A 112,051-nucleotide genomic window follows, 5' to 3' on the forward strand; every position below is an offset into this window, starting at 1 on the left:
AGGGGCTGCGGGTCGCGTTGCGTGAGCGGGGGCTCGAGCCCGTGGAGTCGGCGGACGACGATCCGGCGGCGGTCGTGCAGGGGTACGGCGGGCCCGAACTGCCGTGGGGCCGCTTCGCGGAGGCGTGCTACGCCATCGCGCGCGGGGTGCCCTGGTTCGCGTCCAACACCGACCTGACGATTCCCAGCGCCCGCGGGATCGCGCCCGGAAACGGCGCGGCGGTGCAGGTCGTCCGGATCGCGACGGGTGCCGAGCCGCAGGTGGCCGGCAAGCCGCTGCCTCCGATGCACCGGGAGACGGTCCTGCGGACCGGGGCCGAGCGGCCGCTGGTGGTGGGGGACCGCCTGGACACGGACATCGAGGGCGCGTTCAACGGAGGCGTGGACTCGCTGCTGGTGCTGACCGGTGTGACCGACGGACCTCAGCTGCTCGCCGCGCCGCCGCAGCACCGGCCGACCTATGTCGACGCCGATCTGCGCGGCATGCTCACCGGTCAGCCGGAGATCACGGCGGAGAGTGACGGGTTCCGGTGCGGTGGCTGGAGGGCGAAGGCCGGCGCCGAGAGACTTGAACTCGACGGTGACGGTGAGGCGTTGGACGGCCTGCGGGCGCTGTGTGCGGCGGCCTGGGCGTCGGCCGGGCAGGGAGTGTGCGAGCTGGACGGGGGGAAGGCGCTGGCGCGGCTGGGGTTGTGAGCGCTCGCGGTCACTCACCGGCAGGGGATCCGCGTTCGGCGACGGAGCGGAATCGTGGCCGAATAGGAGGGTAGGCTAACCTAACTGCGTGTTGGTAGACAGTCCTCCCGAACAGCGCGCGGAGACCGCCCCCGCGCCCCCGAACCGCCGGGCGATACGTGCCTTCGGTCTGCTTGTCTCCGTGGCGATCCTGTTGCTCGTCGCGCTGGCGAGCATCGCGATCGGTGCGAAAGAGCTCTCCGTGGACCAGGTGTGGCACGGATTGTTCGAGGACTCGGGGACGTACGGCGATGTCGTCGTCGCGGAACGGCTGTCGCGGACCGTGCTGGGACTGCTCGCCGGTGCCGCGCTGGGCCTGGCGGGCGCGGTGCTCCAGGCGCTCACCCGTAATCCGCTGGCCGACCCGGGGCTGCTCGGAATCAACGCGGGCGCCTCGGCCGCGGTCGTCACCGCCATCACCTACTTCGGCGTCACCAGCCTGACCGGCTATGTGTGGTTCGCGTTCTTCGGCGCGGCCGCGGTCGGGGCGCTGGTCTGGTTCCTCGGCGGCAGCCGGGGTGCGACGCCGGTGCGGCTCGCACTCGCCGGCACCGCGATCAGCGCCGCGCTCTACGGCTATCTCCAGGCCGTGATGATCATGGACGAGGCCGCGCTGGGCAAGATGCGCTTCTGGACGGTCGGTTCACTGAGTTCGGCGACGAACGACATCATCCTGAGGGTGCTGCCCTTCCTCGGCGTCGGCATGCTGCTCGCTTTCGCGCTCGCCCGGCCGCTCAACGCCATGGCCATGGGCGACGACACCGCCAAGTCCCTGGGCGCCAACCTCAACCGCACCCGGGCGCTGTCCATGCTCGCCGCCACCGTCCTGTGCGGAGCCGCGACCGCCGCCTGCGGGCCGATCGTCTTCGTCGGGCTGATGGTGCCGCATGTCGTACGGTCCTTCACCGGTCCCGATCTGCGCTGGATCCTGCCGTACGCGGCCGTCCTGTCGCCGGTGCTGCTGCTGGGCGCCGATGTGATCGGCAGGATCGTGGCCCGGCCCGCGGAGCTGCAGGTCGGCATCGTGACCGCGATCCTCGGCGGGCCGGTCTTCATCTTTCTGGTACGACGGCGGAGGACGGCCCAGCTGTGAAGACGACCGTAAAGCCGACTGTGAAGACGACCAACCGTGCCATCAGGACGCCCGGCGGACTCTCCGTCCGGCTGGACGTCCGTGCCTTCACCGTCGTAGCTCTGCTGCTGCTCGCCGCACTCGCCGCGAGCGTCCTACTGATCGGCACTGGCGACTTCCCCATCTCGGTCGGCGATGTGCTCAAGACGCTGGTGGGCAACGGCGATGCGGGGCAGGAGTTCATCGTCAACGATCTGCGGCTGCCGCGGGTGCTGGTCGGGCTCCTGGTGGGTGGCTCGCTGGGGCTGGGCGGTGCGCTGTTCCAGGCCATCTCCCGCAATCCGCTGGGCAGTCCGGACATCCTCGGCCTCGGGCAGGGTGCGACGGCCGGTGCGCTGGTCGTGATCGTGCTGATGTCGGGAAGCGCGGCCCAGGTCACCCTCGGGGCGCTGGTGGGCGGTCTGGTGACCGGTATGGCCATCTATCTGCTCGCCTGGAAGCGGGGTGTGCACGGGTACCGACTGGTGCTGGTCGGTATCGGTGTGTCCGCGATCGTGACGGCGGTCAACGGCTATCTGCTCACCAAGGCCGACCTGGTCGACGCGGCCCGTGCGGTCGTCTGGATGACCGGGTCCCTCAACGGCCGTGACTGGGAACAGGTCTGGCCGCTGCTCTGGCTGTGCGCCGTGCTCGTACCGCTGGTTCTCGCCAATGCGCGCGCCCTGCGGATGATGGAGATGGGCGACGACGTGTCGAACGCCCTCGGGGTGCGGGTCGAGCGCGTCCGGATGCTCCTGATGGTGGCCGCCGTACTGCTCACCGCGGCCGCGACCGCCGCCGCCGGGCCCGTCAGCTTCGTCGCGCTCACCGCCCCCCAGCTCGCCCGGCGCCTGACCCGCTCACCAGGGCCGAACCTGCTGCCGTCCCTGTGCATGGGCGGCGCGCTCCTGGTCATCGCCGACTGGGCCTCACAGCGGGCGTTCGGCGCCGACCAGCTGCCCGTGGGCGTGGTCACCGGAGTGGTCGGCGGCGTCTATCTGCTGTGGCTGCTGGTCACCGAGCGCAAGGCGGGACGGATATGAGGGCCGCGAGGAGAACGGCGGACACGAGCGCCGCGAAGACGACACGTGGCACCGCGCACGAGACCACCAAGAGGAGCACCGTGAACCGCCTGTCCGCCGAGGACGTCACCCTCGCCTACGACCAGCGCGTCATCGCTGAGCAGCTGTCGGTGGAGATACCCGACAACTCCTTCACGGTGATCGTCGGCCCGAACGCGTGCGGCAAGTCCACGCTGCTGCGGGCGCTGTCGCGGATGCTGAAGCCCAGCCGGGGCCGGGTGCTGCTCGACGGCTCGGTCATCCAGTCGATGCCCGCGAAGAAGGTCGCGCGGACGCTGGGCCTGCTGCCGCAGTCGTCGATCTCGCCCGACGGGATCACGGTCGCCGACCTGGTGGGCCGCGGCCGGTACCCGCACCAGGGGATCCTGCGCCAGTGGTCGACCGAGGACGAGCGGGTCGTACAGGAGTCGATGCGGCAGACCGGGGTCGCCGAGCTGGCCGATCGCTATGTCGACGAATTGTCCGGCGGCCAGCGGCAGCGCGTGTGGATCGCGATGGCGCTGGCGCAGCAGACGCCGTTGCTGCTGCTGGACGAGCCGACGACGTATCTCGACATCCAGCACCAGATCGACGTGCTCGATCTCTGTGCGGAGCTGCATGAGGAGCAGGGGCGCACGCTCGTCGCCGTGCTCCACGACCTCAACCATGCCGCCCGGTACGCCACCCACCTCATCGCCCTGAAGGAAGGGGCGATCATCGCCGAGGGCGCGCCCAACGACATCGTCACCGCCGACCTGGTCGAGGAGGTCTTCGGCCTGCGCTGCCAGGTCATCGACGACCCGGAGACGGGGACGCCGCTGGTGGTGCCGGCCGCGCGGAAGGCGCGCACCGGCGACACGAAGGTCGCCGCTACAAAAGCTTCCTGAGGACGAGCAGGTCGCGCAGGCTCGCGTGCAGCTTCACCCGGCCCGAGCCCCAGGCCTTCGCGAAGTTCAGCTCGCCGTCGACCAGTGCCACCAGGTCGTCGCCGGCCAGGCTGAATCTGACCTGGGCCTTCTCCCGGGGCGGGCCCTCGAACGTCTCTTCGACATCGATCCGGCCGCCCGTCATGCGTCCCGCGAACGTGACGTCCAGGTCGGTGATGTGGCAGCTCACCGAGCGTTCCAGGGCGGCGGCCGTGCGGGCGTCCCCCTCGGCGGCCTGCATGTTGTCCGAGAGCTTTTCGAGTGCGGCGCGGCACTCCTCGATCGTGGCCATCGAGATCGACGGTACCCCAGCGGTTCGGGGTAGCGTCTGGGCATGAGCGACTCACTGCCGGGGACCGAGGTCCCGGAGGAGGAGACGGCGGCGGTCGAGCCCGAGTACGACCCCGCCGCCCCCGCCCCGCTGAACGTCCCGCGCACCTCCACCGGCAACGCCGACGTCGACGCCCAGCTGGACCGGCTCGGCGACGCCGACCACCTCGCCACGGACGGACACATGGAGGTGTACGAGGATGTACACAGAGGGCTGCGTGACGCGCTCACCGCGCTCGACGCCCGCCCGGGGCCTCCAGGGCCGCCGGCGTCGTACGGACAACGGACATAGGAGCTGAACCGAACGTGGCAGGAGTCGCACGCCGCCGTCTCGACGCGGAGCTGGTCCGCCGGAAGCTCGCGCGCTCGCGTGAGCATGCCAGCCAGCTGATCGCCGCAGGGCGCGTGAGTGTCGGCAAGACCGTCGCGACCAAGCCGGCCACGCAGGTGGAGACCGCGGCGGCGATCGTGGTCCAGACGGACGCCGGCGACCCGGAGTACGTGTCGCGGGGCGGCCACAAGCTCGCGGGTGCGCTGAGTGTCTTCATGGAGCAGGGGCTCGTCGTCGAGGGGCGTCGGGCGCTCGACGCCGGCGCGTCCACGGGTGGTTTCACGGACGTTCTGTTGCGGACCGGAGCCGCGCACGTCGTCGCCGTGGACGTCGGATACGGGCAACTCGCGTGGACTCTGCAGAGCGATGAACGCGTCACCGTCAAGGACCGTACGAACGTACGCGAGTTGACGCTTGAGGCGATCGATGGGGAGCCCGTGGATCTTGTCGTGGGGGATCTGTCCTTCATCCCGCTCGGGCTGGTGCTGCCCGCCCTGGTGCGGTGCGTGCGGCCGGACGCCGATCTGGTGATGATGGTCAAGCCGCAGTTCGAGGTGGGGAAGGAGCGGCTGGGGAGCGGGGGTGTGGTGCGCAGTCCGGAGCTGAGGGCCGAGGCCGTACGGGGTGTCGCCCGGCGGGCCTGGGATCTTGGGCTGGGCGTGCAAGGCGTCACCGCCAGTCCGCTGCCCGGGCCCTCCGGGAATGTCGAGTACTTTCTGTGGCTGCGGGCCGGAGCAGCCGAACTGGACCCGGCCGACGTTGACCGTGCAGTGGCGGAGGGGCCGCGTTGACACAGAACCGAGCTCGTACTGTTTTTCTGCTCGCCCACACCGGCCGGCCTGCGGCGATCCGCAGCGCCGAGCTCGTGGTCAAGGGGTTGCTGCGGGAGGGTATCGGAGTGCGCGTCCTCGAGTACGAGGCGCGTGACCTGCCCTTGCCCGAAGAGGTGGAGCTGGTCAAGGAGGCGACACCGCAGTGCCTCGACGGGTGTGAGCTGCTGATCGTGCTGGGCGGCGACGGGACGTTGCTGCGCGGCGCCGAGTTCGCGCGGGCGTCCGGGGTGCCGATGCTCGGCGTCAATCTGGGGCGGGTCGGGTTCCTCGCCGAGGCCGAGCGGGACGATCTCGACAAGGTTGTCGACCGGGTGGTGACGAAGGCGTACGAGGTCGAGGAGCGGATGACCGTCGATGTCGTCGTGCACAGCAACGGGGACATCGTGCATACGGACTGGGCGCTGAACGAGGCGGCGGTGCAGAAGGCTGGCGCCGAGAAGCTGCTTGAGGTCGTGCTGGAGATCGATGGGCGGCCGGTTACCGGGTTCGGGTGTGACGGGATTGTCTTGTCGACGCCGACCGGGTCTACCGCGTATGCGTTTTCTGCGGGTGGGCCTGTGGTGTGGCCTGAGGTGGAGGCGCTGTTGATGGTGCCGATCAGTGCGCATGCGTTGTTTGCGAAGCCGCTTGTGACGTCGCCGGATTCTGTGTTGGCGGTGGAGGTTCTGCCTCATATTCCGCCGGGGGTTTTGTGGTGTGACGGGCGGCGGACTGTGGAGTTGCCTGCGGGGGCTCGGGTTGAGGTGCGGCGGGGGGCTGTGCCGGTGCGGTTGGCTCGGTTGCATCATGCGTCGTTCACGGATCGGCTGGTGGCCAAATTTGCGTTGCCGGTTTCTGGATGGCGAGGGGCGCCGCATTAGCCGGTTGTGGGGGGTGGTTTCGGTGCGTCGGGGGCTGCCGGTTTGTTGTGGCTTGTCGCGCAGTTCCCCGCGCCCCTATAGGTCGGTCCACTCCCGTGGGTGACAGGGTGCCTCGCACTCTTGCTGCTCTACCTCGTAAGGTCGTGTCCGTGTTGGAGGAGATGCGGATACGGTCGCTCGGAGTCATCGACGATGCGGTCGTCGAGTTGTCGCCGGGGTTCACCGCTGTCACCGGGGAGACCGGTGCCGGTAAGACCATGGTCGTCACCAGCCTCGGGCTGCTGCTCGGGGGGCGGGCCGATCCGGCGCTCGTGCGGATCGGGTCCGAGAAGGCGGTCGTGGAGGGGCGGATCGGCGTGCCCGAGGGTGCCTCCGCCGCGGTACGGGCCGAGGAGGCCGGGGCGGAGCTCGATGACGGGGCGCTGTTGATCAGCCGTACCGTTTCCGCCGAAGGGCGGTCGCGGGCGCATCTCGGTGGGCGGAGTGTGCCGGTCGGGGTGCTGGCGGAGCTGGCCGATGAGCTGGTGGCCGTACATGGGCAGACCGATCAGCAGGGGCTGCTGAAGCTGTCCCGGCAGCGGCAGGCGCTCGACCGCTATGCGGGGGAGGCCGTCGCGGGGCCGCTCGCCAAGTACGGGGAGGCGTATCGGCGGCTGCGGGCCGTCTCCGTCGAGCTCGACGAGATCACCACGCGCGCGCGTGAGCGGGCTCAGGAAGCCGACATGCTGCGGTACGGGCTCGAGGAGATCGCGGGCGTCGATCCGCGTGCCGGTGAGGACGTCGAACTGGCCGAGGAGGCCGAGCGGCTGGGGCACGCGGAGGCGCTGGCGTCCGCCGCGACGGTCGGGCATGCCGCCCTCGCCGGGAATCCGGAGGATCCGGAGGGGGTCGACGCGACGACGCTCGTCGCGGGGGCGCAGCGGGCGTTGGACGCGGTGCGGTCGCACGATCCGGCGCTGGCCGCGCTGGCGGACCGGATCGGGGAGATCGGGATTCTGCTGGGGGACGTGGCCGGGGAGCTGGCGGGGTACGCCGACGATCTCGATGCCGATCCCTTGCGGCTGGCGGCCGTGGAGGAGCGGCGGGCCGCTCTCAGTGCCCTGACCCGGAAGTACGGCGAGGATGTCGCGTCCGTGCTCGCCTGGGCCGAGCAGGGCGCCGCGCGGCTCACCGAGCTGGACGGCGACGACGAGCGGCTCGACGAGCTGACCGCCGAGCGGGATGCGCTGCGGGTCGAACTGGGCGGGCTGGCACAGGCGTTGACGGATGCGCGGGCGGAGGCCGCCGAGCGGTTCGCCGCCGCGGTGACCGCTGAGCTGGCCTCGCTGGCCATGCCGCACGCGCGCGTGTCGTTCGACATCCGGCAGACCGAGGACCCCGAGGGCGTCGAGGTCGGCGGGCGTACGGTCGCGTACGGGCCGTCGGGTGCCGACGAGGTCGAGCTGCTGCTCGCCCCGCATCCCGGGGCGCCGCCCCGGCCCATCGCCAAGGGGGCGTCCGGTGGTGAGCTGTCGCGCGTGATGCTGGCCGTGGAGGTCGTGTTCGCCGGGACCGATCCGGTGCCGACGTATCTCTTCGACGAGGTCGACGCGGGTGTCGGTGGCAAGGCGGCCGTGGAGATCGGGCGGCGGCTGGCTCGGCTCGCCAAGACCGCGCAGGTCGTCGTCGTGACGCATCTGCCGCAGGTCGCCGCGTTCGCCGATCGGCAGCTGCTCGTCGAGAAGACCGACGACGGGTCCGTCACCCGGTCCGGGGTGAAGGTCCTCGAAGGGGAGGAGCGCATCCGGGAGTTGTCCCGGATGCTCGCCGGCCAGGAGGACTCGGAGACGGCCCGGGCCCATGCGGAGGAGCTGCTGGCGACGGCTCGGGCGGACATGTAGCGCCGGCCGCTTAGGGTGTACGGATGATCATCACCCGACTCGGTCTGTCCGCGCTTCTCACTCGTGCCACCACCGCCGTCCTCCGCGCCAAGGCCCCGGGTGAGCGTTGGCGCCGCACGAACTACGCCGGGCGGACCGTCGAGTTGTACGCCGGTCCGGCGGCGGCCGTGGCGGTCACGCTCGGCACCGCATACGTCCGTCCCGCCGCCGCGCTCGCTGTGGCCGCCGCGGGGGCGTGCGGGGCGTACGACGATGTCGCCGGGGACCACCGGCGGGGTTTTTGCGCGCATTTGTCGGCGCTTCGGCAGGGTGAAGTCACCAGCGGCGCAGTGAAGTTGTTCGGGATCGGGGCCGCCGGTCTGGTCGCGGGGGCGCTGCTCAAGGAGAAGCCGGTCGACAAGGTGCTCGCGGGAGTCGTGATCGCCGGGGCCGCGCACTTCGTCAATCTCGTGGATGTACGCCCCGGGAGGGCCGCGGCGGCGGTTCTGCTCCTCGGGGCGCCGGGGTTGTTGCGCGAGGGAGCGGGCGTGGCCGCCGTCGCCATGGGAGCCGCTGGTGCCGTGCTGCCCGACGATGTGGGTGAGCGGGCGATGCTCGGCGACACGGGAGCGCATGCGCTGGGCGCGGCTCTTGGTGCCGCCGTCGTCGTGAGCAATGGCCGGGCGGGGCTGGTGGCGCATGCCGCCGCCGTCGTGGCCGCGGCGGTGTACGGAGACCGGGTCAGCGAAGCGGCTCGCTCACTCGTGTGAGTGACCGTGGGGCCGTGGTGTGCGGTCGTGTCACCTCGGGGTTCACGGAACGCCCGTGCGGCCTGGCATCCTTGGTGTTGTACGTCGTACGCGTAGGGATCCACGCGGTACACCCCCGCCGCTCGATCCTTCTGTACGTTTCTTCGTGACCGCCCGACGCCGAACCAGGAGCCCCCGGCCACGTGAGCCCCGTGAGCAGCCACTCAGCGACCGGCCAGTCGCCGCTGCGTACCGTGCAGGTGCTCGGCGGAGGCAACGCCGGCAGCAGCGCACATGTGCGTTCGCTGGCTTCGGGGCTCGTCGCTCGGGGCGTGCGGGTGACTGTGTGCGCCCCCGTGGAGGCCGACCGCGCCTATGACTTCACCGGCGCCGGAGCCGAGCACGTGCATGTGCCGCGCAGCAGCGATCCGACCTCCGTGGCCGCGCTGCGGGCGGTGTGCGCGGACGCCGACCTGGTGCACGCGCACGGGCTGCACGCCTCCTTCCGCGCCGCGCTCGCGCTCAGCGGGCGGCGCACTCCGCTCGTCGTGACGTGGCACAACCGTGGGCATGCCGAAGGGGCCCGCGCCCATCTGCTGAGGGTGCTGGAGCGACGGGTCGTGAAGGCGGCGTCGGTGGTGCTCGGGGCGTCCTCGGATCTGGTGGAGCTGGCCCGCCGCGCCGGTGCGCGTGACGCCAGGCTCGCCGCCGTCGCCCTGCCCGGGCCGCGCACGCCGGTCGAGCAGGACGATCCCGACCGGCTGCGCCCCAAGGTGCGGGCCGAACTCGGCGCGACCGGGCGCCCGTTGCTGATGGCCGTCGGCTCCCTCGACCGGCACCGGGGCTACGAAACACTGCTGGACGCCACGCGCGCGTGGCGCCGCCTCGACCCCGTGCCGCTCGTCGTGATCGCCGGGGAAGGCCCGCTGCGGGCCGACCTCCAGCGGCGGATCGAGGACGAGGGACTGCCGGTCCGGCTCCTCGGGCTCCGCGACGACGTCGGTGAACTGCTCGCCGCCGCCGACCTCGCCCTGCTGCCCAGCCGTTGGGAATCGCGCTCCGTGCTCGCGCAGGAAGCCCTCCACGCGCGCGTGCCGCTCGTCGCCACAGCCGTCGGCGGCAACCCCGAACTCGTCGGCGACGCCGCCGAACTCGTGCCGTACGGCGACGCGGAAGCACTCGCCGACGCCGTCGTACGCCTCCTCGCGGACCCCGAACGCCGGGAGCTGCTGAAGGAGAAGGGCGCGCAGCAGGCCGTCAGTTGGCCCACGGAGGACGAGACGGTCGCCCAAGTCCTCAGCGTCTACGACGAGTTGACGCAGCCCAGGCCCATGATCTAGGGCACGTGCCGGCGGGCGCGCAGCGCCAGGCTCAACGCCAGTACCGTCTGCGGGTCGTCGAGGTCCGTGCCGAGCAACTCGCCGATGCGGGCGAGGCGGTTGTAGAGGGTCTGCCGGTTCAGATGCAGCTCGCGGGCCGTCTCGGCCTTGCGGCCCGCGTGGGCCAAGTACGTCTGCAGGGTGGGCAGCAGCGGGGGCTTGGACTTGCTGTCGTGGTCGCGGACCGGGCCGATCGCGCGGTCCACGAAGGCAGCCAGGTCCGGGTGGCCGCGCAGCCGCCACAGCAGCAGGTCGATGTCGAGGCGGCGGGCGTCGTACCAGGGGCGGTCCGTCAGGCCCTGCGCCGCCGTCGCCGTCTCGGCCGCGTGTCTGAGCCCCGCCGACGCCGCCGCCCAGCCGCCGGCCACCCCGACCACCACGACAGGCGGTTGCGCGCCCGGCCGTCGCATCCCGGCCCGCTCCACACCCGCCCGCAGCGCCGCCGCGACCCGGTCCGCGACGGGTGCCCGCTCCGATTCGGAACGCAGCCCGAGCAGCACCAGGACACGGCCCTCCACCGGTCGTACGCCCAACAGGACGGGCACGCCCACCGACGCCAGCTCCTCCGAGACCGCACGCGCCAGCACCGCCCAGCCACCGCCGGGCGAGAGCGCGTCGCCCAGCCGCATGACCACGGGCATCAGCGGACTGTCACCCGGCTTGAAGCCCAGCACGCGCGCCTGCGCGGGCGCGTCCTGAGCCGTGATACGGCCTTCCGCGAGGTCGGTGAGGAAGTCGCCCCGGCCCCGCGCCGCCAGCTCCTCCTCCTGGCGGGCCTGCATCAGCACCACGGCCAGGATGCTCGCGGCCCGCTCGGCGGCGATGCGGTGCACCGGCGCCAGCGGGGCCCGCACCGGCAGCAGGGCGAGACGGGCGCGCACCGACCCCGCTCCCGGGCCGCCGCCCGGCACGTCCACGAGCACCGACCCGGCCGGCGGCGGGGCGTCCTTGTGCTGGCCGCGCAGCCCCTCCCACACCTGGAGCGGATCCGCGCCCTTGGGCCCGGCACCGGCGGCGTACAGCAGCTGCCCGTCCGTCGTCTCCAGGAAGACCGGGTTGCCGCAGAAGTCGGCCAGGATCCCGAGCACCTGCGGCACCCCGCCACCGCCCAACAGGGCCTCCGTGCACCGCCGGTGCACCTCTTCGGCCCGCTGCAGCAGCGCGTAGTGGCCGTTGACGATCTCGGTGTGGATCTCCTCGGTGACCGTCACGAAGGGCACCTCGCGGTGCAGCTGGACCAGGGGGAGCCCGGCGGTCCGGGCCGTCTCGACGAGGGCGGCGGGCAGGCGGGTGAAGCGCGGGCCCAGCTCCACCACCAGGGCCGCGATCCCGCGCTCGGCCAGTGTGCGGACGAACGCGCGCTGGTCGGCCGGACGGGTGCCGAGCGCGTATCCCGTCGTCAGGAGCAGTTCGCCGCCCTTGAGCAGCGAGGCGATGTTCGGGACCTCGCCCGCGTGGACCCAGCGCACCGTCCGCTGCAGCCGGTCGGCGCCCGCGAGCACTTCGGGCAGTCCGCTGCGCAGCCCGGGCAGCTCCAGCGCCCGCTGAACGGTGATCCCGGCGCCCTGGCTCTCGAAACGGCTGTCCGTGCGGCTGTCCATGCTGCGGACGGTACCTGCGGGGGCGATCCCGCGACATCTCCGAGACGATCTTCGTGCGGTTGCGAGGACCGCGGCGGGGTATGCGCGCCGCCATGGACTTCAGCGTGGTCGCGGTTGCGCGAGAGGACGACAGTGCCGTCGAGGAGCCGCTCAGGGTCGCCGTGGTCGCCGACCGGCTCGGGTACCGCGAGGTGTGGGCCGGTGAGGGGCCGACGTGGGACGCGTTCGTGCTCGCAACGGCGATCGGGCGGGCCACCGAGCGGGTCGCGCTGACCGCCGGGCCCGTGGCGGTGTCCGTGCGCGACCCGTTCACCATCGCCCGGGGCGCCGCCTCCTGCGCCGCCGTCACCGGCCGGCCGGTCGGGGTGGCGCTGGGCACGTCCAGCAAGCGGGTCGTCGAGGGCGTGCACGGGCGCCCGCGGGTGCGGGCCGCCGCCGTACTCGAGGAGAGCGCGGCCGCCGTACGAGAGCTGCTGCACGGCGCGTACGGTGAGCCGGTCGTGCCCGGCAGCGCTTTCCGGCGGCGGCAGCAGCCGCCCGGCGGACCGCTCACCGTCGCCGCGTTCGGCGACCGCGCGACCGCCACGGCCGCCGCGCACGCCGACCGCATGCTGCTCGACATCGTCTCCCCGGAGCAGGTCCGCACCCTGCGCGCCCGGATGACCGACGCCGCGCAGCGCGCGGGCCGTACCTCGCCACCGACCCTGGCCGCCTGGCTGCCGGCCGCCGTCGATCCGGACCCCGACTCCCTCGCGCAGATCCTGCGGAGCATCGCCGGCTATCTGACCGTGCCGGGCTACAGCGACATGTTCGAGGCGGCCGGTTTCGGGGAGGCCGTCGAACTGGCCCGTACCGGTGCCGATCCCGGCACACTGGTGCGGGCGCTGCCCGCTCAGGCTGCGGGCATGGTCGGCCTGGTGGGTGACATCGACGCCGTACGCGCGCGTGCCGAGGAGTACGCCGAGGCCGGCCTCGACGAGATCGCCCTCGTCCCGGCGACGGCGGGCGACCCGGGCGGGGAACGCACGCTGACGGCCCTCAAGCAGGCCTGATGTTGTGGTTGAAGCGGAAGACGTTGTCCGGGTCGTACTGCCGCTTCAGAGCCTCGAGCCGCCGATGGTTCTCGACGCCCAGACCCGCGATCACCCGCTCCGGGCCCTCGTCGCCGATGAAGTTCAGATAGACCGCGCCGGTACTCCACGGCTCGGCGTCGGCGCGGACGTCGCGGACCCACTGGATGCACCGCTCGTCGTCCGCCGGGTCCTGCCACATGCCGTACGGGTGCACCGCCCACGGCGCGTCACGGTAGGGCACCGGATAGTCGTGCGGGCCGGCGGCGATCGCACCGCCCTGGGGGAGCAGCGCGTACTGGGTGCCGGTCGGTACGGGCAGGCCCTGGGCGCCCGTGCAGAAGACGGCCACGTAGTTGTCCGGTGCGCCGGTCAGATACTCCGCCGACCAGTAGTGCCGCATGCCGGGCGGATCGTCGATCATGCACTGCACGTCGGCATACGGCATCGCGCCGACGATCTCCGCCTCGTGCTGCAACGCCAGCAGGGGATCGGCGTACTTGCGCATGTCCTGCTCCTCACCGGCGTACGTCAGCAGCACACCGCACACCAACTCGCCGACCAGGGACGGCGGTACGAAGTCCTCGGGCGGGCCGGTGAAGTACAGGGCCCCGCCGCTCAGCTCGTCCGGGCCGGACTCGATCACGTCGCGGAAGGTGCGGACGGCCGCGGGCGCGAACTCCGGCTCGTACAGCAGCATCGCGATGGCGAACTCGGGCAGTTCGTGCAGTTTCAGGGTGAGCGCGGTGGCGATGCCGAAGTTGCCGCCACCGCCGTGCAGCCCCCAGAACAGCTCCGGGTTCTCGTCCGCGTTCGCGTGCACCCGGTTGCCGTCGGCGGTGACCAGCTCCACGCCGAGCAGATTGTCGACGGCGAGCCCGCAGCAGCGGTCCAGCCAGCCGGTGCCGCCGCCGAGGACGAAGCCGCCCACGCCGGTCGTCGAAGCCCGGCCACCCGTGGTCGCCAGGCCGTGCGGCTGGGTCGCCCGGTCCACATGGCTCCAGGTGGCCCCGCCCTCGACCCGTACCGCCTCGGCTCCCGGATGGACGGTCACGTCGTGCATCCGGCGCAGGTCGACCACCAGACCGCCGTCGTTGACCGCCATCCCCGCCACGCTGTGCCCACCGCCGCGCACGGCGATGGCGAGGTCCAGCTCCCGGCCGAACCGCACGGCCCGGACGACGTCGTCGACGTTCGCGCACTGCGCGATCACCGCGGGCCGCCGGTCGATCATGGCGTTGAAGACGGCGCGCGCCTCGTCGTAACCGGGATCCCCGGGAGCGAACACCTCACCGGCGAGATCCTCACGCAGCGCGGCGAGGGCCGCGCCCGCCTTCGAGAGGGAAGCCATGGCTGCCCCCTTCCATGCCGGGGCAATCGCTTGCTCCCAGCCTAGGCGCTCCGCTGGAAGTGCCGCGATTGGAAGTGCCGCGATGTGCCGTCGGTTCGCTGCGGCGCCATCGTGGCTGGTCGCGCAGTTCCCCGCGCCCCTTCGGGGCGCTGCCGAACCGCAGTGGACTTTGCCTGACGCCAGTCCTGTTCAGCCGCCGTACGCCCCGGACGCCGTCAGGCGCAGTGCCGTGTCGATGAGGGGCACGTGGCTGAAGGCCTGCGGGAAGTTGCCGACCTGGCGTTGCAGGCGCGGGTCCCACTCCTCGGCCAGCAGACCGAGGTCGTTGCGCAGGGACAGCAGCTTCTCGAAGAGCTTGCGGGCCTCGTCGACGCGGCCGATCATCGCCAGGTCGTCGGCCATCCAGAACGAGCAGGCGAGGAAGGCGCCCTCGTCGCCGGGGAGGCCGTCGACGCCCTCGTCCTCGCCCTGCGTCGGGTAGCGCAGGATGAAGCCGTCCTCGGTGGACAGCTCGCGCTGGATCGCCTCGATGGTGCCGATGACCCGCTTGTCGTCCGGCGGCAGGAAGCCCATCTGCGGGATCAGCAGCAGCGAGGCGTCCAGCTCCTTCGAGCCGTACGACTGTGTGAAGGTGTTGCGCTCCTTGTCGTAACCCTTCTCACATACATCCCGGTGGATGTCGTCGCGCAGCTCGCGCCAGCGGTCCAGCGGGCCGTCCGCGTCACCGGACTCGATCAGCTTGATCGTGCGGTCGACCGCGACCCACGCCATGACCTTGGAGTGCACGAAGTGGCGGCGCGGGCCGCGCACCTCCCAGATGCCCTCGTCCGGCTCGTCCCAGTGCCGTTCCAGATAGCGGATCAGCTTGAGCTGGAGCAGCGAGGCGTAGTCGTTGCGGGCCAGGCCCGTCATGTGCGCGAGGTGCAGGGCCTCGGTGACCTCGCCGTACACATCCAGCTGGAGCTGGTGCGCGGCGCCGTTGCCGACCCGGACCGGGGCGGAGTTCTCGTAGCCGGGCAGCCAGTCCAGCTCGGCCTCGCCCAGCTCGCGCTCGCCCGCGATGCCGTACATGATCTGCAGGTTCTCGGGATCGCCGGCGACCGCGCGGAGCAGCCACTCGCGCCAGGCACGGGCTTCGTCGCGGTAGCCGGTGCGCAGCAGCGAGGAGAGCGTGATCGCCGCGTCGCGGAGCCAGGTGTAGCGGTAGTCCCAGTTGCGGACGCCGCCGATCTCCTCCGGCAGGGAGGTGGTGGGGGCGGCGACGATGCCGCCGGTCGGGCCGTACGTCAGCGCCTTGAGCGTGATCAGCGAGCGGATCACCGCCTCACGGTAGGGGCCGTGGTACGTGCAGTGCTCCACCCAGTCGCGCCAGAAGTCCTCGGTCGCCTCCAGCGACTGCTCCGGCTCCGGCAGCGGCGGCGGCTGCTTGTGCGAGGGCTCCCAGGAGATGGTGAACGCGATCCGGTCGCCCGGTCCGACGGTGAAGTCCGAGTAAGTCGTCAGCGACTTGCCGTAGGTCTCGGCGGATGTGTCGAACCACACGGAGTCGGGGCCCGCGACGGCCACCGTGCGGCCCTCGTGCCGGTGCACCCACGGGACGATCCGGCCGTAGGAGAACCGCATCCTCAGCGCCGAGCGCATCGGGACGCGGCCCGAGACGCCCTCCACGATCCGGATGAGCTGCGGGGCGCCGTCACGCGGGGGCATGAAGTCGATGACCCGGACCGTGCCGCGCGGGGTGTCCCACTCGGACTCCAGGATCAGCGAGTCCCCGCGGTAGGTGCGCCTGGCCGCGACGGGCGGCGCGGCGTCGGCCGCGTGCGCGGGGCCGAGCCGCCAGAAGCCGTGTTCCTCGGTGCCCATCAGACCGGCGAAGATGGCGTGCGAGTCGAAGCGGGGCAGGCACAGCCAGTCCACCGTGCCGTCCCGGCAGACCAGGGCAGCGGTCTGCATGTCTCCGATGAGTGCGTAGTCTTCGATGCGCCCGGCCACGTGCAACTCCAGTCGAACGGCCACGTCACCCCACAAGGGGGCTGTCGCTAGTGCGGTCAAGGGGTCTTTGTCATACGTCGTTGAGCGATGAAGCAAATCAGTCGCTCATGCCATGAGGCAAAACAACAGTCGTTGCTCAACGAACTGACGAGCTCTCGTTGTTCCGGTGGGTACGGGCTGGGGTGGTGCCGTTTTGCCGGCCGGGCTCGGCAGCGAGTGTCCGAGCAGGATACGACGCACGTAGATGATCTGCGTGCCGCTCCGGGCAACGCGGGTGCGCCGAACGGGTGAGCAACGGGTGAGGGAGAAGTGAGCGGTACGTGTCCGTGCCGACCTGTGTGCGGAGAGTGGCCGGAAGCCATCGCCCCCTGGCGCTGATACCCTGGTAGCCCGTGGACCGGTGGGAGAAAAACCCCGGAACGCCACCCAGACCGCGACCACGGGAGCCCCCTCTTGGCCATGCCGCCCGCTGTTTTTCGAAGTAACACAGCCACGACGACCAAGCACATCTTCGTCACCGGGGGTGTCGCCTCCTCTCTCGGCAAGGGCCTGACGGCCTCCAGCCTCGGCATGCTGCTCAAGGCCAGGGGCCTGCGCGTCGTGATGCAGAAGCTCGACCCGTATCTGAACGTCGACCCGGGCACGATGAACCCGTTCCAGCACGGTGAGGTGTTCGTCACCAACGACGGCGCCGAGACGGACCTGGACATCGGACATTACGAGCGCTTCCTCGACCGTGACTTGGACGGCTCCGCCAATGTCACTACAGGGCAGGTCTACTCGACGGTGATCGCCAAGGAGCGGCGCGGTGAGTACCTGGGCGACACCGTGCAGGTCATCCCGCACATCACCAACGAGATCAAGCACCGTATCCGCCGTATGGCCACCGACGAGGTCGACGTCGTGATCACCGAGGTCGGCGGCACCGTCGGCGACATCGAGTCGCTGCCGTTCCTGGAGACGGTTCGCCAGGTCCGGCACGAGGTCGGCCGTGACAACGTCTTCGTCGTCCATATCTCGCTCCTGCCCTACATCGGCCCCTCGGGAGAGCTGAAGACGAAGCCGACCCAGCACTCGGTTGCGGCGCTCAGGAACATCGGTATCCAGCCGGACGCGATCGTGCTGCGCAGCGACCGTGAGGTGCCGGGCGCGATCAAGCGCAAGATCTCGCTGATGTGCGACGTCGACGAGTCGGCCGTGGTCGCCTGCCCCGACGCCAAGTCCATCTACGACATCCCCAAGACCGTGCACGGCGAGGGCCTGGACGCCTATGTCGTCCGCAAGCTGGACCTGCCCTTCCGTGATGTGGACTGGACGACCTGGGACGACCTGCTCGACCGCGTCCACAACCCCGACCACGAGATCACCCTCGCCCTGGTCGGCAAGTACATCGACCTGCCTGACGCCTATCTCTCGGTCACCGAGGCGCTGCGCGCGGGCGGCTTCGCCAACAAGGCCCGCGTGAAGATCAAGTGGGTCACCTCGGACGACTGCAAGACCCCGGCCGGCGCCAAGGCGCAGCTCGCCGACGTCGACGGCATCTGCATCCCGGGCGGATTCGGCGACCGCGGTGTGCTCGGCAAGGTCGGCGCGATCAAGTACGCCCGCGAGCACAAGATCCCGCTGCTCGGACTCTGCCTGGGTCTGCAGTGCATCGTGATCGAGGCCGCGCGCCACCTGCTCGACATCTCGGACGCCAACTCCACCGAGTTCGACTCCGCCACCGGCCACCCGGTCATCTCCACCATGGCCGAGCAGCTCGACATCGTCGCGGGCGAGGGCGACATGGGCGGCACGATGCGGCTGGGCATGTACCCGGCCAAGCTCGCCGAGGGCTCCCTCGTGCGTGAGGTGTACGACGGCAAGGAGTACGTCGAGGAGCGGCACCGTCACCGGTACGAGGTGAACAACGCCTACCGCGCGGAGCTGGAGAAGAAGGCCGGCATCGTCTTCTCGGGCACCTCGCCGGACGGCAAGCTCGTCGAGTACGTCGAGTATCCGCGTGACGTCCACCCCTATCTGGTCGCGACCCAGGCGCACCCCGAGCTGCGCTCGCGTCCGACGCGTCCGCATCCGCTGTTCGCCGGGCTGGTGAAGGCCTCGGTCGAGCGCCAGCGTGCTGAGGGCGCGCGGAAGAATTCCAAGTAACACACCAGTTGTACGGTTGCCGGGGCGCGTACCTTCAAGGTCGCGCCCCGGTTTTTTTCTTGGCACACCGGAAAGGACACGGCATGACCATCAAGGACACTCCCGAGGAGTGGGAGATCCGGGCGACGGAGACCCCCTTCGTGGGCAACAAGACCTCCGTCCGCACCGACGAGGTGGTCATGCCCGACGGCTCGGTCGTCCGCCGTGACTACCAGGTCCACCCCGGCTCCGTGGCCGTCCTCGCCCTCGACGACGACGGCCGTGTCCTGCTCATCAAGCAGTACCGCCACCCCGTACGGCAGAAGCTGTGGGAGATCCCGGCCGGCCTGCTCGACGTCCCCGGCGAGAACCCGCTGCACGCCGCCCAGCGCGAGCTGTACGAGGAGGCGCACGTCAAGGCCGAGGACTGGCGGGTGCTGACCGACGTCTACACCACCCCCGGCGGCTGCGACGAGGCCGTACGGATCTTCCTTGCCCGCGATCTGTCCGAGGCCGAGGGGGAGCGCTTCGAGGTCGAGCACGAGGAGACCGAGCTGGAGTACGCGCGCGTGCCCGTCGACGAGCTCGTCCGGGGCGTGCTCGCGGGCGAGCTGCACAACAACTGCCTGGTCGTGGGCGTCCTTTCCCTGGTCGCCGCCCAGCAGGGTGACGGACTCGACGCACTGCGCCCCGCGGACGCGTCCTGGCCCGCGCGTCCCTTCGAGGCCTGAACACGGTTGGCCCACACCCGGTGTGACCATCGGCTGATCCGATCGGGCGACGTATCCGCCGCGCTCGTCACGGAACGTTGCAGAGCGTGAACTAGGCTCTGAAAATGCCCGAGCCGGAGTCCCGGCGGGTCGGCACGTGTGGTGGGACGGGAGTGTGGCCCGTGACGGATCAGGCGGTGGACACCGGTGGCGTGCGGCTGTCCGCACACACTGCTGCGGAGTCTCGATTCCTGGGTCGCACACGGGAGTTGAAGGAGCTGCGCGCCGACATCGAGCGCGCGGGACTCGACACCCTCTCCGGCCGCAAGGCCCCCCGCGCGCGCGTGCTGCTCATCGCGGGCAGGCCCGGCTCGGGACGTACCGCACTCGCCGAGGAACTGGTCCGGCAGGTAGCGGACGGTTACCGGGACGGAGTGCTGCGGGCCCGCCTGAGCGAGCCCGACGGGAGTCCCGTCCCCGTCGAGCGCACCGCCCGCGAACTGCTCACCGCCCTGGAACTGCCCACCCCGCCCGGCGCCCGTGACGACGACCTGACCGAGGTGCTGCGCACTGCCCTCGCCGACCGGCGTGTCCTGCTCCTGCTCGACGACGCCGCCACCGCGGAACAGGTCGACGCGCTGCTGCCGGACACCGCGGAATGCCTGGTCGTCGCCGTGTCCGGCGGCCCGCTGACCGGGATCGCGGACGTCCGACCGTGCACCCTGGGCGGCCTCGACACCAAGTCGGCCGTGGAACTGCTGTCCCGGCACACCGGCTCGGTCCGCATCACCGTCGACCCGCGGGCCGCCGAGGGACTCGTCGAGGAGTGCCAGGCCCAGCCCGCCGCGCTCATGCTGGCCGGCGGCTGGCTCGCCGCCCGCCCGAAGGCGGCCGTCGCCGACTTCGCCAAGCAACTGCATGCGGAGGGTGACGACGGCACGCCGCTCAGCCGGGTCTTCCGGCTCGCCTACGCGTCCCTGCCGAGCACCGCCGCCCGGATACTGCGTCTGCTCTCCCTCGCGCCAGCGGGCCTGGTCGACCCGCACACCGCCTCCGCGCTCGCCGGCTGCTCGGTGGACGGCGCTCACACCGCCCTGGACGAGTTGGTCTCCCTCGGCCTGCTGCGGAGTGTGCCCGCGCCGCTGCCGCAGTACCAGGTCCCCGGCTGTCTGCACCCCCTGCTCAAGGCGCTGACCGAGACCCAGGACCGTCCCGCCGAGCTCCAGCTCGCGCGCGCCCGCATGCTGGAGCGGACCGTACGGCTGCTGCAGTCGTGCCGGGCGATCACCGAGACCGACAGCCCGCTCGCCCGGGAGAAGCTAGTCGGCATGCCGCGCTCCCTGCGCTTCCCCAGCCCGCGCGCGGCGGCCGACTGGCTGGCCGTCCGCAGGCCCGCCCTGCTCGCGTCGGCGCGGCTCGCGGTCGCCGACGGGGAGCTGGACACGCTGGCGCGGCGCCTGATGGCCCAGCTGGTGCGGGCGATGGCGGCGCATTTCGGCACCCGGGCCGCCGCATCCGACCTGTACGACATCCACCGGCTGGTCCTCGACGTCGCCGAGCGCCGCGAGCTGCCCCGCGAGAAGGCCGCCGCGCTGCTGAACCTCGGTGATCTGGACGCACAGACCGGCCGTACCGCCGAGGCGCTGGTCCGCTATCGCGCGGCTCTGGACGCCGGACGCGAAGCGAACGATCCGTATGCGACCGGGCGCGCGATGGAATCCGTAGGCGGCGCGCACCAGGAGCTGGGGGACTACGACCGGGCCGCCGACTGGTTCGGCCGGGCCCTCGCCGAGCGGCTGGCGCGCGACGAGCGCGAGGAAGTCGCCCGGCTGTACGGCCGTATCGCCGCGGCCCACACCTATGCGGGCCGCTATGGCGAGGCGCTGCGGTGCTGGCGTGCCGCGGTCGCCGGGTACCGCAAGAGCGGCGATGTGGCCGCCCAGGCACGGGCGTTGAGCGAGCTGGCGCGGGTCCAGGAGTACGCGGGACGGCCCGAGGAGTCGCTGCGCACCTGTCACGAGGCGATCGAGTGGGCGCGCCGCGCCGAGGACGTGCGGCTGCAGGCAGCGCTGCAGCTCAGGCTCGCCGACACGCTGGACCGGCTGGGCGACCCCACGGCCGCCCGACTGCATCGCGGGGCGGCCGAGCGCATGCTGGGTGAGGAGCTCCCGGAGAGTGATCCAGAGCCGGAACAAGGTCCTAACACCTACGAAATCCGCAGTACATCCGACGAAGATTGAAGTAATGAAAGGCTAGACAGCGGGAACGCCTTCATTAGACTGGCTCTGCCGCGCCTTCTCCTGCGGTGTCTCCTGGTGTGCCCACGCACGTCCGGGTAAGTCTTGTAATGCACCCTCTGAGCCAAGGACCGTGATCGACGTGAAGGTCGGCATCCCCCGCGAGGTCAAGAACAACGAGTTCCGGGTGGCCATCACCCCCGCCGGCGTGCACGAGCTGGTGCGCCACGGCCACCAGGTCGTCATCGAGCACGACGCCGGTGTCGGCTCCTCGATCCCGGACACCGAGTACGTGGCCGCCGGCGCTCAGATCCTGGACACCGCCGACGAGGTGTGGGCCACCGCCGACCTGTTGCTGAAGGTCAAGGAGCCCATCGCCGAGGAGTACCACCGCCTCCGCAAGGACCAGACGCTCTTCACCTACCTGCACCTGGCCGCGTCCAAGGAGTGCACCGACGCGCTGCTGGAGTCCGGCACGACCGCGATCGCCTACGAGACCGTCGAGCTGCCCACCCGTGCCCTTCCGCTGCTCGCCCCCATGTCCGAGGTCGCGGGCCGGCTCGCCCCGCAGGTCGGCGCCTACCACCTGATGCGCGCCAACGGCGGCCGCGGTGTGCTGCCCGGCGGTGTCCCCGGCGTGCTGGCCGGCCGGGCCGTGGTCATCGGCGGCGGCGTCTCCGGCTGGAACGCCGCGCAGATCGCCATCGGCATGGGCTTCCACGTGACCCTGCTCGACAAGGACATCAACAAGCTCAAGGAAGCCGACAAGGTCTTCGGTACGAAGATCCAGACGGTCGTCTCCAACGCCTTCGAACTCGAGAAGGCGTGCCTCGAGGCCGACCTCGTCATCGGTGCCGTGCTCATCCCGGGCGCCAAGGCGCCGAAGCTCGTCACCAACGAGCTCGTTTCGCGGATGAAGCCGGGAAGTGTCCTTGTCGATATCGCGATCGATCAGGGCGGCTGCTTCGAGGACTCGCGTCCCACCACCCACGCCGAGCCGACCTTCCCGGTCCACGGCTCGGTCTTCTACTGCGTCGCCAACATGCCCGGCGCGGTGCCCAACACCTCCACCTACGCGCTCACCAACGCGACGCTGCCGTACATCGTCGAGCTTGCCGATCGAGGCTGGGTCGAGGCGCTGCGCCGTGACCCCGCGCTCGCCAAGGGCCTCAACACCCATGACGGCAAAGTGGTTTACCGCGAGGTCGCAGAGGCGCACGGGGTGGAGCACGTGGAGCTGGAGTCACTGCTCGGCTGAGCCGCGCCGGACCGGCCCGTGCGGCTAAGTCACCTTTTCGTAAAGGCGATACGTCAACACAGGTCGTCAACGCCGCACACCCGGCCGGACCTTGCCCGACAAGGTCCGGCCGGGTGTGTGTATGGTCACTTTGCGGCTCTCGGTCAACTCGCCTCGAACGTAACCCTTGAACCGATTCGTACACCGGTGAAACCTGCCGTGCGACGGCCGTACGCCCTTGACAGAGGGATGTTTCATTGCCGACACATCCTGCCGGGTCCGGCGGATTGTGTTGCTGCGGACGCCCGACACGCCATAGAGTCGCCAACCGTCGGCATGGTGCCACGCTGACCTGTCTAGAAGTTTCCTGGTCACCAAGGAGGTAAGACGACTTGTGAATGAGTCGACATTTTCTCCCGGGGGTGGTCAACCAGGAATGCCTGCACGGGCCGAGCGCCCCGCGGGGTTCGAGGCTGTCGGCTCCGTAGCGGTGCGCACCTTCGCAGCCCAACAGAGTCACCTGAAGTCAGGTGTGACTCAGCCAGCACACCAGAGCATGGATGGCCATCACGTGAACGCCATGGCCGGCGACGGAAGTGGCGCGCCCCACAACCACTTCGCCGACTACGACGAACTGCCCGACGGGCACTTCTACGATCCCGACGCGGAGTACGAGCCCGACCCCGAGTACGCGGCCACGCTCGCGCCCGACGCTGCCCGCCAGCGCCGTGAGCGCATCGGCCCGACCGGACGGCCGCTGCCGTACTTCCCGATCCCGGGTCCGCTGACCGACCACGGTCCCGCGAAGATCATCGCGATGTGCAACCAGAAGGGCGGCGTCGGCAAGACGACGTCGACCATCAACCTGGGTGCCGCGCTCGCGGAGTACGGACGCCGAGTCCTGCTCGTGGACTTCGACCCGCAGGGCGCGCTGTCGGTCGGTCTCGGCGTCAATCCGATGGAGCTCGACCTCACCGTCTACAACCTGCTCATGGAGCGGGGCATGGCGGCCGACGAGGTGCTCCTGAAGACCGCGGTCCCCAACATGGACCTGCTCCCGAGCAACATCGACCTGTCGGCCGCCGAGGTACAGCTGGTGTCCGAGGTCGCGCGCGAGTCCACGCTGCAGCGGGCGCTCAAGCCGCTGATGGCCGACTACGACTACATCGTGATCGACTGTCAGCCCTCGCTCGGCCTGCTCACCGTGAACGCCCTGACGGCGGCTCACAAGGTGATCGTGCCGCTCGAGTGCGAGTTCTTCGCCCTGCGTGGCGTGGCGCTGCTGACGGAGACGATCGAGAAGGTCCAGGAGCGGCTCAACCCGGAGCTGGAGCTCGACGGGATCCTCGCCACGATGTACGACTCGCGCACCGTGCACAGCCGTGAGGTGCTCGCGCGTGTCGTCGAGGCGTTCGACGATCACGTCTACCACACGGTCATCGGCCGCACGGTCCGCTTCCCGGAGACCACGGTCGCCGGTGAGCCGATCACCACGTACGCATCCAACTCCGTCGGTGCCGCCGCCTATCGCCAGCTCGCCAGGGAGGTGCTCGCCCGGTGTCACGCCGAGTGAGTCTGCCGGGGGCCGACGAACTGTTCCGTACGACAGGGGGGATGGCGCTTCAGTCGTCCTCCCCCCGGCGCCAGGCCAATGGCGAGGCCCGGGTGCCGGCTCCGGCGGGGGACAGCGACGCCGCCGCAGAGGACGCGCCGCCGTCGGTGCCCGCGCAGGGCGGTGACGGAGACGGGGCCGAGCATGCCGCGGCCGACGCGGAGTCGGTCGACGCCGGCGAGTCCCGTATCCGGGCCGCCGCCGCGGAGCGCTCCGCGCGTCGTCAGGGGGCGCAGGAAGGTTCTGCCGGTGGTCCGGCGGCCGCATCCGCTCAGCCCCGCAAGCGCGGGGGCCGGGCCGCCGCGCGCCGGCCCAGCGGGCGGGAGCGGCACGACGAGAAGATCACCGTGTATGTGTCCGCCGAGGAACTCATGGACCTGGAGCACGCACGGCTGGTGCTCCGCGGTGAGCACGGTCTCGCGGTCGACCGCGGGCGCATCGTGCGCGAGGCGGTGGCCGTGGTGCTGGCCGACCTGGAGTCCCGTGGGGACGCGAGCATCCTCGTACGCCGGCTCCGTGGGCGGTAGCGGTAGCCTGCGGGGGCTATGACCTCGAACGACCTTCCCGCCCCCGCGTCCGGCTCCGCCGGGCGTCGGCGTGCGCTTGGGCGGGGACCGGGCGGTCCGCGGGTCGAGCCGGTTTCCGAGGCGGAGCCGGTCGGCGGGGAGCCGGAACCTGAGGCTCCTGAGGTTGTTGTCCCGGAGCCGGAACCTGTGGTTCCCGAGGTCGTCGAGTCGGTCCCGCAGGACGGTGGTGAGTCCGACGGTGTCTTCAAGGTTCGGCTGTCCAACTTCGAGGGGCCCTTCGACCTGCTCCTCCAGCTGATCTCGAAGCACAAGCTCGACGTCACCGAAGTGGCCCTGTCCAAGGTCACCGACGAGTTCATGGTGCACATCAGGGCGATGGGCCCGGACTGGGACCTCGACCAGACGACCGAGTTCCTGGTCGTCGCGGCCACGCTGCTCGATCTGAAGGCGGCGCGTCTGCTGCCGTCGGCGGAGGTCGAGGACGAGGCCGACCTCGCGCTTCTCGAGGCGCGTGACCTGCTCTTCGCTCGGCTGCTGCAGTACCGCGCGTACAAACAGATCGCCGACATCTTCAGCCGCCGGCTGGACGAAGAGGCGCGCCGCTATCCCCGTACGGTCGGACTGGAGCCCCACCACGCCGAGCTGCTGCCCGAGGTCGTCATCAGCATCGGGGCGGAAGGGTTCGCCAAGCTCGCCATCAAGGCGATGCAGCCGAAGCCCAAGCCGCAGGTGTACGTCGACCACATCCACGCACCGCTGGTCAGCGTGCAGGAGCAGGCCGGGATCGTGGTCGCGCGCCTGAAGGAACTCGGTGAGGCCAGCTTCCGCTCGCTGATCGAGGACACCGAGGACACGCTGACGGTCGTAGCCCGCTTCCTGGCGCTGCTGGAGCTGTACCGGGAGAAGGCCGTGGCGCTGGAGCAGGAGACCGCCCTCGGGGAGCTGATGGTGCGCTGGACCGGTGGGGAGGGCGACGCGGAGCCGATGGTGACCGACGAGTTCGACCGGCCGCCCGAGCCGCCCAAGGACGAGGAGAAGAAGGCGTGAGCGAGGAGACCACCGAGTTGCCGGCCGGGCTGCGTGCCGTCGCCGATCTGGAGCTGAAGCCCGCCCTGGAGGCCGTCCTCATGGTCGTCGACGAACCCGCGACCGTGGAGCACCTCGCGAAGATACTGGAGCGGCCCAAGCGGCAGATCACCAAGGCGCTGCGGGAGCTGGCCGACGACTACACCGTGCAGGGGCGCGGCTTCGAGCTGCGGCTCGTCGCGGGCGGCTGGCGTTTCTACACCCGCCCCGAGTTCGCTCCCGCCGTGGAGCGGCTCGCCCTGGAGGGCCAGACGGCCCGGCTCACGCAGGCGGCGCTGGAGACGCTCGCGGTCGTCGCGTACCGGCAGCCGGTCAGCCGCAGCCGGGTCTCGGCGGTGCGCGGAGTGAACTGTGACGGGGTCATGCGGACCCTCCTCCAACGGGGTCTCGTCCAGGAGGCGGGCACGGAACCCGAAACAGGTGCGATCCTGTACACGACGACGAACTACTTTCTGGAGCGGATGGGCCTACGCGGTCTGGACGAGCTCCCGGAGCTCGCGCCCTTCCTCCCTGAGGCGGAGGCGATCGAGGCCGAGACCCAGGAAGGGGTGCCGTCGTTCGACCCGGACGCACCCGATGCGCCCGGTGCAGACGACGCAGACGACTAGACGGAACTTTGATGCGAAGCAGCGGCAGCGGCAAGAGTGGCGGGACCGGCGGGCGGGGTAACAACCGCGGTGCCGGCAACAACAGGGACCAGAAGCAGGGGCAGGGCCAGGGTCAGGGCCGTCCCAGCAAGCCCCGCCCCGAGGAGCGCCGTTACGACGTGGGCCCCGGCGGGAGCCATGAGGGCCCGAAGTCCGGGCGCGGCAGCTCCGCGCGCGGGGGCGCCAAGGGCGGACCCAAGCAGGGCCAGGGCTCCGGGCGGGGGCGCTGGGCTCCGGCCACGTCCCGTGAGTACGACGCGCGGGCCGAGGAGCGCAACCGCGAGCGGTACGCGGGCAAGAAGGACGTCAAGCCGCCCAAGACCTTCCCGGGCGCCGAGCAGGAGGGCGAGCGGCTGCAGAAGATCCTCGCGCGCGCGGGCTACGGCTCCCGGCGTGCCTGCGAGGAGCTCATCGAGCAGGCGCGGGTCGAGGTCAACGGCGAGATCGTCCTGGAGCAGGGCAAGCGGGTCGACCCGGAGAAGGACGAGGTCAAGGTCGACGGGCTGACCGTCGCCACGCAGTCGTACCAGTTCTTCTCGCTGAACAAGCCCGCCGGTGTCGTCTCGACGATGGAGGACAACGAGGGGCGTCAGTGCCTCGGTGACTACGTGACGAACCGCGAGACGCGGCTCTTCCACGTCGGACGGCTCGACACCGAGACCGAGGGCGTCATCCTGCTCACCAACCACGGCGAGCTGGCGCACCGGCTGACCCACCCCAAGTACGGCGTGAAGAAGGTCTACCTCGCGCACATCGTCGGCCCGATCCCGCGTGACCTGGGCAAGCAGCTCAAGGACGGCATCCAGCTGGAGGACGGCTACGCGCGCGCGGACCACTTCCGGGTCGTCCAGCAGACCGGCAAGAACTACCTCGTGGAGGTCACTCTCCACGAGGGGCGCAAGCACATCGTGCGCCGCATGCTCGCGGAGGCCGGCTTCCCGGTCGACAAGCTGGTGCGCGTGGCCTTCGGCCCGATCACCCTGGGCGACCAGAAGTCGGGCTGGCTGCGACGGCTGTCGAACACCGAGGTCGGGATGCTGATGAACGAAGTCGATCTCTAGAAGTCGATCTCTAGAAGCGGCACGTGACGGCCGGTCCCGGATTTTCTTCCGGGCCGGCCGATTCGTTTTGGCGCTCCCCGCGGTCTGTACCGGTGACGGAGGGAGCGGTATGGCTGCGACGACGACGGACCGCGTGGTGCAGGAGACGTGTCTGACGGCGCTGGAGAGCCGTACGCGCCGTCCGCTGCCCCGCGGGCTCGGGGCGCCATCAGAGGCGCCTGAGGAGCCGCTGAGGGCGCCTGTGACGGACGTTCCGGGGCTGCAGTCGCTGCCGGATGCGCTCATCGACCCCGCGACCGTCGTCGCCGCGCGCGGCACTCTGCGGCTCGCGCTCGTCGACCTCGTCGTGGAGCCGGAGGGCGTGGCCGACCGGGAGGTGCTCGACCGGTACGTGGCCGCCTTCGAGAACGCCGACATGGAGGCGCTGGCCGACGGCGTCCACCGGGCGCACTCCCTGCAGGTGCTCACGGTGTCGGACGGCGCGGTCGCGCGGATGACCGTCTTCATCGATCCGGAACTCCGCGAACTCTTCGGCCGCTTCGGGTTGCCTGAGGTGATCTCATGAACTCCGGTGAGCTGTTGGAGCGTTCGCTCGCCTACGCGCTGGGGTGCGTGGCCGGGGTGGAGCGGGCGGCGCTGGGGCGTCGGACGCCGTGTGGGGAGTGGGACCTGGAGGGTCTGCTCGGGCATCTCGGTGACTCGCTGGACGCGCTGCACGAGGGGCTGACCGGCGGGCGGATAGCGCTGGTGCCCACGCGTCCCGGAGCCGACCCGGCGTGCGGTGTCCGCACGCGCGCGTGCGCGGTGCTCGGCGCCTGGGCGGCGTCCGGTCCCGGCGACCCGGTCCTGGTCGGCGAACGGCCGCTGGACGTGCGGGTGATGGCGGCCGTGGGTGCCGTCGAGATCGCCGTGCACGGCTGGGACGTGGCCCAGGCCTGCGGGCGGCCACGGCACATTCCGGGCCTGCTCGCGCTCGATCTGCTGCCCGTCGCCCGGCATGTCGTGGCGGACGAGGACCGGGGAGTGCGGTTCGCCGCGCAGCTCGCCGTGCCCATGTCCGCGCGGCCGGAAGCACGGCTGCTGGCGTTCCTCGGGCGCCGCGATTCCTTTGGGGGGTGAGCCCGGTCCGACGTACGGCGGCCGCGGCGTTCGCGCCGTCGCGCGGGGCCAGTTGAGGGGGTTGTGCGGTCCCGTCGCCCCCTTTATAGTCGTGGTGACTATTAGTTGCGCTGACCATAAAGGGGGCGAGCGGACGTGACCGTGCCGACCGGCTACGACAAGTACGCGCACGAACCCTTCGCCGTCACCGTCGACCTCGCCGTCCTGACCCTGCGCGCGGGCGCACTGCATGTGCTGCTCGTCGAGCGCGGGCAGGAGCCGTACGCCGGACAGTGGGCGCTGCCCGGCGGCTTCGTACAGCCCGACGAGTCGGCGGAGACGGCGGCCCGGCGTGAACTCGCCGAGGAGACCGGTCTGGTGGACGTCTCCGGGCTGCATCTGGAGCAGCTGCGGACCTACAGCGAGCCCGACCGCGATCCCCGGATGCGGGTCGTCTCCGTGGCGTTCGCGGCGCTGCTGCCGAACGCACCGGAGGCGCATGCGGGCAGCGACGCGGCGCAGGCGCGCTGGGTGGAATGCGACAGGGCACAGCCCCTCGCCTTCGATCACGACCGCATCCTGGCCGACGCACAGGACCGCGTCGGCGCCAAGCTCGAGTACACCTGCCTCGCCACCGCCTTCTGCCCGCCCGAGTTCACCCTCGGCGAGCTGCGGCAGGTCTACGAGGCCGTGTGGGGCACCGCGCTGGACCGGCCCAACTTCCGGCGCAAGGTGCTCGCCACGCCGGGCTTCGTCGAACCCGTCCCCGGCGCCGCCCGCTTGACCGGTGGCCGCGGCAAACCGGCCGCGCTGTACCGCGCGGGCACCGCCACCGCCCTGCATCCGCCCCTCCTCCGACCGTCCCGGGAAGGACGCCCCGTATGACCGCCACCACCGTCGCCAAGCGCGCCGCCACCGGAGCCCTCACCGGACTCGCCCTCGGTGACGCGCTCGGCTTTCCCACCGAGTTCGACGACGTGCCGTCGATCCTCGCCAAGTTCGGCCCCTGGCGGGAGATGGGGCTGCCGAAGCCCGCGATCGTCACGGACGACACGCAGATGACGCTGGCGTTGGGGAAGGGGTTGCGGACGGCGATGGACCGGGGAGTGCTGGAGCCGTCGGCGATGGCCGAGTCGGTGCGGCAGGAGTTCATCGCCTGGAACCGCTCCCCGGAGAACAACCGGGCGCCCGGCAACACCTGCATCCGGGCGTGTGTCCTGCTGGAGGGCGACCGCCCTTGGCAGCAGGCCAGCCAGATCGACTCCAAGGGCTGCGGCGCCAACATGCGCGTGGCGCCCCTCGGTCTCATCGTCGGCCTCAGCGACGAACAGCGCGCGGGCGCCGCCCAGTTGCAGTCCGCACTCACCCACGGCCACCCGACGGCGCTGGCCGCGTCCGACCTCACCGCGCACGCCGTACGACTGCTGGCGCAGGGCGCCGAGCCGACCGGACTGGTCGGGCTGCTGCGCTCGTACGCCTTGGAGCACCGCTCCACGTACCACCACCGCTGGCTCGGCGACCTGTGGACGCGCGGCCAGGACCCGACGGCCGAGCAGTTCATCGGGCGCGGCTGGGACGAGTGCCTGGCGATGCTCGACCGCCTCCAGGACGCCGTACGGACCGTGTCGCCCGAGACCGACCCGTGCCTGGCCACCGGTGCGGGCTGGATCGCCGAAGAAGCCCTGGCGACTGGGCTGTTGTGCTTCCTGCTCTTCGTCGACGAACCCCTGACCGCCCTGCGCCGCGCCGCCTGTTCCTCCGGCGACTCGGACTCCATCGCCTGCCTCGCGGGCGCGTTCGCCGGGGCATACCTCGGCGCCGACGCATGGCCCACGGAATGGGCCGACCGCATCGAGTACCGAGGCGACCTGCTGACCCTCGGGGCCCTCTGGGACGCTTGACCCATGATCGACGCCCTGGACATCGACCTGACACCCGTGGTGGCCGAACAGCCCGACCCGCTGCTGTTCGCCACCGTCTCCGGCGCGCACCTGTACGGCTTCCCGTCCCGCGACTCGGACGTGGACCTACGGGGCGTGCACCTGCTCCCGGCCGCCGATCTGGTCGGACTGCGGGAGCGCTGAAGCAGCTCCTCTCGCCGCTCGTCGTGCACACCACCGACGCCCACCGCGAACTCGCCTCCCTCGCCCCCGGCGTCCTCACCAGCCACCACGCCCACCACTACCGGGCCCGCCGCGGAGCGGCTGATGTCAACGTGCGGTGACGCAGTGGCGGCTGTTCGAGAAGACCGGCGAACTCAAGCCGCTGCTCTACACGTTCCGTGTGCTGCTCACCGGCATCCAGCTGATGCGCAGCGGCGAGGTGCAGGCTCATCTGCCCACGCTCCTCGGGGAGATCGCCGAGGCACCGGCCTACGTGCCGGAGCTGATCACGGCGAAGGCGGAACAGGAGCACGGGGTGGCCGATGCCGCCCTGCACGCGCGCGTGCAGGGCGACATCGAGCGGCTGCATGGTGTGCTGGACGAGGCGCAGGCAGGGTCAGTCCTGCCCGATGCTCCGGCCGTGTACGACGCCCTGCACGAGCTCGTCGTACGGATCCGGCTGGAGGGCTGACGTACGGCGGACGCGGATGAGGAAGTCCTCGACGCGCCGGCGGTCCGGTTCGGCGGGCAGTGGGCTGTGCCGGTACGCCTCGTCCGTCTCGGTCGCCAGGCGGGTCATCCAGGACTCGACCTCGGGCCAGGGGACCTCACCGCGTTTCACCGCCAGCAGTGGTTCGCGGCCGTCGCCGACGTCGATCGTGAGCTCGCCCGTGCGCAGCAGGTCGCGGACGCTCATCAGCAGGCGCAGCAGATGCATGGCGTGCTTCCAGCGCGGGGCGCCGTGATTGCGGACGTCGGCTTCGAGCTTGTGGCGCTGGCCCAGGGCGTACCGGGCGAAGGTCTCGTGGGCCTGGCGGGAGAGGAACGCGCCGCGCAGGGCGATCAGCTCGCGGCCCGTGTCGTCGGCGTACTCCACGAGCGGGGAGTGCAGGCACTCCAGGACGTTCGGATTGGCGCGCAGGGCCAGCTCGCAGAAGCGCTCCAGCTCCCAGCTGAACTGCTCCTCGGCCGGCCCGTCCACATGCGTCGGCGGCTTCTCGAAGCGCCAGAACAGGGCAGTGGGGGCCACGAACACGCCACGGCGGTCGGTGTCGCTGCCGTCCGTGGCCAGGCCGAAGGCGCGCGAACCCATCACGCAGGAGTAGATCGTGTGGTCGCGCACCAGGGCCTCGGGCTGCATGCCCGGCAGCGTACGCGGCGGTTCACGCCAGGCGGATCGAATTTCCGTCCACGGTGAGCTGCTTCTCGGGCAGCGCCTTCGTCGCCGGGGGATTCTGCACCGAGCCGTCCTCGATGCTGAACTTGCTGCCGTGGCAGGAGCAGTTGATGGTGCCACCCGAGACGCTCGCCACCGGGCACTGCTGGTGGGTGCAGATGTTCGAGAAGGCCTTGAAGTCGCCTTCCTTGGGCTGGGTCACGACGACCTTCTCGTCCTTGAAGATCGTGCCGCCGCCGACCGGGATGTCGGACGTCTTCGCCAGCTCCTGACCGGGGGAGGCGTTCTCCTCGGAGGAGTCGCCCCCGTCGTCGCCGTACTCACTGCAGCCCACGAGAAGCGCCGCCGCGCCCGTGGCGAGGAGCACCGTGCGCCGGGTCGGGTCAGGGGTCATGTCGTCACTCCGAAGGTGCGGAAGAACCAGAGGGCGGAGGTCAGCCAGACGATCGTCAGGACGGTGAGGACAAGCCCGCCGACGATCGGCAGCAGCCAGTTGGGGAGGCGCTCCGAACGGAGCAGCAGCATCTTGGCACTGAAAGCACCGAAGAAGAAGCAACCCAGGAGGGAGTGCCACAAAACCCTCGTTTCGTACGTCTGATAGCCCAGCGCATACAGGCAGTGCACCGCAACCGGAACCGACACCAAAAACGCCACCCGCCCCGACCAGCGGTGCAGCGCCGACGACCAGCCGGGGCCCGGCAGCCTGCCGTACACCATCAGCGCCGAGACGACCTGGACGAGCGCGAAGAAGATCGCCGCCGTCGCCAGCCACGACTTCACCGCCCCCGTGCTGCTGAAACCGGCGAGATTGAAGGCGATCCCCGCCGGGTCGTGGACCTTGCCGTACACCCCCAGGCCGACCGCCACCGCGGCGGCGACCAGCGCCGGCACCAGATAGCGGGCCGGGTGCGGGCGGCCGTGGCCGGGATCGGGCGAGGGAAAGTCCTGGGTGGCGGCGTTCGGGTCGACGGTCATGCTCGACTCCCGGGAGCAGGGGATCAGGGGGTGACAGGCCGGGATCAGGGGGTGACAGGCCGGGCCGTGAGCTGCTCTCCGTCGACCGTCACCGCACCGGTCTCCGGGTCGATCCGTGGTGCGGGGGAGGGCTCTCCGTCGCGGTTGAGGATGCCGACCTGCTGCGTGCCGCCCTGCCGTACGATCCAGCCGCCGTCGACGTCGGTGCCGCCCGCCCTGCCGGTCGCCCGGTACAGCCCGTCCGGCTTCTTGGCCCGGTCGGCGGTGAAGTCGTAGTGCCCGCCGTCGATGTCGACGGTGCCGCTGATCTGCTTGCCCTCCAGGGTGCCGTTCAGCTTCGCGCCGTTCTTGCCGGTGAGCCGCATGGTGCCGTCGTCCTCGACGTCGCCCTTCAGCCACGACTCCTTGTCGCGGCCGTCGCAGAAATACGCGACCGCCTTGCCGTCACGCAGGGAGACGGCGACGGAGGCGGAGTCGTCCGTCGTGCGGCCCGTGTAGTCGGCATCGGGCACGGGCGTCCGGGACGGTGTGGGGGAGGGGGACGCGGTCGTCTTCGTGGGCGCCGGGGAGGCCTTCGGCGAAGGGGACTCCTCCGTGTACGAGGACGAGGCGCTCTTCGACCCCGTCGTCGCGTTGAGCGACAGCATGAAGAAGCCGAGCACCAGTCCCGCGAGCAGAGTGAACAGTGGTCCGGAACGCTTCATGACGGGCCTCCCCCGAGGCGGGCTTCCCGCCCCATGAGAGCGGACCCGACGGCCGGCGTCCAGAGGCGCACAGGGGTGTTGTGACCGCAAGTAGCGAAATGGGGACGTTCACGTGACATTGTCAGGGTCTGGTGCCCACGTCTCAGCGGGCGGGCGCGGCGCACCCGCGCGACCCGGGCTGACTAGGCTGGACGGACCAACGATCCGTACATCAGCAAGGAGCCAAGCCGTGGCGGTACGAGCGGTCCGAGGCGCCGTCCAACTCGAGGTGGACGAGGCTGGCCACATGGACGAGCAGGTCGGAGCCCTGCTTACCGCCGTCCTGGAGCGGAACGACCTCACCGCGGACGACCTGATCAGCATCTGGTTCACGGCCACGCCCGACCTGCACTGCGACTTCCCGGCCGCCGCCGCCCGCAAGCTCGGCATCGTCGACGTACCGCTGATCTGCGCGCAGGAACTGGACATCCAGGGCGCCATGCCGCGAGTCGTCCGTGTCCTCGCGCACATCGAGTCCGACAAGCCCCGCGCCGACATCGCGCACGTCTACCTCGGCGCCGCGGGCGCCCTGCGCAAGGACATCGCCCAGTGAGGACCGCACTCGTCATCGGCACCGGCCTCATCGGCACCTCCGCCGCCCTGGCCCTGGCCAAGCGGGGTGTCGTCGTCCACCTCGCCGACCACGATCCGGAGCAGGCCCGTACGGCGGCCGCGCTCGGCGCCGGCTCGGACGAGGTGCCCGAGGGCCCCGTCGACCTCGCGATCGTCGCCGCCCCGCCCGCCCATGTGGCCGGCGTGCTCGCCGACGCCATGCGCCGGGGCGTGGCCCGCGGCTACCTCGACGTGGCCAGCGTCAAGGGCGGCCCACGCCGCGAGCTGGAAGCGCTCGGTCTCAACCTGTCGCCGTACATCGGCACCCACCCCATGTCCGGCCGTGAGAAGTCCGGCCCGCTGGCCGCGACCGGCGACCTCTTCGAGGGCCGCCCCTGGGTGCTCACGCCGACCCGGGACACCGACACCGAGGTGCTGAACCTCGCCCTGGAGCTGGTCTCGCACTGCCGCGCCGTGCCGGTCGTCATGGACGCCGACGCCCACGACCGCGCCGTCGCCCTGGTCTCCCACATGCCCCACCTGGTCTCCAGCATGGTCGCCGCGCGTCTGGAGAACGCCGACGAGGCGGCCGTACGGCTGTGTGGGCAGGGCATCCGCGATGTGACCCGGATCGCCGCGTCCGACCCCGGCATGTGGATCGACATCCTCTCCGCGAACCCGGGTCCGGTCGCCGACCTCCTCGCGGACGTCTCCGCCGACCTCGACGAGACGGTCCGCGCCCTGCGCGCCCTGCAGTCCTCCGACGACGCCAAGCGCCGCGAGGGCACCGCCGGCATCGAGGACGTCCTGCGCCGGGGCAACGCCGGCCAGGTCCGGGTCCCCGGCAAGCACGGCGCCGCGCCGCAGGTGTACGAGGTCGTGGTCGTCCTCATCGACGACCAGCCCGGACAGCTGGCCCGCATCTTCGCCGACGCGGGACGGGCCGGGGTCAACATCGAGGACGTACGGATCGAGCACGCGACCGGGCAGCAGGCCGGTCTCATGCAGCTGATGGTGCAGCCGCAGGCGGCCCCCGTACTGACGGCGGCGCTGCGGGAACGGGGCTGGGCGATCCGTCAGTAAGTCGGATGCGGTTCTGCAGCGCCCCGTCACGGGCGCGGGGAACTGCGCGACAAGCCACGACGCAGCCGCAGACGACAGACAGCCCAGGCCCCGCGGCGCACCCTCGGCACAACCCGCAGAGCGCACCGTGGGCCGGACGAGTGACCCGAACCCAGTAACCTTGTGCGGGGCACGATCGCGCCCCGCACACTCCCACCGCACCGCACCAGGAAGGTGTCCATCCGTGGAAAACGGCGCCGCCCCGACCGCCCCGGCCGTGATTGTCGCCATCGACGGCCCCTCCGGCACGGGCAAGTCGAGCACGTCCAAGGCCGTGGCCGCGCAGCTCGGCCTGAGCTACCTGGACACCGGCGCCCAGTACCGGGCGATCACCTGGTGGATGGTGACCAACGGGATCGACACCGACGACCCGTCGGAGATCGCCGCCGCGGCCGGAAAGCCGGAGATCGTCTCCGGTACCGACCCGGACAACCCGACGATCACGGTCGACGGCACGGATGTCGCCGGGCCGATCCGCACCCAGGAGATCACCTCCAAGGTCAGCGCGGTCAGCGCGGTGCCCGAGGTGCGGGCGCGGATCACCGAGCTGCAGCGCTCGGTCGCGGCCTCCGCCGCACGGGGCATCGTCGTCGAGGGCCGCGACATCGGTACGACGGTGCTGCCCGACGCCGACCTGAAGATCTTCCTCACCGCCTCCCCGGAGGCGCGTGCCGCCCGCCGCAGCGGTGAGCTCAAGGGGTCGGACGTCCACTCGACCCGTGAGGCGCTGCTGAAGCGGGACGCGGCCGACTCCAGCCGCAAGACCTCGCCGCTCGCGAAGGCCGACGACGCGGTCGAGGTGGACACCTCCGACCTCACGCTCCAGCAGGTCATCGAGTGCGTCGTCACCCTCGTCGAGGAGAAGCGAGCAGCGAAGTGACGGCACCGACGGAGCGGGGCGCGGAGGTCGGGCGGCGTATCGGCGTCGGCCTGATGTACGGGCTGTGGAAGCCGCGCGTCCTGGGCGGCTGGCGGGTCCCCGCGACCGGCCCGGTGATCCTCGCCGTCAACCACTCGCACAACATCGACGGCCCGATGGTCATCGGCGTGGCGCCGCGGGCCTCGCACTTCCTGGTGAAGAAGGAAGCGTTCATCGGCCCGCTCGCCCCCTTCATGCGGGCCGTCGGCCAGCTGGAGGTGGACCGCTCGATCGCCGACCGCACGGCCATCACCCAGGCGCTGGACGTGCTGGCGGCCGGCGGTGTGCTCGGCATCTTCCCGGAGGGCACCCGGGGCGAGGGCGACTTCGCCGCGCTGCGATCCGGGCTCGCGTACTTCGCGGTGCGCAGCGGCGCCCCGATCGTTCCCGTCGCCGTCCTGGGAAGCACCGAGCGGCCCGGACGGTTGATAAAGGCGCTGCCCGCGCTGCGCTCCCGCATCGACGTCGTCTTCGGCGACCCCTTCGAGGCGGGCGACGGCAGCGGACGGCGTACGCGCAAGGCGCTCGACGAGGCCACCGAACGCATCCAGAAGCAGCTCACCGCGCACCTGGAAAACGCCAGGCGCCTGACCGGGCGCTGAGCGACACTCAAGTAGTGGATCACCCGAGATCGGGGGTTCCACCGATCACCACACTGAACGAGGTACGGACTTCATGAACGACCAGATCCACTCCGACGGCTCGGGCGAGGAGCACGAGCACGGAGCACTTGGCGACGCCGAGTACGCGGAGTTCATGGAGCTCGCCGTCGAGGAGGGCTTCGACCTCGAGGACGTGGAGGGCGCGATCGAGGCGGCCGGCCACGGCCCGCTGCCGGTGCTCGCCGTCGTCGGCCGGCCGAACGTCGGCAAGTCGACTCTGGTGAACCGCATCATCGGCCGCCGCGAAGCCGTCGTCGAGGACAAGCCCGGCGTCACCCGCGACCGTGTCACCTACGAGGCCGAGTGGGCGGGCCGCCGCTTCAAGGTCGTCGACACCGGCGGCTGGGAGCAGGACGTCCTCGGCATCGACGCCTCCGTGGCCGCGCAGGCCGAGTACGCCATCGAGGCCGCTGACGCCGTCGTCTTCGTCGTCGACGCCAAGGTCGGCGCCACCGACACCGACGAGGCGGTCGTACGACTGCTGCGCAAGGCCGGCAAGCCCGTCGTGCTCGCCGCCAACAAGGTGGACGGGCCGAGCGGCGAGGCCGACGCGGCGTACCTGTGGTCGCTCGGTCTCGGCGAGCCGTACCCGGTCTCCGCGCTGCACGGCCGCGGTACCGGCGACATGCTGGACCAGGTCCTGGAGGCGCTGCCCGAGGCGCCCGCGCAGACCTTCGGCACGGGGGTCGGCGGCCCGCGCCGCATCGCCCTCATCGGCCGCCCGAACGTGGGCAAGTCCTCGCTGCTGAACAAGGTGGCGAACGAGGAGCGCGTCGTCGTCAACGAGGTCGCGGGCACCACCCGCGACCCGGTCGACGAGCTGATCGAACTCGGCGGTGTCACCTGGAAGTTCGTCGACACGGCCGGTATCCGCAAGCGCGTCCACCTCCAGCAGGGCGCCGACTACTACGCCTCGCTGCGCACCGCGGCCGCCGTCGAGAAGGCCGAGGTGGCGGTGATCCTCATCGACGCCTCCGAGAGCATCTCGGTGCAGGACCAGCGGATCGTGACCATGGCCGTCGACGCCGGACGTGCGATCGTCCTGGCCTTCAACAAGTGGGACACCCTCGACGAGGAGCGCCGCTACTACCTGGAGCGGGAGATCGAGACCGAGCTCGGCCAGGTGGCGTGGGCGCCGCGGGTGAACGTCTCCGCGCGCACCGGCCGCCACATGGAGAAGCTGGTCCCCGCGATCGAGACGGCCCTCGACGGCTGGGAGACCCGCGTCCCGACCGGACGCCTCAACGCCTTCCTCGGCGAACTGGTCGCCGCCCACCCGCACCCCATCCGTGGCGGCAAGCAGCCCCGCATCCTCTTCGGCACCCAGGCCGGCACCAAGCCCCCGCGGTTCGTGCTCTTCGCCTCCGGCTTCATCGAGGCGGGCTACCGGCGCTTCATCGAACGCCGGCTGCGCGAGGAGTTTGGCTTCGAGGGGACGCCGATCCATATCTCCGTGCGGGTGCGCGAGAAGCGCGGCAAGAAGAAGTAGACAGCGAAAGGGCGGCCCCGACCGGGGCCGCCCTTTCCGCTTCACACCTCAGTTGCCGCGCCGCGGCCCCGGCGGCAGCGCCGGCACATGCTGCATGCCCGCACCCTGCGGCCGGAGCTGCCCGACCCGCTGCCACTGCGACTGCTGCCCGCCGCCGTGCCGGGTGCTGTACGCCCCCATGCTGTAGGCGCCGTACGAGCTGCTGCACGAACCCGGACCGGATCCGCCGTGGTCGAGATACCCGAACGCGACAAACCCGAACTCCTCCTCGCCCCTGCGGTCACCCGGCAACGTACGGAAGGACTTGACGTACTCGGCGTAGAGCTCGTCGTAGATCGGCGTGGCCGATGCCCCACCCGAACTCTCCGCAGCCGCCCGAGCGGCCGGAATCGACGAGAAGGACGGGCGGCGGGGAACGTCGTATGCGTGCACGTATGTCCAAACGACACCAGACGGGAAGAGATGCGGCTGAAGAGCCCGACATCGCAGGTCACTGATGCATTAGGGGCGCGCATAACGCCCCGACAGGGGCGCGGGGAACTGCGCGACAAGCCGCAACGAACCCGCAGCAGCCACTCAACAGCAGGCCCCCGGACAGTAGGCAAAGCTCACGTCCCCGCAAGAGGCAACGCCGCCGCCACCAACTTCCCATTAGCGGCCGCCTTATCCAACGCATCCCGCAACAGATCCTCCCGCGGCTGCCGCCCGATCGCCCCCACAGGCGCCGCGAACATCAACACCTGCTGATGCTTGTTCGCGGCGGTCCGCCACCCATCGGTCACCTGCAACGGCTGATGCGCCTGCCACCACGCGACCGGCTGCCCAGAGGACCCCGGCCCCGGTTGGAGTACCGCATGCAACTGCCCCATCGCCAACAGCACCGACCAGCCGTGCAACACCGACGGCACCGACTCGATCGCCGTCAGCGGCATGAACCCCTGCTCGATGAGCAACGGCAGAAAATCGTCGCCGGCGCCGACCGCACCGGGCCGCACGATGGGCGCGGTCGGCTCGACGACCAGCGCCGGGTGCAACTCACCGGCGATCAGGACGAGTCCGCTGGTCACACCGAGCACCGCCTGCTCGGGGACGATCTTGTCGGGCTCCAGGTCCACGGTGTCGCCGCTGATGGAACGCACCGCGCCCCGCAGTTGCTCCTCGGTGACCTGGACGACCTGCGAGGGCAGGCAGGTGGCGTGGGCGAAGGCGAGGACGGCGGTCTCGTCGCCGATGAACAGGACGGTGCTGGTGCGCTCCTGTTCGGAGTCGCCCGGGGTGCGGCAGGACGTGCAGTCGTAACTGCCAGGGGCGTTCTCTCCGGCGAGCAGCCGGTCGGCTTCATCGTCGCCGATCTCGGCGCGTACGTCGTCGCTGACGTCGAGCATGCGCGGCACGGGTGGCTCCCTCGGATGTGGTGCGTATCGGGACCGGGCGGGTCCCGGGCTCATGAAGAGACAACGGGCGTTCTGTGGCGGGAGTCACGCCCCAAGACGAACGGAGTCGAACCGTCCGATGCGGTAGGTCACATTGCGTCCGGAATCGGATACTCCCTGTCAAGTACTCGGGAACCCAAGGATGTTGGATCGGTGATGTGGGTCACAGGTCATCTGGGGGCTTGGTCGACAAATGCCGAAATTCACGAATGAAGTGGGTGTCCGGAAATCGTCGATACCCGAGGTAACGGTGAACTGGCCTGGAATGACAAGGAGTTGGTTGATGCCGGCCCACCGTCGTCCGTACATTCCTCCGCCGTGTGCAACGAGCACCGCTCGGGAACGTCCGCCGGCCGCACCAAGCCAGCTCGTCGTACAGCCTCCGGCGGACGGGGCTGAGCGCGCCGACCGCGACCAATCGCGGGACGTGCGCCCGGCCTTGGGGGATCCCGGGTCCGTGGAGAGGGATGTCCATGTCCGATTGTGCCGATACCAACCGCGACAACGTCCGCAAGACGAGTACGACACGTACGACGGCGGTCCTCGCCGGGGCCGCTCTGCTCGCCCCCCTCGGACTGCTGGCCGCGAGCGGCAACGCCGCGGCGGCGGACGGCGGGGTCTGGGACCGCATCGCCCAGTGCGAGAGCGGCGGCAACTGGCACATCAACACCGGTAACGGCTACTACGGCGGACTGCAGTTCGCCGCCTCCACCTGGCGCGCGTACGGCGGCACGGCCTACGCGCCGACGGCCGACCAGGCCTCCAGGGAGCAGCAGATCGCGGTGGCCACCAAGGTCCAGCGCGGCCAGGGTTGGGGCGCCTGGCCGACCTGCTCGGCACGGGCCGGGGCGTACGGGAGCGCACCCGCGGCTCCCGCGACCGGCTCGCCCACGACGAAGGCGGCTCCGCCGAAGGCGCCGGAACGCTCTTCCGCCCACCCCGACCGCAGCGCGTCCCGCGGCGACCACACGGTCCGCCAGGGCGACACCCTGAGCGGCATCGCCGCCCGGTACGGGACCACCTGGCAGCAGATCCACGCCGCCAACAAGGACATTATCGGCAGTGATCCCGATGTGATCGTCCCCGGACAGCGCCTCGACATCTGAGCCGTCCCCGCTGCTGCGGGCACGGGGCCCCGTCCGGTGCGGCCGACCGGGTGGGGCGCCTAGGCGCACCGGACGCGCCGCGGCGGCCGTACGCGGCGCACTGCTTAGCGTGAGCCGATGATCACCAAGTACACCAAACTGACTACGTTCGCCGTGGCGGCGATGCTCGCCACCGTCACGTCGTCCGCCGCGCACGAGATGCCGCCGCGGCCGGCCCCCGTTCCGCTGCTCGACACGCTGCTCGGGCCCCGCGACTGCGGCAAGGGCAAGTGGCCCTGGGGCTGCCTCGCCCATTGCGAGAGCAGCGGGCGCTGGAACGTCAACTCCGGCAACGGCTTCTACGGAGGGCTGCAGTTCGGGCAGCCCACCTGGGAGGAATTCGGCGGCCTGAAGTACGCCCCGCGCGCGGATCTCGCCTCGCGCGAGGAGCAGATCGCCGTAGCCCGGAAGGTGGTGGCCGTGCAGGGCTGGGGGGCCTGGCCCGTCTGCTCCAAGAGATACGGGCTCAAGGGCCGGATGCATTTCGTGCAGCGCGGCGACACGCTGACGTCGATCGCCCGCAGATACGGCGTCAAGGGCGGCTGGAAGGCGCTCCACAAGGCCAACAAGAAGCGGCTCGGACGCCGTCCCGACCAGCTGAAGGTGGACATACTGCTGGTCATCCCGGAGGACGGGGACCGTGAGCCGGACCCGGCCCCTGGTCTGTTCGGTCCGCCGCTGCCCGCCGCTGAAGTTCCCCCGCCTCGCCACTGAACACGACGGCGCCGCGGCGCAGTTCGTATCCGAGCGCCGCCCGGCCGTAGGGGGCGGGCGGCAGCCGCTGTTCGGCGACGACCACGCACGCGTCGAGCGCGGCCAGCAGTTCGTACGTCCGTGCCGCGACCGTGGCGGACATGCCCTGCGTGGGTTCGTCGACGAGCACCACGCGCGCGCGTGCCAGCAGGGCGCGGGAGAGCGCGAGCATCCGCTGCTCGCCTCCGGAGAGGGTGCCGGCCCGGCGCGGCAGCAGGGGCGTCAGCTGCGGGTAGGCGTCGAGGGCGGGGGTGACGTCGGCCGCCGCCAGTTCGAGGTTCTCGCGGACGGTGAGGGAGCCGAACACCGCCTGCCGTTCCGGGACCATGCACAGCCCGCGCCGGGCGCGTTCGAACGCCGGTGTCCGGGTCACGTCGACGCCGTCCCACACCACCGCGCCGCCGGACAGGGGCACGGTTCCGGCCAGGGCGCGCAGGGCCGTCGTACGGCCGGATCCGTTGCGGCCAAGGAGGACGGTGAGGCCGGGGCCGGGGGCGGCGAGGGTGACGCCGTGCAGGGCTTCCAGGGGGCCGTAGCGCACGCGCGCGTGCCGCAGGGAGATCGTGGTGGTCATCGGCCGGCCGCCTCCAGCGTGTCCAGTACGCGGTCGGGCGGGCCGGAGGCGACGATGCGGCCCGCCGCCATGACGTGGACGACGTCGGCGAGGTCGGCGACCAGGTCGAGGTCGTGCTCGACGACGAGCAGGGCGGTGCCGTCGGCGGCGAGGGCCTTCAGAACGCGGGCCAGCGCGGTCACTTCGGCGGTGTCCAGCCCTGCGGCGGGCTCATCGAGCAGCAGCACGCGCGGGCTGCCCGCGAGGGCTCGGGCCAGCTCCACCCTGCGCAGGGTGCCGGTGGGCAGGCCCGCGGCGGGAAGCTCCCCGACCGGCCCGTCCAGACCGAACAGCCGCAGCGCCCGCTCTACGGCCGTGTGATCGGCGATCCGGCCCTGCTCGGCGCCCACGCGAACGTTTTCGGCCACGGTCAACGAGGGGAAAACGGCCAGTTGCTGGAACGTCCGTGCGATGCCGATCCGGGTGCGGGCGTGTGCGGGCAGCCGGGTGATGTCCCGGTCGTCGAGCCGTACGTGGCCTTGTGCGGGGCGCAGGGTGCCTGCGAGGCAGTGGAACAGGGTGCTCTTGCCCGCGCCGTTGGGGCCGACGATGGCGGTGATCCGGCCTCGGGGGACGTCTAGGTCGATGTCGTCGAGCGCGGTGAAGCCGCCGTAGTCGGCGTGCAGGTGGCGGGTGGTGAGGATCGGATTGGAGTTCCCGCCCGCACCACCCGTGACAGTTTCGTCGGCGGGTGCGAGTGGCCCCGGTGGGGGCGGAGCGCCGTCGGCGGGTGCGGGTGGTTGCGGTGGTGGCTCGGTGTGGTCGGTCGTTGTGGGTGGTCGTTGCGGGGATTGGGCGCTGATGTGGCCCGTGGGTGGACCCTGGCGGAGCCTCGTGTCGGTTGTCGTGGCCGTGGCTTTGTCGTCGGTGGTCGTCGCGGGCGTCGGTTCCCAGTGAGGGGGGCGGCCTTGTGCCCGTCGTCGTAGGCGCCTTCGTAGTTGCACGCCCGCCGTCGTCAGCCCCGCGTTCCGCCATGGCCGCAGGCGCTGCGTCGCCGTTCGCAGTGCCTCGTACGGGCCTCCGGGGAAGCGGCCGACCAGGACTGCCAGTACGCCGATGAGGGCCGCTGCCACTCCGCCGCGCGCTCCCGCGTCCAGGCCCACCAGGAGGGCCGCTGCTGCCAGTGCGCCCAGGGTGGAGTCGGCGCCCAGGACGACCACCGCCGCGAACCAGAGCAGGCCGCGGACGGGGTCGTAGGCGCCGGGGTCGAAGGCGCGGAGCCCCATGCCGAGCATGCCGCCGCCGAGGGCGGCCAGGGCGGCGCCGGAGACGAAGGCCAGGAGTTTGAGGGACGGGACCTTCACGCCGGCCGCCGACGCGCCCGATTCGTGGTCGCGCATGGCCGCGAGGGCTCTGCCCGTACGGCCCCTGCGCAGCGCGTGCGTCGCGAGGAGCGCGGCTGCCAGCAGGGCCAACTCCAGGACGTAGTACGCGCGGTCCCCGTCGAAGCCCGCCGGGCGGTCCAGCGAGAGGCCCGACGTGGCGTACGGCTGCGCGAAGACGAAGCGGCTCACGCCCACGCCGACCGCGAAGGTCGCCAGCGCCAGCGCCAGGCCCTGGCGGCTGATCGCCGGCCAGCCGGTGAGCAGGCCCAGGGGCGCGACCAGGAGCACCGCCACCGCCAGCGCGGCCAGTTCCGGCAGGCGGGGGACGCCGGGGAAGCGGCCCGCCGCGAGCAGGGCGGTGAAGAGGGCGCCCAGACCCGCGTACGCCGCCTGGCCGAGCGAGATCTGGCCGCCGCGGCCCGTGACGACCACCAGGGAGAGCAGCACCACGCCCAGCGCCGGCACCTGAACCGACGTATGGAGGTCCGAGCCCGCGAAGCCCAGCGGCAGCAGGAACAGGACCACCGCCACGATCCAGGCGCCCGGCGGGGTCGGCACGCGCGCGGTGGCTGTGCGCGGCAGTGCGTCCCGGGTGCCGACGCGGGGCAGGACGAGGGCCGCGATCAGCAGGGCCACCACGAAGAGGTTCGCGCCGACGGCCTGGAGCAACGGTTCGCCCCATCCGGAGGGGTGAAGCCGCGTCAGCTGGCTCTGCGCCACCCCGATGCCCAGCGCCGTCACGACCGCGACCGGCAGACTCCGCATCCGCGCCGCCACCGCGACCGCGACGACCTCCATGACGAGCAGCGGCAGTCCGTACGGGTCCAGCCGGACGTACGGCGCCAGCAGCACGCCCGTCAGCCCCGCCGTGAACGACCCGAACGCCCAGCCGGCCGCCGCCACCCGGTCCGCGTCGATCCCGCCGAGCACGGCCAGCTGCCGGTCGTCCACGACCGCCCTGAGCTCCCGCCCGAACCGCGTCCACCGGATCACCGCACCGACGCCGGTCGCCAGTACGGCCACCACCGCCAACTGCCCCCACGGATCCGCCGACACCAGCTCCGGAGCGTCGTCCCGCGCACCCTGCCCCCACACCAGCGCCGCCCCGCCGACCAGCAGCACGAAGACCCCGATCGACGCCACCAGCGTCTGCGCCGGATCGCTGCCGAGCACGGACAGCGGGCGGAAGACGAAACGCTCCAGCACCACCCCCAGGCCCGGCGCCAGGACCACCAGCGTCACCAGCGCGCCCAGCCACAGCGGCCAGCCCCACTCGACCACGCACTGCCGCAGCGCGTACGCGCACACCATGGCGATCGCCCCGTGCGCGAAGTTGAGCACGCCGGTCGCGCGGTACGTCACGATCAGGCCGATCCCGGTGAGCGCGGCGGCGCTGCCGACCGACAGACCGGCGAGCGTGAGGTCGTACGTGAGGGACGACATCAGCCGTCTGCTTCGGCGGGCTCACAGATCGGGCACGGGCCCAGTTCGCCGCTCGCCACCAGCTTCCCGTCCACCGGCACCGACTCCGCCTTCCCGGCGACCAACGGGCAGTCCGCGCGATGGAACAGCGTGCCGCCCGGCACCATCAGCAGATCCGCGCTGACCGCGAGGGGTGCGGCCGCCGCCTGCCCGGAGTCCACCGTGCCGTCGGGCTCCGCGGCGACCAGCAGGCCGTACAGCTCCTCCACGCGCGCGGCGGCGAGCGCGTTGCGGCCATGCGTCAGCAGCACCGCTCCGGCGATGATCAACGCGGCTCCGGGGACCGTGCAGGACGCGAGATAGGGCAGCTGCCGCTCGGCGAACCGCTCGCCCGAGATGCCGTACCAGCCGATCACACACAGCACCGCGCCCGCGGCGAGCGCCGCCCAGCCGGCCCACAGGACGGGGTGCACGGTCCGCAGTCGGGCTGTCCGCATCTCTGGCTCCCACACGTCGTGAGTCTGTCCATGTCAGCCGATCGCTTGCACTATGCCTTCTGCAAGCTGACCCTGAAAGCACCGGGCGCGCACGGCCCGGACCGACACCCGGTGGTGAGCCAGATGGTTCTCGGGAGCGACCTCAGGCGGGGGAACGCGGGACGGGGCACCGCGATCGCAGCAGCACTGCTCCTCTTCCTCGCCCCGGCCCTCGCGGCCTGCAGCGACGACGAGGGCGGCGGCAGCGGCGAGACACCGCCGACACCGACGGTCGAGCAGACCGAACAGCCGACGAGTCCGGCCGCGTCGGGGCCCGCCGACACGGCGGCGGCCGAGCAGGAGATCAAGCAGAACTGGCAGAAGTTCTTCGATCCGGCGACCTCGACCCAGGACAAGCAGTCCGTCCTCGAGAACGGCGACCGGATGGCGCCCGTGCTGGCGGCCTTCAGCGGCGACGAACGTGGCGGGCAGGTCGAGGCGAAGGTCACCGCGGTCGAGTTCACCTCGCCGACCGAGGCGAACGTGACATACGACCTGACGCTGAAGGGCGCCACCGCACTGCCCGGCGCCTCCGGAACGGCGGTCGAGCAGGACGGCGCCTGGAAGGTGTCCGCCAAGACCCTGTGCGCGCTGGTGAGCATGAGCGGCAATGCCTCGGCGTCGGCCCTCCCGGGCTGCTGAGGCCCTCGCCGCGGTGCTGTTGCTGGCCCTGAGCACGGCCTGCGGCAGTCGCCTGCCGGAGAGCGACTTCGAGAGCGACGGCCGTACGACCCCGTCGGCGACCGCCGGTGCGCCGCTGCGCGTCGGCATCATCACCAGCGTCACCAGCCCCGTCGGCGGCAACGCCTTCACCGGCCCGCGCGACGGCGCCAAAGCCTGGTTCGAGCGCCTCAACGCGCGCGGGGGCATCGACGGCCGCCCGGTCGAGGTGCGCCTGTGCGACGACGGCGGCAGCGGGGTCGGCAACAACGAGTGCGTGCACCAACTCATCGAGGAGGACGAGGTCGTCGCCCTGGTCGCCACCACCGCGCTCGACTACGCGGGCGCCTCCCGTGTCGCACGCGCGCGCGTGCCGGACATCGGCGGCCAGCCCATCGGCGCCGCCTACGACACCTGGCCGCACCTCTACGGCATCTACGGCAGCCTCGCGCCACGCGACGGCACGACCGGCTGGGCCGGCGAGCAGTACGGCGGCACCGAGGTCTACCGGTACTTCAAGCGCGAGCACGGCGCCCGCACGGCCGCCGTCGTCTCGTACAACCAGGCCGCGTCCGCCGCCTACGCACGGCTCGTCGAGCGGGGACTGAGGGCAGAGGGCTACAAGGTCGTCACCGAGCAGGTCGACTTCGCGCTGCCCAACTTCCGTGCCGTGGCGGCCGACCTCAAGGAGCAGGGCGCCGACCTCGTCTTCGACGCGATGGACGGACACGGCAACGCCCAGCTGTGCAAGGCGATGGACGACGTCGGCGCCGAGGTCACCGCCAAGGTCACGAACGTACAGAACTGGACGTCCGCAGTCCCCGAGGACTACAAGGACTCGCCGCGCTGCCGCAACGCCCTGTGGGCGACCGGATCCAGCCGGAACTACGAGGACACGGACCATGAGGCCGTACGGGAGTTCCGGGACGCCACTGAAGGGCTGAAGACGCACTCCCAGTGGCAGTTGGAGGGGTGGGCCGCGGCCATGTGGTTCACGGAGGCGGCACGGTCCTGTGCCCAGGAGGGCGTCACGCGCGCGTGCGTCGACGACTTCATGAACCGCAGCGAGGGCTACACCGCCGACGGACTGCTGGTTCCGGTCCGGTTCGAGCGGCTGGCCGAGCCGCCCAAGACCCGCAGGACCTGTGTGTCGGTGGCCCGCTGGCAGGACGGCAAAGGCTGGGTCTCCCAGGGGGACATGAACGACACGTGCTTCGAAGTGCCGCAACTGCCGTACGAGCAATGAGGGCTTGTACGAGCGATGACGTCCTTGCGGACAGTCTCTGTCCGCAAGGGCTGGCAGACTCACCACCATGTTGGAGACCTCGGCACGACTGCTGCGCCTGCTCTCGCTCCTCCAGGCCCACCGCGAATGGTCCGGCGCCGACCTGGCCGAGCGGCTCGGCGTCACGCCGCGCACCGTGCGCCGGGACGTGGACCGGCTGCGCGAGCTGGGCTATCCCGTCAACGCCAGCCCCGGCACGGGCGGCGGCTATCAGCTGGGCGCGGGCGCCGAGCTGCCGCCGCTGCTCCTGGACGACGACGAGGCGGTGGCCGTCGCCGTCGGGCTGCGCACGGCCGCCGGACAGGGCATCGAGGGCATCGGCGAGACCTCGGTACGGGCTCTCGCCAAGCTCGAACAGGTCCTGCCGAGCCGGCTGCGCCACCGCGTGGGCGCCCTGAACGCGTTCACCGTGCCGATGCTGCGCGGCCCCCAGCCCTCCGCCGTCGATCCGGCCGTCCTCACCGAGCTGGCCCATCTGTGCCGGGACGCCGAGCGGCTGCGCTTCGAGTACCGCACGCACGACGGAGCCGTGACCCGCCGTACCGTCGAACCGCACCGCCTGGTGTGCACCGAGCGCCGCTGGTACCTGGTCGCCTGGGACCTGGACCGCGACGACTGGCGTACGTTCCGCGTCGACCGCATCACCCCGAAGCCGCCGCACGGCCCGCGGTTCACCCCGCGCGAGCCGCCCGCCGACGACCTCGCCGCGTATGTCTCGCAAGGAGTCTCCACGCGCGCGTACGCCTCGCACGCCGTCGTCCGGCTGCTGGTGCCGCTGGCGGAGGCGGCCGAGCGGATCTCGCCGTCGGCCGGGGTGCTGGAGCCCGAGGGAGAGAACAGCTGTGTCCTGCGCACCGGGGCCGCGAGTCTCGACGTGATGGTCATTCACGTGATGCTGATGGGCTTCGAATTCGAGGTGCTGGAGCCTGTCGAGCTCACCGACACGATCAGGACCGCTCGGGACCGGCTGTCTCGCGCTCTGGAGCGAGCTCCGCGTACTCGGGATGGTGCAGGTCGAACGCCGGGGACTCCGAGCGGATCCGGGGCAGCGCGGTGAAGTTGTGCCGGGGCGGCGGGCAGGAGGTCGCCCACTCCAGGGAGCGGCCGTAGCCCCAGGGGTCGTCGACCTCGACCTGCACGCCGTACTTGGCGGTCTTCCAGACGTTGTAGAGGAACGGCAGCGTCGACAGGCCGAGGAGGAACGAGCCGATCGTCGAGACGGTGTTGAGCGCCGTGAAGCCGTCGGCGGCGAGATAGTCCGAGTAGCGGCGCGGCATGCCCTCGGCGCCCAGCCAGTGCATCACCAGGAACGTGGTGTGGAAGCCGATGAACAGCGTCCAGAAGTGGATCTTGCCGAGCCGCTCGTCGAGCATCTTCCCGGTGAACTTGGGCCACCAGAAGTAGAAGCCGGCGAAGATCGCGAAGACGACCGTGCCGAACACGACGTAGTGGAAGTGCGCGACCACGAAGTACGTGTCCGTGACATGGAAGTCCATCGGCGGCGAGGCGAGGATCACGCCGGTCAGACCGCCGAAGAGGAACGTCACCAGGAACCCCACCGACCACAGCATCGGCGTCTCGAAGGACAGGGAGCCCTTGATCATGGTCCCGGTCCAGTTGAAGAACTTCACGCCCGTCGGCACCGCGATCAGGAAGCTCATGAAGGAGAAGAACGGCAGCAGCACCGCGCCCGTCGCGAACATGTGGTGTGCCCACACCACCACCGACAGACCGGTGATCGCCATCGTCGCGCCGATCAGCGTCAGATAGCCGAAGATCGGCTTCCGGCTGAAGACCGGAATGATCTCCGTGATGATGCCGAAGAACGGCAGCGCGATGATGTAGACCTCGGGATGGCCGAAGAACCAGAACAGGTGCTGCCACAGCAGTGCGCCACCGTTCGCCGCCGTGAAGATCTGCGAGCCGAACCGCCGGTCCGCCTCCAGACAGAGCAGCGCCGCGGCCAGGACCGGGAACGCCATCAGGATGAGGATCGACGTGAACAGCGTGTTCCACACGAAGATCGGCATCCGGAACATCGTCATGCCGGGGACGCGCATCCCGATGATGGTGGTGATGAAATTGACCGCGCCGAGGATCGTGCCGAAGCCGGCCAGCGCGAGCCCCATGATCCACAGGTCGGGTCCGACGCCCGGTGAGCGTTCCGCGCTGTTCAGCGGCGCGTAGGCGAACCAGCCGAAGGCCGCGGGCCCCGAAGGCACCAGCAGCGAGCCCAGCACGATGAGGCCACCGAACAGGAACAGCCAGTACGACAGCATGTTCAGGCGTGGGAAGGCGACGTCGGGGGCGCCGATCTGCAGCGGCATCAGCTCGTTGGCGAAACCCGCGAAGGTCGGCGTCGCGAACAGCAGCAGCATGATCGTGCCGTGCATCGTGAACAGCTGGTTGAACTGCTGGTTGTCGATGAGCTGCAGCCCCGGCCGGGCGAGTTCGGCGCGCATGACCAGCGCCATCAGACCGCCGACGAGGAAGAACGCGAACGACGTGATCAGGTAGAGATGTCCGATCTTCTTGTGGTCGGTGGTCGTCAGCCAGTCGACGATCACCCGGCCCTGCGGCCTCCTCCGCGTGGGCCGCATCGCCGTCTGCACGGTCTCGGTCCCCATACGCTCGCTCGCCCCTTCGCTCGTCGCGCCACGGGCCGCTGCAGCCCGCGGCGCGCGAGTGCCCGCGAGCTCACGTCATGATGCTCGCGTCGTCGCGCGCCGCGACAGGGGGCGTACCGGGGTTCTGTGCCTGAGCCATGCATTTCCTGTGCGACGTCAGCCCCCGTGGGCCCCACGCGGAATCGGAATGGAATGCGGATCCGTGGCGGTTACCCCGGCACTTTCCGCCGGGCTTTTCGCCGGAGTCGGGGCGACACGCGGAAATTACGTTCGAATGCCTGCGTAAGGCGTACGCGCGCGCCCGTTCGTGTGACGAAGTGCACCAGAAACGCGTGTCGTGATCCTGTGACAAAAGTGTGACCCGGGAGGGATCAGTGACCCACGGTGTACGGATCCGACTTCCGCGCCCGCTCAATGGGGCCTAGCGTGGCGCCATGGCACCCATTCCGAAACCCCCCGCCGAACCTCAGGACAGCCCGGATTCGTATGTGGGCCTCGATGCCGGAGCGGCCGAGCAGCGCGCGCGTGACCGGGGCTGGTCGACCGTGCGGTCCCTGCCGCCGGGCGCGATCATCACCATGGAGTACCGCGTGGGACGGCTGAACTTCGAGGTCAAGGACGGCCTGGTGGCGCGGGCCTGGAAGGGCTGAGTAACGAAAAACGGCGACGGCCCTGGTTTCCCGTATCCGACGCATCGGACGCGGGAAACCAGGGCCGTCGTGCTGTGTGCGCTCAGCCGCCCGCGATGGGGTGGGCCGAGGTGGTTGTGCCGCGGGTGACGCGGTCCGCCTGCGGCGGGCGGCGGCTGCCGACCGGAGTGACCGGTGTGCGGTCCGAGCGGGCCGTGTGCGGGCCCGGCGCCAGATGGAGCGCCTTGGGCGTGTGGGCCGTGGAGACGGGGTTGTCCTGCGCCGTGGAGACCGGCTCCTGCGCCGTGCAGACCGGCTCGGGCGCCATGGAGACAGTGGAGACCGGCTCGGGCGCCGTCGAGACAGCGGACACCGGCGACGGGGCCGTGGACACCGGCTCCGGCGCGGCGGGCTCGTCCTGGGCGGACGTACGCGGCTTGAGCGCCACCGGCACCTCGACCGGGGTCGCCGGGACCGTCGCCGGGGCGGCGCGGCGGGAGCGCCAGCGGTCGCGCAGATCGAAGATCTCGGCCTCGGCGCGGGCGACCAGCGGCTCGAACCACGGCAGCGCCAGCAGGATCAGCAGACCCGCGGCCCAGCCGAGCACCACATCGCTCAGCCAGTGCGTACCCAGGTACACCGTGGTCAGGCCGACGCTGAGCGACACCACGGCCGACAGGGCCGACAGCCAGCGCCGGGCCCGCGGCGTGGCGGCCAGATAGGAGAGGATTCCCCAGGTCACCACGGCGTTCGCGGTGTGTCCCGAAGGAAATATGTCGCTGCCGGCCTGGAACCAGTGCCACATCTCGTTCGAGCCGATGTCGGTCGCGTAGTGCGGACCGGAGCGGCCCAGGCCGTACTTCACCACGGCCACCGTGATGTTCAGCAGCAGTACGGCCGCGCCGAAGGCCAGCAGCGGGCGCAGCGTGTGCTGCCGCCAGGAGCGCCAGCCCAGCCAGGCCGTGACCATCACAGCCGTCGGACCGCGCTGGCCGAGGACCACCCAGTAGTCCAGGAAGGCGTGGATCTCCGGCCATTGCTGGTACGGCCGGAAGAGCATCGCCTGCCAGTCGAACCGGACCAGCCAAGAGGTCAGCGCGACCGCCAGAACGATCGTGAGGTAGAAGGCGAGCGTCGCGCCGAAAAGGACCACCCGGTGCCGCGTCATCCGGGGCACGTCTAGGACGGGCCGCTCCGGTTCACGGTCCAGCCGGGCGAAGATCCGGTCGAGCCGGCTCGGCTTTGGTTCGGTACGCACACGATCGACGTTACAGGGAGTGAGTGGAGTTACCCGCAGAAGCTAGCCCTTTGTAATGACGATGTGATGTGGGAAAGCTCTCAGGGCGGGGTTTATTTCCGAGGATTCGGCAATCCCCAGTGGCCCTTCCCTTCAATTCCTTTGATCACTTCAGGGGTCAGGTTTTGCTCTGCTTATAAAGCCGTTCACCGGGTGATGGCCGGGAATTCTCCGGAAGCTCACCCTCCGTCGGCGGCTCGGCGGCTCGGCGGCTCGGCGGCTCGGCGGCGACCTGTCAGGGCGGACCGGAGCCGTTCAGCCAGAACGCCCCGTACACCGCCGAGCCGACCGCGACAGCGCCCAGCACCAGCGCCGACCTGGTGGTTCGCAGCCGGGCCAGGGCCAGGGCGAGGGGCAGCAGCAGAGGGAAGGCGGGCATGAGCAGGCGCGGTTTCGAGCCGAAGTAGCTCGACGCGCACAGCGCCAGCGCGGTGACGACACCCGCGTAGACCAGCAGCGGCAGCGGCTGGCGCTGTCGCACACAGACGACGTACAGCCAGACGACCAGGCCCACGCCGGCGATCAGCCCCACCCCGGCCACGGCCGACGGAAACGACGTGAACTTTGCGGCGACGAATCGGGCGAAGGCCCAGCCGCCGTCGAAGCCGTTGCGCCAGCCCGCCTGGACGTCGAGATAGCCGAGCGGGCCCTTGCCGGTGCGGTGGCCCACCCACAGGACGTACCCGGCGGCGCCGAGGGGCGCGAGCAGCATGCCGAGGGCGCGTCGCCACGCGGACGCGCCGCTCTCCGGTGTACCGGGGGCAAGGGAGGGGGCGCGTTCCGGGCTGCGTGCGCCCTCGTCGGGCGCCACGCTTCGGTGTCGTACGAAAGAGGCGATCCCGACCGCCCATACCGCCGCCACGACCGCCAGGCCCACCGGGCGGGTCAGGCCCGCCAGCAGGGCCAGGGTGCCGGACGTGAGCCAGCGGCCGGTCAGGACGGCGTACAGCGACCAGGCGGCGAGCGCGGTGAACAGTGACTCGCTGTACGCCATCGACTGCACGATCCCGACGGGCAGCACGGCCCACAGGAGCACCGCGCAGAACCCCGCGCGCGGGCCGTACACATGGTCGGCGACCGCGTAGATCCCCCAGGCCGCGGCGAGCGAGGCCAGCACGGCGACGAGGAAGCCGGCGCCCGTGTACGACAGTGGGGTCGTCGCGTGCAGCAGCCGCTCCAGCCAGGGCAGCAGCGGGAAGAAGGCGAGGTTGGAGTGGATGTCGCCGTTCGGAAGGCGGACCTCGTAGCCGTACCCCAGCTCGGCGACCCTCGTGTACCAGAGGGAGTCCCAGCGGGCGGTCAGCAGGGTGTACGCGCTCTTGTCGCGCGCCGTGCTCCACAGGGCGAGGGCGAGCAGGCCCAGGGCGCGGACGGCCGCGTACCCGAGGAGGGCCCGGGCCGTCCCCGTGAGTCCGGCCGGTGCCACGCGCGTCGCAAGATCGGTCACGGGTCCGATTATCGACGGCCCCCGGAACCCGATCGGCCCGCGCTCCGTGGGGGAGGGCAGGTGGAGTGGCGTACGCCACACAGGTTCCATCAGACCCGTGAGAGGTCCGCCACGCAGGACCGGCGCGTTCTCGCGTACATTGACGTGTCACTCGCCATTCGTTGCGCGGGCCGGAGACCACCGCTCCTCTCCGGCCGAGTCACGGGGAGCCCCACCCCGTGTGCCCGCCGAACGCGAGGGAACATCTGGGAGGTACGTACATGTCCGGGACGACCACGGCCGCCTCGCTGCGCCGTCGGGCGGCCGGGGCCGGTGCAAACCGCTGGGTCGTCCTGGTCGTCCTCTGCGTGAGCCTGCTCCTGGTCGCCGTCGACGCCACCGTGCTGCACGTGGCGGTGCCCGCCGTCACCGAGGACCTCAAGCCCGGCGGAATAGAACTGCTCTGGATCGTCGACATCTATCCGCTGGTCTGCGCCTCGCTGCTGATCCTCTTCGGCACGCTCGGCGACCGGGTGGGCCGCAGACGGGTCCTGCTCCTCGGATACGGGCTTTTCGGCGTCGCCTCCGCCATGGCGGCCCTAGCCGACACCGCGCAGGTGCTGATCGCCGCGCGGGCGCTGCTCGGCGTCGGCGGCGCGATGATCATGCCCGCGACCCTGTCGATCCTCCGCCAGGTCTTCCCCGACCGGCGTGAGCGGGCCCTCGCCATCGGCATCTGGAGCGCGGTGGCCGCGGTGGGCGCGGCGGTCGGACCGCTGCTCGGCGGCTTCCTCCTCGAGCACTTCTGGTGGGGCTCGGTCTTCCTCGTCAACATCCCGCTGATGCTGGTCAGCCTCCCTGTGGGACGCCTGCTGCTGCCCGAGTCGAAGGGCGACGGCAGGGGGCCCTGGGATGTCGTCGGCGCACTGATGGCGGCGGCCGGTCTGTTCGGTGTCGTCCTGGGCGTCAAGCGGCTCGGGGGCGGCGAAGTGGACGGGGCCACCGCGCTGCCGCTGGTGGTGGGCGCCGTGCTGCTCGTCCTGTTCGTACGGCGGCAGCGGCGGCTCAAGCATCCGCTCGTCGATCTGCGGATGTTCTCCCGTCCCGCGTTCAGCACGTCCGTGGGCTGCATCGTGCTGGCGATGCTGGCGCTGGTCGGGCTCGAGCTGATCGCGGCGCAGTATCTGCAGCTGGTGCTGGAGCTCTCCCCGCTGGAGACCGGTCTACGGCTGCTGCCGCTGACGTTCGCCGCGATGGCGGCGGGGCTCGCCGGGGCGCGGATGCTGCGCCGGTTCGGGCCGCGGCGGGTGGTGTGCGCCGGGTTCGCGCTGACCGCGGTCGCGGTGCTGACGCTGATGGCGATGGGCGGCGAGGACAACCCCGGCCTGCTGCTGTTCGGGTTCGTGCTGCTGGGCTTCGGCCTGGAGACGACGCTGTTCGGGGCGTACGAGTCGATGCTGAGCGAGGCTCCGCAGGAACAGGCGGGCGGCGCCGCCGCGATCGGCGAGACGTCGTACCAGCTCGGTGCCGGGATCGGGATCGCGCTGCTCGGCAGCGTGATGAACGCGGCGTACGCGCCCGGACTGTCGTCCGTGCCGGGGGTTCCGGGGCGGGCGTCGGCCGCGGCGGAGCACTCGCTGGGCGAGGCCTACGAGGTCGCCGACCGTCTCGGCGGCCCAGCCGGAGTCGCCCTGCGCCGCGCCGCCCAGGACTCCTTCGTGCACGGGCTGCATGTGACGCTGCTGGTGAGCGCGGGGCTGCTGGTGCTGGGCGCGGTGATGGCGCTGCGGTTGCCGCGGGTCATGCAGTGCGAGCAGGCGGCGGCGACCGTGGAGCTTCCCGGTCCTCGGGAAGTCGCCGACTCCCGCGTCTCGGTGTGACGGCGAACCCCGGGTACCGTAACTACCGGTGCTAGTTAATTATCCGGAGGGTGTCCCATGCCGTTGCCCCCGTTCGATCCCGCCGACCCCCTGGGCATCGACGACCTGCTGGACCCGGAGGACCTCGCGATCCGCGACACCGTGCGCAGATGGGCCGCCGACCGGGTCCTGCCGTATGTCGCGGACTGGTACGAGAAGGGCGAGCTGCCTGACGTAAGGGAACTGGCCCGTGAACTCGGCGGGATCGGGGCCCTGGGCATGTCCCTCAGCGGGTACGGCTGCGCCGGTGCGAGTGCCGTGCAGTACGGGCTGGCCTGCCTGGAACTGGAGGCCGCCGACTCCGGCATCCGCTCCCTCGTGTCCGTGCAGGGCTCCCTGGCCATGTACGCGATCCACAAGTTCGGCTCTCAGGACCAGAAGCAGCAGTGGCTGCCCCGTATGGCATCCGGCGAGGTCATCGGCTGCTTCGGTCTCACCGAACCCGACCACGGCTCCGACCCCGCCTCCATGCGCACGCACGCCAAGCGCGATGGCGGCGACTGGGTCCTCAACGGGCGCAAGATGTGGATCACCAACGGGTCGGTGGCCGGTGTCGCCGTCGTCTGGGCGCAGACCGAGGAGGGGATCCGCGGGTTCGTCGTCCCCACCGGCACCGCCGGCTTCTCCGCTCCGGAGATCAAGCACAAGTGGTCGCTCCGCGCCTCCGTCACCAGCGAACTCGTCCTCGAAGACGTACGGCTGCCCGCCGACGCCGTACTGCCGGACGTCACCGGTCTGCGCGGCCCCCTCAGCTGTCTCTCCCACGCGCGCTACGGCATCGTGTGGGGGGCGATGGGGGCGGCGCGGTCGTGTTTCGAGACCGCTGTGGAGTACGCGAGGACGCGGGAGCAGTTCGGGCGGCCCATCGGGGGATTCCAGCTCACCCAGGCCAAACTCGCCGACATGGCGGTCGAACTGCACAAGGGGATTCTGCTCGCCCATCATCTGGGGCGGCGGATGGATGCCGGCCGCCTGCGTCCCGAGCAGGTCAGCTTCGGCAAACTCAACAACGTACGAGAGGCGATCGAGATCTGCCGTACGTCTCGGACGATCCTCGGGGCCAACGGGATCTCCCTGGAGTACCCCGTCATGCGGCATGCGACGAACCTCGAGTCGGTGCTCACCTACGAGGGCACCGTCGAGATGCACCAGCTCGTGCTGGGCAAGGCGCTCACCGGACTCGACGCGTTCCGGTAAGGGCCCGGCGGAGCGGGCAGGGCCGACGGGCGGCCCTGCCTCAGCTCTGGTTGAAGAAACCGTCGGCGCGGTGTGCCGCCGGCTCCCCGCTGACGATCTCCGTGTCGGCCGGGCTGAGCAGGAACACGCGGTTGGACACCCGGTCGATCGAACCCCGCAGACCGAAGATCAGGCCCGCCGCGAAGTCGACCACGCGCTTGGCGTCGCCCGGCTCCATGGCCGTGAGGTTCATGATGACCGGGACACCCTCGCGGAACAGTTCGCCGATGGCGCGCGCGTCCCGGAAGCTGTCCGGAGTGACGGTGCCGATCCGGCGGCCCTTCTCGACCGCCACGTCCGAGGCCACCTTGACCCGCGGGTCGGTGACCCAGGCCTCCCCGGGCTCGGTCCCTTCTGAGTAGTCGTCGTCGTAGTAACGCTCGTCATCGTTGTCGTCGACGAGGCCAAGCCAGGCACTCGCCTTGCGTACCGATCCCATGGACGCCTCCTCTCACAGCGGTCTGTTTTGCTTTCCGCATCCCTATCGTCATCCATGATGCGGACGTCGCGCCAAGTGGATAGACGCCGCGCGGGGGGTTTGTGACGGTACTGGTGCACAGCGAATTCGTCGAGAGCCCTGGTCCCCCAAGGGTCTTGCCGGACAGTGCTGCTGACTGTGAGTGAAATATGATTGTTCGCGTCGTATGGGTGAGCGGCGGGGCGTACGGGTGAACAGCGATGGTCCCATCGGCGCGTTACAACGGGCCGCTCGTCTCGGTTCTGACGGAGGCTCAGGCCGATCGGGGCGCACACCTTCACTGATCGTTCAATGGTTGACGGCCGAAAGGCACCCTTGCGTCAACCGGTCGTTCGGCCGAATACTCCCTCCAGCGCTTGTCAGGGGCACGGCATGTTCGGAATCCGGACATTCGGGCCACTGACTGCGCCTCACGGGCCCCGACCCCACGCGGGCCCCCAACTTCCCATGTGGAGGAACGAAAAGTGAGGATCAAGCGCACCACCCCCCGCAGCGGTATTCAGAGACGGACCCGGCTGATCGCCGTCAGTACCGGTCTCGTGGCCGCAGCCGCGATCGCGATCCCCAACGCGAACGCCGCAGACCCCACCACGTTCAGCGCCTCCCAGCTCAAGAGCGCCGGCTCCTCGGTGCTCAAGGCTGACATCCCCGGCACCGCCTGGGCCGTCGACGCGAAGACCAACCGGGTCGTCGTCACCGTCGACAGCACGGTCTCCAAGGCCGAGATAGCCAAGATCAAGGAGCAGGCGGGCGCCAACGCCTCCGCGCTCACCATCAAGCACGCCCCGGGCAAGTTCCAGAAGTTCATCCAAGGCGGCGACGCCATCTATGCGAGTAGCTGGCGCTGCTCGCTCGGCTTCAACGTCCAGAACAGCAGCGGCCAGCAGTTCTTCCTGACCGCCGGTCACTGCACCGACGGCGCGGGCACCTGGTACTCCAACTCCGGCCGCACCACGGTCATCGGCTCGACCGCCGGCTCCAGCTTCCCGGGCAACGACTACGGCATCGTGCGCTACTCCGGGTCCGTCAGCCGTCCCGGCACCGCGAACGGCGTGGACATCACCCGCGCGGCCACGCCCAGCGTGGGCACCACCGTCATCCGCGACGGCTCCACCACCGGTACGCACAGCGGCCGGGTCACCGCCCTCAATGTGAGCGTCAACTACGGCGGCGGCGACGTCGTCGGCGGCCTGATCCAGACCACCGTCTGCGCCGAACCCGGCGACTCCGGCGGTTCGCTCTACGGCAGCAACGGCACCGCGTACGGTCTGACCTCCGGCGGCAGCGGCAACTGCTCCTCCGGCGGCACGACCTTCTTCCAGCCGGTCACGGAGGCCCTGAGCGCCTACGGCGTCAGCGTCTACTAGACCGCCCGGCGGATACACCCAGCCGCCTCGCACCACCGCACTCCCATGGCACCACCTGCAGCCGGCAGCAGGCGAGCCCCCGCACGCACCCGCGTGCGGGGGCTCGCCGTCGTGCAGGGAACATGCGGGAGAGGAACGGCAGTTGGAGTGGAGCCCGGGCCCACAGGATCACGACGCCCTGGACTCCGGTGTGGCGCACAGCCAGTCCAGTACGGCGGGCAGGGCCTTCAGCGCTCCGAAGTGACCGGCGTCCGGGTCCAGGACGGGGCGGGCCCGGGGGATGCGGTCCGCGAGCCACTTGAAGTGGCCCACGGGGGAGAAGGTGTCGAGGGCGCCGTGCCAGAGCAGCACCGGGCGGGTGATGGCCGCCGGGTCGAAGCCCCAGCTGCTGAGCAGGGCGAGGTCGTCGTCGAGCCAGCCGTACGCCGAGGTGCGCAGCGACTCGCGGTAGTCCCGCAGCAGCATGTCGCCGATGGCCGGGTCCGAGATGATCCGCCGGTCGGAGTCGGTGAGCCCGTCGCGGATGGAGACCAGCAGCTGGGCCGGATCGCTGCGGATGGCGGCGGCGCGCGCGGCCAGCCGGTCGGCGTGGTCCAGCGGATCGGTGAGGGCTCGGGTGAAGTCCTCGACCTTCGAGAGGGCCATGCCCTCGAACCAGCTCAGTCCAGCGGTGTTCGGCGGTGCGGGGCACCCGAGCGCCGCCGTACGCCGCACCCGCGCCGGCAGCAGCGCGGCGCAGGCCAGCGCGTGCGGGGCGCCGCCCGAGTGGCCGAGGACGGCGAACCGGTCGAGCTTGAGAGCGTCCGCCAGCCTGGCCACGTCCCGGGCCGCGTCGGCCACCCGGCGTCCCGGCCGGCGGTCCGAATCGCCGTAGCCGGGACGGTCGTAGAAGATGAACCGCGTGCCGGGGCGCGCGGTGAGGACGTCCTCCGGCACCGTGCCCCGGCGGCTGCCCGGGGTGCCATGCAGCAGCACCACCGGCGTGCCGTCCGGATCTCCTCGCTCCGCCACCGTCAGCCATCGGCCGTCCCGCATCCGTACGCCGTCGACCACCTGCGTCCTCCGTCTCCCCAACGCGAACATCCCGGATTACCGTCGAAGTACACACCTTGTGCGCCCGATTCGGACCCTGGGGGCCGTGATGGTCGAGGAGCTGGTGGCGGCGGGCGTCTCGCTCGCGTCGGTCGGAGCGGTGTACGTGATGTCGGCGGCGCGGGTCGTCAAACAGTACGAACGCGGGGTGGTGTTCCGGCTCGGCAGGCTGAAATCCGATGTGCGCGGGCCCGGGTTCACGATGATCGTTCCGTTCGTGGACAAGCTCCGCAAGGTCAACCTGCAGATCGTGACGATGCCCGTGCCCGCGCAGGAGGGCATCACCCGGGACAACGTCACGGTGCGGGTGGACGCCGTCGTCTACTTCAAGGTCGTCGACGCGGCCGATGCCATCGTGCAGGTCGAGGACTACCGCTTCGCGGTCTCACAGATGGCGCAGACCTCGCTGCGCTCCATCATCGGCAAGAGCGACCTGGACGATCTGCTCTCCAACCGCGAAAAGCTCAACCAGGGCCTGGAGTTGATGATCGACAGCCCGGCGATCGGCTGGGGCGTGCAGATCGACCGCGTCGAGATCAAGGATGTGTCGCTGCCCGAGACCATGAAGCGCTCCATGGCCCGGCAGGCGGAGGCCGACCGGGAGCGGCGGGCCCGGGTCATCAACGCCGACGCCGAGCTCCAGGCGTCCAAGAAGCTCGCCGAGGCCGCCCAGCAGATGGAGGCCACGCCTTCCGCCCTGCAACTGCGGCTGCTCCAGACGGTGATGGCGGTCGCCGCCGAGAAGAACTCAACGCTCGTGCTGCCCATCCCGGTGGAACTGCTGCGCTTCCTGGAGAAGGCGCCGGGACAGGCGCCGTCGGCCCCCGCGATGGCCCCGCCGCCGGCGCAGGAACAACTGCCGCCCGCCGAAACGCGCTTGGATCCCGACCCTGGAGGGTCGATTTCAAGACAGGACTAGTCCTCACAGACAGCACATGAATTACCCGCTCGTAGTGTTTGCAGCGCGAACACACCAGGGGTGACTGTGCACGGTCAAGACGAAGGGGCGTGCAACCGCGTTCTACGCGCGTCCGGAAGTCGACCTTGTGTGCCCCCTGTAAGCCTCGGGATAGTGAACCTTGTTCAACCGGCACGGACGCGGCGCTTTTTGCTGTACGTCGTCCCCCGTGCCGTACGCCTTCCGGTTCGCCAGGCCCCCACAGCCTGTCGGACCGACCCCCCACAGGAGGACGTAAGTTGAAGCACCGACGCATACCCAAGCGGCGTGCCGCCGTGGCAGGTGCGGGCATCGCCGCACTCGTAGCCGCGGGTGTCACCTTGCAGACTGCGAACGCCAGCGAGAGCACGGAGAACTCCGCGCCCGAGACGCTCTCGGTCACCGCGGCCGGAAAGCTCGCCTCGACGCTGGGCAAGACGCTCGGCACCGACGCGGCCGGCACCTACTACGACGCGCAGGCGAAGAGCCTCGTCGTCAACGTGCTCGACGAGGCCGCCGCGCAGACCGTCGAGGAGGCCGGCGCCAAGGCCAGAGTCGTGGCGAACTCCCTCGCCGAGCTCAAGAGCGCCCGGACCACCCTGAAGCAGGACGCGACCATCCCGGGCACCTCCTGGATGACCGACCCGGCCACCAACAAGGTCGTCGTCACCGCCGACCGCACGGTCTCCAAGGCCGAGTGGGCCAAGCTGACCAAGGTCGTCGACGGGCTCGGCGCCAAGGCGGAACTCAAGCGCACCAAGGGTGAGTTCAAGCCCTTCATCGCGGGCGGTGACGCCATCACCGACGGCAGCGGGCGCTGCTCGCTCGGCTTCAACGTCGTCAAGGGCGGCGAGCCGTTCTTCCTGACCGCCGGTCACTGCACCGAGGGCATCACGAACTGGCAGGACTCGGACGGCAACGAGCTGGGCGCCAACGAGGTCTCCAGCTTCCCGGACAACGACTACGGCCTGGTCAAGTACTCGGCCGACGTCGAGCACCCGAGCGAGGTCAACCTCTACAACGGCTCCACGCAGGCCATCGCGGGCGCTTCCGAGGCCACCGTCGGCATGGAGGTCACCCGCAGCGGCTCGACCACGCAGGTGCACGACGGCACGGTCACCGGCCTGGACGCCACCGTGAACTACGGCAGCGGCGACATCGTCAACGGCCTGATCCAGACCGACGTCTGCGCCGAGCCCGGTGACAGCGGCGGCTCGCTGTTCTCCGGCGACCAGGCGATCGGCCTCACGTCCGGCGGCAGCGGTGACTGCACGTCCGGCGGGGAGACGTTCTTCCAGCCGGTGACCGAGGCGCTGTCTGCCACGGGCACGGAGATCGGCTGACGTTTTTTGTAGCGCCGTGAAGTCCCGCCCCTTGTTCGAGGGGCGGGACTTTCGCGCCCTAAGGGGCGCGGGGAACTGCGCGACCAGCCACGATGGTGCCGCAGACAACCGACGACAGATCGCGGCACATCCAGCGGAGCGTCACCGCTTGGGCCAGTACCACAGCGGTTCGTCCAGTGGGCCCTCTCGGCCCGCCACCTCCGTCTGTCCGAACTCCTTGATCAGCTCTATGGAGTTGACGTCCAGGCGATGGCGTATCGCGCCCTTGGTCAAGGCGTCGGCCAGTGGTCTTGCGTGGGTGACGACGATGATCTGGATGTCCTTCGTCGCGGTGAGGATCAGGTCGGCGAGTGGGGGGATCAGGTCGGGGTGGAGGCTGGTCTCGGGCTCGTTGAGGACCAGGAGGGACGGTGGCCGGGGGGTGAGCAGTGCGGCGGCCCAGAGGAGATAGCGCAGGGTGCCGTCGGACAGTTCGGCCGCGGTGAGCGGGCGCAGCAGTCCGTGTTGGCGCAGGGCGAGTTCGAAGCGGCCGCCGTGGTTCATGACCTCGACGCGGCTGCCGGGGAAGGCCGCGTCGACCGCCTCGTCCAGCGCCTCGTGGTGACCGACCTCGCGGATCGTCTGGAGAGCCGCCGCCAGGTCGGAGCCGTCGCCGCTGAGCACCGGCGTGCGGGTGCCGATCACGGCGGCGCGGGCCGGGGCGTGGGCGTCGGTGCGGACGTGGTCGTAGAACCGCCAGGATCTGATGAGTTCGCGTACCGCCAGTACGTCCGGCGCGTGCTGGGGGTCGGCCATTTCGCCGAGCATGCTGTCGTACGGCCGTAGCGTCCCGTGCACCCGGGACCAGCCGCCGCCCGCGCCGCGCACCTTGACGGCCGCCCCCGCGCGGTCCGAGAGGACGGCGGCGGGGCGCAGCACCGGCCCGCTCCAGATGCACTCGCGCTTGATCTCCGGGTCGACGTCGAACATGGACGGCGGGCCTGCCGGGACCGGATACCCGAAGTCCATCGCATATCCGAACTCGTCTCCCGAGAAGCCCAGTTGCAGGCTGACCGGGCTGGTCTTCTCGGGTCCCGCCCACAGCACCGACGGCAGCCCGCCCTCGCGCGCGAGAGCCGCGACCGCGCCGCCGCGCGCGGCCTCGGCCAGCAGCCGCAGGGCGCGGTACAGGCTGGACTTGCCCGTGCCGTTCGCTCCCGTGATCACGTTCAGTCTGTCCAGGGGCACGATCAGGCGACGCAGGGACCGGTAGTTCTCGACGGCGAGTGTGCGAAGCATGTGTCCAGGCTGGCAGACGGGACTGACAATGGCTTCTGCGTCAGCCTGCCGCCCGCCTCCGGCGGAACGTCGCCGCGGCCATCGTGATCGCGATGCCGGCCGCCGCCCACGCCGACAGCACCAGCAGCGATGCCGTCGTGTCGTTGCCCTTGAAGTAGGCGATGGAGCGCGCCGCCCACGTCCCCGCGCCCGGCGGCAGGGCAGGGCCGATCGCCTGCCAGAAGGGCGGCAGCATCGGCAGCGGGAAGGCGCCGCCCGCGCTCGGGTTGCCCGCGATCACCACGATGAGGATCGCGAGGCCGACGCCGACGATCCCGAAGACGCCCTGGAGCGCGAGCGTGGCGGCCCCCACGGCGAACGTGATCAGCGCGCCGAGCCCCCAGAGGGCGGCCACGCTCCCGGGCAGGGCGCCCAGGATCGGCCCGACGACGACCGCTCCGCCGAGCCCTCCGACGATCGACACCAGCGCCATGACGACCAGCCGGATCGCCGCGCGGCGCGGGTTGGCGGGCCGGGCGCCGGAGCTGATCGCCAGGATCGAGGCGCACAGATAGCCGCCGACGCACCAGCCGACGACGAGGTAGAAGGACGACAGCCCGTCGAAGTCCTGGGGCGAGGCGGGGGCCACGTCGACGACCCTGACCGTGCGCTGCTCGGCCTTCTCCAGGGTGGTGGTGATCGTCTCCAGGGCGGTGGCGAGGACAGTGCCGCCGCCGGTCGCGACCAGGAGCGTGTCCGTCGTCCCCGCCGGGTCGATGATCAGCGCCCCGTCGATGTCCCGGTTCAGGATCTGCTCGCGCGCCGTCGCCGCGTCGGCCACCGCGCGCGGGTCCAGGGGTGAGCCGGGCAGCCGCTCCAGCCGGGTCACCGCCTGCTCGGCCGCGACCTGGGGTGCGACCACCCCGAAGGGCACGTCCTTGGGCTTCGGGTCGTGCAGTGCGCCTACGTAGGAGGCGATGAACAGCAGTTGGAGGGCGATCACCCCGATGACCAGCAGGGTGGCTCTTGGGGTGACGGCGTCCTTCACCTCGGAGAGGAAGCTGTTCCGTGTCATGCCCCCACGGTCCGAGGGGGTGGGCGTTTCCGCAGGTGGGGTGCGGCCGAATGGGTGCCGTACACACGTTCTTCATCATCGTTATCTGTTCGAGATCTTCTGTGGCTCACGCTGTGCTTGGGGTGCCCGTTACATTTGGGGCTCCGGGGGACCTCAACGTTGTTGACCACAGCGGAAGTTGATCCTCCGTCAGTTCCTTCACAGCCGTACAGCCGAACGCTCGGGGGAAAGCGCTGTGCAGAAAATCCAGCTGACCTACTGGTGGAACGGGCATGAGCCGGGGGATGTCGTCGAGGTCGACGACCCGACCGCGCGCGGAGTGCTCGGTGTGATCGCGCGGCCCGTGCCGGAGGCTGAGGCGGAAGCCGAGGCCGAGTTCGAGGCTGAGCGGGACGGCGAGCCGGAGCTCCGGGGATGAGCGAGCCGTACGTCACCTTTCCGGACGTGGAGCAGCTGGTCGTCGATCTCCTGAAGGACCGTAGTGAGCTGGCCGGCGTCCTGGTGGACGTCCAGCCGCCCTCCGGGTTCGACGGCTCGCAGCGTGCCGTGCTGGTCTCCCGGGTCGGCGGGGCCTGGGCGGAGGATCCCCGGCTCGACAATCCACTGGTCGATCTCGAGGTGTACGGCCCTTCCAAGGCCGCGGCCCACACCGTCTCCCTCGTCGCCCGCGCTCTGATGCTCCAGCTCAGGGGAGCGGTGCACGGTGCGGCGACCGTCGTGGACGTCGTCGAGGAGGACGGGCCGCGCTGGCTGCCCGACTATCGGCACGCCACCGCCAACCGCTATGTCTCGACCACCCGGCTGGTGGTCCGCCCGGCCTGAGCCGGTTCCCTCGTACGTCCCCTCAGCGCCTGGTGCGCGCCTGGTGCGCACCGCAGGCCGCAGCACGTCATGTCCAACTCCCACCAAGGAGCAGTGATGGCCGGAACGAACGCCAAGGAGATCCGGGTCGCGGGCAGTGGCCGGGTCCTGATCGCCCCGCTCGCCACCGCACCGCCCGCCGACACCGGTGCGGCGTGGGGTGCCGGGTGGAAGGACCTCGGCTACACCACCACCGACGGGGTGAAGATCTCCAAGAAGGACAAGCTGGACCCCGTGGACACCTGGCAGAGCGTCAGCTCGGCGAGGTTCGTCTACTCCGACCGCGACCTCAGCTTCAAGTTCCAGCTGCTTCAGCTGAACGAGGACACCCTGCCCTTCTTCTTCGGCGGCGGGAAGGTGACGGAGACGGCGACCGGGTCCGGCCTCTACAAGTACGAGATGGCGGCCGAGCCGAAGTTCGACGAGCGGATGCTCGGGCTGGAGTTCACCGACGGGGACGAGGTGACGTATCGCATGATCGTCGCCCGTGGCCAGGTCACCGAGACGGAGGAGATCGCCCTCGTCCGCACGGCCCCCGTGAAGCTGGGCGTCACCTTCACGGCGCTGGCGACGGTGGACGACGCGCCGCTGGCGACGTTCCTGATGAAGGACCCGAGCTTCAGCGCGGCCTGACCGATTCCCCTTCCTTCCAGTTCTTTCCAGCTAGGAGCCCTACGCGCCATGGCCCGTTTCAATGTCAACGCCGCCCGTGCCCAGCGTCTCGAAACCCTCGGGAAGGACTGGGAGTTCGAGGTGGACAGCGATGTGTTCCACCTGCCGACCGAGTTCCCGCGCAGCATCGCCAAGCAGATCGCGGCGCTGGACGACAACGACATCGACGGCCTGCTGGCGCTGCTGCTCGGGCCCGAGCAGTTCGAGCGGCTGGGCAAGTACGACATCAGCGTCCAGGACGTCTCCGCGATCCTGGAGGCGTACGGCAGCGAGACGGGCATGACGCTGGGGGAAGGCTGAGCCTCGGCGCGCTGGTCGACGAGCACGCCGAGGCCCTGGAGGCGGACCTGCTCCGCCACTACGGTGTCGACCTCCTCGACTGGCACCGGGGCCGCCTCTCCTCCCGCCGCCTGCGCGTCCTGACGGAACACCTGCCCGCCGACTCGTCCTTCGCCCGCGCGGTCCATGGCGAACAGGCGGACTGGTCGGTCACGGACCATCTGCTGGCGGCTGTCGTCGACCAGCTCGCGGTCGCCAACTGGATGTTCGCGACAGCCAACCGGGACGAGGACACGGAGCCGGCGCCTTATCCGGAGCCGGTGCCGCGACCGGGGGACGGCAGTTCCGAGGACCCTGAGCAGGAACCTCGGCCGACTGCGGAGCAAGGGGCGTCGGCAGCGCAGATCGTGGCCTTCCTGAGTTCACCGAGTTGAGAGGAGCCAGTGCGTGGCTGAGGACATCAAGGTCCTGGTCGAGAGGCTGACCGCTCGGGTCTCGACCCTGGAGGGCACGGAGAATTTCGCCGCGCGCTTCAAGGCACAGTTCGCGGACGCCTCGCGTGTTCCGACGGAGTTCAAGGAGGCGGTTCAAGGCGAGATCGCCGCCTGGAAGGCGCAGCAGGACGCCGCGCAGAAACCCGTGGACGCCAAATGGGTCGCCGACACTGTGCCGGTCACGGGCGTGAAGCCGGAGCTCACCGGGCTGAACCTGGCAGGGAACCTCGTCAAGGTCGAAGGGAACTTCCTGGCCCTCCAGGCTGACGTGATCAAGGTCGACGCGATCTTGAAGGACTTTGCGCTCAACAGGATGGAGACCAAGCGCACGGTCGAGCAGTTGAAGGCGCTGAACCTGGCCGGCCAGACGGACACCAAAAAGGCCGTCATGGACATGGTCGACCCGGTGAACATGCTCAAGCGGATCAGGGACCTCGAAGAGGCGACGAAGAAGAGCGTCGGCGCCATGCAGCAGCAGGTGGACGGCGCCCACGCCAAAGCGAACAAGATCCGTGAACTGCTCAACCAGGAACCGGGTCTGCCCCGGATGCGAAGAGACCTCGTCAAACTTGAGAAGAGCGCGGCTTGGGCGAAGAACCGGATCGAGAAGCTGACAGGTTCGAAAGATGCGGCGACGGACCAGACCAAGAAGCGGCAGGGCGGTAAGGACATACCGAACGTCCAACAGTTGGAGCGCCAGGAGAAGCAACTCAGGGCGACCATCGTGAGGTTCGTCCGCCTGGTGGAGTTGGCCGCCCCCGAGATGAAGTCGTTTTCCAGTCAGATAAGCGGGATCGAGCGGGAGTTGCAGAGATGAGAACCGCACTGGTCCAGGCCACCGGCGCGCTCACTCGCTTCCGGACCGCCCTGACCCAGACGAGTACGGCCGGAAACCGGCTGCGGACCGCAGCGACCGGCACCACCGGTTCGGTGAACCGGCTCAGGAGTGCCGCGACACAAGCGAGTACCGCCACCGGCCGGCTGCGGACCGCTGCCACCCAGGCGAGCGGTGGCCTCAACCAGGTACGGACCGCCGCCACCCGGGCCTCCGCCGATGTCCAGCGGGCGGGGCGGAGTGCGGCGTCGGGGGGTGGGTTGTTCTCGCGGTTCAGTCAGGGGCTGCGAACCGCCACCACCGCCCAGCGCGGGCTCAACACCGCCATGAAAGCCAACATCCTCGGGGCGATTCTCGCTCTCGTCCTGCCGCTCATCACCAAGCTCGTCGAGATGGCGATGCAGTCGAAGACCGTGCAGGCCGTCGTTCAGGCGGCGTTCAAGATTATCGGGCAGGTGGTGGGGACGGTCATGAAAGGGGCGTCGGTCGCCATCAATTGGCTGATCGATGCCGGGAAGAGCGTGGTCAATTGGCTGAAGGCCAACTGGCCGTTGCTCGTGGCGATTCTCACCGGGCCGGTGGGGATCGCCGTGCTGGCGATCGTGAAGCACTGGGACCGGATCAAAGAGGCGGTCGGGTCGGTGCGGGACTGGATCGTCGACAAGTGGAACGCCGTAGTTGATTTTCTGCGGGGGGTACCCGGGAAGATCTGGGGCTTCTTCGCCGAACTGCCCGACCGGCTGATGGGTTTGGGCGGCGACCTCGTCATGGGGCTGATCAACGGCATCAAGAACTCGGCCTCGGCCCTTCTCAACACCGTGAAGAACTTCATCATCAACACCATTCCCGGGCCCATCCGCAGCATCCTCGGCATCTCGTCGCCGTCCAAGGTGATGATGGGCTTCGGCGGTGACGTCGGCGAAGGTCTCGCGCTGGGCATGGAAGGCGCCGGGAACCGAGTGGCGGGGGCCGCCGGGCGGCTCGCCACCGCCACCGCGCGCAGTGTCATCGGCCCCGGCTACGGTCTCACCGGCACTGCCGCCCGCTCGGGGTCCGGTGTCGGGGGCGCCTCCGCGGCCTCCGCGGTCACCGTCAACGTCCACCCCCGTCCCGGACAGTCCGAGTACGAGATCGGCCGTATCACCGCCCGTGAACTCGCCTGGGCGGCCAAGCGATGAGCGGGCGGCAGCTCCAGCAGCCGGTGTTCGAGGTGGACGGCTGGGCGGGGAACACCGTCGACGACTCCGGCGTCGAATGGTGGGTCACCAGCGAGCAGGGCTGGGCCGGCACCCCGCCCGTCCGGCTCACCCTGACCGACCGGCCCGAGCGGCACGGGGCGTTCGACGCCCCCTCCTACCGCGGACCCCGCGTGATCACCCTGGAGGGCACCGCCGTGGTCCCCGACCGGGCGGCCCGCGAAGCGGCCAAGGACCGGCTGGCGGCCGTACTCGCCGACGGCGGTACGCTCACGCCGCTCGTCGTCACCGAACCGCACCGCACCCGGCGGGCGTTGGTCAGGCTCACCGCCGAGACGAAGATCGTCGACCGCAAGTCCGGCTTCGAGTTCTCCCTGACCATGACCGCGCCGGATCCGCTGCGGTACTCGTACGGGCTCAACACCAGTACCTGCCCGCTGCCCTCCTCCAGCGGTGGCGTCGCCTTTCCGCTCACCTTCCCCCTGGACTTCGGATCGGGCTCCTCCGGCGGCCGGCTGCTGCTGGAGAACCAGGGCACCGTCCCCACCTCGCCCGTGTGGCGGATCGGCGGGCCCTGCGTCCAGCCGGTGATCACCAACACCTCGACCGGCGAGGAACTCGCCTTCGAACTCACCCTCCAGGAAGGCGAGTTCCTGGTCATCGACACCGACGCGCGCTCGGTCCTCCTCCAGGGCACCGCCTCCCGCCGCTCCGCGCTGCGGCCCGGCTCGGACTGGTTCCCGCTCCGGCCGGGCTCGACGCCCGTGCTCTTCCGCGCCCGCGACTACGCCCCGGCCGCCCGGCTGACCGCCGAATGGCGCGACGCCTGGCTCTGACCCCGCCCACCAGAAGAGCTACAGAAGGAACGCACCCGCATGGCTGAAGACGAATTCGAACGTCACTCCGGATGGCTCTCGGGCAGTGTCGTCGACGCCGAGGACGCCCGGCTCGCCACCGGTGTGCTCGCCGCCGCGTCCGCCGACCCCGGCAACCCGATCGCCGCCCGTACGGGAATCAAGCCGGGCCCCGGCAGCCCGGGCGCCGTCGAGGCGACCGCCACGCCGTCCCGCGAAGTGACCGTGCGCCCGTTCCAAGGCGTCGTGCAGGGCACCCGGAGCACCGCGGCGGGCGCGTATCTGATCACGCTCGCCAAGCAGAAGCACCTCGACGTGCTGACCGCGGCCCCGGCCCACTCGTCAAACCCCCGCATCGCCCTCGTCGTGGCCCAGCAGACCGACCGGCAGTACGGCGACGCGAGCGACGGCATGCTCGTCCATGTGGTGGCCGGGGCCCCCGCGGTGACGCCGGTCGCGCCCACGGTGCGCGACGACTGCATCCCGCTCGCCGCGATCACCGTCCGGGCGAACGCGGGGTCGATCGCCCGAGGTGACATCAAGGACCTGCGTGTGTTCACCGTCGCCGCCGGCGGAGTGCTGCCCCTCCAGGCCCACGAGTCGCTCCCGGCCGACGGCTACCCCGGGCAGCGGCTGCACGACCTGGAGACCAGGCTCGACCTCGTACGGACCGGCACCGAGTGGCGGCCCGCGGTCACCGGCGCGGTCCAGTTCTTCGGCCCGGCCGACAACGGCTGGCCGCTGACCAGCGGTTCGGCGGGGGCCACCGGCTACACCTTCAACCAGGTGACCGTGCCGGCCGCGCCCTATCCCCGACTGCTCCTGATCACGGGGCAGTTGACCGCGTCGACCTCGGGCGCCGACGAGCGATGGGACCACGTGGTGCGCGGGCAGGACGGGACGCCCTACTCCCTCGCCTGCTTCCACGGCGGCGCCACGCGGATCAGCACCAGCGTCGCGAGCGGCCACCGACTGCTGCCCGCGAACACGCCGCTGGTGCTGACGCAGTTCGTCGCCCGGGGCGGCGGCGTCACGACCGGCACCGCGTCCGTGTTCTCGCCCGACGCGCACTACACCGGTCTGCGCGTGATGGCGTTCCCCGTCCCCTGACTCCGCGAGCAGAAGAGGCACCCGCATGAGTACGCCCACTCCAGAACGCGACTCCGCCTGGGTAGCCGGCGGTGTCATCGACGCCGAGGACGCCCGGCTCGCGACCGGCGTGCTCGCCGCACCCGGGGCCGGACCGGTCCAGGCCCGCAGCGGCATCCGCGCGGCCACCGGCGACCCCGGCCGGGTCCAGGCCACCACCACGGTGTCCGGCAAGGTCACCGTGGCGCCCTTCCAGGGCGTGATCCAGGGGACGCGGGCCACCGCGGCCGGCGCCTACCTCGTCACGCTCGACCAGGAGAAGACCCTCGACGTGCTCGGCACGCACCCCGCCGACTCGGCCAACCCGCGCAACGACCTGGTCATCGCCCGGCAGCGGGACGAACAGTACGGCGACGCCACCACCGCCATGACCGTCGAACTCGTCAAAGGAACGGCCGCCGCCACCCCCACCGACCCCGCGGTGACCGGCGACCACATCCCGCTCGCCCGGATCAGGATCCCGAGGAACGCCACGTCCGTCGCCAACGCCAGCATCGAGGACCTGCGCCCCTGGACCACGGCCGCCGGCGGCATCCTGCGGGTCTGGGGCGCGGCCAACCGGCCCACATACCCCTACACCGGCATGTACATCCACCGCTGGGACACCAACCATCTGGAGTGGTACGACAGTTCGGCGGGCTGGCAGGCGGTCAACGACGACACCGGCTGGGTCACCCTCCCCCTGCTTCCCAACTGGAACGTGTACAACAACGAGACACCGGCCGTACGCCGGATCGGCGCCACCGTCCACATGCGCGGCGCCCTGCAGACCGCCGTCGCCCTCTCGACCAACGCCATCTCCATGACCGCCGTCCCGGCCGGTTTCCGCCCGGCGATGGGGCACCACTGGTACACCGCGCTGGGCGGTGTGACACGAGGGCTCGAACTCATGCTCCGCACCGACGGCACCGTGGTGCTGTTCGCTCAGGGCGTCCAGTTGCCGGCCACCCAGTTGATCTACCTCAACACCACCTGGCTGGTGGACCAGTGACCCGCACCCCGACCCGCTACACCTACTACACCGCCGACCTCACCACCGGCGCCGTCACCGACGAACTCCCGCTGTACGACGTCACGTTCAGCAGCGAACTCAACGAGGCGGGCGAGTTCCGCGCCCGGTTGCCCCTGGGCGACCCGCGCGTCACCGTGCACCGCCCCCGGGAACTCACCGAGCCCGGACGCACCGCCCTCTACGTCGAGCGGGACGGAGTGCTCGTATGGGGCGGGATGATCTGGACCGTCAAGTACACCTCCGCCGACCAGCACCTGGAGATCGGGGCGGCCGGTTTCCTCTCCTACTTCGACCACCGCCGGGTCCTGCCCGCCGACTTCGACCCGGACGCCACCGACCTGTCCGCGGCCGACGTACCCTTCATCGACCGCGACCAGTCCGACATCGCCCGCGCCCTCGTCGCCACCGCCCAGGCGCACCCCGGCGGCGACATCCGGGTGCGCCCCGAGTCCACGGCCGGCTCCGGCATCATCCGCACGCTCGTCTACCGCGGCAGCGACCTCAAGAGCACCGGCGAGGCCCTGCGCGAGCTGGCGAGCCTGGAGGACGGCCCCGACTTCGTCTTCGACATGGCGTACGGCACCGACGGCCGCCCCGTCCACCGGCTGCGCGTCGGCACCCCGCACCTCGGCCAGCAGGGCACCCCGCACGTGTGGGAGTACGGGGCCAACCTGACCGGCTACACCTGGCCGGTCGACGGCGCCTCCACCGCGAGCCGGGTCTTCGCCCTCGGCGAGCAGGGCGAGGGGGAGAACAGCCAGCTCGTCGCGGTCGCCGAGGACCGCGCCACCGGACGCCCGCTCACCGAGACCGAGGTCTCCTACGTCCATCTCACCGACCCGGCCCTCCTGGCCTCCCAGGCCCGCTCGGCCCTCGCCGCCGTCTCGGCCCCCGTGGTCCTGCCCGAGCTGACCGTGCGGGCCGACCTGGACCCGGTGCTCGGCTCCTACCAGGTGGGCGACGACGCCACCGTCGTCATCAAGGACGTCTTCTTCCCCGAGGGCACCCAGTTCGACGTACGGATCACCGGGATCGAGGTCACCCCGGGCAACGACGCGGGCGAGGAACAGGTCCAGCTGACCGTGACACCCACCACGAACAGGAGCATCCCGTGACCAGGATCAACCGCCCCGACACCCTCCTGACCGAGCTCCGCGACATCAAGCGCCGGCTGCACGCCCTGGAGACCGCGCAGCGCACGACGCCCGGCCCCACCGCCCAGGCGACCGCCGGGGACGCCGGGGAACCCGCCGAGACGGACGCTTCCGAGTCCGAGTAGCCGTTTCCGCAGGTGAGGGACGCTCCAAGGGTAATCGCACAGACGTTCGGGTTTTGGTCTATGGTGGGGGTGAGGCAGTCGGGAACTGATGTTCGATAGCGGGAGGTGCGGATGCCTGGCTTCACCCATCTGCACACCGTCTCCGGGTTCTCCCTGCGCTACGGCGCTTCCCATCCGGAGCGGCTGGCCGAGCGCGCCTCCGAACGGCACATGGACGCCCTCGCCCTCACCGACCGCGACACCCTCGGCGGCACGGTCCGCTTCGCCAAGGCCTGCGCCAAGGCGGGCGTCCGTCCGCTGTTCGGCGTGAACCTGGCGGTGGAGGAGCAGGAGTCCGTACGTCGACAAAAGCGCCGCACCCCGGTCCGCGGCGGTGCCTTCATCGACGAGTCGACACCGCGGGTGACCTTCCTCGCCCGGGACGGCGCCCGCGGCTGGGCCGGCCTGTGCCGTCTCGTCACCGCCGCCCACACCGCCGAGGACGCCCCCCTGCTGTCCTGGGCCGCCGTCCCCGCCGAGGGCCTGACCGTCCTGCTCGGCCCCGACTCCGACGTCGGCCGCGCGCTCGCCGCGGGACGCCCCGACCGGGCGGCGAGGCTCCTCACCCCCTGGCGGGAGGCCTACGGCGACGCCCTGCGCCTCGAAGCCGTCTGGCACGACCGCACGGGCACCGGCCCCGGCTCCCTGCGGCTGGCCGCCCGCACCATCGGCTTCGCCGCCGAGCAGCGAATCCGGCCCGTGCTCAGCAATGCCGTCCGCTATGCCGACCCCGGCCTCGGTCCGGTCGCCGACGTCCTGGACGCCGCCCGCCGTCTCGTCCCCGTCGACCCCGCCAAGGGGCTGGACTCGGGGGAGGCCTGGCTCAAGGACGCGGGTGTCATGCGCGAGGCGGCCGAGCGGATCGTCGAGGCCGCGGGCTTCCGGCGCGACACCGCGCTCCGCCTGCTGGAGCAGACGCAGGCCACCGCCGCCGAATGCCTGGTCGACCCCGAGGACGACCTCGGCATCGGCACCGTCCACTTCCCCGAACCGCACCTCGTCGGCGCCGGCCGCCGCACCGCACAGCGCGCGCTGGCCTCCCGGGCAGCGGCGGGCATGGTGCTGCACGGCTACGACCAACGGCGTGCCTACTGGGAGCGGATGCACGAGGAACTGGACATCATCGCCCACCACGGCTTCGCCTCCTACTTCCTGACGGTGGCTCAAGTCGTGGACGACGTGAAGAAGATGGGCATCCGGGTCGCCGCGCGCGGCTCCGGCGCCGGCTCCCTCGTCAACCACCTCCTCGGCATCGCCCACGCCGACCCCGTCGAGCACGGGCTGCTGATGGAGCGCTTCCTGTCCAAACGCCGGCTGGTACTGCCCGACATCGACATCGACGTGGAGTCCGCGCGCCGGCTGGAGGTCTACCGCGAGATCATCGGCCGGTTCGGCACCGAACGGGTCGCGACCGTCTCCATGCCGGAGACCTACCGCGTCCGGCACGCGATCCGGGACGTCGGCGCCGCCCTCTCCATGGACCCGGCCGACATCGACCGCATCGCCAAGTCCTTCCCGCACATCCGCGCCCGGGACGCCCGCGCGGCCCTGGAGGAGTTGCCGGAACTGCGCCAACTCGCGGGCGAGAAGGAGAAGTACGGCAGGCTCTGGGAGCTGACCGAGGCCCTCGACGCCCTCCCGCGCGGGATCGCCATGCACCCCTGCGGAGTGCTCCTGTCCGACGCGTCCCTGCTCAGCCGTACGCCGGTCATGCCCACCAGCGGCGAGGGCTTCCCCATGTCGCAGTTCGACAAGGAGGACGTCGAGGACCTCGGGCTGCTCAAGCTCGATGTGCTCGGGGTGCGGATGCAGTCGGCGATGGCGCACGCGGTCGCGGAGGTGGAGCGGACGACGGGGGAGCGGGTCGACCTGGACGCGCTCGACTTCGAACGGGGGGACGGCGACCCGGCGACGTATCAACTCATCCGCTCCACCGAGACGTTGGGCTGCTTCCAGATCGAGTCGCCGGGGCAGCGGGACCTGGTGGGGCGGCTTCAGCCGGCCACCTTCCACGATCTCGTGGTCGACATCTCCCTCTTCCGGCCGGGGCCGGTGGCCGCCGACATGGTCCGGCCGTTCATCGAGGCGCGGCACGGGCGGGCGCCGATCCGCTATCCGCACCGGGATCTGGAAGGGCCGCTGCGGGAGACGTACGGAGTGGTCGTCTTCCATGAGCAGATCATCCACATCGTCGACATCATGACCGGCTGCGGACGGGCCGAGGCGGACCGGGTGCGGCGCGGGCTGTCCGACCCGGAGTCGCAGGGGCGGATCAAGGTGTGGTTCGCCCAGGGCGCGGCGGCGAAGGGCTATGACGCGGAAACGATTCAGCGGACCTGGGAGATCGTCGAGGCCTTCGGCTCGTACGGCTTCTGCAAGGCGCACGCCGTCGCCTTCGCCGTACCGACCTACCAGTCGGCGTGGCTGAAGGCGCACCACCCGGCCGCTTTCTATGCCGGGCTGCTCACGCACGACCCCGGGATGTATCCGAAGCGGCTGCTGCTGGCGGACGCGCGGCGGCGTGGGGTGCCGATCCTGCCGTTGGACGTGAATGTGTCGGGGGTCGCACACCGTATCGAACTGGTGTCTGAATCCGGGGTGTGGGGGCTGCGGTTGGCCCTCTCCGACGTGCACGGCATCAGCGAGGCCGAGGCGGCGCGGATCGCGGACGGGCAGCCGTACGCCTCGCTGCTGGACTTCTGGGAGCGGGCGCGGCCCAGCCGTCCGCTCGCCCAAAGGCTGGCCCAAGTCGGCGCGTTGGACTCCTTCGGGGCCAACCGCCGTGATCTGCAACTGCACTTGACCGAGCTGCACCGAGGCGCCCGCGGTGCGGGCGGCGGCCAGCTCCCGCTGTCCGGCGGGCGGAAGACCGTGCCGGCCGGACTGCCCGACCTCTCCTCGGCGGAGCGGCTCAGCGCCGAACTGGGAGTGCTGTCCATGGACACCTCACGCCATCTGATGGATGACCACCGCGCGTTCCTCGACGAACTGGGGGTGGTGTCCGCGCGGCGGCTGCGGGATGCCAGGCACGGGGAGACGGTGCTGGTCGCGGGCGCCAAGGCGGCGACCCAGACCCCGCCGATCCGGTCCGGCAAGCGGGTCATCTTCTCCACCCTGGACGACGGCACCGGCCTGGTCGACCTCGCCTTCTTCGACGACTCCCACGACGCCTGCGCCCACACCGTCTTCCACTCCTGGCTGCTGCTGGTGCGCGGAGTGGTGCAGCGGCGCGGCCCGCGCAGCCTCAGCGTGGTGGGCGCCGCCGCCTGGAACCTCGCCGAACTGGTCGAACTGCGCGCCGAGGGCGGCCTCGACGTGGTGGCGGCCCGGCTCGCGGAGCCGATGCCGGAAGGAAGCGGGGATTCGACGGGCGGACGGCGAATCCAGATGCCCACCGGATACGAAATGCACCCGTGGGCCGATCTGCGTCCGGCGGGTCAAGAGCCTTCACAAGTACGGAAGTTGTGGCACCAGAGTCCGGGGAGTGCGGGATGACCATCCTCTGCGTACGTTTCCAGCTGCCGCCGGCGCGCGAGGCGGCCCTGCCGGAGCTGATCGGGTTGCTCGAGGAGTTCACGCCGGTCGTCGAGGCGCTGCCGCCCGACGGGGCGCTGGCCGATCTGCGGGGCGCCGAGCGGTACTTCGGGCGCAGCGCCGTCGAACTGGCGGCGGTGATCCGCGTCCGTTCCCTGGCCCTGCACGGGGTCGACTGTGCGATCGGCGCCGGGCCCGGCCCGATGCTGGCCCGTATGGCGCTGCACGACGCCCGGCCCGGGGTGACCCATGAGCTGCCCGAAGGGCCGGACGGCATCGCCGAGCTGCCCGTCACCGCGCTCCCCGGCGTCGGCACCGCGACCGCCCGCACCCTGTGCGAGTACGGGCTCGACACCCTCGGCCTGGTCGCCGCCGCCCCCCTGTCCACGCTCCAGCGCCTGGTCGGCGCGAAGACCGGCCGCGAGCTGCGCGAGAAGGCGAACGGCTTCGACCGGGGCCGGGTCGTACCGAACGCCGTCTCCCGCTCCCTGGCCGCCGAACGCCCCTTCCGTCGCGATGAGTTGGACCCCGACCGGCACCGTCGCGCCCTGCTCTCGGCCGCCGAGGAACTGGGCGCCCGGCTGCGCGCCCTGGAGAAGGTCTGCGGCACCCTGACCCTCACCGTGCGCTACGCCGACCGCACCGCGACCACCCGCACCCGCACCCTCAAGGAACCCACCGCCCACTCGGCCGCCCTCACCCGGACCGCGTACGACATGTACGAGGCCCTCGGCCTCCAGCGCGCCCGGGTACGGTCGGTCACCCTGCGCGCCGAGGCCCTCGGCCCCGCCGAACAGGCCTCCTACCAGCTCACCTTCGACCCGGTGGACGAGAAGGCCCGCCGCATCGAGGAGGTGGCGGACCGCGCGCGAGCGAAATTCGGCCCGCACGCGGTGATGCCGGGGACGCTGGCGGCGTAACTCTCTTCAGACAGGGATCAGTTGGCCCACGGCGGCACGATGCGTGTGCCGTCGGCCAGCTCCGCCTCCAGGCCGATGGAGGTGGTGACCCAGGTGAGCGCGGTCCGGTCGGTCGGGTTCTCGACGGCGAGGGTCGCGCCGGGGTTGATGATCAGGGTGTCGCCGGCCGTGATGCGGTCGGTACGGCCGTCGAGCGTGACCAGCAGCTCGCCGTCGAGCAGGTGCAGGATCTCCTCCCGGTTGACGGTGTGTGCGGGCGCCTTGGTGCCGGGCGGGATCTCACCGCGCCAGGCGCACAGTTCCTTGCTGCCGGTGCGGGGGGTGGCGTACGAGACGAAGCGGGCGCCGTGGATCTCGTGGGTGACGGCGTCGGACTGGCGGATGACGGGCATGGGTGGACCTCCCGGGCAGATGGTCAAGCTGCTTGACTATTGACTACAGGAACATGGTCAAGCAGCTTGACCAATTCGTCAAGAGTGTTTCAATGCCTCCGTGCAGAACTCCGAAGCCCTCGCCCTGACTGCCGCCCTGCTCTCCGCCGCGGCCGACCTGACGCGGCGCATCAACGACCGTGTCGTGGCGCGCGGGTTCGAGGTGCGGCCCGCGCACGGCTTCGCGTTCACGCGGCTCGCCCCCGACGGGGCGACGGTCACCGACCTTGCGGTCCATCTCGGGGTCACCAAGCAGGCGGCGAGTCAGCTCGTCGAGGAGCTGGTGCGCAAGGGGTATGTCGAGCGTCGGCCGCATCCCGATGATGCGCGTGCCCGGCTGGTCGTGCTGACCGAGCGGGGGTGGGCCTGCACGCGGGCCGCGGAGGAGGCGGCCGCTGAAGTGGTGCGGGAGTGGGTCGAGGTGCTCGGCGAGAGTGAAGTGCGGGTGCTGACCGACCGATTGGGGTGCATCGCACCCTATGGCCCTCTCAGGCCCATCTGGTGATGGTTCGTCAGTAGCACTACCACGGCACTGTCACCGCCACTGGCTAGCGCTGGAAGTTTTTACTGGCACGTAACTTCACAAGTGAACTACTCACTCGTAACTTGACAAGTGAACAGCATCCTCGTGATCCGGATCACAGGGCGTAGAGCCGCCTCAACTCCCTTGAGCCGCAAGGAGATCACCCGATGCTGCCCTGGAAACGAGTGCTCAGACCCCTGACCGCGCTGCTGCTGACCGCCACGGTCGCCCTGGTCCCCGCCGCCGCGGTTCAGGCCGCCGAGTCCCCCGACAGCGGTTGGAACAACTACTCCTGCAAGCCGTCCACCGCCCACCCCCGCCCCGTCGTCCTGGTGCACGGCACCCTCGGGAACTCCGTAGACAACTGGCTGGGCCTCGCGCCGTATCTGAAGAACCGCGGATACTGCGTCTTCTCCCTCGACTACGGCCAACTCCCAGGCGTCCCCTTCTTCCACGGCCTCGGACCTGTCGACAAGTCGGCCGAGCAGCTGAAGACCTTCGTCGACAAGGTGCTCACCGAGACCGGCGCCACCGAGACCGACCTCGTCGGCCACTCGCAGGGCGGCATGATGCCCCGCTACTACGTCAAGTTCCTCGGCGGCGCCGCCAAGGTGAAGGCCCTCGTCGGCATCGCCCCCAGCAACCACGGCACCGACCTGGGCGGCCTGACCCACCTGCTGCCGTACTTCCCGGGCGCCGGGGACCTGCTCACCACCGCCACCCCGGCGCTCGCCGACCAGATCGCCGGCTCCGCCTTCCTCGCCAAACTCAACGCGGGCGGCGACACCGTCCCCGGCGTCAGCTACACCGTCCTCGCCACCAAGTACGACGAGGTCGTCACGCCGTACCGGAGCCAGTTCCTGAGCGGATCCGGTGTGCGCAACGTCCTGCTCCAGGACCTGTGCCCGCTCGACCTCTCCGAGCACGTGTCCATCGGGCTGTTCAGCCGGATCGCCTTCCACGAGGTGGCGAACGCCCTCGACCCGGCCCGCGCCACCCCGACCACCTGCGCGTCGGCGGTCAGCTGAACGGCGCCGGGGCCTGACCGGCCTGAGCCGCCGGTCAGGCCCCGGAGTCCCAGGGATGTCAGCGGCCGTGCCGGCCACCGCTCACCGCGCGCCGGCGCACCGACGCGAACAGGGCCGCGGCGCCCAGCGCGAGGGCCGCCGCGCCGCCCACCGCGATGTAGGCAGTGCTGCTGTCGCCGCCCGTCTCGGCCAGGTTCTCCGAAGCGCCGGCCGCCTTCGGCTCGTTGGCGGCGGCAGAATCGGCGACCGGTTCAGCGACCGGCTCGGTGGCCGCCTCGGTGGCCGGCTCCGCCGACGTACTCGCGTCGTCGTCGCCGTGACCGTGGTGCTCGACGGTCGACTTGTCGGCACCGTCCTCGATCTGCTCCTCGGACGGGGCGGACGCGGACGGGGCAGGGGCCGCGGAGGAGTCGGCGGCGGCCGGGGCGTCGCCGCCGCCGAAGGTGACGTCCGAGCAGGAGTAGAACGCCTCCGGGCTGTCCGAACGCTGCCAGACCGCGTACAGCAGCTGCTTGCCGGAGCGCTCGGGCAGGCTGCCGGAGAACGTGTAGTAACCGCCTGCGGCGGCCGGGTCGGTGGCCGTCGTCACCGGGTTGTCCAGGTCCAGGTCGTCCCAGGCCAGCGGCTGCGCCGGATCGTAGCCGGGCCTGGTGATGTACACCTTGAAGGTGCCCTTGTGCGGGGCCGTCACACGGTACTTGAAGGTGTACGACCCACTGCTCACGCTGGTCGCGGGCCAGTCGGCGCGGGCCAGGTCGAGCCCCTTGAACGCCTCGTTGTTCGCGCTGCACAGCTTGCCGTCCGGGATCAGCGCCTGGTGCCGCCCGTTCGCGTCGCCGATGCGTATGCCGTTCCAGTCGTACAGCGCCTGCGTGCCGCCGGCCGCGACCGCCGCCTTGCACGCCTCGGACTTCGGGCTCTCGGGCCCCTCCGCGTAACACTGCGAGACCCGGCTGACCGGGTCGCCCATCGAGCCGTGCGCGGACGCGGGCGCGGCGGCCAGCGCGGTCAGGGCGAGCGGGGCGATGCCGACGGCTGCGACGGTGGCGACCTTGCGGCGTGCGGGCATGACGGAACTCCTCGGAACGGTCACTGGATCGATGGGCCGGAACCCGTGGGGGGCGATCAGCAAGCTAGCCCCGGATGACCGTGAAATCGCCTGCTGGAGGCGGGGGAGGGAGATCCTTATGGTCGCTTTAAGGGAGTGTTCGGACTGGGATCAGGTAGCTACGGTTCGAGACATGACAGACGACGAGATCCGGCCTGCCGTGGCCGCCGACGTACCGGCCGTGAAGAGCGTCACGGACGCCGCGTTCCGTCCCTATATCGAGCGCATCGGGGTGGTGCCGGTGCCCATGGAGGCGGACCACACGGCGAACGTGGCCGCGGGGAAGGTGTTCGTCACGGGCGATCCGGTGATCGGCCTGGTCGTGATCGAGACGCACGAGGACCATCTGCTCCTCGACAGCATCGCCGTCCACCCCGACGCCCATGGCCAGGGTGTGGGGCGACGGCTGCTGGAGTTCGTGGACGCGCGCGCGTGCGCTCGGCCTGCCCGAGGTCAGGCTCTACACGAACGTGATGATGTGGGAGAACCAGAAGATCTATCCGAAGTACGGCTACGAGGTCATCGAGCAGCACGCGGACGGGCCGTACGACCGCATCCATTACCGCAAGCGGCTCAGCTGACGCGTCTCATGACCTCGCCCGCCCGGTCAGCCGTCCGGCCACCAGGTGCGCGCGATGTCCTTTCGGACCTCTGAACGCTCGGCGGGGCGCTCGTCGGCCCGCTCACGGAGCCGGCGGACGTCCGTCTTCTTCAGGGGCTTCTGCACGGTGACTCGGCGCATGGCTGCCTCCTTCAGGGCTACCGGGTTCCGCGTTGTCACGGAGGTAGACCCTTTCGGCGAGGGTTCCTCATCGGCGCCCCGCTGTCAGTGGCGGTCATCACGATTTCGACCTTCATTCGACCGGGCCTCGACCAGGGCTCGAGTGTCAGTGGTGGCTGTCACGCTGTGAGCATGAGTGATGACGAGAACACGCACGCCGGAGAGGTCATGAGAGCGGTCGCGGACTGGGACGCGGCGGCCCCCACCTTCGACGACGAGCCCGACCACGGCCTGCGCGACCCCGACATACGCCTGGCCTGGGCCGACCGGCTGCGCGCCTGGCTGCCCCCGCGGCCGTGCGACGTCCTCGACCTCGGCTGCGGCACCGGCAGCCTGTCGCTCCTCGCGGCCGAGCAGGGGCACCGCGTCACCGGCGTCGATCTGTCCCCGGCCATGGTCGCGCTGGCGAGAGCGAAGCTCGCTGGACGTGACGCCGTGTTCCTCGTCGGTGACGCGGCGGCGCCACCGGTGGGCGAGGACCGGTTCGACACCGTGCTCGTACGCCATGTCCTGTGGGCCCTGCCCGACCCCGGCCGCGCCCTGCGGCACTGGCGGGAGCTGCTGCGCCCCGGCGGCCGGCTCGTGCTGGTCGAGGGGGTGTGGGGCACGGTCAGCCCGGTCGGCATACCCGCCGACCGGCTCACCGCACTGCTCGCGCCGCTCGCCGGACAGGCGCGCGTGGAACGGCTGTCGGACGAGCCCCGGCTGTGGGGGAGGGCGGTGGAGGACGACCGGTATGCGGTGGTGGTCCAGCTGTGATCCTCAGGCCAGCAGCGCTTCGAAGTCGCCCTTGAGCGCCAGGGCCTCCAGCTCGTCCAGGGCGGCCATCGCCGAGGCCGCGGCCTCGGGGTCCCGTCGCGCAAGCCCGCTCTCGGCGAACTCGTCCTCGTCCAGACGTCGTACGTCCGTCCCGTCGGCGGAGCGCCAGAGGTCGAGGTCCAGATCCTCCACGACCAGCTCGGCGCCGGAGAGCGCGGCCGGGCGCGTGATGTCGCAGTACCAGCCCTTCAACGCGCCTCGGGCGTCGCGGACCTCCTTCACCGAGTACCAGCGGTCGCGCCAGTAGTACTCGGTGAAGACGTCACCGGACTCGAAGCGTACGAAGCCGAAGTCGCGGGTGGTGTCGCCCGCCCAGGGTGCGCGCACCGCGATCCTGGTGCCGTCGTCGCCGAGCAGCCGCGCCGGGTAACGGATCTTCGTGCGGCCCGCCTTGACCAGGACGACATCTACAGGGGTCTTCGAGTCAGCCGAGTTCGCGGACATAGCGCACCTCCGTCGCGCAGATCTCGTATCCGAACCACTTGTTGATCGCGAGCATCGGGTCGTTCCCGGTGTCGTTGCCCGTGAACGCCTCCGTCAATCCGGCGGCGCGGGCGCGGTGCAGGGAGTCGTTCTTGGCGAGCTTGGCGAGGCCCCGGCCGCGGAAGTCGCGGGCCGTGCCGGTCATCACGGTGGCGTAGCGGGTGCCGCCGTCCGTGCGGGCCGCGCTGAAGGCGGCGGGGCGGCCGTCGACGAGTGCCACGGAGGTCAGTTCGGGACTGAACAGGGGGTGCCGCCAGGTGCTCTCCAGCCAGGCCTCGTAATCCGTGAACTCATAGTCGACGTCGCTCGGTTCGTCCGACGTCGTCTCCGCGTCCAGCGTGAACAGCGGGCGTGGGTCGTCCGCGAAGTCGGCGGCCGACCGCAGTTCGACGCCCGGCGCGGCGTCCTGGAGCGGGGGCAGGGAGCCGTTCACCAGGTCCAGGCGGAGGAAGTGGGCGGAACGGCTCGACCGATAGCCGTGCCGCTCGGCGAAGACGCGGTTGCCGGGCTCGTCGAGGACCCACGCGAAGAGGGCTGTGGCGCCCTGCGCGGCCAGGTGTTCCTCGGCGGCACGGACCAGCAGGGCACCGGCGCCGCGACGGGTCCGGTCCGGGCGCACGTACACATTCACGTAACCCTGGCCGGGGTCCGGGCTGTCGTGGACCATGCCGACCTGCGCCGTGCCGATGACCTCGTCGTCCTCCACCGCGACCAGCGGGCTGTAGTGCGCGTCGGGGTGGGCGTGAGTGACGTCGTAGGTGATGGAGTCCGGGGTGACGAGATAAAAGGGGAGTGCCAGGTGGCGGACGTGGGCGAAGCCCTCGACGTCGGCCCGGACTTCGGGGCGCAGCTCGCGCACGATGATGGTCATGTGGCCGCACGCTACGTGGACCGTGAGCCGGGATGCCTCTCATTTTCCTGCGGTGCGGGACAATCGGCCCGTGACCTTGAAGATCCACATCGATGACAGTGCCCCGCCGTACGAGCAGGTGCGTGCGCAGATCTCCGAGCAGGCGCGGGCGGGGGTGCTGCCCGTGGGGTACCGGCTGCCGACGGTGCGCGGGCTCGCCGAGTCGCTCGGGCTGGCCGCGAACACGGTCGCCAAGGCGTATCGGACCCTGGAGGCGGACGGGGTGATCGAGACGCGGGGGCGGAACGGGACGTTCGTGGCGGCGGCGGGCTCGGCCGCCGAACGGGAGGCCGCGGCGGCCGCTCAGGCGTATGTGGAGCGTGTGCGGCGGCTGGGGCTCGGCGAAGAGGAAGCACTTGCCGCCGTACGGGACGCCGTGCGGGCGGCATACAGCAAGGGCTGAGGGACCGAGGGTCACGTCGTAGGCACACGCTCCGGCACCCGCGTCACCCGCAGCCCGGCCTTCCTCGCCACTCCCGCGAACAGCACCGCGTCCTCCACCGCCGCGCCGCCCGGGTCGTTGTTGAAGTAGGCGTGGACGTCGTGGTCGTCGGTCCAGGTGTCCGTGATGCGGTGGACCCAGGTGGTCAGGGACTGGCGGCCGTAGCGGGGCCAGGGCTGGGCCCGGCCTTCGTGGAAGCGGACGTAGCCCCAGTCGGTGGTGCGCCACAGGGGGGTCATCGGGCGGGCCTGGATGTCGGCCCAGCACAGGGCCGCGCCTCGGGCTTCGAGCACCTGGCGGATCGACTCGGTCCACCAGGAGTCGTGGCGGGGTTCGACGGCGACGCGGCTGCCGCGCGGGAAGCAGGCGAGGCAGGCGTCCAGGAGACCGGGGTCGGCGCGGAGGGTGGGCGGCAGCTGGAGGAGGACGGGGCCCAGGCGGTCGCCGAGGCCGGCGGCGTGGGTCATCAGGCGGTGCACCGGTTCCTCGGGCTCCCGCAGCCGCTTGATGTGGGTGAGGAAGCGGCTCGCCTTGACCCCGACCACGAAGTCCGGCGGGACGCGCTCCCGCCAGGCCTCGAAGGTCTCCCGCGTCGGCAGCCGGTAGAAGGCGTTGTTGATCTCGACCGTCGCGAACCGCCTCGCGTACTCCTCCAGCCAGAGCCGCGTGGGGCACTCCGCCGGGTAGAGAACGCCCCGCCAGTCCTTGTACTGCCACCCCGACGTGCCGACGAACAGGGTCATACGTCCATCAAAGCACCGCCCCGGCAGCGCGACCTACAGATACAGCCCCGCGTCCGCCCGCCCCCGCGGCTCCGGCAGCGACGTCGGTGACGTGCCCCGGCGCAGTGCGTACAGCTCGGCCAGGGTCGCGCCCTCGCGGTCGATGCCCTCGTCCGTGCCGAGCCAGCTCACCGACTCCGCGTGGGTCAGCGGACCGACCTCGATGCGGGCGAGACAGCGGCCGGGGCGGACGACGGCCGGGTGGAGGCGTTCCAGATCCTCGTTGGTGGTGACACCGACCAGGACGTTGCGGCCCTGGCCGAGGAGGCCGTCCGTCAGGTTCAGCAGCCGCGACAGTGCCTGGCCCGCGGTGTGCTTCGCCTCGCCGCGGATCAGTTCGTCGCAGTCCTCCAGGAGCAGCAGCCGCCAGCGGCCCTTGCCCGTCGAGTCCTCCTCGCCGATCGCGATGTCCATGAGATAGCCGACGTCACTGAAGAGCCGCTCGGGGTCCAGCACGCAGTCCACCTGGCACCAGTCCCGCCAGGACCGGGCGAGCGTGCGCAGCGCCGACGTCTTGCCGGTGCCGGGCGGGCCGTGCAGCAGGAGGAGACGGCCCGCGATGTCCTCCGGGGTCGTCTTCATCAGGCGGTCCATCGCGTCCGCGACCGGCGCGGTGTAGTTGGTCCGCACCTCGTCCCACGTACCCGCGGAGATCTGCCGTGTCGTGCGGTGCGGGCCGCGCCTGGGGGAGACGTACCAGAAGCCCATCGTCACGTTCTCCGGCTGCGGCTCGGGTTCGTCCGCGGCGCCGTCCGTCGCCTGGTCGAGGACCTTCTCCGCCAGCTCGGCGCTGGTCGCCGTCACCGTGACGTCCGCGCCCCGGTTCCAGCGGGAGATCAGCATCGTCCAGCCGTCGCCCTCCGCCAGCGTCGCGCTGCGGTCGTCGTCGCGGGCGGAGCGCAGCACGCGGGCGCCCGGCGGCAGCAGGGTCGCCCCGGTCCGTACGCGGTCGATGTTCGCCGCGTGCGAGTGCGGCTGCTCGCCCGTCGCGAAGCGGCCGAGGAACAGCGCGTCGACGACGTCGGACGGCGAGTCGCTGTCGTCGACGTTGAGCCGGATCGGCAGAGCTTCGTGAGGGTTCACAGACATGGGCCCATGATCCGGCACGCGGGCGCCGAGTGCACCCGGTTTCCGCAGTGGGTCCGGAGTGTCGGGTGTGTTCCGCTCGTGACGCTCTTTGCGCAAGTGTTCCCCGGAGGCGCCGGACGCCTCCGGGGAACTGCCTGTCAGTTCAGGCCGGTTGCCGTCACGGAACGATCTTCAGCAGCCGGTTCGGGGAGCCGCTGCCCGGGCTGGTGACCACACCGGTGGTCGCGCCGCCGGTCAGCGCCGAGGCGACCTGCGCCGGGGTGGACGAGGTGTGGTTCGCCAGATAGACCGCGGCCGCGCCCGCGACGTGCGGCGTCGCCATCGACGTACCGGAGATGGTGTTGGTCGCGGTGTCGCTGGTGTACCAGCCCGCCGTGATCGAGGAGCCCGGCGCGAAGATGTCCAGAATCGAGCCGAAGTTGGAGTAGCTCGCCTTCGCGTCCGTGTTGGTGGTGGCGCCCACCGTGATCGCCGAGGCGACGCGGGCCGGGGAGTACGAGGAGGCGTTGGCGCTGCTGTTGCCGGCCGCGACCGCGTAGGTCACACCGCTGGCGATGGAGTTCGCGACCGCGGTGTCCAGCGCGGTGGAGGCGCCGCCGCCGAGCGACATGTTGGCGACCGAGGGACCGGAGTGGTTGGCCGTCACCCAGTCGATGCCCGCGACCACGCCGGCCGTGGTGCCGGAGCCCGCGTTGTTGAGCACCCGCACGCCCACGATGTTCGCCTTCTTGGCGATGCCGTAGGTGGATCCCGCGATCGTGGTGGCCACATGGGTGCCGTGGCCGTTGCCGTCGGAGGCGGTGGTGTCGCCGTCGACCGCGTCATAGCCGTAGGTGGCACGGCCACTGATCTGCGAGTGGGTGATCCGGACGCCGGTGTCGATGACGTATACGGTCACGCCGCTGCCCGCGCTGTCCGGGTATGTGTAGGTGCCGGACAGCGGGAGCGAGTTCTGGTCCGAGCGGTCCAGGCCCCAGGGAGCGTTGGTCTGCGTGGTGTCGGTCAGGTGCACGCGCTGGTTCTGCTCGACGGAGGCCACCGCCGGGTCGGCGGCGAGTTGCTTGGCCTCGGTCGCGGAGAGGGTGGCCGTGTAGCCGTTCAGCACCGTGCCGAACGTCTTCTTCACCGTGCCGCCGTACTCCTTGACCAGGCTCTTGCCCGCGCTCGACGCGGCCTTGAGGCCGGCGCTCTTCTTGAGCGTGACGATGTAGCTGTCCTTGATGGCGGTGGGGGAGTCGGCCGCGAGCACCTTCCCCTCGGCCGGTGCGGCCTCGGCGGGAAGTGCGGTGAGCCCGCCCACGAGGGCGGCGGTCGCCAGGCTGGTTATCGCGGCGAACCGGAATCTCTTGCTACGCAGCTGTGCCATACGAGGGAGTCCTCCTCTTGGCGGCGCGCGCCTGGGTGGGGCGCGCGTCTGTGGGGGGTGTGCGCGTCATCGCGCACACGACCCGGAGCGTCGCGTTCCGTCCCGGGCTGAAGTAAAGGATCAGCCGTTTACGGGCCTGGCGAAAGGGAGTTGAGCGTCTGTCAACAAATCTGTCATGAGCACGAAACGAGCGACCGGGTGAACCTCCGGCGCAGATCCCGCAAAGCACCGGAAAGTCTTGGCATGGACACTTCCGTTCAACACGCGTAGTTGCTACGACGGTTGTGGCAGAGATCCTGCTATAGGGAGGTTCCATGAGACGTTCCCGAATTGCCGTATACGTCAGTTCACTCCTCCTGGCCGTCGGTGTCACCCTCACCGGATCGCCCGCCGCGCAGGCCGCCCAACCCGCCGCAGAAGGCGGCTATGTGGCCCTCGGCGACTCCTATTCCTCCGGACTCGGCGCGGGGAGCTACCTGGCCCCCAGCGGCGAGTGCAAGCGCAGCACGAGGTCGTACGCCTACCTCTGGGCCGCCGCCAACTCACCCTCGACGTTCGACTTCACCGCCTGCGCGGGCGCCCGAACGGATGATGTTCTGGCGAGTCAGCTCGGCCCGCTCAGCGCCGCCACGTCCCTCGTCTCCATCACCATCGGCGGCAACGACGCCGGCTTCATGAACGTGATGGTCACCTGCGTACTGCAGTCCGACAGCGCCTGTGTCTCCCGCGTCAACACCGCCAGGGCGTACGTCGACTCGACGCTGCCCGGCAAGCTCGACAACGTCTACTCGGCGATCCGCGCCAAGGCCCCGTCCGCCCGCGTCGTCGTGCTCGGCTACCCCCGCCTTTACCGGCTCGGCGCCCTCTGCCTCGGACTCTCCGAGACCAAGCGGAAGGCGATCAACGACGCCGCCGACCACCTCGACACCGCCACCGCCAAGCGCGCCGTCGACCACGGCTTCGCCTTCGGCGACGTCCGCCCCACCTTCACCGGCCATGAGATCTGCTCCGGCAGCCCCTGGCTGCACAGCGTGAACCTGGCCAACATCAGCGAGTCGTACCACCCGAACGCGGGCGGTCAGTCCGGTGGGTACCTGCCGGTGCTGAACGCGAACGACTGATGGTCGACGCGAACGACTAGGAAGCAGTAGGTGAAGGGGAGACCCCGCCCGTCGGGGTCTCCGACTCGCACGTCACCGAGAACGGGACCGAGTTGGACTTGGTCTCCACCGGGTCGCGCACCTCGACACTGATCTCGTTCTCGAAGGTCCCGCTGTCGTCGTACGTCGTCACGAACGCCCGGTCCTGCTTGGTCCGCGAGCCGCCCTCGGGGAACGACAGCGTCTTCCAGCCCTGGTCCATCACCTTGCCGTCCTGGGACACCCAGCGGTAACTCACCTCGGCCGGAAGCTGCCCGACCGAGAACGTAGCCGTGAACGCGGGCGCCTCGCCGTCCGGCGGCGGACACGCCCCGGAGTACTCCGTGTTCGCGCCCGCCAACGAGACCTGCACGGACTGCTCCGGCGGGGCCGAGGTCGTCTCCTCCTCGCTCTGACTCTCGGTGGCCCCGGTCGCCACACCGGCCCCCTCGTCGTCCTCGGACGGCGAACTGCCCTCGCTCGTCTGGCTGGTGGTGGTGCCGCCCCCTTGGTTGTCGCCGTTGTCCTCCCTGTTCAGCAGGGCGTACGTCAGCCCGGCCAGGGCCAGTGCGAGGGCGGCGAGGCCCGCGACGATGGCGACGGCGGCACGGCGGTTGCGGTCGGGTTCCCGGGTCGTGGTGGTCGTCCCCGGCGTGGGGACGGGCTGGGTGGAGGGGAACGGCGGGGTGGGCGCCTGCTGCGGCTGGGCCGCGAGCGTCGGTGTGTAGGGGACCGTGGGGGGCGTGTCCGCGCGCGGGGTGCCTCCCGCCGCGATCAGCCGCAGATCCTGCTCCGCCCGGTCCGCCGACAGCCGCTCGGCCGGGTCCTTGCGCAGCAGCCCCTCGATGACCCCGGCGAGCGGACCGGCCCGGTGCGGCGGCGGCAGCTCCTCGTCGACGATCGCGCGCAGGGTGCTGAGCGGGGTGTTCTGGCGGAAGGGGGAGCTGCCCTCCACCGCCGCGTACAGCAGCACGCCCAGCGACCACAGGTCCGACTCCGGACCCGGCGTGCGGCCCAGCGCCCGCTCCGGCGCCAGGAACTCGGGCGAGCCGATGACCTCCCCGGTCATGGTCAGCGCCGAGCTGCCCTCGACCATCGCGATACCGAAGTCGGTCAGCACGACCCGGCCGTCGTTCGACATCAGCACGTTGCCCGGCTTCACGTCCCGGTGCAGCACCCCGGCGGAGTGCGCGGCCCGCAGCGCCGCCAGCACCTCCGCGCCGATGTGCGCGGCACGCTGCGGCGACAACGTGCCCTCGGCCTCCAGCTGGTCGGCCAGCGACACCCCGCGGACCAGCTCCATCACGATCCACGGCCGGCCGCCCTCCGAGGCCACGTCGTACACCGTCACCACGTTGCGGTTCGCGACCCGCGCCGCCGCCCACGCCTCGCGCTCCAGCCGCGCGTACATCCGCTCGACCTCGGACGCCGGCAGCCCCGCGGGCGCGCGCACCTCCTTGACGGCGACCTCGCGGTGCAGCAGCTCGTCGCGGGCCCGCCACACCGTCCCCATGCCGCCCTCGCCGAGCGGGGACAGCAGACGGTAGCGGTCCGCGATCACACGCTCACTGCCCGGTTCTTCGGACACGGGCTCCCCCATTCGCATCCGGGCCGATTCTCCTCAATCCTTCCCGAACGTAACTCAGCCAAGTGCGGATGCGGCCCCCTTGAGGAGCAATCCGATGCCGAGCGCGACGACGACGAACGCGGATATCAGCGGTGCGGTCCTGCGCAGCAGGGTCACCGTCGGGCTCGCGGTCCAGCGGGGGCGCCTGTCCAGCATCCGGGTCATTCCGCCGCCCAGCCTGACGACCGCGAACCCGGCCGCGGTGAGGGTCAGCGCGAGCCCCGCGCCGTACGCGACGACGAGCAGCAGCCCGAACCAGGCTTTGCCGAGAGCGGCGGCACCGACGAGCACGACGACGGCCGACGGGCTGGGCACGAGTCCACCGGCGAAGCCGAGGAGGATCGTGCCGCGGAGGGTGGGGGCGGTGGAGTGGGTGTGGGTGAAGCCGCCGTGTGAGTGCTCGACGGTGTGGGAGTGGCTGTGGGGGTGGTCGTGGTCGTGCTCGTCGTGATGGTGGTCGTGGGGGTGAGCGTGAGCGTTCGCTGAGGGGGATGCGGATGTGGCTGCGGATGCCGCGCCGACCAGGGCGAGTTGGCGGGCGGGGGGCTTGTCGGGCTCGTGATCGTGGTCGTGGGTGTGCCCGTGCGTGTGCCCGGGTCCGTGCGTGTGGCGCCGGTTGCGCCAGGCCCGTCGTACGAGATTCGCGCCCGCCGCGATCACCAGGGCGCCGCTCGCGATGCCCAGCCAGGCGATCACCGAGGGCGTCGCCGCCGAGCCGGCCGTCACCAGGAGGCCGAGGGCGACAACGCCGAGGGTGTGGGTGACCGTGACGGAGGCGGCGAGGGGGAGGACGTTCCTGAGGCGGGCCCGGCCGCCGTGGGCCGCCGCGGTCGCGGCCATGAGGGTCTTGCCGTGGCCCGGGGCGAGGGCGTGCATCGCGCCGAGGCCGACCGCGATGACCAGGGCCAGCGCGGCGAAGCCGAGGGTGAGGTCGTGGCGGGCGACGAGGGAGTCCAGGGCCCGGGTCCAGCGGTCGGCGCCGCGCGGCAGCACGGAGGCGGCCGGGGCGTCCTGCTGGTCGTCGGCGAGGGCGGGGCCGCCGGAGCGTATGCCCAGGGACGCGGTCGCGGTGTCGGCGGGGGAGGAGAGCAACTCCTCCGGGTACTCGGCCAGTTCACGGGAGATCGACTTCTCTGGGACGTCCGACGCGGAGAGCGTCATACGGTCGCCGCGTGCGGTGATCTCACGCCAGCCGGGGCCGGACTCGGCGCCCGCGCCGCGGAAGTCGAGGGCCAGGGACTCCTGGTCGGGGAGCGGCGCGGTCAGCCGGCACTCCACCCGGAGCGTGTCGAGCCCCGCCTGTCCGGGCCGCACGCGCGCGCGGCTCTCGGCGACCGTGAGGCCGACATCGCGCCCCTCGACGGTGACCTTGCTGTCCCGCGCGGCCGAGGCGCACCTCTGCCGGGCCCAGTCGGCCATGCCCGCCTTCTCGATGTCGGGCTTGGCCTGGGTCGCCGGGATCTCCGCCAGGTCCTCGACGTGCCGGACCCGGAGTTCGCCGGGGGCGGCGACGAGGCCGTCGTAGCGGTTGACGGTGAAATTGCCGAGGGGATGCGCGCTCGCGTTCGCGGCAGGGACGAGCACGAGCCCGCAGACGGCCGTCAGGACGGCCGCGCCGGAGGCGAACAGACGACGGGGGCTCATCACCGGGCCGCCTCCAGGTCCTTGAGCGTCGTACGGGCCTCCCGCGCGCCCAGCGGCGAGAAGCCGGGGTTCAGCTTCAGTGCCGACGTGAGCGAGGCGCGGGCCTCCTCGGCGTTGCCGGTGGCCTGCTCGATCATGCCGCGGTGGTAGAGGAACGCGGCGTTGCGGTAGCCGGTCGCGGTGGCGCGGCGCGCGTACGGGAGGGCTTCCTCGTCACGGCCGTTCTTGTGCAGCGCCCAGGCGACGGCGTCCGCGGTGTGCACGGTGTGCCGGCGGTCCCACTCGGCACGGGCCGCCCGCAGCGCCGACTTTGCGTCGCCGTGGTCGGCGGCGGCGAGCGCGGTGTCGAGGTCGGCGTTGACGCCGTTGGCTCGGGCGAGCGCGGTCCAGGCGTCGACGAGGGCGTACTGGTCGTTCGCCTTCGCCCGGTCCCCGTCGGCGCCCCGGGCCTCGTACAGCTCACCCAGGACGACGAGCGGTCCCGGCAGCGGATACCGCGCCACGACCTGCTCCATCCCCTTGATCGCGCCGGCCCTGTCACCGCTCGCGGCCTGCGCACGGGCGCGGCCCTCCAGCGCGGGGAGGTGGTTCTCGTCGACGGCGAGCGCGCGGGCGAAGTGCTCCAGCGCCGTCTCGTAGTCGCCCTGGTTCCAGGCGAGTTGACCGAGCTGCGTCGCCACGTACGCCACGTCTCCGGGCGCCGTGGCGGACGTGAGGGCCTGCTCCAGCACCCGCTGCGCCGTCCGCACGTCGCCGCGCAACTCGCGCACATACGCGTACCGGCTGAAGACGGGGACCCCCGGACGCCGGGAGTCGGCGGCGTCGGCGGCCTTCGACGCGTCGGCGTACCGGCCGAGTTCGACGAGGGCGTCGATACGGGAGGACAGCGCGCGTTCGTTGTAGGGGTTCTGCTTCAGCGCCTGGTCGGCGAACTTCAGCGCGTCCTCGAAGTCATGCCGGGCGGCGGCGAGCGCGGCACGCCCCGCCAGGGCCTGGTCGTTGTCGGCATCCAGCTCCAGGGACCGCTTCAACGCCCGCTCGGCCTGCGGATAGCGCGAGGGGTCACCCTTGGTCCGCGCCTGCTCCACATAGGCGAGCCCGAGGGTGGCCCAGCCGCCGAAGTCCTTCGGCTGGGCGCGGAGATGGGCCTGCAGCGAGGAGATGCTCGCGTCGAGATCGCCGCCGGTCAGCAGCGCCGGTGACATGGCGGCGGGCGCCGAGGCGACGGCCTGGCCCCCCTCGTCCCGCATGGCCCCGAACGCGATGGCCCCGGCGGTCATGGCGACCGCCAACATGGCCGCACACCCGGCGAGTTGCACCACCCGCCAACGCCGCCCGGCCTCCGGCCGCTCAGCGGCCTCGCTGTTTTCCGTACCCGGGGACATGCCCTCTCCTCGGTCGCCTGAAGGAAGTGATGAGATCGAGCGACGCGGCCCGCGCCGTGGGGGATGGATACGAGCGGGCCGCGCCAGTTTTGGGGACATGGGGCGAGAACAGCGCCCCGTAAGGGGCGCGGGGAACTGCGCGACCAGCCACAACGGACCCGCAGTGTCCCCACGCCCCGACGGAGTCAGTACGCACGCCCCCGCATACGCCGCCACCACATGAGCCCCCCACCGATCAGCAGGATGCCCACCGCACCGGCACCGGCCGAGGCCGCGATCAGCGTGGTGTCTTCCGTACCGCCGGAGCCGGCCGGCTGAAGCGCGTCGCCCAGCTGGTTCCGCACGTCGTTGTCCCCGGTCGTGCCCTTGGCGAGCGGACCGCGCGACCCCTCGGTCGGCAGAGCGACGTACGGGAACGCCTTCTCGAAGTCCTTGTCGTTCTTGTCGACCGCGTCGCCCAAGTCGTTCTTGGCACCGACCAGTTCACCCTCGACGACCTGCAACGAGGCGTCGAGCACGTCGTCGCTCAGCCGACGCCCGTTCGGGAAGCCCGCGTTGTCACCGTCGAGGACGCCGAGCCGCTTCGGTTCGGCGGCCGGCTTGATCGACGTGTTGAGCCGCAGCTGCTCCGACGCGCGTACGTGCGGCGGCTGGTTGAGGCCTTCGACGCCCTTGAGGAAGACGTCCACGAGATCGTTGCGCGGCTCGTCCGGGGCGTCGATCTTGTAGATCGCCTCGATGAGCTTCGGCAGCTCGGGGTTGGTCACGTTCTTCAGGAACTGCGCGTCGTCCCACGGCGCGGACGCGTTGAACGTGTCCTTGTCCTTGAGCGGGTTGACGACCTCGTTCACCAGCGGCATGCCGAGCCGCGAGACCTGGGCGAAGTGCCCCTGCGCGTTCTTGCGCTGGGTCGTCGACCAGATACCGACGATCGGCTGCTCCGCCGACTCGGTGATCATGTCCGTCGGGACCTGCAGGGCGATGGAGTTGACGTTGTAGCCCTTGAGCGTGTCGTTGCCGACCTCGGAGAGGTTCCCGCCGTACAGCAGGTCGAAGACGCGCAGGTCCAGGAAGAACGGGTCGTCCGCCTGACCGGCGAACGTCGTGGCGCCGCTGGTCAGTTCGTGCACGGCCTGGGAGCGCAGCTTGGCGTAGTCCGGCATCGAGGCCTTGCCGACGTTGGACGGGGCCACCGGGACGTCGTCCGCGACCTTCGTCTTCGACACCAGCTTCTGGTTCTTCAGCCGCAGCAGATCGATGTCGTACGTCTGCGTGATGTTCAGGTCGGGGTCGTCCAGGCTCTCCACCGGACCGGTGTTGTACAGGAACGTCTTGTCGTTCTTGGTGTGCGTCTTGAAGGTGTAGCGGAACAGGAGTTCGCCCTGGGCGTCGCCGTTGTTGTCGATGTGGACGTCGTACTGGGCGTCCTCGGCGAACGTGAAGAAGTTCGGTCCGCCGGCCGGCTCCTCGAAGGGGATCCAGTTCGCGACGATCGTCGTCGTGTCCGGCTTGTCCGGGCTGACGAACGCGTACACGTCCGTGTTGTCGTACTGCGGGGTCCCCGAGATCAGCGGGGCCTCCCGGTGGCTGGAGGCGGAGGCCGCCCCCGGTTCCAGCGTGGCCACGCCGGCGGCTGCGAGCGCCCCGGCGGCCAGCGCACCACATACGAGGGTTGCGACGCTCCGCGCGCCCACGCCGCTCCTGGAGATAGGTGTCATGCCGTCCGTCCTCAGTCCAACTTGCCTGACGCACCAGGATTCGGCGCCGGTGGCGGGGCGGATTGGTCGAACTTCAAAACAAAATTTCCCGTTGCCGGACTGGCGTTTCGGGCACGCTGATCCGTAACCCCATCCGGAGGTGGGTTCGTTGCGAATGCCTCGTGGGACGGGATCGGCCCCGTGCGGCCGAAGAGAGGGGGACCGGGTGGAGGCGGACGAGCTTCTGGTGCTGGTGGCGGGGGGCGACCAGCACGCCTTCGAGAAGCTGTACGGACTGGTGTCCGGGCCGGTGTACGGACTCGTCAAACGAGTCGTGCGCGACCCGGCGCAGTCGGAGGAGGTGTCACAGGAGGTGCTGCTCGAACTCTGGCGGTCCGCCGCGCGGTTCGACCCCGGCCGGGGCAGCGCCCTGTCCTGGATCCTCACCCTCGCCCACCGCCGCGCCGTGGACCGGGTGCGCAGCGCCCGCGCGGCCGGCGAACGCGAGCAGCGCGAGGCACGCCGCTCCCACAGCCCCGCCTTCGACCAGGTCTCCGAGGAGGTCGAGGCCGGACTGGAACGCGAGTGGGTGCGCCGCTGCCTGGACAGCCTCACCGTGCTCCAACGGCAGTCCGTCACCCTCGCCTACTACGACGGGCTTACGTACCGTGAAGTGGCCGAGCAGCTCTCGCTGCCGCTCGGTACGGTCAAGACCCGGATGCGCGACGGACTGACCCGGCTGCGCGAATGCCTGGGAGGTGTCGCATGAGCTTCCTCGACCGACTGCGCCGCGAGGACCTGCACTCCCTGGCCGCCCCCTATGCCCTTGATGCCCTGGAACCGGCGGAACGCGTGCGCTTCGAGAAACACCTCGACGACTGCCCCCTGTGTGCCGCCGAGGTACGCGCCCTCACCGAGGACGCCGTCCGCCTCGCCTGGTCCACGGCCGCGCCCGCGCCGGCCGCGATGCGGGACCGGGTCCTGGCCGCCGTACGCGCCACTCCCCAGGAGCCCGCCGCACGGCCCGAACCGGCACGCGCGCGTACGCCGCAGCTGCCGCCGCACGTCTGGGGCACCGAGCCGCTGCCGGCGCGTGCCCGTCCACGCAGGGGGCGCCCCCTCTTCGTCCCGTTCGCCACCGCGACGGCCGCGGCGGCCCTGGTCGTCGCCTCGCTCTTCGCCGTGCAGGCCAACCAGACACAGGACCAGCTGGACGCCCAGCGGGCGCAGGCACGTGAGATCGCCCACGTTCTCGCGGCACCGGACGCGCGCTCGAGCACCGGAAAGGACGCGCGGGGCCGGAGTATCGGAGTCGTCGCCTCGGCATCCGAGGGGAGCGCGGTGGTCACCCTGAGCGGATACGGCGATCTGCCGAGCGGCAGTGTGAACCAGCTCTGGGTCATGCGCCCCGACGAGCAACCGCGCTCCCTCGGGCTCTTCGAGGGCGACACGCCCTTGGTCGCGGCCGGACTGGAGAAGTCGGCGACATCACTGGCTGTGACGGTGGAGCCCGACGGCGGGTCGGAGCAGCCCACCACCCAGCCGGTTGTCCAACTCGCCCTGAAATCGGTTGGATTCGGAGAGTAACTGGAGAAGAGTCGTCAACCCCCTTACGGGGAAGGTGAATCCTGTGACCGCGATACACGAGTGCCCCATGAGGGCGATAGGGTTACCCTGCCCGGGCCGGGTGGACTCGTACGGGTGGGGAGTGACATGGAACAGATAACAGTGCGCAGCAGGGCGAGGGTCCCTGCGATCACCTGCGGGAGCAGCGCGACCAGTTCGCGCCTCGACCGCCATCTCTCGGTACTGGCAGGTCCTGCCGTGCCGCACACGGAGGCAGCCGAGGCGACCTCGCTGATGCGCGAGATCACCGCACGTGACACCCCGCGCCAGCGCAGCGACAGGGGCAAGAAGGTGGGCCGGCTCTCGCTCTTCGCGCCACTGCGGCGGCTGCGCCGTTCGCTGTTCGGCGACCGCTGAGCACCACCGCGCTTCTCGAGACCGTTCCTCGAGTCCCGCGCTCAGGCCGCCACACCGTCCCGGCGCAACGCTGCGATCTCCTGGTCCGTCATCCCCACGGCACGCAGCAACGATTCGGTGTGCTCCCCGAGCGCGGGCACGGCCCCCATCCGTGCCTCGTCCCCGCCCGGCATGGTGATGGGCGGCAGCAGTGCCCGTAGCGGCCCCACCGGCGACTCCACCTCCCGCCACCGCCCCCTGGCCGCCAGCTGCGGATGCTCCGCGACCTCCCGTACGTCCCTGAGCCTGGCGCAGGCGATGCCCGCGGCCTCCAGGCGCGCCACCGCCATATCAGGATCCAGCGCGGCCAGCGCCTTCGCGACGGCCGCGTCCGTACGTTCCCGGTTCGCCACCCGCGCCGCGTTCGTCGCGTACGCCGGATCGCTCCCCAACTCCGGCCGCCCCAGCACCTGTTCGGCCAGCCGCCGCCACTCCCGGTCGTTCTGCACCGACAGCAGCACCCCGCCGCCGCCCGCCGTCGGATAGGCGTCGTACGGCGCGATGACGGCGTGCGCGAGCCCGGTGCGCGCCGGGGGTGTGCCGTCGTGCATCACATGGTGCAGCGGATGCCCCATCCACTCCGCGAGCGCCTCCAGCATCGACACCTCGACCGGCCCGCCACGGCCCGTCGTCCCCCGCCGCACGAGCGCCGCGAGGACGCCTGAGAAGGCGTACATGGCCGCCGCGATGTCGGCCGCCGGAATCCCCGCCTTCACCGGCTGCTCCGGCGTCCCGGTCACCGACACCAGCCCCGCCTCGCACTGCACGAGCATGTCGTACGCCCGCTTGTCCGCGTACGGCCCCGACGCCCCGTATCCGGAGATGTCCACGGCGACCAGCCGCGGGTGCGCCGCGCAGAGCGTGGCCGCGTCGAGCCCGAGCCGGGCGGCGGCCCCCTGGGCGAGGTTCTGCACGAACACATCCGCGTCCGCCACCAGCCGCCGTACGACATCGAGTCCGCGCGGGTCCTTCAGATCGAGGGCGATCGACTCCTTGCCCCGGTTGCACCACACGAAGTGCGAGGCGAGGCCGCGCGCGGCGGTGTCGTAGCCGCGGGCGAAGTCGCCGCCGTCGATCCGCTCGACCTTGATGACACGGGCGCCCAGGTCGGCGAGCTGACGAGTGGCGAAGGGGGCGGCGACGGCCTGTTCGACGGAGACGACGGTGATGCCTTCGAGGGGCAGGGGAAGCGGATCCATGCCGTGGATCATGACCCACGAGTGGCGCTCCGCGGAAGGAGGGCCCGCCTCACCGCTCGCCGCGTGCGTACCGTCGTACGGCGAGCGGCCCGAAGACGGCGATCAGCACCGCGCACCAGGCCAGCGACCCGGCCACGGGATGCGCCACCGGCCAGGCGGAGCCCTCCGGCACCGGAGCGTTGCCGAACAGGTCCCGCAGGGCCGTGGTCACCGCGCTGATCGGGTTCCACTCGGCGATCGTGCGCAGCCAGCCCGGCAGATTGTCCGTGGGGATGTAGGCGTTGGACAGCAGCGGCAGCATGAACGTCGCGCTGCCGAGCTGACCGGCGGCCTCCTCGCTCCGGGACAGCAGCCCGAGGAAGATCCCGACCCAGGTGCAGGCGAACCGGAACAGCAGCAACAGCCCGACGGCACCGGCCGCTTCCAGCGCGGACCCCTCGATGCGCCAGCCCACCGCGAGCCCGACCAGCAGATACGGCACGGTCCCGACCGCCGTGACGACGACATCGGCGACCGCCTGACCGAGGGGGACGGCCCCTCGGCTCATCGGCAGCGTGCGGAGCCGGTCCGTCACCCCTCGGTGTGAGTCCTGGGCCGCCTGGAACATCCCCGTCATGATCCCGTTGGCGGCGGTCGCCACCAGCAGCCCCGGCACGAGGAAGGACCGGTACTCCGCGCCCGGCATCGCGAGGGCGCTGCCGAAGACATAGCCGAAGAACAGCAGCATCGTGATCGGCATGGTCTGGGTGAGGATCACCAGCGCCGGGTTGTTCCGCGTCCGCCGCAGTTGCCGGCCGAGCATGGCGGTGCCGTCGAATGCCAAGGTGCTCATGCCACCAGTTCCTTTCCTGCGGTCAGTCGGAGGAAGACGTCGTCGAGGCTGGGCGGACGCAGGCTCGCGTCGAGCAACGGCACGCCCGCCGCGTCGAGTTCACGCACGAGACGGGGGACGGTGAGGGTCTGGTCGGCGGTGACCGCGCCGACCGCGTTGCGTGCGCGGTCGAACGAGGGCTCGCTGCCGGTGAGTCGGTCCAGGACGGCGGCGGCCTCGGTCAGGGCGTCGGCGTGGGCGACAACGACTTCGGCGTACGACCCGATGAGTGCCTTGAGTTGAGCGGGGGAGCCGGTGTGGGCGACCCGTCCGCGGTCCACCAGGGCGATGTCGTCGGCGAGTTGATCGGCCTCGGCCAGATACTGCGTGGTGAGCAGTACGGTCGTGCCGTCCGCCTTGAGGTCGCGGACCGCGTCCCAGATCTGATTGCGGGTGGCCGGGTCGAGGCCGGTGGTGGGCTCGTCGAGGAAGAGCACGTCGGGGCGGCGGATCAGGCTCGCCGCCAGGTCCAGACGCCGCCGCATCCCGCCCGAGTAGGTGGACGCCGGGCGGTCGGCGGCCTCGGTCAGCCCGAAGCGGTCCAGCAGCTCGCCCGCCCGCTCCGCCGGCCCCCGTACCCGGTGCAGCCGCGCGAACAGCCGCAGGTTCTGCCGCCCGGTGAGGTCCCCGTCGACCGACGCGTACTGCCCGGTGACGCCTATCCGGCGGCGTACGGCCGCCGCCTCCCGTACCAGGTCGTGCCCGGCGACCCGGGCCGACCCCGCGTCGGGCCGCAGCAGCGTGGTGAGCAGTCGGACGGCGGTGGTCTTGCCCGCGCCGTTGGGCCCGAGGACCCCGCAGACCGAGCCCTGCGCGACGGCCAGGTCCAGTCCGCGCAGGGCGTGTACCGCCCCGAACCGCTTCTCCAGGCCCTCACTAAGTACAGCGTACGTAGAAGTCATGGGTCGACCATAGCGCACTACGTACGCTGTACGTAACTAGGATGGAGGCCGAGGTGATGATCGATGGCGGGCCGAGCGGCCGAACCCGAAGTGATCTGGGCACGTCCCGAGCGGACGGGCCGGGGGCCGAAACCCGCGTACACCCGCGCCGACATCGCGGCGGCGGCCGTGCGGGTCGCCGACGCGGAGGGGCTGGACGCGCTCTCGATGCGGCGGGTGGCCGGTGAGCTGGGCTGCGGCACGATGTCGCTCTACAACTACGTCCCCCGCAAGGAGGACCTGCACGAGCTGATGATCGATGCGATCGGTGCCGAGCACGACATCCGGGAACCCTCGGGCGACTGGCGCGCGGACATGCTCCGCAACGCCCGGGAGACGCGCGCCATCATGCACCGCCACACCTGGGTGCCGCGGCTGATGTCGGGCGTGTACGGCGTCAGCCCCAACTCCCTGCGCTATCTGGATCACTGCCTGGACTGCCTCGAACCGCTCGACCTCCCGTACGGCCCCAAGATGGAGCTGGTCGCGCTGCTCAACGCCGTGGTGACGACGTACGTCGCGAACGAGATCGCCACCGCCGAGCGAACCCGGTCCGTGCCCTGGTCCGCGGAGGAGGAGAACGCGGTCCGTATCGCCTACCTCGGCAGCCAGGTGGCCACCGGTGCGTATCCGCGACTGGCTGCGGCGTTCATGGAGCAGAGCGGGCCGGTTGATATGGAGGGGGTGTTTGAGCGGGCGCTGGGGCGGGTGCTGGATGCTTTTGACCCGGACTAGTGCTGGTAGTTCGTCGGGTGCGGGTGCGTTGGGGCTGGTCGCGCCCACGCGGCGGAGCCGCAAATCGATACAGCCCCGCGCCCCTGAAGGGGCGCTACAGCAGCGTTAGTTGGCCCTCCGGGCCCTCCTCGTGTGTGTCCAGTACCGATGCCGGGCGGCGGGACCGGGGCGGCGGTGGGAGTACGGCCGCCTTGTGCAGGTCGGTTGCTGTGATGGGGGACGTCAACTGGGACGGGAGGGGTGGGACTTCGGAGAGCAGGGCCAGTGCGGTGATCAGCTCCAGCAGCTCCGACGTCCAGGTCTGGGGCCAGGTGGCCGGGCGGATCGATTCGAGGGTGCCCGGTGGTTCGGTGGGTGCTGTCCGTGCCGTGAACCATGCCTCCAGCACCCGGACCCCGCTCACCTCGAAGTCCCAGGCCTCGGGCGGTACCGGGGAGATACGGCCCTCGTCGATCTGCAGGGCCTCCTCCTCGCGGTCGTAGAGGAGGGTGTGCGGCCGGGCCGGAAGCGGGGCGCGGACGTAGGGCCGGCGACCGCCGGGGAGCTTCGGGCGCTCGCCGTCGCGGCACATCAGCCGGAGCACCCGACGGCCCGACTCCACGCCCAGCGCCCAGAGTTCGGGGTCCCCGGTGAGGGGCACGGCGAGGTCGACACGGACCGCCGCCATGATCCAGGCCAGCACGTCCACCGGCTCCGGCACCTCGCCCAGACGCTCACCCAGGTACTCCAACAGGCCCGGCGCCAGGTTCGGGTCCACCCCGCCCGGACGGCGATACAGCGGCCGGACACGGCCCGGCCGCAGCAGCGGCAGCAGTGAAGTCGCCAGGAGAACCGGCCCGGCCCCACCGCCCGCCGTCTCTGCCACGAACACCTGCCGCTCGTCCGCCACCCGCCACAACTCCGGCCGCGCCACGTCGATCAGCCGGTGATCGGGGATCAGCCACTGCTCATCGAAGGGCGCGTGCAGCACGCGCACGGGTTCCGGGCACGGCCCGGCGGCCCGGGCCAGCTTCTCCGTGCCGCTGCTCTGCCCCGGCAACTGCCCGACCGCCGAGTGCAGCGTCCGCGACCGCGTCGGCTCGAACAACGCCTCCCGATCCGGCCCCTCGGCCTTCACCAACGCATCCCACCGAGCTTTCAGGGACGCCGCATCGGGCCCCGTCGGCCACCCCCGCCCGATCCGCGGCGATGCGACGGACCACGGCATGAGATCCGTCAGCAGCGGAGCGTCGTCGTGCGTCACGCAGAGCATCGTAGAACCTGGGTAAGACAAGCGCCCCAAAGGGGCGCGGGGCTGTATCGATTTGCGGCTCCGCCGCGTGGGCGCGACAAGCCCCCACAAACCCGCAGACAAAGAACTACGCGTCCAGGCTCACTGTGAAGGAAAAACGATCGCCCCGATAGTGGATCACCGCCGCGTCCAGAACCCGCCCATCCCCGTCGTACGTCACCCCCGTGTAGTGCAGAATCGGGCTCAGCAACGGCACTTGGAGCAGCCGTGCCGTCTCCGGATCGGCGAGCCTCGCCTCCACCGTGTCCGTGATCCTGCTGATGTCCGCCCCGACGACATCCCGCAGCACCTTGGTCATCGGCCAGCGCAGCAGATCGGCGGGATCGATGCGCGTGGCCATTTCGGGACGCACGTAGTTGCGGGCATGGTTCGTCGGCTCGCCCGTCTTCTCATCCCCACGCAGCCGGTGATACGTCGCCACCTCGTCGAGATCCGGGAAGTACTCGGCGAGTTCGCCCGGCACCGGCGCCTTGCCGTGGTCGAGGAGCTCGGTCGTCATGCCGGACTGCTGGGCCACGATCGCGTCCACGGAGCCGAGCAGCCGCACCGGGGCGCCTCTGATGGCATCCGGTTCGATGAACGTGCCGCGCCGGCGATGGCGGGTGATCAGCCCCTCGTCCTCCAGCTCCTTCAGCGCCTGCCGCATGGTCAGCACGCTCACGCCGTAGTGCCCCGCCAGCTGTTCCTCGGTCGGCAGCCGCAGCGGGTCCTGGGGCGAGCGGCCGAGGATCGAGGCGCGCAGCGACTGCGACACCTGATACCAGAGCGGCAGCTTGCGGTTCAGGACGATCGAGTCCGGGGCGAAGGAGGTCATTGGGCCATCCGTACCGGCAGGCGATCCTCAGTGCAAGGGGCGGAAGTGGCGTTCGAGGCCCTGCCACACGTCGTCGTACCGGCGCTGCAGATGCTCCGCCCCGGCCGCCTGCGCGGTCAGCGTCACCGGCCAGCGGGTCTCGAACATGAACGCCAGCCCGTCGTCGACCTTGTGCGGCCGCAGCTCGGCGGTGCTCGCGCGGTCGAAGGTCTCCCGGTCCGGGCCGTGCGCCGACATCATGTTGTGGAGCGACCCGCCGCCCGGCACGAAGCCCTCCGCCTTCGCGTCGTACGCGCCCTCGATGAGCCCCATGTACTCGCTCATCACGTTCCGGTGGAAGTACGGCGGCCGGAACGTGTCCTCGCCCACCAGCCAGCGCGGCGCGAACACGACGAAGTCCACGCCCGCGAGCCCCGGGGTGTCGCTCGGCGACGTCAGCACCGTGAAGATGGACGGATCCGGGTGGTCGTAGCTGATGGTGCCGAGCACATTGAAGCGGCGCAGGTCATAGGCGTACGGCACATGGTTGCCGTGCCAGGCGACCACGTCGAGCGGGGAGTGGTCATAGGTGGCCGTCCACAGGTTCCCGCAGAACTTGTTGACCACCTCGACCGGACCCTCGACCTCCTCGTACGCCGCCACGGGCGCCCGGAAATCCCGGGCGTTGGCAAGTCCGTTGGCACCGATCGGGCCGAGGTCGGGCAGTTGGAACGGCGCCCCATAGTTCTCGCACACATAACCCCGGGCGGAAGCATCCAGCAGCTCCACACGGAAGCGCACCCCACGAGGAACCAGCGCCACATGTCCCGGCTCCACATGCAGCAGCCCGAACTCCGTGCGCAGCAGCAGCCCGCCGTGCTCCGGCACGATCAGCAGCTCTCCGTCGGCGTCGCTGAAGACACGCTCCATGGAGGAGTTGGCGTGATAGAGGTGCACGGCGATACCGGTGCGCTGGGTCGCGTCGCCGTTGCCGCCCAGGGTCCACAGGCCCCGCAGGAAGTCCGTGCCGGCCGGCGGCTCGGGCAGGGGGTTCCAGCGCAGCCGGTTCGGGTCGGGCACCGACTCCGTGAAGGGCGCCGTACGGATCGAGCCGTTCTCCGTGCGCGTGAACGCCGGGTGCGCGGCCGAGGGGCGGATCCGGTACAGCCAGGAGCGGCGGTTGTGGGCGCGGGGCTCGGTGAACGCCGTACCGCTGAGCTGCTCCGCGTACAGCCCGAGCGGGGCGCGCTGGGGCGAGTTGCGGCCCTCGGGCAGGGCGCCCGGGACGGCCTCGGAGCTGTGCTCATTGCCGAAACCGGAGAGGTAGGCCAGCCCCTCGGCGGTCTTTCGTGCTCCCCCACGCTCGAATGCGCTCACGTGGGAGGTACCCCCATCGCTCATGATCAGTGCTCCCTCGCGATCTGATTCCTATGCTCCACCGTAGGATTGCGGTTTCGTGGGCGCAAGAGGGTCCCCATGACCTCCCCAGGTTGTACGCCGAGAACCCGACTCCAGGGGGATTCGAGGTGTCGGACCCTTGTTCTACGCTCACCGCCATGTCGTGGACACGTGTACTGCTCGCGGCGCTCGCGGTCTGTGTCCTGCTCCTCGCCGGAGCGGCGGGCTGCGGCGCCGGTGACGCGGGCGAGGGCGGGAGCCGGAAGAACGGGGAGTCGATGTCACCGGTCGGCGAGCTCCTCGATGCCACCGACGACGAGGGGCGGCGCTACCGCGAGGTGGACGACGAGGACGCACCCGAGGTCGGCATCGAGGTGCAGCCGGACGCCGACGAGGGGTGGGACGTACGCCTGACGGTCCACAACTTCCGCTTCTCGCCGCCCGGCACCGAGGCCGAGGCCGTGCCCGGCCGGGGTCTCGCCCACCTCTTCGTCGACGGCCGCCGCATCGCCCGGCTACGTGCCCCCGAGTACCGCCTTTCGGCCGACCTCGTCCAGCGCGGCACCCACCACGTCACCGTCCGGCTCTACGCCGACGACGGCACCGTGTGGGCCGTGGACGGCGAGCCCGTCGAGAGCACGGCCGACATCACGGCGTCGCAGCCGGGGCCGACGGCGCGCACGAGCGCGCCCGCGGGGCGGTGAATGTGGCCGACAACAGGGGGCGAGCTTCACCGGGCCCGGGCGGAGGGGCATCATGAAACCCGTGCCCCATGCGACATCGCTCCGTCGTGCGCCCATCCAGCGGCGCAGCGCCGAACGGCTGACCAGGATCCTCGACGCCTGCGCCGACCTCCTCGACGAGGTCGGCTACGACGACCTGAGCACCCGTGCCGTCGCCCAGCGCGCGGGCGTCCCCATCGGCTCGGTCTACCGCTTCTTCGGCAACAAACGGCAGATGGCCGACGCGCTGGCCCAGCGCAACCTCGAGCGCTACACCGAGCGCGTCACCGCCCGCCTCGAGGAGGCCGGCGACGGCGACGGAGGCTGGCGGGTCGCGATGGACGCCGTCCTCGACGAGTACCTCGCCATGAAGCGCACGGCGCCCGGCTTCTCCCTCGTCGACTTCGGCAACCAGATCCCGGTCGGCACCCGGCACTCCGAGCCCAACCACCGCGTCGCCGACCGTCTCACCGACCTGCTCTCCGGCTATCTCGAACGCAGCCCCGACGACGATCTGCGGCGCACCTTCCTCATCGCCGTGGAAACCGCCGACACCCTCGTCCACCTGGCCTTCCGGGTGGCCCCCGAGGGCGACGAGAAGATCATCGAGGAGGCGCGGGAGCTGCTGCGGGCGTACCTGGCGCGCGTCCTGGACTGACCCGGACCCTCGCCCTCGTGCATACCGGTCGGTATGCTCGACGGCAGTTCGTGCGTCACCGTCGCCGCCGCCCCCGGGAGGACCCGTGTCCCGCACCGCCCTGCGAATCTGCCCCCTGTGTGAGGCCACCTGCGGGCTGACCCTCACCATCGAGGGCACCCGTGTCACCGGTGCCCGCGGTGATCGCGACGATGTGTTCAGCGAGGGGTTCATCTGCCCGAAGGGCGCCTCCTTCGGCGCCGTCGACGGCGACCCCGACCGGCTGCGCACACCCCTCGTCCGCAAGGACGGCGAGCTGCGCGAGGCCACCTGGCAGGAGGCCTTCGACGCGGTCGCCGCCGGTATCCGCCCGGCCGTCGAGCGCTACGGCGCCAACTCGGTCGGCGTCGTCCTGGGCAACCCGAACGTCCACACCATGGCCGGCGCCCTCTACCCGCCCGTCCTGCTGGCCGGCCTCGGCACCCGCAGTCTGTTCACCGCCTCCACGGTCGACCAGATGCCCAAGCACGTCTCCAGCGGGCTCCTCTACGGCGACGCCCTCGCGATCCCCGTGCCCGACCTGGACCACACCGACCACCTGCTCCTCATCGGCGCCAACCCCCTGGAATCCAACGGGAGTCTGTGCACCGCCCCCGACTTCCCCGGCAAGCTCAAGGCCCTCAAGGCCCGCGGCGGCACCCTCACCGTCATCGACCCGCGCCGCACCCGCACCGCCAAACTCGCCGACCGCCACCTCGCCATCCGCCCCGGCACGGACGCCCTGCTGCTCGCGGCGATGACGTACGTCCTCTTCGAGGAGGAACTCGTCGACCTCGGCGGCCTGACGCCCCATGTGCAGGGGGTCGAAGAACTCCGGGACGCCGTACGGCACTTCACCCCCGAAGCCGTCACCGCCGCCTGCGACATCGACGCCGACGTCATCCGCGCCCTCGCCCGCGAACTCGCCGCCGCCCCCACCGCCGCCGTCTACGCCCGCATCGGCAGCTGCACCGTCTCGCACGGCACCCTGGCCAGCTGGCTCGTCGACGTCCTCAACATCCTCACCGGCAACCTCGACCGCCCCGGCGGCGCGCTCTTCCCGCAGTCGGCCACCGACAAGACGCCCCGGCCCGCCGGACCCGGTCGCGGCTTCCAGCTCGCCCGCTGGCACTCCCGCGTCAGCGAACACCCCGAGGCCAAAGGCGAGTTGCCGCTGTCCGCGCTCGCCGAGGAGATCGACACCGCCACACCCGAGGGCGAGCCGATCCGCGCCCTCATCGCCATCGCCGCCAACCCGGTGCTGTCCGCCCCCGACGGCGACCGGCTCGACAAGGCCCTCGACTCGCTCGACTTCATGGTCAGCGTCGACCCCTACCTCAACGAGACCTCCCGCCACGCCCACGTCGTCCTGCCGCCGCCCCCGCCCTCCCAGAGCGCCCACTACGACTTCGCCTTCAACACCTTCGCCGTACGCAATCAGGTCCGCTACACCCGCGCCGCCGTCCCGCTCGAACCCGGCCGCATGTCCGAGAGCGAGATCCTCGCCCGGCTGACCCTCGCGGCGACCGGCATGCACGGCGCCGACCCCGCGGCCGTGGACGCGCTGGTCGTACAGCAGACCCTGGGCAAGGCCGTCAAGGAGCCGCACTCTCCCGTGCACGGCAGGGACCCTGAGGAACTGGCGGAGCAGCTCACCGGCGAGAACGGCCCCGAGCGGCGGCTCGACATGATGCTGCGCCTCGGCCCCTACGGCGACGGGTTCGGCGTACGACCGGACGGCCTGACCCTGGAGAAGGTCCTCGCGCATCCACACGGCATCGACCTCGGACCGCTGCGCCCGCGGCTGCCGCAGCCGCTGAAGACCCCGTCCGGCAAGATCGAGCTGCTGCCGCAGCCGATCGCCGACGACCTGCCCCGGCTGACGCGCGCCCTCGACGAGCGGCCCGACGGACTCGTCCTGATCGGCCGCCGCCATCTGCGCTCCAACAACAGCTGGATGCACAACGTCCCCGCCCTGACCGGCGGCACCAACCGCTGCACCCTGCACATCCACCCCGCCGACGCCGAACGCCTCGGCGTGCGCGACGGGGCGCCGGTGCGGCTGAAGGGCGCCGGGGGAGAGGTGACGGCCCCGGCCGAGGTCACCGACGGCGTCCGGCAGGGCGTGGTCAGCCTGCCGCACGGATGGGGCCACAACCGTCCCGGCACCCGGCTCGGCCACGCCTCCACCGACCCCGGCGTCAACGTCAACCAGCTCCTCGACGGCAGCCTGCTCGACCCGCTGTCGGGCAACGCGGTCCTCAACGGAGTGCCTGTGGAAATCTCCCCTGTGACCGAAGCCGTGACCGAAGCCGTGAGCGAAGCCGTGACCGAAAAGCTCACCCCGCTGACCTGAGCAAAGCCGTGACCAGGAGTTTTGCGCTTATTGCTCGCATGTCAACGTCTTGTTAACGCCGTTCGACGGCACCTAACGTCATCGCACTGCCGACTCCGGTGGGAGTTCAAGGGCGAACGTTAGGTATCCACTCATGCTGACCATCCTCGGCTTCGCCATGATCGCGACCTTCCTGGTCCTGATCATGATGAAGAAGATGTCGCCGATCGCGGCGCTCGTGCTGATCCCAGCGCTGTTCTGCGTGTTCGTCGGGAAGGGCGCCAAGCTCGGTGACTACGTCATCGACGGCGTGACCAGCCTTGCCCCGACCGCGGCGATGCTCATGTTCGCGATCGTCTACTTCGGAGTGATGATCGACGTCGGGCTCTTCGACCCGATCGTCCGGGGGATCCTCAAGTTCTGCAAGGCCGACCCGATGCGCATCGTCGTCGGCACCGCCGTACTCGCCGCCATCGTCTCGCTCGACGGCGACGGCTCGACCACCTTCATGATCACGGTCTCGGCGATGTACCCGCTGTACAAGCGCCTGAAGATGAGCCTGGTCGTCATGACCGGTGTCGCCGCGATGGCCAACGGCGTGATGAACACCCTGCCGTGGGGCGGCCCGACGGCCCGCGCCGCCACCGCCCTCAAGCTGGACGCCAGCGAGATCTTCATCCCGATGATCCCGGCCCTCGCCGTCGGCCTCCTCGGCGTCTTCGTGCTCTCGTACGTCCTCGGCATGCGCGAGCGCAAGCGGCTCGGCACGCTGACGCTGGACGAGGTGCTGGTGGACGAGAAGGAGACGGAGACCGTTCTCGTGGGTGCCGGAGGCTCCGGCAAGACCCCGGTGGCCACCGGCGGTTCGGGCGGCGGCACGGACGCCGACGCGCCCGACGACGAGGACGACAGCATGCTCAAGGTCCTCGACCCGGCCCGGCCCACCCTGCGCCCCAAGCTGTACTGGTTCAACGCGCTGCTCACGGTGGTCCTGCTCACCGCCATGATCATGGAGTGGCTGCCGATCCCGGTGCTGTTCCTGCTCGGCGCGGCCCTGGCGCTGACCGTCAACTTCCCGCACATGCCCGACCAGAAGGCCGGCATCGGCGCCCACGCCGAGAACGTCCTCAACGTTTCCGGCATGGTCTTCGCCGCCGCCGTCTTCACCGGCGTCCTCCAGGGCACCGGCATGGTCGACAGCATGGCCAAGTGGATGGTGGACGTCATCCCCGAGGGCATGGGCCCGCACATGGCCCTGGTCACCGGTCTGCTGAGCCTCCCGCTCACCTACTTCATGTCGAACGACGGCTTCTACTTCGGTGTCCTGCCCGTCCTCGCCGAGGCCGGTGCCGCGCACGGCGTCTCCCCGTTGGAGATGGCCCGCGCCTCCCTGGTCGGCCAGCCGCTGCACATGTCGAGCCCGCTCGTCCCGGCCGTGTACGTCCTGGTCGGCATGGCCAAGGTGGAGTTCGGCGACCACACGAGGTTCGTGGTGAAGTGGGCGGCGCTCACATGTCTGATCATCCTCGGGTCGGGCATCCTCTTCGGAATCATCTGACGTACCGCACGGAGGACTCGATCATGGCGCCCGGTGGGAACCGCGGCTGGCTGCTCCGCCTCGTCATCGCCTTCAGCTTCGCGCAGGGGGCGGTGTCGATGGCCCGGCCGGCCGTCTCCTACCGGGCGCTCGCGCTGGGTGCCGACGAGCGGGCGATCGGCGTCATCGCGGGTGTGTACGCCCTGCTCCCGCTGTTCGCCGCCGTCCCGCTGGGCCGCCGTACCGACCACGGCCGCTGTGCGCCCCTGCTGCCCGTCGGTGTGGTCCTGATATCCGGCGGCTGCGCGCTCAGCGGCCTCGTCGACTCCCTCTGGGCGATGGCGGTCTGGAGCGGAGTGATGGGACTCGGACATCTGTCCTTCGTCATCGGCGCCCAGTCGCTCGTCGCCCGCCAGTCCGCCCCGCACGAACAGGACCGCAATTTCGGCCACTTCACCATCGGCGCCTCGCTCGGCCAACTGGTCGGCCCGATCGCGGCGGGCGTGCTGATCGGCGGCCGGGACATGGCCGGGACGAGCGCCCTCGCGTTGCTGGTCGCGGGTGCGGGGGCGGCGGTCGCCTTCACGTCGCTGTGGCGCATAGAGGACCGTACGACCGCCAAGTCCCGTACCGCGCAAGGTGACCGCGTCCCCGTCCAGCGCATCCTGCGCGCCCGGGGTGTCCCCGCGGGCATCCTCATCAGCCTCTCCGTGCTGTCCGCGACCGACATCCTCACCGCCTATCTGCCGGTGGTCGGCGAACACCGGGGCATCGCGCCGTCGGTCATCGGCGTGCTGCTCAGCCTGCGTGCGGCGGCCACGATCGCGTGCCGTCTGGTGCTGACCCCGCTGCTGAGGCTGCTGGGCCGGACGCTGCTGCTCACCGTGACCTGTTCGCTGGCGGCCCTGCTGTGCGCGGGCATCGCGCTGCCGGTGCCGGTGTGGGCGCTGGCCCTGATCCTCGTCGCCCTCGGCTTCTGTCTCGGCGTCGGCCAGCCGCTGTCCATGACGACGGTCGTCCAGGCGGCCCCCGACGGCGCCCGCTCCACGGCCCTCGCACTCCGGCTGACCGGCAACCGCCTCGGCCAGGTCGCCGCGCCGGCGACCGCGGGTCTGGTCGCGGGGGTCGCGGGTGTGGCGGCGCCGTTCGTGATGCTGGGGGGTCTGTTGCTGCTGTCGGCGGGGGGCGCGCTGCGGACGCCGAAGGGACCCGGGGGTCCTGGCCCCGCCTCGCCAGCGCGGCCGAGGCGCTCCAGATTCCGCCGCACGAGTGATATCTGACGACGCGCCGGGGTCGGTACGGCGCGTCGCAGTGCGCGTAACGGAGAGTCAGGCGAAAGAACGATTTGTATGAAAATCGTCTGAATCGGAGGAGCGCGCATGCCCACCCAGACACCCACACGTACCTTCCGCCGCCGCGCGGGCGCCACTGTCGTCCTCACCGCCCTCACCGCGGCGGGCGCGTCATGGGTGGCGGCGCCGACGGCGTCGGCCCAAGGGGAGAACGGCGACATCAGGATCCACAGCGCGGGCGTGCCCTTCGGGGACTCGAGAGACGAGCCGGTGGTCTGCAGGTTCTATCTCGACGCCGTCAACTTCGACGTCCTCCCCGCCATCGCCTACACCATCACGCCGCAGCCTCCGCTGCCCTCCGCCGCCACCGTCGCCGGCACCATCCAGCTCGGCGGGGGCGCCGGTCACACCGACCAGCTGAGGCTCGCGGACGGACAGTACAAGATCACCTGGATCGTGCTGGGCGCCCCCAAGGAGAAGGTCTTCCGCGTCAACTGCCGCGACCGCAACCGCATCGAGGACAACCACCGCGCCGACGGGGCCTGGGGGCCGGGCGACCACCGCGGCCCCCGGGGCGGTGTGCACGCGGGCGGCGGCGGTCTCGTCGACAGCGCCGCCGCGTTCGCGCCGGTGACCGGCGCGGCGGCCGTGGTCGCCCTCGGCGGCACCATGTACTTCCGGATGAACCGCCGCCGGCCCCATGGTGCCGCGTAGGCGCAGACGCAGGCCCTGGCACCGGACGCGCGCCTACCGCCTGACCAGGACGGCCCTGCTCGCGGCCGTCCTGGTCACGGTGGGGGTGCGGTGCGAGAAGCCGGACATGCCGGTGGCGCCGGAAGGAGCCGACGGCCCGGCCCCCGTGGCGGCCCCCGCCCCGTCCCGCCCCACACCCTCCGCTCACCCCGTCCGCGCCGAACGCCGCCCCACACCCACACCCACACCCACACCCACGCCCCCGCTCCGCCCGCTGCCCCGGTCCCGGCCGACAACCCTCCGCATCCCGTCCCTCGGCATCGACGCCCCGGTCATGGGCCTCGGGCTCGACCCGGACCGGGAACTGGAGACGCCCCCGATCGACAAGCCCAAGCTCGTCGGCTGGTACGAGGGCGGCCCCACGCCCGGCGAGCCCGGCACTGCCATCGCCGTCGGCCACCGCGACACCAGAACCGGCCGCGCCGTCTTCGCCGGGCTGGCCGAGGTGAAGCCCGGCAAGCCGATCGAGGCGCGGCGCGCGGACGGCCGTACTGCCGTCTACACCGTGGACCGGGTCAAGGTCTTCGACAAGGCGGACTTCCCCGACAAGGAGGTCTACGGCCCGGCCAAGCGCCCGGAACTCCGTGTGATCACCTGCGGTGGCCTCTTCAGCCGGCGCTCTGGCTACACCAGCAACGTGGTGGTCTTCGCCCACCTGACCGCCACAAAGTGACCAACCTCTTCCCCGACCGCGCACATTCCGTTAACTTCCGTGACGCACAGCCCCGTCCGACCCGGGCGGGGCATTTCGACCGCGGAACCAGCGCACGAGTGAGCCCTCGGGGGCACCTGTCATGACACGCGCCATCTCTCTGCACGATGTGAGCAAGGTGTACGACCGTGGTGTCCGCGTGGTGGACCGGCTGTCGCTGGACATCGAGCCCGGTGAGTTCCTGGTGCTGCTCGGGCCGTCCGGGTGCGGGAAGTCCACCGTCCTCAGGATGATCGCGGGGCTGGAGGAGATCACCGAGGGCGAGCTGCTG

General features: G+C 70.9%; 108 protein-coding genes and 2 pseudogenes (1 of these 110 cut by a window edge). 72 read left to right on the forward strand and 38 right to left on the reverse strand.

Annotated elements, in window-relative coordinates; translation table 11 throughout:
- From KCH48_RS15560 to KCH48_RS15575, 4 genes are all read left to right on the forward strand, one after another.
- On the forward strand, window positions 1-695 hold a 695-nt coding region (locus KCH48_RS15560; protein WP_210574592.1), incomplete at its 5' end, for an HAD hydrolase-like protein.
- 88 nt (window positions 696-783) lie between these two features.
- Window positions 784-1,827 (forward strand): iron ABC transporter permease, encoded by a 1,044-nt coding sequence (locus KCH48_RS15565; protein ID WP_210574594.1) that lies wholly within the window; start codon window positions 784-786, stop codon window positions 1,825-1,827.
- The gene (locus tag KCH48_RS15570; protein ID WP_374104684.1) at window positions 1,824-2,888 is read left to right on the forward strand and encodes a FecCD family ABC transporter permease; all 1,065 of its coding nucleotides are present in this window, start codon (window positions 1,824-1,826) and stop codon (window positions 2,886-2,888) included. The genes KCH48_RS15565 and KCH48_RS15570 overlap by 4 nt, the downstream gene beginning before the upstream one ends.
- The gene (locus KCH48_RS15575; RefSeq protein ID WP_246885370.1) at window positions 2,885-3,793 is read left to right on the forward strand and encodes an ABC transporter ATP-binding protein; all 909 of its coding nucleotides are present in this window, start codon (window positions 2,885-2,887) and stop codon (window positions 3,791-3,793) included. Before KCH48_RS15570 ends, KCH48_RS15575 begins: the two co-directional genes overlap by 4 nt.
- Here the strand turns inward: KCH48_RS15575 and KCH48_RS15580 are convergent.
- Window positions 3,777-4,124: an SCP2 sterol-binding domain-containing protein gene (locus KCH48_RS15580; protein ID WP_210574598.1), complete on the reverse strand. Its 348-nt coding sequence runs from the start codon at window positions 4,122-4,124 to the stop codon at window positions 3,777-3,779. The genes KCH48_RS15575 and KCH48_RS15580 overlap by 17 nt on opposite strands.
- A gap of 42 nt (window positions 4,125-4,166) precedes the next feature.
- Between KCH48_RS15580 and KCH48_RS15585 the strand changes: the two genes are divergently transcribed.
- The 6 genes from KCH48_RS15585 (at window position 4,167) to KCH48_RS15610 (ending at window position 10,134) form a co-directional block, all read left to right on the forward strand.
- The gene (locus tag KCH48_RS15585) at window positions 4,167-4,454 is read left to right on the forward strand and encodes a hypothetical protein (protein ID WP_210574600.1); all 288 of its coding nucleotides are present in this window, start codon (window positions 4,167-4,169) and stop codon (window positions 4,452-4,454) included.
- 14 nt (window positions 4,455-4,468) lie between these two features.
- Window positions 4,469-5,284, forward strand: a complete 816-nt coding sequence (locus KCH48_RS15590; protein ID WP_210574602.1) for a TlyA family RNA methyltransferase — start codon at window positions 4,469-4,471, stop codon at window positions 5,282-5,284.
- Entirely contained in the window at window positions 5,281-6,186 is a 906-nt protein-coding gene (locus KCH48_RS15595; RefSeq protein WP_210574604.1) for an NAD kinase, read from the forward strand. Before KCH48_RS15590 ends, KCH48_RS15595 begins: the two co-directional genes overlap by 4 nt.
- Window positions 6,187-6,347: 161 nt before the next feature.
- On the forward strand, window positions 6,348-8,066 hold the full coding sequence (recN, locus tag KCH48_RS15600) for a DNA repair protein RecN (RefSeq protein WP_210575032.1): 1,719 nt from the start codon (window positions 6,348-6,350) through the stop codon (window positions 8,064-8,066).
- A gap of 23 nt (window positions 8,067-8,089) precedes the next feature.
- Window positions 8,090-8,815, forward strand: coding sequence for a hypothetical protein (locus KCH48_RS15605; protein ID WP_210574606.1), 726 nt, complete (start codon window positions 8,090-8,092; stop codon window positions 8,813-8,815).
- Window positions 8,816-8,997: 182 nt separating this feature from the next.
- The gene (locus tag KCH48_RS15610; RefSeq protein ID WP_210574608.1) at window positions 8,998-10,134 is read left to right on the forward strand and encodes a glycosyltransferase family 4 protein; all 1,137 of its coding nucleotides are present in this window, start codon (window positions 8,998-9,000) and stop codon (window positions 10,132-10,134) included.
- Here KCH48_RS15610 and KCH48_RS15615 read toward each other — a convergent pair.
- Window positions 10,131-11,774 (reverse strand): PucR family transcriptional regulator, encoded by a 1,644-nt coding sequence (locus KCH48_RS15615; RefSeq protein WP_210574609.1) that lies wholly within the window; start codon window positions 11,772-11,774, stop codon window positions 10,131-10,133. The two genes, KCH48_RS15610 and KCH48_RS15615, sit on opposite strands and share 4 nt — an antisense overlap.
- A gap of 92 nt (window positions 11,775-11,866) precedes the next feature.
- On the opposite strand from KCH48_RS15615, the gene KCH48_RS15620 reads away from it, so the two are divergent.
- The gene (locus KCH48_RS15620) at window positions 11,867-12,826 is read left to right on the forward strand and encodes an LLM class F420-dependent oxidoreductase (RefSeq protein WP_210575034.1); all 960 of its coding nucleotides are present in this window, start codon (window positions 11,867-11,869) and stop codon (window positions 12,824-12,826) included.
- Here KCH48_RS15620 and KCH48_RS15625 read toward each other — a convergent pair.
- Together KCH48_RS15625 and KCH48_RS15630 are read right to left on the reverse strand one after the other, a co-directional pair.
- A complete protein-coding gene (locus tag KCH48_RS15625) occupies window positions 12,813-14,195 on the reverse strand; it encodes an FAD-binding oxidoreductase (protein WP_210574610.1) in 1,383 nt (460 codons plus the stop codon). The genes KCH48_RS15620 and KCH48_RS15625 overlap by 14 nt on opposite strands.
- Before the next feature lie 189 nt (window positions 14,196-14,384).
- Window positions 14,385-16,187: a glycoside hydrolase family 15 protein gene (locus KCH48_RS15630; RefSeq protein ID WP_210575036.1), complete on the reverse strand. Its 1,803-nt coding sequence runs from the start codon at window positions 16,185-16,187 to the stop codon at window positions 14,385-14,387.
- 459 nt (window positions 16,188-16,646) lie between these two features.
- Between KCH48_RS15630 and KCH48_RS15635 the strand changes: the two genes are divergently transcribed.
- From KCH48_RS15635 to KCH48_RS15700, 14 genes and pseudogenes are all read left to right on the forward strand, one after another.
- Entirely contained in the window at window positions 16,647-18,335 is a 1,689-nt protein-coding gene (locus KCH48_RS15635) for a CTP synthase (protein WP_210575038.1), read from the forward strand.
- An 83-nt stretch (window positions 18,336-18,418) separates the two neighbouring features.
- Window positions 18,419-19,045, forward strand: coding sequence for an NUDIX hydrolase (locus KCH48_RS15640; protein ID WP_210574611.1), 627 nt, complete (start codon window positions 18,419-18,421; stop codon window positions 19,043-19,045).
- A 161-nt stretch (window positions 19,046-19,206) separates the two neighbouring features.
- Window positions 19,207-21,264 carry a tetratricopeptide repeat protein gene (locus tag KCH48_RS15645; protein ID WP_210574612.1) on the forward strand — a complete coding sequence of 686 codons (2,058 nt, stop codon included), beginning with the start codon at window positions 19,207-19,209 and terminating at the stop codon, window positions 21,262-21,264.
- A 130-nt stretch (window positions 21,265-21,394) separates the two neighbouring features.
- Entirely contained in the window at window positions 21,395-22,519 is a 1,125-nt protein-coding gene (gene ald, locus KCH48_RS15650; RefSeq protein ID WP_210574613.1) for an alanine dehydrogenase, read from the forward strand.
- A gap of 415 nt (window positions 22,520-22,934) precedes the next feature.
- Window positions 22,935-24,071: a ParA family protein gene (locus KCH48_RS15655; protein WP_210574614.1), complete on the forward strand. Its 1,137-nt coding sequence runs from the start codon at window positions 22,935-22,937 to the stop codon at window positions 24,069-24,071.
- A complete protein-coding gene (locus KCH48_RS15660; RefSeq protein ID WP_210574616.1) occupies window positions 24,056-24,637 on the forward strand; it encodes a hypothetical protein in 582 nt (193 codons plus the stop codon). The genes KCH48_RS15655 and KCH48_RS15660 overlap by 16 nt, the downstream gene beginning before the upstream one ends.
- Window positions 24,638-24,655: 18 nt before the next feature.
- Window positions 24,656-25,684: a ScpA family protein gene (locus tag KCH48_RS15665; RefSeq protein WP_210574618.1), complete on the forward strand. Its 1,029-nt coding sequence runs from the start codon at window positions 24,656-24,658 to the stop codon at window positions 25,682-25,684.
- Window positions 25,681-26,331 (forward strand): SMC-Scp complex subunit ScpB, encoded by a 651-nt coding sequence (gene scpB, locus KCH48_RS15670; protein WP_210574619.1) that lies wholly within the window; start codon window positions 25,681-25,683, stop codon window positions 26,329-26,331. Before KCH48_RS15665 ends, scpB begins: the two co-directional genes overlap by 4 nt.
- An 11-nt stretch (window positions 26,332-26,342) precedes the next feature.
- Complete coding sequence (locus tag KCH48_RS15675) at window positions 26,343-27,431, forward strand: pseudouridine synthase (RefSeq protein ID WP_210574620.1); 1,089 nt, start codon at window positions 26,343-26,345, stop codon at window positions 27,429-27,431.
- Window positions 27,432-27,540: 109 nt separating this feature from the next.
- Window positions 27,541-27,996 carry a hypothetical protein gene (locus KCH48_RS15680; RefSeq protein ID WP_210574621.1) on the forward strand — a complete coding sequence of 152 codons (456 nt, stop codon included), beginning with the start codon at window positions 27,541-27,543 and terminating at the stop codon, window positions 27,994-27,996.
- The gene (locus KCH48_RS15685; protein WP_210574622.1) at window positions 27,993-28,550 is read left to right on the forward strand and encodes a TIGR03086 family metal-binding protein; all 558 of its coding nucleotides are present in this window, start codon (window positions 27,993-27,995) and stop codon (window positions 28,548-28,550) included. Before KCH48_RS15680 ends, KCH48_RS15685 begins: the two co-directional genes overlap by 4 nt.
- Window positions 28,551-28,685: 135 nt before the next feature.
- Window positions 28,686-29,414 carry an NUDIX domain-containing protein gene (locus KCH48_RS15690; RefSeq protein ID WP_210574623.1) on the forward strand — a complete coding sequence of 243 codons (729 nt, stop codon included), beginning with the start codon at window positions 28,686-28,688 and terminating at the stop codon, window positions 29,412-29,414.
- A complete protein-coding gene (locus KCH48_RS15695; RefSeq protein ID WP_210574624.1) occupies window positions 29,411-30,430 on the forward strand; it encodes an ADP-ribosylglycohydrolase family protein in 1,020 nt (339 codons plus the stop codon). The genes KCH48_RS15690 and KCH48_RS15695 overlap by 4 nt, the downstream gene beginning before the upstream one ends.
- 3 nt (window positions 30,431-30,433) lie before the next feature.
- Window positions 30,434-31,103 (forward strand): annotated as a pseudogene (locus KCH48_RS15700) (DNA polymerase beta superfamily protein).
- Here KCH48_RS15700 and KCH48_RS15705 read toward each other — a convergent pair.
- From KCH48_RS15705 to KCH48_RS15720, 4 genes are read right to left on the reverse strand one after another with little or no spacing between them, the layout of a single operon-like run.
- Window positions 31,029-31,772: a DNA polymerase beta superfamily protein gene (locus KCH48_RS15705; RefSeq protein WP_210574625.1), complete on the reverse strand. Its 744-nt coding sequence runs from the start codon at window positions 31,770-31,772 to the stop codon at window positions 31,029-31,031. The pseudogene KCH48_RS15700 and the gene KCH48_RS15705 sit on opposite strands and share 75 nt — an antisense overlap.
- Window positions 31,773-31,794: 22 nt before the next feature.
- Window positions 31,795-32,202 (reverse strand): Rieske (2Fe-2S) protein, encoded by a 408-nt coding sequence (locus tag KCH48_RS15710; RefSeq protein ID WP_210574626.1) that lies wholly within the window; start codon window positions 32,200-32,202, stop codon window positions 31,795-31,797.
- Complete coding sequence (locus KCH48_RS15715) at window positions 32,199-32,783, reverse strand: DUF6529 family protein (RefSeq protein ID WP_210574627.1); 585 nt, start codon at window positions 32,781-32,783, stop codon at window positions 32,199-32,201. Before KCH48_RS15715 ends, KCH48_RS15710 begins: the two co-directional genes overlap by 4 nt.
- 44 nt (window positions 32,784-32,827) lie before the next feature.
- The gene (locus KCH48_RS15720) at window positions 32,828-33,487 is read right to left on the reverse strand and encodes a hypothetical protein (RefSeq protein ID WP_210574628.1); all 660 of its coding nucleotides are present in this window, start codon (window positions 33,485-33,487) and stop codon (window positions 32,828-32,830) included.
- A gap of 229 nt (window positions 33,488-33,716) precedes the next feature.
- Here KCH48_RS15720 and aroH point away from each other — a divergent pair, with 229 nt between their 5' ends.
- The 5 genes from aroH to der all read left to right on the forward strand — a co-directional run bounded on the left by aroH (window position 33,717) and on the right by der (window position 38,270).
- Window positions 33,717-34,079 (forward strand): chorismate mutase, encoded by a 363-nt coding sequence (gene aroH / locus KCH48_RS15725; protein ID WP_210574629.1) that lies wholly within the window; start codon window positions 33,717-33,719, stop codon window positions 34,077-34,079.
- On the forward strand, window positions 34,076-35,161 hold the full coding sequence (locus KCH48_RS15730) for a prephenate dehydrogenase (protein WP_210574631.1): 1,086 nt from the start codon (window positions 34,076-34,078) through the stop codon (window positions 35,159-35,161). Before aroH ends, KCH48_RS15730 begins: the two co-directional genes overlap by 4 nt.
- A 223-nt stretch (window positions 35,162-35,384) precedes the next feature.
- Entirely contained in the window at window positions 35,385-36,080 is a 696-nt protein-coding gene (gene cmk, locus KCH48_RS15735; RefSeq protein WP_210574633.1) for a (d)CMP kinase, read from the forward strand.
- 53 nt (window positions 36,081-36,133) lie between these two features.
- Window positions 36,134-36,721: a 1-acyl-sn-glycerol-3-phosphate acyltransferase gene (locus tag KCH48_RS15740; RefSeq protein WP_210575039.1), complete on the forward strand. Its 588-nt coding sequence runs from the start codon at window positions 36,134-36,136 to the stop codon at window positions 36,719-36,721.
- A gap of 73 nt (window positions 36,722-36,794) precedes the next feature.
- Window positions 36,795-38,270 carry a ribosome biogenesis GTPase Der gene (gene der, locus KCH48_RS15745; RefSeq protein ID WP_210574635.1) on the forward strand — a complete coding sequence of 492 codons (1,476 nt, stop codon included), beginning with the start codon at window positions 36,795-36,797 and terminating at the stop codon, window positions 38,268-38,270.
- A 48-nt stretch (window positions 38,271-38,318) separates the two neighbouring features.
- Here the strand turns inward: der and KCH48_RS15750 are convergent, their stop codons facing one another.
- Both KCH48_RS15750 and KCH48_RS15755 read right to left on the reverse strand, forming a co-directional pair.
- Window positions 38,319-38,702 (reverse strand): hypothetical protein, encoded by a 384-nt coding sequence (locus KCH48_RS15750; protein ID WP_210574636.1) that lies wholly within the window; start codon window positions 38,700-38,702, stop codon window positions 38,319-38,321.
- Between the two features lie 176 nt (window positions 38,703-38,878).
- Entirely contained in the window at window positions 38,879-39,664 is a 786-nt protein-coding gene (locus tag KCH48_RS15755; RefSeq protein ID WP_210574638.1) for a hypothetical protein, read from the reverse strand.
- Window positions 39,665-40,176: 512 nt separating this feature from the next.
- Between KCH48_RS15755 and KCH48_RS15760 the strand changes: the two genes are divergently transcribed.
- Together KCH48_RS15760 and KCH48_RS15765 are read left to right on the forward strand one after the other, a co-directional pair.
- Window positions 40,177-40,809, forward strand: a complete 633-nt coding sequence (locus KCH48_RS15760) for a transglycosylase family protein (protein WP_210574641.1) — start codon at window positions 40,177-40,179, stop codon at window positions 40,807-40,809.
- Between the two features lie 117 nt (window positions 40,810-40,926).
- Entirely contained in the window at window positions 40,927-41,562 is a 636-nt protein-coding gene (locus KCH48_RS15765) for a transglycosylase family protein (RefSeq protein WP_282615143.1), read from the forward strand.
- Here KCH48_RS15765 and KCH48_RS15770 read toward each other — a convergent pair.
- Genes KCH48_RS15770 through KCH48_RS15780 form a run of 3 tightly spaced genes read right to left on the reverse strand, consistent with a single transcriptional unit; the run spans window position 41,468 to window position 45,458 of the window.
- Window positions 41,468-42,175 carry an ATP-binding cassette domain-containing protein gene (locus KCH48_RS15770; RefSeq protein WP_210574643.1) on the reverse strand — a complete coding sequence of 236 codons (708 nt, stop codon included), beginning with the start codon at window positions 42,173-42,175 and terminating at the stop codon, window positions 41,468-41,470. The genes KCH48_RS15765 and KCH48_RS15770 overlap by 95 nt on opposite strands.
- On the reverse strand, window positions 42,172-44,982 hold the full coding sequence (locus tag KCH48_RS15775) for an ATP-binding cassette domain-containing protein (protein WP_210574644.1): 2,811 nt from the start codon (window positions 44,980-44,982) through the stop codon (window positions 42,172-42,174). The genes KCH48_RS15770 and KCH48_RS15775 overlap by 4 nt, the downstream gene beginning before the upstream one ends.
- Complete coding sequence (locus KCH48_RS15780; protein ID WP_210574646.1) at window positions 44,982-45,458, reverse strand: hypothetical protein; 477 nt, start codon at window positions 45,456-45,458, stop codon at window positions 44,982-44,984. The genes KCH48_RS15775 and KCH48_RS15780 overlap by 1 nt, the downstream gene beginning before the upstream one ends.
- A 123-nt stretch (window positions 45,459-45,581) precedes the next feature.
- Between KCH48_RS15780 and KCH48_RS15785 the strand changes: the two genes are divergently transcribed.
- The 3 genes from KCH48_RS15785 (at window position 45,582) to KCH48_RS15795 (ending at window position 48,499) form a co-directional block, all read left to right on the forward strand.
- Window positions 45,582-46,139, forward strand: a complete 558-nt coding sequence (locus tag KCH48_RS15785) for a hypothetical protein (protein ID WP_210574648.1) — start codon at window positions 45,582-45,584, stop codon at window positions 46,137-46,139.
- Window positions 46,108-47,403 (forward strand): ABC transporter substrate-binding protein, encoded by a 1,296-nt coding sequence (locus KCH48_RS15790; protein ID WP_210574650.1) that lies wholly within the window; start codon window positions 46,108-46,110, stop codon window positions 47,401-47,403. The genes KCH48_RS15785 and KCH48_RS15790 overlap by 32 nt, the downstream gene beginning before the upstream one ends.
- A gap of 67 nt (window positions 47,404-47,470) precedes the next feature.
- A complete protein-coding gene (locus KCH48_RS15795) occupies window positions 47,471-48,499 on the forward strand; it encodes a YafY family protein (RefSeq protein ID WP_210574652.1) in 1,029 nt (342 codons plus the stop codon).
- Here the strand turns inward: KCH48_RS15795 and ctaD are convergent.
- Window positions 48,390-50,069, reverse strand: coding sequence for a cytochrome c oxidase subunit I (gene ctaD, locus KCH48_RS15800; protein ID WP_210574654.1), 1,680 nt, complete (start codon window positions 50,067-50,069; stop codon window positions 48,390-48,392). The two genes, KCH48_RS15795 and ctaD, sit on opposite strands and share 110 nt — an antisense overlap.
- Before the next feature lie 434 nt (window positions 50,070-50,503).
- Between ctaD and KCH48_RS15805 the strand changes: the two genes are divergently transcribed.
- Window positions 50,504-50,719 (forward strand): I78 family peptidase inhibitor, encoded by a 216-nt coding sequence (locus tag KCH48_RS15805; protein ID WP_210574655.1) that lies wholly within the window; start codon window positions 50,504-50,506, stop codon window positions 50,717-50,719.
- A gap of 82 nt (window positions 50,720-50,801) precedes the next feature.
- Here KCH48_RS15805 and KCH48_RS15810 read toward each other — a convergent pair whose 3' ends face one another.
- Entirely contained in the window at window positions 50,802-51,956 is a 1,155-nt protein-coding gene (locus KCH48_RS15810; RefSeq protein ID WP_210574656.1) for a phosphatase PAP2 family protein, read from the reverse strand.
- Window positions 51,957-52,230: 274 nt separating this feature from the next.
- Entirely contained in the window at window positions 52,231-53,442 is a 1,212-nt protein-coding gene (locus KCH48_RS15815) for a mannosyltransferase family protein (protein WP_307840892.1), read from the reverse strand.
- Between the two features lie 260 nt (window positions 53,443-53,702).
- On the opposite strand from KCH48_RS15815, the gene KCH48_RS15820 reads away from it, so the two are divergent.
- Complete coding sequence (locus KCH48_RS15820; protein ID WP_210574658.1) at window positions 53,703-55,301, forward strand: MFS transporter; 1,599 nt, start codon at window positions 53,703-53,705, stop codon at window positions 55,299-55,301.
- Window positions 55,302-55,358: 57 nt separating this feature from the next.
- Window positions 55,359-56,537, forward strand: a complete 1,179-nt coding sequence (locus KCH48_RS15825) for an acyl-CoA dehydrogenase family protein (protein ID WP_210574659.1) — start codon at window positions 55,359-55,361, stop codon at window positions 56,535-56,537.
- A gap of 40 nt (window positions 56,538-56,577) precedes the next feature.
- On the opposite strand, the gene KCH48_RS15830 is transcribed toward KCH48_RS15825, so the two are convergent.
- Window positions 56,578-57,015, reverse strand: a complete 438-nt coding sequence (locus tag KCH48_RS15830; RefSeq protein ID WP_210574660.1) for a cell division protein SepF — start codon at window positions 57,013-57,015, stop codon at window positions 56,578-56,580.
- Between the two features lie 503 nt (window positions 57,016-57,518).
- Between KCH48_RS15830 and KCH48_RS15835 the strand changes: the two genes are divergently transcribed.
- Window positions 57,519-58,421, forward strand: a complete 903-nt coding sequence (locus KCH48_RS15835; RefSeq protein ID WP_210574662.1) for a S1 family peptidase — start codon at window positions 57,519-57,521, stop codon at window positions 58,419-58,421.
- 168 nt (window positions 58,422-58,589) lie between these two features.
- Here the strand turns inward: KCH48_RS15835 and KCH48_RS15840 are convergent, their stop codons facing one another.
- The gene (locus KCH48_RS15840; protein ID WP_210574664.1) at window positions 58,590-59,474 is read right to left on the reverse strand and encodes an alpha/beta fold hydrolase; all 885 of its coding nucleotides are present in this window, start codon (window positions 59,472-59,474) and stop codon (window positions 58,590-58,592) included.
- 88 nt (window positions 59,475-59,562) lie between these two features.
- On the opposite strand from KCH48_RS15840, the gene KCH48_RS15845 reads away from it, so the two are divergent.
- Window positions 59,563-60,432, forward strand: a complete 870-nt coding sequence (locus tag KCH48_RS15845) for a slipin family protein (RefSeq protein WP_210575042.1) — start codon at window positions 59,563-59,565, stop codon at window positions 60,430-60,432.
- A gap of 278 nt (window positions 60,433-60,710) precedes the next feature.
- Entirely contained in the window at window positions 60,711-61,793 is a 1,083-nt protein-coding gene (locus tag KCH48_RS15850) for a S1 family peptidase (protein WP_210574666.1), read from the forward strand.
- A 141-nt stretch (window positions 61,794-61,934) separates the two neighbouring features.
- On the opposite strand, the gene KCH48_RS15855 is transcribed toward KCH48_RS15850, so the two are convergent.
- Window positions 61,935-63,071, reverse strand: coding sequence for an AAA family ATPase (locus tag KCH48_RS15855; RefSeq protein WP_210574668.1), 1,137 nt, complete (start codon window positions 63,069-63,071; stop codon window positions 61,935-61,937).
- 40 nt (window positions 63,072-63,111) lie between these two features.
- On the reverse strand, window positions 63,112-64,125 hold the full coding sequence (locus KCH48_RS15860; protein ID WP_210574669.1) for a DUF3533 domain-containing protein: 1,014 nt from the start codon (window positions 64,123-64,125) through the stop codon (window positions 63,112-63,114).
- Window positions 64,126-64,360: 235 nt separating this feature from the next.
- On the opposite strand from KCH48_RS15860, the gene KCH48_RS15865 reads away from it, so the two are divergent.
- From KCH48_RS15865 to KCH48_RS15925, 13 genes are all read left to right on the forward strand, one after another.
- Window positions 64,361-64,543: a hypothetical protein gene (locus KCH48_RS15865; RefSeq protein ID WP_210575061.1), complete on the forward strand. Its 183-nt coding sequence runs from the start codon at window positions 64,361-64,363 to the stop codon at window positions 64,541-64,543.
- The gene (locus KCH48_RS15870) at window positions 64,540-64,947 is read left to right on the forward strand and encodes a hypothetical protein (RefSeq protein WP_210574670.1); all 408 of its coding nucleotides are present in this window, start codon (window positions 64,540-64,542) and stop codon (window positions 64,945-64,947) included. Before KCH48_RS15865 ends, KCH48_RS15870 begins: the two co-directional genes overlap by 4 nt.
- A 96-nt stretch (window positions 64,948-65,043) precedes the next feature.
- Window positions 65,044-65,619: a phage tail protein gene (locus KCH48_RS15875; RefSeq protein ID WP_210574671.1), complete on the forward strand. Its 576-nt coding sequence runs from the start codon at window positions 65,044-65,046 to the stop codon at window positions 65,617-65,619.
- Between the two features lie 48 nt (window positions 65,620-65,667).
- Window positions 65,668-65,958 (forward strand): hypothetical protein, encoded by a 291-nt coding sequence (locus KCH48_RS15880; protein WP_210574672.1) that lies wholly within the window; start codon window positions 65,668-65,670, stop codon window positions 65,956-65,958.
- A 426-nt stretch (window positions 65,959-66,384) separates the two neighbouring features.
- Window positions 66,385-67,248, forward strand: a complete 864-nt coding sequence (locus tag KCH48_RS15885) for a hypothetical protein (RefSeq protein WP_210574673.1) — start codon at window positions 66,385-66,387, stop codon at window positions 67,246-67,248.
- A complete protein-coding gene (locus tag KCH48_RS15890) occupies window positions 67,245-68,444 on the forward strand; it encodes a hypothetical protein (RefSeq protein ID WP_210574674.1) in 1,200 nt (399 codons plus the stop codon). Before KCH48_RS15885 ends, KCH48_RS15890 begins: the two co-directional genes overlap by 4 nt.
- Entirely contained in the window at window positions 68,441-69,298 is an 858-nt protein-coding gene (locus KCH48_RS15895; protein WP_210574675.1) for a phage tail domain-containing protein, read from the forward strand. Before KCH48_RS15890 ends, KCH48_RS15895 begins: the two co-directional genes overlap by 4 nt.
- A 39-nt stretch (window positions 69,299-69,337) precedes the next feature.
- Window positions 69,338-70,426, forward strand: a complete 1,089-nt coding sequence (locus tag KCH48_RS15900) for a hypothetical protein (protein ID WP_210574677.1) — start codon at window positions 69,338-69,340, stop codon at window positions 70,424-70,426.
- A gap of 25 nt (window positions 70,427-70,451) precedes the next feature.
- Window positions 70,452-71,456 carry a hypothetical protein gene (locus KCH48_RS15905; RefSeq protein WP_210574679.1) on the forward strand — a complete coding sequence of 335 codons (1,005 nt, stop codon included), beginning with the start codon at window positions 70,452-70,454 and terminating at the stop codon, window positions 71,454-71,456.
- On the forward strand, window positions 71,453-72,592 hold the full coding sequence (locus tag KCH48_RS15910; protein WP_210574681.1) for a hypothetical protein: 1,140 nt from the start codon (window positions 71,453-71,455) through the stop codon (window positions 72,590-72,592). The genes KCH48_RS15905 and KCH48_RS15910 overlap by 4 nt, the downstream gene beginning before the upstream one ends.
- A complete protein-coding gene (locus KCH48_RS15915) occupies window positions 72,589-72,756 on the forward strand; it encodes a hypothetical protein (RefSeq protein WP_210574682.1) in 168 nt (55 codons plus the stop codon). The genes KCH48_RS15910 and KCH48_RS15915 overlap by 4 nt, the downstream gene beginning before the upstream one ends.
- Window positions 72,757-72,867: 111 nt before the next feature.
- Window positions 72,868-76,290 carry a DNA polymerase III subunit alpha gene (locus KCH48_RS15920; protein ID WP_210574683.1) on the forward strand — a complete coding sequence of 1,141 codons (3,423 nt, stop codon included), beginning with the start codon at window positions 72,868-72,870 and terminating at the stop codon, window positions 76,288-76,290.
- Window positions 76,287-77,249 (forward strand): hypothetical protein, encoded by a 963-nt coding sequence (locus KCH48_RS15925; protein WP_210574684.1) that lies wholly within the window; start codon window positions 76,287-76,289, stop codon window positions 77,247-77,249. The genes KCH48_RS15920 and KCH48_RS15925 overlap by 4 nt, the downstream gene beginning before the upstream one ends.
- A gap of 17 nt (window positions 77,250-77,266) precedes the next feature.
- Here KCH48_RS15925 and KCH48_RS15930 read toward each other — a convergent pair whose 3' ends face one another.
- The gene (locus KCH48_RS15930) at window positions 77,267-77,641 is read right to left on the reverse strand and encodes a cupin domain-containing protein (protein WP_210574685.1); all 375 of its coding nucleotides are present in this window, start codon (window positions 77,639-77,641) and stop codon (window positions 77,267-77,269) included.
- A 100-nt stretch (window positions 77,642-77,741) separates the two neighbouring features.
- Between KCH48_RS15930 and KCH48_RS15935 the strand changes: the two genes are divergently transcribed.
- Both KCH48_RS15935 and KCH48_RS15940 read left to right on the forward strand, forming a co-directional pair.
- The gene (locus tag KCH48_RS15935; RefSeq protein WP_210574686.1) at window positions 77,742-78,185 is read left to right on the forward strand and encodes a MarR family winged helix-turn-helix transcriptional regulator; all 444 of its coding nucleotides are present in this window, start codon (window positions 77,742-77,744) and stop codon (window positions 78,183-78,185) included.
- Between the two features lie 185 nt (window positions 78,186-78,370).
- The gene (locus tag KCH48_RS15940; protein WP_210574688.1) at window positions 78,371-79,231 is read left to right on the forward strand and encodes a triacylglycerol lipase; all 861 of its coding nucleotides are present in this window, start codon (window positions 78,371-78,373) and stop codon (window positions 79,229-79,231) included.
- Between the two features lie 58 nt (window positions 79,232-79,289).
- Here KCH48_RS15940 and KCH48_RS15945 read toward each other — a convergent pair whose 3' ends face one another.
- Entirely contained in the window at window positions 79,290-80,300 is a 1,011-nt protein-coding gene (locus KCH48_RS15945) for a lytic polysaccharide monooxygenase (protein WP_210574690.1), read from the reverse strand.
- Between the two features lie 172 nt (window positions 80,301-80,472).
- Here KCH48_RS15945 and KCH48_RS15950 point away from each other — a divergent pair.
- Window positions 80,473-80,920: pseudogene (locus KCH48_RS15950) on the forward strand (GNAT family N-acetyltransferase).
- A gap of 26 nt (window positions 80,921-80,946) precedes the next feature.
- Here the strand turns inward: KCH48_RS15950 and KCH48_RS42915 are convergent.
- Window positions 80,947-81,081: a hypothetical protein gene (locus KCH48_RS42915; RefSeq protein WP_282615144.1), complete on the reverse strand. Its 135-nt coding sequence runs from the start codon at window positions 81,079-81,081 to the stop codon at window positions 80,947-80,949.
- Window positions 81,082-81,252: 171 nt separating this feature from the next.
- Between KCH48_RS42915 and KCH48_RS15955 the strand changes: the two genes are divergently transcribed.
- Window positions 81,253-81,879 (forward strand): bifunctional 2-polyprenyl-6-hydroxyphenol methylase/3-demethylubiquinol 3-O-methyltransferase UbiG, encoded by a 627-nt coding sequence (locus tag KCH48_RS15955; protein ID WP_210574691.1) that lies wholly within the window; start codon window positions 81,253-81,255, stop codon window positions 81,877-81,879.
- Window positions 81,880-81,882: 3 nt separating this feature from the next.
- Here KCH48_RS15955 and KCH48_RS15960 read toward each other — a convergent pair whose 3' ends face one another.
- Together KCH48_RS15960 and KCH48_RS15965 are read right to left on the reverse strand one after the other, a co-directional pair.
- Window positions 81,883-82,383: a DUF402 domain-containing protein gene (locus tag KCH48_RS15960; protein WP_210574692.1), complete on the reverse strand. Its 501-nt coding sequence runs from the start codon at window positions 82,381-82,383 to the stop codon at window positions 81,883-81,885.
- Window positions 82,364-83,293 carry a GNAT family N-acetyltransferase gene (locus KCH48_RS15965; RefSeq protein WP_210574693.1) on the reverse strand — a complete coding sequence of 310 codons (930 nt, stop codon included), beginning with the start codon at window positions 83,291-83,293 and terminating at the stop codon, window positions 82,364-82,366. The genes KCH48_RS15960 and KCH48_RS15965 overlap by 20 nt, the downstream gene beginning before the upstream one ends.
- Before the next feature lie 70 nt (window positions 83,294-83,363).
- Between KCH48_RS15965 and KCH48_RS15970 the strand changes: the two genes are divergently transcribed.
- Window positions 83,364-83,735 (forward strand): GntR family transcriptional regulator, encoded by a 372-nt coding sequence (locus KCH48_RS15970; RefSeq protein ID WP_210574694.1) that lies wholly within the window; start codon window positions 83,364-83,366, stop codon window positions 83,733-83,735.
- Window positions 83,736-83,746: 11 nt separating this feature from the next.
- On the opposite strand, the gene KCH48_RS15975 is transcribed toward KCH48_RS15970, so the two are convergent.
- The 3 genes from KCH48_RS15975 to KCH48_RS15985 form a co-directional block, all read right to left on the reverse strand.
- Window positions 83,747-84,517, reverse strand: coding sequence for a DUF72 domain-containing protein (locus KCH48_RS15975; RefSeq protein ID WP_210574695.1), 771 nt, complete (start codon window positions 84,515-84,517; stop codon window positions 83,747-83,749).
- A 33-nt stretch (window positions 84,518-84,550) separates the two neighbouring features.
- Window positions 84,551-85,645 (reverse strand): DUF5925 domain-containing protein, encoded by a 1,095-nt coding sequence (locus KCH48_RS15980; RefSeq protein ID WP_210574696.1) that lies wholly within the window; start codon window positions 85,643-85,645, stop codon window positions 84,551-84,553.
- Window positions 85,646-85,802: 157 nt separating this feature from the next.
- The gene (locus KCH48_RS15985; protein WP_210574697.1) at window positions 85,803-87,011 is read right to left on the reverse strand and encodes a S8 family peptidase; all 1,209 of its coding nucleotides are present in this window, start codon (window positions 87,009-87,011) and stop codon (window positions 85,803-85,805) included.
- 314 nt (window positions 87,012-87,325) lie between these two features.
- Here KCH48_RS15985 and KCH48_RS15990 point away from each other — a divergent pair, with 314 nt between their 5' ends.
- Entirely contained in the window at window positions 87,326-88,132 is an 807-nt protein-coding gene (locus KCH48_RS15990) for an SGNH/GDSL hydrolase family protein (protein WP_210574698.1), read from the forward strand.
- A 16-nt stretch (window positions 88,133-88,148) separates the two neighbouring features.
- Here the strand turns inward: KCH48_RS15990 and KCH48_RS15995 are convergent, their stop codons facing one another.
- The 4 genes from KCH48_RS15995 to KCH48_RS16010 all read right to left on the reverse strand — a co-directional run bounded on the left by KCH48_RS15995 (window position 88,149) and on the right by KCH48_RS16010 (window position 94,524).
- Entirely contained in the window at window positions 88,149-89,738 is a 1,590-nt protein-coding gene (locus KCH48_RS15995) for a serine/threonine-protein kinase (RefSeq protein ID WP_210574700.1), read from the reverse strand.
- Window positions 89,739-89,792: 54 nt separating this feature from the next.
- Window positions 89,793-91,421, reverse strand: coding sequence for a nickel transporter (locus KCH48_RS16000; protein ID WP_210574702.1), 1,629 nt, complete (start codon window positions 91,419-91,421; stop codon window positions 89,793-89,795).
- Window positions 91,421-92,905: a tetratricopeptide repeat protein gene (locus KCH48_RS16005; RefSeq protein WP_374104685.1), complete on the reverse strand. Its 1,485-nt coding sequence runs from the start codon at window positions 92,903-92,905 to the stop codon at window positions 91,421-91,423. The genes KCH48_RS16000 and KCH48_RS16005 overlap by 1 nt, the downstream gene beginning before the upstream one ends.
- Before the next feature lie 86 nt (window positions 92,906-92,991).
- Complete coding sequence (locus KCH48_RS16010) at window positions 92,992-94,524, reverse strand: DUF4331 domain-containing protein (protein ID WP_210574706.1); 1,533 nt, start codon at window positions 94,522-94,524, stop codon at window positions 92,992-92,994.
- A gap of 205 nt (window positions 94,525-94,729) precedes the next feature.
- Here KCH48_RS16010 and KCH48_RS16015 point away from each other — a divergent pair, with 205 nt between their 5' ends.
- The 3 genes from KCH48_RS16015 (at window position 94,730) to KCH48_RS16025 (ending at window position 96,486) form a co-directional block, all read left to right on the forward strand.
- The gene (locus KCH48_RS16015; protein WP_210574707.1) at window positions 94,730-95,272 is read left to right on the forward strand and encodes a sigma-70 family RNA polymerase sigma factor; all 543 of its coding nucleotides are present in this window, start codon (window positions 94,730-94,732) and stop codon (window positions 95,270-95,272) included.
- Entirely contained in the window at window positions 95,269-96,090 is an 822-nt protein-coding gene (locus KCH48_RS16020) for an anti-sigma factor domain-containing protein (protein ID WP_210574708.1), read from the forward strand. Before KCH48_RS16015 ends, KCH48_RS16020 begins: the two co-directional genes overlap by 4 nt.
- Before the next feature lie 126 nt (window positions 96,091-96,216).
- Entirely contained in the window at window positions 96,217-96,486 is a 270-nt protein-coding gene (locus tag KCH48_RS16025) for a hypothetical protein (protein WP_210574709.1), read from the forward strand.
- Between the two features lie 41 nt (window positions 96,487-96,527).
- Here KCH48_RS16025 and KCH48_RS16030 read toward each other — a convergent pair whose 3' ends face one another.
- Genes KCH48_RS16030 through KCH48_RS16040 form a run of 3 tightly spaced genes read right to left on the reverse strand, consistent with a single transcriptional unit; the run spans window position 96,528 to window position 99,497 of the window.
- A complete protein-coding gene (locus KCH48_RS16030; RefSeq protein WP_210574710.1) occupies window positions 96,528-97,736 on the reverse strand; it encodes a CaiB/BaiF CoA-transferase family protein in 1,209 nt (402 codons plus the stop codon).
- Between the two features lie 37 nt (window positions 97,737-97,773).
- Window positions 97,774-98,556, reverse strand: coding sequence for an ABC transporter permease (locus KCH48_RS16035; protein WP_210574712.1), 783 nt, complete (start codon window positions 98,554-98,556; stop codon window positions 97,774-97,776).
- Complete coding sequence (locus KCH48_RS16040) at window positions 98,553-99,497, reverse strand: ATP-binding cassette domain-containing protein (RefSeq protein ID WP_210574714.1); 945 nt, start codon at window positions 99,495-99,497, stop codon at window positions 98,553-98,555. Before KCH48_RS16040 ends, KCH48_RS16035 begins: the two co-directional genes overlap by 4 nt.
- 63 nt (window positions 99,498-99,560) lie before the next feature.
- Here KCH48_RS16040 and KCH48_RS16045 point away from each other — a divergent pair, with 63 nt between their 5' ends.
- Entirely contained in the window at window positions 99,561-100,271 is a 711-nt protein-coding gene (locus KCH48_RS16045) for a TetR/AcrR family transcriptional regulator (protein ID WP_210574716.1), read from the forward strand.
- 94 nt (window positions 100,272-100,365) lie between these two features.
- On the opposite strand, the gene KCH48_RS16050 is transcribed toward KCH48_RS16045, so the two are convergent.
- From KCH48_RS16050 to hmgA, 3 genes are all read right to left on the reverse strand, one after another.
- Window positions 100,366-101,523 carry a type ISP restriction/modification enzyme gene (locus tag KCH48_RS16050; RefSeq protein ID WP_210574718.1) on the reverse strand — a complete coding sequence of 386 codons (1,158 nt, stop codon included), beginning with the start codon at window positions 101,521-101,523 and terminating at the stop codon, window positions 100,366-100,368.
- A gap of 106 nt (window positions 101,524-101,629) precedes the next feature.
- Window positions 101,630-102,376, reverse strand: coding sequence for a GntR family transcriptional regulator (locus KCH48_RS16055; RefSeq protein WP_210574720.1), 747 nt, complete (start codon window positions 102,374-102,376; stop codon window positions 101,630-101,632).
- 27 nt (window positions 102,377-102,403) lie between these two features.
- Window positions 102,404-103,756 (reverse strand): homogentisate 1,2-dioxygenase, encoded by a 1,353-nt coding sequence (gene hmgA / locus KCH48_RS16060; protein ID WP_210574723.1) that lies wholly within the window; start codon window positions 103,754-103,756, stop codon window positions 102,404-102,406.
- 155 nt (window positions 103,757-103,911) lie between these two features.
- On the opposite strand from hmgA, the gene KCH48_RS16065 reads away from it, so the two are divergent.
- The 8 genes from KCH48_RS16065 to KCH48_RS16100 form a co-directional block, all read left to right on the forward strand.
- Complete coding sequence (locus tag KCH48_RS16065) at window positions 103,912-104,457, forward strand: hypothetical protein (protein ID WP_210574725.1); 546 nt, start codon at window positions 103,912-103,914, stop codon at window positions 104,455-104,457.
- 52 nt (window positions 104,458-104,509) lie between these two features.
- Window positions 104,510-105,133, forward strand: coding sequence for a TetR/AcrR family transcriptional regulator (locus KCH48_RS16070; RefSeq protein ID WP_210574727.1), 624 nt, complete (start codon window positions 104,510-104,512; stop codon window positions 105,131-105,133).
- 85 nt (window positions 105,134-105,218) lie between these two features.
- Entirely contained in the window at window positions 105,219-107,507 is a 2,289-nt protein-coding gene (locus tag KCH48_RS16075) for a molybdopterin oxidoreductase family protein (RefSeq protein WP_210574729.1), read from the forward strand.
- A 133-nt stretch (window positions 107,508-107,640) separates the two neighbouring features.
- Window positions 107,641-109,044, forward strand: coding sequence for a CitMHS family transporter (locus KCH48_RS16080; protein ID WP_210574731.1), 1,404 nt, complete (start codon window positions 107,641-107,643; stop codon window positions 109,042-109,044).
- A 23-nt stretch (window positions 109,045-109,067) separates the two neighbouring features.
- Window positions 109,068-110,303 carry an MFS transporter gene (locus KCH48_RS16085; RefSeq protein WP_210574733.1) on the forward strand — a complete coding sequence of 412 codons (1,236 nt, stop codon included), beginning with the start codon at window positions 109,068-109,070 and terminating at the stop codon, window positions 110,301-110,303.
- 99 nt (window positions 110,304-110,402) lie between these two features.
- A complete protein-coding gene (locus tag KCH48_RS16090; protein WP_210574735.1) occupies window positions 110,403-111,029 on the forward strand; it encodes a hypothetical protein in 627 nt (208 codons plus the stop codon).
- On the forward strand, window positions 111,016-111,741 hold the full coding sequence (locus tag KCH48_RS16095; RefSeq protein ID WP_210574737.1) for a class F sortase: 726 nt from the start codon (window positions 111,016-111,018) through the stop codon (window positions 111,739-111,741). Before KCH48_RS16090 ends, KCH48_RS16095 begins: the two co-directional genes overlap by 14 nt.
- A 121-nt stretch (window positions 111,742-111,862) precedes the next feature.
- Window positions 111,863-112,051: the start of an ABC transporter ATP-binding protein gene (locus tag KCH48_RS16100; RefSeq protein WP_210574738.1), read on the forward strand. The gene runs 1,158 nt beyond the window's last position; only the first 189 of its 1,347 coding nucleotides appear in the window; its start codon is at window positions 111,863-111,865; its stop codon lies beyond the right edge, outside the window.

It is taken from the genome of Streptomyces sp. GESEQ-4 (genome assembly GCF_017948455.1).
Classification (GTDB): Bacteria; Actinomycetota; Actinomycetes; order Streptomycetales; family Streptomycetaceae; genus Streptomyces.

Bases quoted from the DNA above. Each gene is read 5' to 3' on its own strand.
- der (WP_210574635.1), top strand. From the start codon at position 36,795: ATGAACGACCAGATCCACTCCGACGGCTCGGGCGAGGAGCACGAGCAC.
- KCH48_RS15975 (WP_210574695.1), bottom strand. From the start codon at position 84,517: ATGACCCTGTTCGTCGGCACGTCGGGGTGGCAGTACAAGGACTGGCGG.
- KCH48_RS42915 (WP_282615144.1), bottom strand. From the start codon at position 81,081: ATGCGCCGAGTCACCGTGCAGAAGCCCCTGAAGAAGACGGACGTCCGC.
- KCH48_RS16020 (WP_210574708.1), top strand. From the start codon at position 95,269: ATGAGCTTCCTCGACCGACTGCGCCGCGAGGACCTGCACTCCCTGGCC.
- KCH48_RS15640 (WP_210574611.1), top strand. From the start codon at position 18,419: ATGACCATCAAGGACACTCCCGAGGAGTGGGAGATCCGGGCGACGGAG.
- KCH48_RS16050 (WP_210574718.1), bottom strand. From the start codon at position 101,523: ATGCTCTGCGTGACGCACGACGACGCTCCGCTGCTGACGGATCTCATG.
- KCH48_RS15710 (WP_210574626.1), bottom strand. From the start codon at position 32,202: ATGACCCCTGACCCGACCCGGCGCACGGTGCTCCTCGCCACGGGCGCG.
- KCH48_RS15685 (WP_210574622.1), top strand. From the start codon at position 27,993: ATGAACTCCGGTGAGCTGTTGGAGCGTTCGCTCGCCTACGCGCTGGGG.
- KCH48_RS15990 (WP_210574698.1), top strand. From the start codon at position 87,326: ATGAGACGTTCCCGAATTGCCGTATACGTCAGTTCACTCCTCCTGGCC.
- KCH48_RS15625 (WP_210574610.1), bottom strand. From the start codon at position 14,195: ATGGCTTCCCTCTCGAAGGCGGGCGCGGCCCTCGCCGCGCTGCGTGAG.
- KCH48_RS15940 (WP_210574688.1), top strand. From the start codon at position 78,371: ATGCTGCCCTGGAAACGAGTGCTCAGACCCCTGACCGCGCTGCTGCTG.
- KCH48_RS15740 (WP_210575039.1), top strand. From the start codon at position 36,134: ATGTACGGGCTGTGGAAGCCGCGCGTCCTGGGCGGCTGGCGGGTCCCC.
- KCH48_RS16070 (WP_210574727.1), top strand. From the start codon at position 104,510: ATGAAACCCGTGCCCCATGCGACATCGCTCCGTCGTGCGCCCATCCAG.
- KCH48_RS15945 (WP_210574690.1), bottom strand. From the start codon at position 80,300: ATGCCCGCACGCCGCAAGGTCGCCACCGTCGCAGCCGTCGGCATCGCC.
- ctaD (WP_210574654.1), bottom strand. From the start codon at position 50,069: ATGGGGACCGAGACCGTGCAGACGGCGATGCGGCCCACGCGGAGGAGG.
- KCH48_RS16040 (WP_210574714.1), bottom strand. From the start codon at position 99,497: ATGACTTCTACGTACGCTGTACTTAGTGAGGGCCTGGAGAAGCGGTTC.
- KCH48_RS15920 (WP_210574683.1), top strand. From the start codon at position 72,868: ATGCCTGGCTTCACCCATCTGCACACCGTCTCCGGGTTCTCCCTGCGC.
- KCH48_RS15705 (WP_210574625.1), bottom strand. From the start codon at position 31,772: ATGCAGCCCGAGGCCCTGGTGCGCGACCACACGATCTACTCCTGCGTG.
- KCH48_RS15900 (WP_210574677.1), top strand. From the start codon at position 69,338: ATGGCTGAAGACGAATTCGAACGTCACTCCGGATGGCTCTCGGGCAGT.
- KCH48_RS15880 (WP_210574672.1), top strand. From the start codon at position 65,668: ATGGCCCGTTTCAATGTCAACGCCGCCCGTGCCCAGCGTCTCGAAACC.
- KCH48_RS15875 (WP_210574671.1), top strand. From the start codon at position 65,044: ATGGCCGGAACGAACGCCAAGGAGATCCGGGTCGCGGGCAGTGGCCGG.
- KCH48_RS15960 (WP_210574692.1), bottom strand. From the start codon at position 82,383: ATGTCCGCGAACTCGGCTGACTCGAAGACCCCTGTAGATGTCGTCCTG.
- KCH48_RS15760 (WP_210574641.1), top strand. From the start codon at position 40,177: ATGTCCGATTGTGCCGATACCAACCGCGACAACGTCCGCAAGACGAGT.
- KCH48_RS15765 (WP_282615143.1), top strand. From the start codon at position 40,927: ATGATCACCAAGTACACCAAACTGACTACGTTCGCCGTGGCGGCGATG.
- KCH48_RS15855 (WP_210574668.1), bottom strand. From the start codon at position 63,071: ATGCTTCGCACACTCGCCGTCGAGAACTACCGGTCCCTGCGTCGCCTG.
- KCH48_RS15955 (WP_210574691.1), top strand. From the start codon at position 81,253: ATGAGTGATGACGAGAACACGCACGCCGGAGAGGTCATGAGAGCGGTC.
- KCH48_RS15905 (WP_210574679.1), top strand. From the start codon at position 70,452: ATGAGTACGCCCACTCCAGAACGCGACTCCGCCTGGGTAGCCGGCGGT.
- KCH48_RS16085 (WP_210574733.1), top strand. From the start codon at position 109,068: ATGGCGCCCGGTGGGAACCGCGGCTGGCTGCTCCGCCTCGTCATCGCC.
- KCH48_RS15795 (WP_210574652.1), top strand. From the start codon at position 47,471: ATGTTGGAGACCTCGGCACGACTGCTGCGCCTGCTCTCGCTCCTCCAG.
- KCH48_RS16055 (WP_210574720.1), bottom strand. From the start codon at position 102,376: ATGACCTCCTTCGCCCCGGACTCGATCGTCCTGAACCGCAAGCTGCCG.
- KCH48_RS15930 (WP_210574685.1), bottom strand. From the start codon at position 77,641: ATGCCCGTCATCCGCCAGTCCGACGCCGTCACCCACGAGATCCACGGC.
- KCH48_RS15605 (WP_210574606.1), top strand. From the start codon at position 8,090: ATGATCATCACCCGACTCGGTCTGTCCGCGCTTCTCACTCGTGCCACC.
- KCH48_RS15830 (WP_210574660.1), bottom strand. From the start codon at position 57,015: ATGGGATCGGTACGCAAGGCGAGTGCCTGGCTTGGCCTCGTCGACGAC.
- KCH48_RS15635 (WP_210575038.1), top strand. From the start codon at position 16,647: ATGCCGCCCGCTGTTTTTCGAAGTAACACAGCCACGACGACCAAGCAC.
- KCH48_RS15785 (WP_210574648.1), top strand. From the start codon at position 45,582: ATGGTTCTCGGGAGCGACCTCAGGCGGGGGAACGCGGGACGGGGCACC.
- KCH48_RS16025 (WP_210574709.1), top strand. From the start codon at position 96,217: ATGGAACAGATAACAGTGCGCAGCAGGGCGAGGGTCCCTGCGATCACC.
- KCH48_RS15895 (WP_210574675.1), top strand. From the start codon at position 68,441: ATGAGCGGGCGGCAGCTCCAGCAGCCGGTGTTCGAGGTGGACGGCTGG.
- KCH48_RS15965 (WP_210574693.1), bottom strand. From the start codon at position 83,293: ATGACCATCATCGTGCGCGAGCTGCGCCCCGAAGTCCGGGCCGACGTC.
- KCH48_RS15775 (WP_210574644.1), bottom strand. From the start codon at position 44,982: ATGTCGTCCCTCACGTACGACCTCACGCTCGCCGGTCTGTCGGTCGGC.
- KCH48_RS15825 (WP_210574659.1), top strand. From the start codon at position 55,359: ATGCCGTTGCCCCCGTTCGATCCCGCCGACCCCCTGGGCATCGACGAC.
- KCH48_RS15980 (WP_210574696.1), bottom strand. From the start codon at position 85,645: ATGTCTGTGAACCCTCACGAAGCTCTGCCGATCCGGCTCAACGTCGAC.
- KCH48_RS15680 (WP_210574621.1), top strand. From the start codon at position 27,541: ATGGCTGCGACGACGACGGACCGCGTGGTGCAGGAGACGTGTCTGACG.
- KCH48_RS16010 (WP_210574706.1), bottom strand. From the start codon at position 94,524: ATGACACCTATCTCCAGGAGCGGCGTGGGCGCGCGGAGCGTCGCAACC.
- KCH48_RS15925 (WP_210574684.1), top strand. From the start codon at position 76,287: ATGACCATCCTCTGCGTACGTTTCCAGCTGCCGCCGGCGCGCGAGGCG.
- KCH48_RS15780 (WP_210574646.1), bottom strand. From the start codon at position 45,458: ATGCGGACAGCCCGACTGCGGACCGTGCACCCCGTCCTGTGGGCCGGC.
- KCH48_RS15985 (WP_210574697.1), bottom strand. From the start codon at position 87,011: ATGGCACAGCTGCGTAGCAAGAGATTCCGGTTCGCCGCGATAACCAGC.
- KCH48_RS15580 (WP_210574598.1), bottom strand. From the start codon at position 4,124: ATGGCCACGATCGAGGAGTGCCGCGCCGCACTCGAAAAGCTCTCGGAC.
- KCH48_RS15720 (WP_210574628.1), bottom strand. From the start codon at position 33,487: ATGAAGCGTTCCGGACCACTGTTCACTCTGCTCGCGGGACTGGTGCTC.
- KCH48_RS15845 (WP_210575042.1), top strand. From the start codon at position 59,563: ATGGTCGAGGAGCTGGTGGCGGCGGGCGTCTCGCTCGCGTCGGTCGGA.
- KCH48_RS15860 (WP_210574669.1), bottom strand. From the start codon at position 64,125: ATGACACGGAACAGCTTCCTCTCCGAGGTGAAGGACGCCGTCACCCCA.
- KCH48_RS15585 (WP_210574600.1), top strand. From the start codon at position 4,167: ATGAGCGACTCACTGCCGGGGACCGAGGTCCCGGAGGAGGAGACGGCG.
- KCH48_RS16045 (WP_210574716.1), top strand. From the start codon at position 99,561: ATGGCGGGCCGAGCGGCCGAACCCGAAGTGATCTGGGCACGTCCCGAG.
- KCH48_RS16090 (WP_210574735.1), top strand. From the start codon at position 110,403: ATGCCCACCCAGACACCCACACGTACCTTCCGCCGCCGCGCGGGCGCC.
- KCH48_RS15695 (WP_210574624.1), top strand. From the start codon at position 29,411: ATGACCGCCACCACCGTCGCCAAGCGCGCCGCCACCGGAGCCCTCACC.
- KCH48_RS15655 (WP_210574614.1), top strand. From the start codon at position 22,935: ATGCCTGCACGGGCCGAGCGCCCCGCGGGGTTCGAGGCTGTCGGCTCC.
- KCH48_RS15770 (WP_210574643.1), bottom strand. From the start codon at position 42,175: ATGACCACCACGATCTCCCTGCGGCACGCGCGCGTGCGCTACGGCCCC.
- KCH48_RS15675 (WP_210574620.1), top strand. From the start codon at position 26,343: ATGCGAAGCAGCGGCAGCGGCAAGAGTGGCGGGACCGGCGGGCGGGGT.
- KCH48_RS16035 (WP_210574712.1), bottom strand. From the start codon at position 98,556: ATGAGCACCTTGGCATTCGACGGCACCGCCATGCTCGGCCGGCAACTG.
- KCH48_RS15820 (WP_210574658.1), top strand. From the start codon at position 53,703: ATGTCCGGGACGACCACGGCCGCCTCGCTGCGCCGTCGGGCGGCCGGG.
- KCH48_RS15620 (WP_210575034.1), top strand. From the start codon at position 11,867: ATGGACTTCAGCGTGGTCGCGGTTGCGCGAGAGGACGACAGTGCCGTC.
- KCH48_RS15790 (WP_210574650.1), top strand. From the start codon at position 46,108: ATGCCTCGGCGTCGGCCCTCCCGGGCTGCTGAGGCCCTCGCCGCGGTG.
- KCH48_RS16030 (WP_210574710.1), bottom strand. From the start codon at position 97,736: ATGATCCACGGCATGGATCCGCTTCCCCTGCCCCTCGAAGGCATCACC.
- KCH48_RS15805 (WP_210574655.1), top strand. From the start codon at position 50,504: ATGGCACCCATTCCGAAACCCCCCGCCGAACCTCAGGACAGCCCGGAT.
- KCH48_RS15665 (WP_210574618.1), top strand. From the start codon at position 24,656: ATGACCTCGAACGACCTTCCCGCCCCCGCGTCCGGCTCCGCCGGGCGT.
- KCH48_RS16080 (WP_210574731.1), top strand. From the start codon at position 107,641: ATGCTGACCATCCTCGGCTTCGCCATGATCGCGACCTTCCTGGTCCTG.
- KCH48_RS15575 (WP_246885370.1), top strand. From the start codon at position 2,885: ATGAGGGCCGCGAGGAGAACGGCGGACACGAGCGCCGCGAAGACGACA.
- KCH48_RS16005 (WP_374104685.1), bottom strand. From the start codon at position 92,905: ATGTCCCCAAAACTGGCGCGGCCCGCTCGTATCCATCCCCCACGGCGC.
- recN (WP_210575032.1), top strand. From the start codon at position 6,348: ATGCGGATACGGTCGCTCGGAGTCATCGACGATGCGGTCGTCGAGTTG.
- KCH48_RS16065 (WP_210574725.1), top strand. From the start codon at position 103,912: ATGTCGTGGACACGTGTACTGCTCGCGGCGCTCGCGGTCTGTGTCCTG.
- KCH48_RS15870 (WP_210574670.1), top strand. From the start codon at position 64,540: ATGAGCGAGCCGTACGTCACCTTTCCGGACGTGGAGCAGCTGGTCGTC.
- KCH48_RS15615 (WP_210574609.1), bottom strand. From the start codon at position 11,774: ATGGACAGCCGCACGGACAGCCGTTTCGAGAGCCAGGGCGCCGGGATC.
- KCH48_RS15715 (WP_210574627.1), bottom strand. From the start codon at position 32,783: ATGACCGTCGACCCGAACGCCGCCACCCAGGACTTTCCCTCGCCCGAT.
- hmgA (WP_210574723.1), bottom strand. From the start codon at position 103,756: ATGAGCGATGGGGGTACCTCCCACGTGAGCGCATTCGAGCGTGGGGGA.
- KCH48_RS15890 (WP_210574674.1), top strand. From the start codon at position 67,245: ATGAGAACCGCACTGGTCCAGGCCACCGGCGCGCTCACTCGCTTCCGG.
- KCH48_RS16000 (WP_210574702.1), bottom strand. From the start codon at position 91,421: ATGAGCCCCCGTCGTCTGTTCGCCTCCGGCGCGGCCGTCCTGACGGCC.
- KCH48_RS16095 (WP_210574737.1), top strand. From the start codon at position 111,016: ATGGTGCCGCGTAGGCGCAGACGCAGGCCCTGGCACCGGACGCGCGCC.